Source organism: Sphingomonas sp. BL-S-25 (genome assembly GCF_055521555.1).
Genome location: NZ_CM145486.1, coordinates 173,015 through 282,714, shown reverse-complemented (window position 1 = coordinate 282,714; position 109,700 = coordinate 173,015). Strand labels below are relative to the sequence as shown.

At 65.9% G+C, this 109,700-nt stretch carries 117 protein-coding genes, 1 tRNA gene and 2 pseudogenes (1 of these 120 cut by a window edge); 65 read left to right on the top strand and 55 right to left on the bottom strand.

What is annotated here, in order from left to right; all coding sequences use genetic code 11:
- The 6 genes from ACZ1H8_RS01410 to ACZ1H8_RS01385 form a co-directional block, all read left to right on the top strand.
- Positions 1-339 carry the end of an XrtA/PEP-CTERM system amidotransferase gene (locus ACZ1H8_RS01410; RefSeq protein ID WP_465179618.1) on the top strand. Its footprint begins 1,554 nt before the window's first position, so 339 of the gene's 1,893 nt are visible here — the last part of the coding sequence; its start codon lies beyond the left edge, outside the window; its stop codon occupies positions 337-339.
- Between the two features lie 9 nt (positions 340-348).
- Positions 349-1,023: a hypothetical protein gene (locus ACZ1H8_RS01405; protein ID WP_465179617.1), complete on the top strand. Its 675-nt coding sequence runs from the start codon at positions 349-351 to the stop codon at positions 1,021-1,023.
- 75 nt (positions 1,024-1,098) lie between these two features.
- Entirely contained in the window at positions 1,099-1,998 is a 900-nt protein-coding gene (locus ACZ1H8_RS01400; protein ID WP_465179616.1) for a diacylglycerol/lipid kinase family protein, read from the top strand.
- A 97-nt stretch (positions 1,999-2,095) separates the two neighbouring features.
- Positions 2,096-2,449 (top strand): hypothetical protein, encoded by a 354-nt coding sequence (locus ACZ1H8_RS01395; RefSeq protein WP_465179615.1) that lies wholly within the window; start codon positions 2,096-2,098, stop codon positions 2,447-2,449.
- 117 nt (positions 2,450-2,566) lie between these two features.
- The gene (locus tag ACZ1H8_RS01390) at positions 2,567-3,277 is read left to right on the top strand and encodes a formate/nitrite transporter family protein (RefSeq protein ID WP_465179614.1); all 711 of its coding nucleotides are present in this window, start codon (positions 2,567-2,569) and stop codon (positions 3,275-3,277) included.
- Positions 3,278-3,338: 61 nt separating this feature from the next.
- A complete protein-coding gene (locus ACZ1H8_RS01385; RefSeq protein ID WP_465179613.1) occupies positions 3,339-4,172 on the top strand; it encodes a MipA/OmpV family protein in 834 nt (277 codons plus the stop codon).
- Positions 4,173-4,438: 266 nt separating this feature from the next.
- Here the strand turns inward: ACZ1H8_RS01385 and ACZ1H8_RS01380 are convergent, their stop codons facing one another.
- The 3 genes from ACZ1H8_RS01380 to ACZ1H8_RS01370 are packed head-to-tail and all read right to left on the bottom strand — an operon-like array spanning position 4,439 to position 7,460.
- On the bottom strand, positions 4,439-5,485 hold the full coding sequence (locus tag ACZ1H8_RS01380; RefSeq protein WP_465179612.1) for a CaiB/BaiF CoA transferase family protein: 1,047 nt from the start codon (positions 5,483-5,485) through the stop codon (positions 4,439-4,441).
- Between the two features lie 4 nt (positions 5,486-5,489).
- Positions 5,490-6,272 (bottom strand): SDR family NAD(P)-dependent oxidoreductase, encoded by a 783-nt coding sequence (locus tag ACZ1H8_RS01375; protein ID WP_465179611.1) that lies wholly within the window; start codon positions 6,270-6,272, stop codon positions 5,490-5,492.
- 12 nt (positions 6,273-6,284) lie between these two features.
- Positions 6,285-7,460 carry an acetyl-CoA C-acetyltransferase gene (locus ACZ1H8_RS01370; protein ID WP_465179609.1) on the bottom strand — a complete coding sequence of 392 codons (1,176 nt, stop codon included), beginning with the start codon at positions 7,458-7,460 and terminating at the stop codon, positions 6,285-6,287.
- A gap of 220 nt (positions 7,461-7,680) precedes the next feature.
- Between ACZ1H8_RS01370 and ACZ1H8_RS01365 the strand changes: the two genes are divergently transcribed.
- Entirely contained in the window at positions 7,681-7,881 is a 201-nt protein-coding gene (locus tag ACZ1H8_RS01365; protein WP_110151000.1) for a hypothetical protein, read from the top strand.
- 366 nt (positions 7,882-8,247) lie between these two features.
- On the opposite strand, the gene ACZ1H8_RS01360 is transcribed toward ACZ1H8_RS01365, so the two are convergent.
- Genes ACZ1H8_RS01360 through cyoA form a run of 7 tightly spaced genes read right to left on the bottom strand, consistent with a single transcriptional unit; the run spans position 8,248 to position 15,047 of the window.
- Complete coding sequence (locus tag ACZ1H8_RS01360) at positions 8,248-8,781, bottom strand: response regulator transcription factor (RefSeq protein ID WP_110150956.1); 534 nt, start codon at positions 8,779-8,781, stop codon at positions 8,248-8,250.
- On the bottom strand, positions 8,778-10,073 hold the full coding sequence (locus ACZ1H8_RS01355) for an ATP-binding protein (RefSeq protein ID WP_110150999.1): 1,296 nt from the start codon (positions 10,071-10,073) through the stop codon (positions 8,778-8,780). The genes ACZ1H8_RS01360 and ACZ1H8_RS01355 overlap by 4 nt, the downstream gene beginning before the upstream one ends.
- Positions 10,073-10,765, bottom strand: a complete 693-nt coding sequence (locus ACZ1H8_RS01350; protein WP_465181312.1) for an SURF1 family protein — start codon at positions 10,763-10,765, stop codon at positions 10,073-10,075. The genes ACZ1H8_RS01355 and ACZ1H8_RS01350 overlap by 1 nt, the downstream gene beginning before the upstream one ends.
- Positions 10,766-10,806: 41 nt before the next feature.
- Entirely contained in the window at positions 10,807-11,163 is a 357-nt protein-coding gene (gene cyoD / locus ACZ1H8_RS01345; protein WP_110150955.1) for a cytochrome o ubiquinol oxidase subunit IV, read from the bottom strand.
- Positions 11,160-11,798 (bottom strand): cytochrome o ubiquinol oxidase subunit III, encoded by a 639-nt coding sequence (cyoC, locus tag ACZ1H8_RS01340; RefSeq protein WP_110150954.1) that lies wholly within the window; start codon positions 11,796-11,798, stop codon positions 11,160-11,162. The genes cyoD and cyoC overlap by 4 nt, the downstream gene beginning before the upstream one ends.
- Positions 11,799-11,802: 4 nt before the next feature.
- Positions 11,803-13,818, bottom strand: a complete 2,016-nt coding sequence (gene cyoB / locus ACZ1H8_RS01335) for a cytochrome o ubiquinol oxidase subunit I (RefSeq protein WP_465179608.1) — start codon at positions 13,816-13,818, stop codon at positions 11,803-11,805.
- Between the two features lie 14 nt (positions 13,819-13,832).
- Positions 13,833-15,047 carry a ubiquinol oxidase subunit II gene (gene cyoA / locus ACZ1H8_RS01330; protein WP_465179607.1) on the bottom strand — a complete coding sequence of 405 codons (1,215 nt, stop codon included), beginning with the start codon at positions 15,045-15,047 and terminating at the stop codon, positions 13,833-13,835.
- Between the two features lie 182 nt (positions 15,048-15,229).
- Here cyoA and ACZ1H8_RS01325 point away from each other — a divergent pair, with 182 nt between their 5' ends.
- Positions 15,230-16,549, top strand: a complete 1,320-nt coding sequence (locus ACZ1H8_RS01325) for an MFS transporter (protein WP_465179606.1) — start codon at positions 15,230-15,232, stop codon at positions 16,547-16,549.
- Here the strand turns inward: ACZ1H8_RS01325 and ACZ1H8_RS01320 are convergent.
- Positions 16,515-17,444, bottom strand: coding sequence for a hypothetical protein (locus tag ACZ1H8_RS01320; RefSeq protein WP_465179605.1), 930 nt, complete (start codon positions 17,442-17,444; stop codon positions 16,515-16,517). The genes ACZ1H8_RS01325 and ACZ1H8_RS01320 overlap by 35 nt on opposite strands.
- Before the next feature lie 421 nt (positions 17,445-17,865).
- The gene (gene nhaA / locus ACZ1H8_RS01315; protein WP_465179604.1) at positions 17,866-19,065 is read right to left on the bottom strand and encodes a Na+/H+ antiporter NhaA; all 1,200 of its coding nucleotides are present in this window, start codon (positions 19,063-19,065) and stop codon (positions 17,866-17,868) included.
- Between the two features lie 434 nt (positions 19,066-19,499).
- Between nhaA and ACZ1H8_RS01310 the strand changes: the two genes are divergently transcribed.
- Both ACZ1H8_RS01310 and ACZ1H8_RS01305 read left to right on the top strand, forming a co-directional pair.
- Complete coding sequence (locus tag ACZ1H8_RS01310; RefSeq protein WP_465179603.1) at positions 19,500-19,952, top strand: hypothetical protein; 453 nt, start codon at positions 19,500-19,502, stop codon at positions 19,950-19,952.
- A 156-nt stretch (positions 19,953-20,108) separates the two neighbouring features.
- On the top strand, positions 20,109-20,714 hold the full coding sequence (locus ACZ1H8_RS01305) for a YdcF family protein (protein WP_465179602.1): 606 nt from the start codon (positions 20,109-20,111) through the stop codon (positions 20,712-20,714).
- 3 nt (positions 20,715-20,717) lie between these two features.
- Here the strand turns inward: ACZ1H8_RS01305 and ACZ1H8_RS01300 are convergent, their stop codons facing one another.
- The 4 genes from ACZ1H8_RS01300 to yczR all read right to left on the bottom strand — a co-directional run bounded on the left by ACZ1H8_RS01300 (position 20,718) and on the right by yczR (position 24,360).
- Positions 20,718-21,227, bottom strand: a complete 510-nt coding sequence (locus ACZ1H8_RS01300) for a hypothetical protein (protein WP_465179601.1) — start codon at positions 21,225-21,227, stop codon at positions 20,718-20,720.
- Positions 21,228-21,325: 98 nt separating this feature from the next.
- Entirely contained in the window at positions 21,326-21,769 is a 444-nt protein-coding gene (locus ACZ1H8_RS01295; RefSeq protein WP_465179600.1) for a hypothetical protein, read from the bottom strand.
- A 3-nt stretch (positions 21,770-21,772) separates the two neighbouring features.
- Entirely contained in the window at positions 21,773-22,633 is an 861-nt protein-coding gene (locus ACZ1H8_RS01290) for a hypothetical protein (protein WP_465179599.1), read from the bottom strand.
- 269 nt (positions 22,634-22,902) lie between these two features.
- Entirely contained in the window at positions 22,903-24,360 is a 1,458-nt protein-coding gene (yczR, locus tag ACZ1H8_RS01285; RefSeq protein WP_465179598.1) for a MocR-like transcription factor YczR, read from the bottom strand.
- A 63-nt stretch (positions 24,361-24,423) separates the two neighbouring features.
- Between yczR and yczE the strand changes: the two genes are divergently transcribed.
- Complete coding sequence (gene yczE / locus ACZ1H8_RS01280; RefSeq protein WP_465179597.1) at positions 24,424-25,041, top strand: membrane protein YczE; 618 nt, start codon at positions 24,424-24,426, stop codon at positions 25,039-25,041.
- Position 25,042: 1 nt separating this feature from the next.
- Here the strand turns inward: yczE and ACZ1H8_RS01275 are convergent, their stop codons facing one another.
- A complete protein-coding gene (locus ACZ1H8_RS01275; RefSeq protein WP_465179596.1) occupies positions 25,043-26,461 on the bottom strand; it encodes a serine hydrolase domain-containing protein in 1,419 nt (472 codons plus the stop codon).
- Positions 26,458-27,783: a replication-associated recombination protein A gene (locus ACZ1H8_RS01270; protein WP_465179595.1), complete on the bottom strand. Its 1,326-nt coding sequence runs from the start codon at positions 27,781-27,783 to the stop codon at positions 26,458-26,460. Before ACZ1H8_RS01270 ends, ACZ1H8_RS01275 begins: the two co-directional genes overlap by 4 nt.
- Positions 27,784-27,902: 119 nt before the next feature.
- Between ACZ1H8_RS01270 and ACZ1H8_RS01265 the strand changes: the two genes are divergently transcribed.
- Complete coding sequence (locus ACZ1H8_RS01265; protein ID WP_465179594.1) at positions 27,903-28,532, top strand: PadR family transcriptional regulator; 630 nt, start codon at positions 27,903-27,905, stop codon at positions 28,530-28,532.
- Positions 28,533-28,615: 83 nt separating this feature from the next.
- Entirely contained in the window at positions 28,616-28,939 is a 324-nt protein-coding gene (locus tag ACZ1H8_RS01260; RefSeq protein WP_465179593.1) for a DUF2218 domain-containing protein, read from the top strand.
- 70 nt (positions 28,940-29,009) lie between these two features.
- Here the strand turns inward: ACZ1H8_RS01260 and ACZ1H8_RS01255 are convergent, their stop codons facing one another.
- Both ACZ1H8_RS01255 and ACZ1H8_RS01250 read right to left on the bottom strand, forming a co-directional pair.
- Positions 29,010-29,285, bottom strand: coding sequence for a hypothetical protein (locus tag ACZ1H8_RS01255; protein ID WP_465179591.1), 276 nt, complete (start codon positions 29,283-29,285; stop codon positions 29,010-29,012).
- A gap of 219 nt (positions 29,286-29,504) precedes the next feature.
- On the bottom strand, positions 29,505-30,134 hold the full coding sequence (locus tag ACZ1H8_RS01250) for a TetR/AcrR family transcriptional regulator (protein WP_465179590.1): 630 nt from the start codon (positions 30,132-30,134) through the stop codon (positions 29,505-29,507).
- 81 nt (positions 30,135-30,215) lie between these two features.
- Here ACZ1H8_RS01250 and ACZ1H8_RS01245 point away from each other — a divergent pair, with 81 nt between their 5' ends.
- The gene (locus ACZ1H8_RS01245; RefSeq protein ID WP_465179589.1) at positions 30,216-30,695 is read left to right on the top strand and encodes a VOC family protein; all 480 of its coding nucleotides are present in this window, start codon (positions 30,216-30,218) and stop codon (positions 30,693-30,695) included.
- Between the two features lie 241 nt (positions 30,696-30,936).
- Here the strand turns inward: ACZ1H8_RS01245 and ACZ1H8_RS01240 are convergent, their stop codons facing one another.
- Positions 30,937-31,314 carry a hypothetical protein gene (locus ACZ1H8_RS01240; RefSeq protein ID WP_465179588.1) on the bottom strand — a complete coding sequence of 126 codons (378 nt, stop codon included), beginning with the start codon at positions 31,312-31,314 and terminating at the stop codon, positions 30,937-30,939.
- A 37-nt stretch (positions 31,315-31,351) separates the two neighbouring features.
- The gene (locus ACZ1H8_RS01235) at positions 31,352-31,951 is read right to left on the bottom strand and encodes a TetR/AcrR family transcriptional regulator (protein WP_465179587.1); all 600 of its coding nucleotides are present in this window, start codon (positions 31,949-31,951) and stop codon (positions 31,352-31,354) included.
- A gap of 99 nt (positions 31,952-32,050) precedes the next feature.
- Between ACZ1H8_RS01235 and ACZ1H8_RS01230 the strand changes: the two genes are divergently transcribed.
- Entirely contained in the window at positions 32,051-32,473 is a 423-nt protein-coding gene (locus ACZ1H8_RS01230; RefSeq protein WP_465179586.1) for a RidA family protein, read from the top strand.
- 45 nt (positions 32,474-32,518) lie between these two features.
- On the opposite strand, the gene ACZ1H8_RS01225 is transcribed toward ACZ1H8_RS01230, so the two are convergent.
- Positions 32,519-32,824 carry a YciI-like protein gene (locus tag ACZ1H8_RS01225; RefSeq protein WP_465179585.1) on the bottom strand — a complete coding sequence of 102 codons (306 nt, stop codon included), beginning with the start codon at positions 32,822-32,824 and terminating at the stop codon, positions 32,519-32,521.
- A gap of 466 nt (positions 32,825-33,290) precedes the next feature.
- Between ACZ1H8_RS01225 and ACZ1H8_RS01220 the strand changes: the two genes are divergently transcribed.
- On the top strand, positions 33,291-34,412 hold the full coding sequence (locus ACZ1H8_RS01220; RefSeq protein WP_465179584.1) for a vWA domain-containing protein: 1,122 nt from the start codon (positions 33,291-33,293) through the stop codon (positions 34,410-34,412).
- 356 nt (positions 34,413-34,768) lie between these two features.
- On the top strand, positions 34,769-35,506 hold the full coding sequence (locus ACZ1H8_RS01215; protein ID WP_465179583.1) for a class I SAM-dependent methyltransferase: 738 nt from the start codon (positions 34,769-34,771) through the stop codon (positions 35,504-35,506).
- A 49-nt stretch (positions 35,507-35,555) separates the two neighbouring features.
- Here ACZ1H8_RS01215 and ACZ1H8_RS01210 read toward each other — a convergent pair whose 3' ends face one another.
- Positions 35,556-36,701: a glycosyltransferase family 4 protein gene (locus ACZ1H8_RS01210; RefSeq protein WP_465179582.1), complete on the bottom strand. Its 1,146-nt coding sequence runs from the start codon at positions 36,699-36,701 to the stop codon at positions 35,556-35,558.
- Between the two features lie 540 nt (positions 36,702-37,241).
- Between ACZ1H8_RS01210 and ACZ1H8_RS01205 the strand changes: the two genes are divergently transcribed.
- From ACZ1H8_RS01205 to ACZ1H8_RS01160, 10 genes are all read left to right on the top strand, one after another.
- Positions 37,242-37,574 carry a transposase gene (locus ACZ1H8_RS01205; protein ID WP_465179581.1) on the top strand — a complete coding sequence of 111 codons (333 nt, stop codon included), beginning with the start codon at positions 37,242-37,244 and terminating at the stop codon, positions 37,572-37,574.
- A complete protein-coding gene (locus tag ACZ1H8_RS01200) occupies positions 37,571-38,479 on the top strand; it encodes an IS3 family transposase (RefSeq protein WP_465179580.1) in 909 nt (302 codons plus the stop codon). Before ACZ1H8_RS01205 ends, ACZ1H8_RS01200 begins: the two co-directional genes overlap by 4 nt.
- 429 nt (positions 38,480-38,908) lie before the next feature.
- Positions 38,909-40,285, top strand: coding sequence for a DNA repair protein RadA (radA, locus tag ACZ1H8_RS01195; RefSeq protein WP_465179579.1), 1,377 nt, complete (start codon positions 38,909-38,911; stop codon positions 40,283-40,285).
- Between the two features lie 58 nt (positions 40,286-40,343).
- Positions 40,344-40,922, top strand: a complete 579-nt coding sequence (locus ACZ1H8_RS01190; protein WP_465179578.1) for a CvpA family protein — start codon at positions 40,344-40,346, stop codon at positions 40,920-40,922.
- Positions 40,919-41,365, top strand: a complete 447-nt coding sequence (locus ACZ1H8_RS01185) for a hypothetical protein (RefSeq protein ID WP_465179577.1) — start codon at positions 40,919-40,921, stop codon at positions 41,363-41,365. Before ACZ1H8_RS01190 ends, ACZ1H8_RS01185 begins: the two co-directional genes overlap by 4 nt.
- A 145-nt stretch (positions 41,366-41,510) precedes the next feature.
- Positions 41,511-42,194 (top strand): hypothetical protein, encoded by a 684-nt coding sequence (locus ACZ1H8_RS01180; protein ID WP_465179576.1) that lies wholly within the window; start codon positions 41,511-41,513, stop codon positions 42,192-42,194.
- Between the two features lie 143 nt (positions 42,195-42,337).
- Entirely contained in the window at positions 42,338-42,775 is a 438-nt protein-coding gene (locus ACZ1H8_RS01175; protein ID WP_465179575.1) for an iron-sulfur cluster assembly scaffold protein, read from the top strand.
- Complete coding sequence (locus ACZ1H8_RS01170; RefSeq protein WP_465179574.1) at positions 42,775-44,559, top strand: cation:proton antiporter domain-containing protein; 1,785 nt, start codon at positions 42,775-42,777, stop codon at positions 44,557-44,559. The genes ACZ1H8_RS01175 and ACZ1H8_RS01170 overlap by 1 nt, the downstream gene beginning before the upstream one ends.
- Positions 44,560-44,799: 240 nt before the next feature.
- The gene (locus tag ACZ1H8_RS01165; RefSeq protein WP_465179573.1) at positions 44,800-45,141 is read left to right on the top strand and encodes a DUF423 domain-containing protein; all 342 of its coding nucleotides are present in this window, start codon (positions 44,800-44,802) and stop codon (positions 45,139-45,141) included.
- Positions 45,138-45,425 carry a hypothetical protein gene (locus ACZ1H8_RS01160; RefSeq protein ID WP_465179572.1) on the top strand — a complete coding sequence of 96 codons (288 nt, stop codon included), beginning with the start codon at positions 45,138-45,140 and terminating at the stop codon, positions 45,423-45,425. Before ACZ1H8_RS01165 ends, ACZ1H8_RS01160 begins: the two co-directional genes overlap by 4 nt.
- 36 nt (positions 45,426-45,461) lie before the next feature.
- On the opposite strand, the gene ACZ1H8_RS01155 is transcribed toward ACZ1H8_RS01160, so the two are convergent.
- Together ACZ1H8_RS01155 and ACZ1H8_RS01150 are read right to left on the bottom strand one after the other, a co-directional pair.
- Positions 45,462-47,336 (bottom strand): M1 family metallopeptidase, encoded by a 1,875-nt coding sequence (locus tag ACZ1H8_RS01155; RefSeq protein WP_465179571.1) that lies wholly within the window; start codon positions 47,334-47,336, stop codon positions 45,462-45,464.
- A 143-nt stretch (positions 47,337-47,479) separates the two neighbouring features.
- Positions 47,480-47,956 (bottom strand): hypothetical protein, encoded by a 477-nt coding sequence (locus tag ACZ1H8_RS01150; protein ID WP_465179570.1) that lies wholly within the window; start codon positions 47,954-47,956, stop codon positions 47,480-47,482.
- 119 nt (positions 47,957-48,075) lie between these two features.
- Between ACZ1H8_RS01150 and ACZ1H8_RS01145 the strand changes: the two genes are divergently transcribed.
- Entirely contained in the window at positions 48,076-48,594 is a 519-nt protein-coding gene (locus ACZ1H8_RS01145) for a hypothetical protein (RefSeq protein WP_465179569.1), read from the top strand.
- A gap of 63 nt (positions 48,595-48,657) precedes the next feature.
- Positions 48,658-49,170 (top strand): hypothetical protein, encoded by a 513-nt coding sequence (locus ACZ1H8_RS01140; protein WP_465179567.1) that lies wholly within the window; start codon positions 48,658-48,660, stop codon positions 49,168-49,170.
- Between the two features lie 202 nt (positions 49,171-49,372).
- Here the strand turns inward: ACZ1H8_RS01140 and ACZ1H8_RS01135 are convergent.
- A protein-coding gene (locus tag ACZ1H8_RS01135) for an IS630 family transposase (RefSeq protein WP_465179487.1) occupies positions 49,373-50,319 on the bottom strand; the annotation gives its coding sequence in 2 pieces (ribosomal slippage) (positions 49,373-49,983 and positions 49,983-50,319; 948 coding nt in all).
- 121 nt (positions 50,320-50,440) lie between these two features.
- On the opposite strand from ACZ1H8_RS01135, the gene ACZ1H8_RS01130 reads away from it, so the two are divergent.
- The gene (locus ACZ1H8_RS01130; protein ID WP_465179565.1) at positions 50,441-52,120 is read left to right on the top strand and encodes a DUF4062 domain-containing protein; all 1,680 of its coding nucleotides are present in this window, start codon (positions 50,441-50,443) and stop codon (positions 52,118-52,120) included.
- 1,135 nt (positions 52,121-53,255) lie between these two features.
- Complete coding sequence (locus ACZ1H8_RS01125) at positions 53,256-54,062, top strand: hypothetical protein (protein WP_465179564.1); 807 nt, start codon at positions 53,256-53,258, stop codon at positions 54,060-54,062.
- Between the two features lie 51 nt (positions 54,063-54,113).
- Here ACZ1H8_RS01125 and aroB read toward each other — a convergent pair whose 3' ends face one another.
- On the bottom strand, positions 54,114-55,214 hold the full coding sequence (aroB, locus tag ACZ1H8_RS01120) for a 3-dehydroquinate synthase (RefSeq protein ID WP_465179563.1): 1,101 nt from the start codon (positions 55,212-55,214) through the stop codon (positions 54,114-54,116).
- Positions 55,211-55,750: a shikimate kinase gene (locus ACZ1H8_RS01115; RefSeq protein ID WP_465179562.1), complete on the bottom strand. Its 540-nt coding sequence runs from the start codon at positions 55,748-55,750 to the stop codon at positions 55,211-55,213. Before ACZ1H8_RS01115 ends, aroB begins: the two co-directional genes overlap by 4 nt.
- A 95-nt stretch (positions 55,751-55,845) precedes the next feature.
- Here ACZ1H8_RS01115 and ACZ1H8_RS01110 point away from each other — a divergent pair, with 95 nt between their 5' ends.
- The 4 genes from ACZ1H8_RS01110 (at position 55,846) to ACZ1H8_RS01095 (ending at position 59,651) form a co-directional block, all read left to right on the top strand.
- Positions 55,846-55,971 (top strand): hypothetical protein, encoded by a 126-nt coding sequence (locus ACZ1H8_RS01110; protein WP_465179561.1) that lies wholly within the window; start codon positions 55,846-55,848, stop codon positions 55,969-55,971.
- On the top strand, positions 55,952-57,754 hold the full coding sequence (locus tag ACZ1H8_RS01105) for a hypothetical protein (RefSeq protein WP_465179559.1): 1,803 nt from the start codon (positions 55,952-55,954) through the stop codon (positions 57,752-57,754). Before ACZ1H8_RS01110 ends, ACZ1H8_RS01105 begins: the two co-directional genes overlap by 20 nt.
- A gap of 64 nt (positions 57,755-57,818) precedes the next feature.
- On the top strand, positions 57,819-58,691 hold the full coding sequence (locus tag ACZ1H8_RS01100; RefSeq protein WP_465181311.1) for a tyrosine-type recombinase/integrase: 873 nt from the start codon (positions 57,819-57,821) through the stop codon (positions 58,689-58,691).
- 12 nt (positions 58,692-58,703) lie between these two features.
- Positions 58,704-59,651 (top strand): acetyl-CoA carboxylase carboxyltransferase subunit alpha, encoded by a 948-nt coding sequence (locus ACZ1H8_RS01095; RefSeq protein WP_465179558.1) that lies wholly within the window; start codon positions 58,704-58,706, stop codon positions 59,649-59,651.
- Positions 59,652-59,768: 117 nt separating this feature from the next.
- On the opposite strand, the gene ACZ1H8_RS01090 is transcribed toward ACZ1H8_RS01095, so the two are convergent.
- Positions 59,769-59,936 carry a Flp family type IVb pilin gene (locus ACZ1H8_RS01090; protein WP_465179557.1) on the bottom strand — a complete coding sequence of 56 codons (168 nt, stop codon included), beginning with the start codon at positions 59,934-59,936 and terminating at the stop codon, positions 59,769-59,771.
- 133 nt (positions 59,937-60,069) lie between these two features.
- Positions 60,070-60,252 (bottom strand): Flp family type IVb pilin, encoded by a 183-nt coding sequence (locus ACZ1H8_RS01085; RefSeq protein WP_465179556.1) that lies wholly within the window; start codon positions 60,250-60,252, stop codon positions 60,070-60,072.
- A gap of 88 nt (positions 60,253-60,340) precedes the next feature.
- Between ACZ1H8_RS01085 and ACZ1H8_RS01080 the strand changes: the two genes are divergently transcribed.
- Positions 60,341-60,733 carry a (deoxy)nucleoside triphosphate pyrophosphohydrolase gene (locus tag ACZ1H8_RS01080; protein WP_465181310.1) on the top strand — a complete coding sequence of 131 codons (393 nt, stop codon included), beginning with the start codon at positions 60,341-60,343 and terminating at the stop codon, positions 60,731-60,733.
- Between the two features lie 21 nt (positions 60,734-60,754).
- On the opposite strand, the gene ACZ1H8_RS01075 is transcribed toward ACZ1H8_RS01080, so the two are convergent.
- A complete protein-coding gene (locus ACZ1H8_RS01075; protein WP_465177414.1) occupies positions 60,755-61,114 on the bottom strand; it encodes a DUF2750 domain-containing protein in 360 nt (119 codons plus the stop codon).
- A gap of 89 nt (positions 61,115-61,203) precedes the next feature.
- Between ACZ1H8_RS01075 and ACZ1H8_RS01070 the strand changes: the two are divergent.
- Positions 61,204-62,015 (top strand): annotated as a pseudogene (locus ACZ1H8_RS01070) (IS5 family transposase).
- Here ACZ1H8_RS01070 and ACZ1H8_RS01065 read toward each other — a convergent pair.
- Together ACZ1H8_RS01065 and ACZ1H8_RS01060 are read right to left on the bottom strand one after the other, a co-directional pair.
- Positions 62,012-63,129 (bottom strand): annotated as a pseudogene (locus ACZ1H8_RS01065) (glycoside hydrolase family 130 protein). The pseudogenes ACZ1H8_RS01070 and ACZ1H8_RS01065 sit on opposite strands and share 4 nt — an antisense overlap.
- Complete coding sequence (locus ACZ1H8_RS01060; RefSeq protein ID WP_465179555.1) at positions 63,126-63,908, bottom strand: SDR family oxidoreductase; 783 nt, start codon at positions 63,906-63,908, stop codon at positions 63,126-63,128. The pseudogene ACZ1H8_RS01065 and the gene ACZ1H8_RS01060 overlap by 4 nt, the downstream one beginning before the upstream one ends.
- A gap of 136 nt (positions 63,909-64,044) precedes the next feature.
- Between ACZ1H8_RS01060 and ACZ1H8_RS01055 the strand changes: the two genes are divergently transcribed.
- Entirely contained in the window at positions 64,045-64,878 is an 834-nt protein-coding gene (locus ACZ1H8_RS01055; protein ID WP_465179554.1) for a diacylglycerol/lipid kinase family protein, read from the top strand.
- Positions 64,875-65,603 (top strand): metallophosphoesterase family protein, encoded by a 729-nt coding sequence (locus tag ACZ1H8_RS01050; protein WP_465179553.1) that lies wholly within the window; start codon positions 64,875-64,877, stop codon positions 65,601-65,603. The genes ACZ1H8_RS01055 and ACZ1H8_RS01050 overlap by 4 nt, the downstream gene beginning before the upstream one ends.
- A 63-nt stretch (positions 65,604-65,666) precedes the next feature.
- Here the strand turns inward: ACZ1H8_RS01050 and ACZ1H8_RS01045 are convergent, their stop codons facing one another.
- A complete protein-coding gene (locus ACZ1H8_RS01045) occupies positions 65,667-66,656 on the bottom strand; it encodes a phosphatase PAP2 family protein (RefSeq protein ID WP_465179552.1) in 990 nt (329 codons plus the stop codon).
- A gap of 219 nt (positions 66,657-66,875) precedes the next feature.
- Between ACZ1H8_RS01045 and ACZ1H8_RS01040 the strand changes: the two genes are divergently transcribed.
- The 3 genes from ACZ1H8_RS01040 to ACZ1H8_RS01030 all read left to right on the top strand — a co-directional run bounded on the left by ACZ1H8_RS01040 (position 66,876) and on the right by ACZ1H8_RS01030 (position 70,179).
- A complete protein-coding gene (locus tag ACZ1H8_RS01040; RefSeq protein WP_465179551.1) occupies positions 66,876-67,148 on the top strand; it encodes a hypothetical protein in 273 nt (90 codons plus the stop codon).
- 552 nt (positions 67,149-67,700) lie between these two features.
- Complete coding sequence (locus tag ACZ1H8_RS01035) at positions 67,701-69,263, top strand: hypothetical protein (protein WP_465179550.1); 1,563 nt, start codon at positions 67,701-67,703, stop codon at positions 69,261-69,263.
- Positions 69,264-69,333: 70 nt separating this feature from the next.
- On the top strand, positions 69,334-70,179 hold the full coding sequence (locus ACZ1H8_RS01030) for an NYN domain-containing protein (RefSeq protein WP_465179549.1): 846 nt from the start codon (positions 69,334-69,336) through the stop codon (positions 70,177-70,179).
- 22 nt (positions 70,180-70,201) lie between these two features.
- Here ACZ1H8_RS01030 and ACZ1H8_RS01025 read toward each other — a convergent pair whose 3' ends face one another.
- Positions 70,202-71,071, bottom strand: coding sequence for an MBL fold metallo-hydrolase (locus ACZ1H8_RS01025; RefSeq protein ID WP_465179548.1), 870 nt, complete (start codon positions 71,069-71,071; stop codon positions 70,202-70,204).
- A gap of 71 nt (positions 71,072-71,142) precedes the next feature.
- Here ACZ1H8_RS01025 and ACZ1H8_RS01020 point away from each other — a divergent pair, with 71 nt between their 5' ends.
- The 3 genes from ACZ1H8_RS01020 to ACZ1H8_RS01010 are packed head-to-tail and all read left to right on the top strand — an operon-like array spanning position 71,143 to position 72,767.
- On the top strand, positions 71,143-71,457 hold the full coding sequence (locus ACZ1H8_RS01020; protein ID WP_465179547.1) for an ArsR/SmtB family transcription factor: 315 nt from the start codon (positions 71,143-71,145) through the stop codon (positions 71,455-71,457).
- A 4-nt stretch (positions 71,458-71,461) separates the two neighbouring features.
- A complete protein-coding gene (locus tag ACZ1H8_RS01015) occupies positions 71,462-71,980 on the top strand; it encodes a rhodanese family protein (protein WP_465179546.1) in 519 nt (172 codons plus the stop codon).
- Between the two features lie 7 nt (positions 71,981-71,987).
- Complete coding sequence (locus tag ACZ1H8_RS01010) at positions 71,988-72,767, top strand: sulfite exporter TauE/SafE family protein (RefSeq protein ID WP_465179544.1); 780 nt, start codon at positions 71,988-71,990, stop codon at positions 72,765-72,767.
- Between the two features lie 14 nt (positions 72,768-72,781).
- Here ACZ1H8_RS01010 and ACZ1H8_RS01005 read toward each other — a convergent pair whose 3' ends face one another.
- Positions 72,782-73,000 carry a hypothetical protein gene (locus ACZ1H8_RS01005; protein ID WP_465179543.1) on the bottom strand — a complete coding sequence of 73 codons (219 nt, stop codon included), beginning with the start codon at positions 72,998-73,000 and terminating at the stop codon, positions 72,782-72,784.
- Positions 73,001-73,388: 388 nt separating this feature from the next.
- On the opposite strand from ACZ1H8_RS01005, the gene ACZ1H8_RS01000 reads away from it, so the two are divergent.
- The gene (locus ACZ1H8_RS01000; protein WP_465179542.1) at positions 73,389-73,829 is read left to right on the top strand and encodes a UrcA family protein; all 441 of its coding nucleotides are present in this window, start codon (positions 73,389-73,391) and stop codon (positions 73,827-73,829) included.
- Here ACZ1H8_RS01000 and ACZ1H8_RS00995 read toward each other — a convergent pair.
- From ACZ1H8_RS00995 to ACZ1H8_RS00980, 4 genes are all read right to left on the bottom strand, one after another.
- Entirely contained in the window at positions 73,790-74,920 is a 1,131-nt protein-coding gene (locus ACZ1H8_RS00995) for a lipase family protein (RefSeq protein WP_465179541.1), read from the bottom strand. The genes ACZ1H8_RS01000 and ACZ1H8_RS00995 overlap by 40 nt on opposite strands.
- Before the next feature lie 111 nt (positions 74,921-75,031).
- The gene (locus tag ACZ1H8_RS00990; protein WP_465179540.1) at positions 75,032-75,727 is read right to left on the bottom strand and encodes an aspartate/glutamate racemase family protein; all 696 of its coding nucleotides are present in this window, start codon (positions 75,725-75,727) and stop codon (positions 75,032-75,034) included.
- 101 nt (positions 75,728-75,828) lie between these two features.
- Positions 75,829-79,338, bottom strand: a complete 3,510-nt coding sequence (locus tag ACZ1H8_RS00985) for an autotransporter domain-containing protein (protein ID WP_465179539.1) — start codon at positions 79,336-79,338, stop codon at positions 75,829-75,831.
- 150 nt (positions 79,339-79,488) lie between these two features.
- Positions 79,489-80,238, bottom strand: coding sequence for a class I SAM-dependent methyltransferase (locus ACZ1H8_RS00980; RefSeq protein WP_465179538.1), 750 nt, complete (start codon positions 80,236-80,238; stop codon positions 79,489-79,491).
- 252 nt (positions 80,239-80,490) lie between these two features.
- On the opposite strand from ACZ1H8_RS00980, the gene ACZ1H8_RS00975 reads away from it, so the two are divergent.
- From ACZ1H8_RS00975 to ACZ1H8_RS00955, 5 genes are read left to right on the top strand one after another with little or no spacing between them, the layout of a single operon-like run.
- A complete protein-coding gene (locus tag ACZ1H8_RS00975; protein WP_465179536.1) occupies positions 80,491-81,054 on the top strand; it encodes a GbsR/MarR family transcriptional regulator in 564 nt (187 codons plus the stop codon).
- A gap of 9 nt (positions 81,055-81,063) precedes the next feature.
- Positions 81,064-81,762, top strand: a complete 699-nt coding sequence (locus ACZ1H8_RS00970) for a DUF4166 domain-containing protein (protein ID WP_465179534.1) — start codon at positions 81,064-81,066, stop codon at positions 81,760-81,762.
- Entirely contained in the window at positions 81,755-82,156 is a 402-nt protein-coding gene (locus tag ACZ1H8_RS00965) for a thiol-disulfide oxidoreductase DCC family protein (protein WP_465179533.1), read from the top strand. Before ACZ1H8_RS00970 ends, ACZ1H8_RS00965 begins: the two co-directional genes overlap by 8 nt.
- Entirely contained in the window at positions 82,153-82,590 is a 438-nt protein-coding gene (locus tag ACZ1H8_RS00960; RefSeq protein ID WP_465179532.1) for a hypothetical protein, read from the top strand. Before ACZ1H8_RS00965 ends, ACZ1H8_RS00960 begins: the two co-directional genes overlap by 4 nt.
- The gene (locus tag ACZ1H8_RS00955) at positions 82,587-84,209 is read left to right on the top strand and encodes a DUF4166 domain-containing protein (protein ID WP_465179531.1); all 1,623 of its coding nucleotides are present in this window, start codon (positions 82,587-82,589) and stop codon (positions 84,207-84,209) included. Before ACZ1H8_RS00960 ends, ACZ1H8_RS00955 begins: the two co-directional genes overlap by 4 nt.
- Here ACZ1H8_RS00955 and ACZ1H8_RS00950 read toward each other — a convergent pair.
- The 9 genes from ACZ1H8_RS00950 to ACZ1H8_RS00910 form a co-directional block, all read right to left on the bottom strand.
- Entirely contained in the window at positions 84,206-84,697 is a 492-nt protein-coding gene (locus ACZ1H8_RS00950; RefSeq protein WP_465179530.1) for a hypothetical protein, read from the bottom strand. The two genes, ACZ1H8_RS00955 and ACZ1H8_RS00950, sit on opposite strands and share 4 nt — an antisense overlap.
- A gap of 91 nt (positions 84,698-84,788) precedes the next feature.
- Positions 84,789-85,325, bottom strand: coding sequence for a 30S ribosomal protein S9 (gene rpsI / locus ACZ1H8_RS00945; protein ID WP_110153516.1), 537 nt, complete (start codon positions 85,323-85,325; stop codon positions 84,789-84,791).
- On the bottom strand, positions 85,325-85,804 hold the full coding sequence (gene rplM / locus ACZ1H8_RS00940; protein WP_110153515.1) for a 50S ribosomal protein L13: 480 nt from the start codon (positions 85,802-85,804) through the stop codon (positions 85,325-85,327). Before rplM ends, rpsI begins: the two co-directional genes overlap by 1 nt.
- A gap of 167 nt (positions 85,805-85,971) precedes the next feature.
- Complete coding sequence (gene cutA / locus ACZ1H8_RS00935) at positions 85,972-86,292, bottom strand: divalent-cation tolerance protein CutA (protein WP_465179529.1); 321 nt, start codon at positions 86,290-86,292, stop codon at positions 85,972-85,974.
- The gene (locus ACZ1H8_RS00930) at positions 86,289-87,320 is read right to left on the bottom strand and encodes a COX15/CtaA family protein (protein WP_465179528.1); all 1,032 of its coding nucleotides are present in this window, start codon (positions 87,318-87,320) and stop codon (positions 86,289-86,291) included. Before ACZ1H8_RS00930 ends, cutA begins: the two co-directional genes overlap by 4 nt.
- A gap of 278 nt (positions 87,321-87,598) precedes the next feature.
- Positions 87,599-89,524 (bottom strand): 1-deoxy-D-xylulose-5-phosphate synthase, encoded by a 1,926-nt coding sequence (gene dxs / locus ACZ1H8_RS00925; protein WP_465179527.1) that lies wholly within the window; start codon positions 89,522-89,524, stop codon positions 87,599-87,601.
- A 98-nt stretch (positions 89,525-89,622) separates the two neighbouring features.
- Positions 89,623-90,081 (bottom strand): Fur family transcriptional regulator, encoded by a 459-nt coding sequence (locus tag ACZ1H8_RS00920; protein ID WP_110153512.1) that lies wholly within the window; start codon positions 90,079-90,081, stop codon positions 89,623-89,625.
- Positions 90,082-90,121: 40 nt separating this feature from the next.
- On the bottom strand, positions 90,122-90,508 hold the full coding sequence (locus ACZ1H8_RS00915; RefSeq protein ID WP_465179526.1) for a MerC domain-containing protein: 387 nt from the start codon (positions 90,506-90,508) through the stop codon (positions 90,122-90,124).
- Positions 90,509-90,584: 76 nt separating this feature from the next.
- Positions 90,585-91,556, bottom strand: coding sequence for an alpha/beta hydrolase (locus ACZ1H8_RS00910; protein ID WP_465179525.1), 972 nt, complete (start codon positions 91,554-91,556; stop codon positions 90,585-90,587).
- Between the two features lie 168 nt (positions 91,557-91,724).
- Between ACZ1H8_RS00910 and ACZ1H8_RS00905 the strand changes: the two genes are divergently transcribed.
- On the top strand, positions 91,725-92,402 hold the full coding sequence (locus tag ACZ1H8_RS00905) for a type 1 glutamine amidotransferase domain-containing protein (RefSeq protein WP_465179524.1): 678 nt from the start codon (positions 91,725-91,727) through the stop codon (positions 92,400-92,402).
- A gap of 96 nt (positions 92,403-92,498) precedes the next feature.
- Here ACZ1H8_RS00905 and ACZ1H8_RS00900 read toward each other — a convergent pair whose 3' ends face one another.
- Together ACZ1H8_RS00900 and ACZ1H8_RS00895 are read right to left on the bottom strand one after the other, a co-directional pair.
- On the bottom strand, positions 92,499-93,173 hold the full coding sequence (locus ACZ1H8_RS00900) for an RBBP9/YdeN family alpha/beta hydrolase (protein ID WP_346245694.1): 675 nt from the start codon (positions 93,171-93,173) through the stop codon (positions 92,499-92,501).
- Between the two features lie 123 nt (positions 93,174-93,296).
- The gene (locus ACZ1H8_RS00895) at positions 93,297-94,847 is read right to left on the bottom strand and encodes a ComEC/Rec2 family competence protein (protein ID WP_465179523.1); all 1,551 of its coding nucleotides are present in this window, start codon (positions 94,845-94,847) and stop codon (positions 93,297-93,299) included.
- A 158-nt stretch (positions 94,848-95,005) separates the two neighbouring features.
- Between ACZ1H8_RS00895 and ACZ1H8_RS00890 the strand changes: the two genes are divergently transcribed.
- From ACZ1H8_RS00890 to ACZ1H8_RS00865, 6 genes are all read left to right on the top strand, one after another.
- Positions 95,006-95,746 (top strand): TlyA family RNA methyltransferase, encoded by a 741-nt coding sequence (locus ACZ1H8_RS00890; RefSeq protein ID WP_465179522.1) that lies wholly within the window; start codon positions 95,006-95,008, stop codon positions 95,744-95,746.
- 134 nt (positions 95,747-95,880) lie between these two features.
- Positions 95,881-96,438: a TspO/MBR family protein gene (locus ACZ1H8_RS00885; protein ID WP_465179521.1), complete on the top strand. Its 558-nt coding sequence runs from the start codon at positions 95,881-95,883 to the stop codon at positions 96,436-96,438.
- Between the two features lie 21 nt (positions 96,439-96,459).
- On the top strand, positions 96,460-96,738 hold the full coding sequence (locus ACZ1H8_RS00880; protein WP_346245697.1) for an accessory factor UbiK family protein: 279 nt from the start codon (positions 96,460-96,462) through the stop codon (positions 96,736-96,738).
- A 106-nt stretch (positions 96,739-96,844) separates the two neighbouring features.
- Positions 96,845-97,348, top strand: coding sequence for a type III secretion system chaperone family protein (locus ACZ1H8_RS00875; protein WP_428835695.1), 504 nt, complete (start codon positions 96,845-96,847; stop codon positions 97,346-97,348).
- A 44-nt stretch (positions 97,349-97,392) separates the two neighbouring features.
- Positions 97,393-98,151, top strand: a complete 759-nt coding sequence (proC, locus tag ACZ1H8_RS00870; protein ID WP_465181309.1) for a pyrroline-5-carboxylate reductase — start codon at positions 97,393-97,395, stop codon at positions 98,149-98,151.
- Positions 98,152-98,216: 65 nt separating this feature from the next.
- The gene (locus ACZ1H8_RS00865; RefSeq protein WP_465179520.1) at positions 98,217-98,840 is read left to right on the top strand and encodes a hemerythrin domain-containing protein; all 624 of its coding nucleotides are present in this window, start codon (positions 98,217-98,219) and stop codon (positions 98,838-98,840) included.
- A gap of 43 nt (positions 98,841-98,883) precedes the next feature.
- Here the strand turns inward: ACZ1H8_RS00865 and ACZ1H8_RS00860 are convergent, their stop codons facing one another.
- On the bottom strand, positions 98,884-99,369 hold the full coding sequence (locus tag ACZ1H8_RS00860) for a MarR family winged helix-turn-helix transcriptional regulator (protein WP_465179519.1): 486 nt from the start codon (positions 99,367-99,369) through the stop codon (positions 98,884-98,886).
- 63 nt (positions 99,370-99,432) lie between these two features.
- Between ACZ1H8_RS00860 and ACZ1H8_RS00855 the strand changes: the two genes are divergently transcribed.
- From ACZ1H8_RS00855 to ACZ1H8_RS00825, 7 genes are all read left to right on the top strand, one after another.
- Entirely contained in the window at positions 99,433-100,524 is a 1,092-nt protein-coding gene (locus ACZ1H8_RS00855; RefSeq protein ID WP_465179518.1) for a branched-chain amino acid aminotransferase, read from the top strand.
- Between the two features lie 44 nt (positions 100,525-100,568).
- Positions 100,569-100,643 (top strand) — tRNA-Gln (locus ACZ1H8_RS00850).
- Positions 100,644-100,741: 98 nt separating this feature from the next.
- Positions 100,742-102,718, top strand: coding sequence for a site-specific integrase (locus tag ACZ1H8_RS00845; RefSeq protein ID WP_465179517.1), 1,977 nt, complete (start codon positions 100,742-100,744; stop codon positions 102,716-102,718).
- A gap of 127 nt (positions 102,719-102,845) precedes the next feature.
- A complete protein-coding gene (locus ACZ1H8_RS00840; RefSeq protein WP_465179516.1) occupies positions 102,846-103,631 on the top strand; it encodes a hypothetical protein in 786 nt (261 codons plus the stop codon).
- A 461-nt stretch (positions 103,632-104,092) separates the two neighbouring features.
- Positions 104,093-106,687 (top strand): MobA/MobL family protein, encoded by a 2,595-nt coding sequence (locus tag ACZ1H8_RS00835; RefSeq protein WP_465179515.1) that lies wholly within the window; start codon positions 104,093-104,095, stop codon positions 106,685-106,687.
- Between the two features lie 143 nt (positions 106,688-106,830).
- On the top strand, positions 106,831-107,361 hold the full coding sequence (locus ACZ1H8_RS00830; protein ID WP_465179513.1) for a hypothetical protein: 531 nt from the start codon (positions 106,831-106,833) through the stop codon (positions 107,359-107,361).
- Positions 107,361-107,993, top strand: coding sequence for a hypothetical protein (locus ACZ1H8_RS00825; RefSeq protein ID WP_465179512.1), 633 nt, complete (start codon positions 107,361-107,363; stop codon positions 107,991-107,993). Before ACZ1H8_RS00830 ends, ACZ1H8_RS00825 begins: the two co-directional genes overlap by 1 nt.
- A gap of 74 nt (positions 107,994-108,067) precedes the next feature.
- Here ACZ1H8_RS00825 and ACZ1H8_RS00820 read toward each other — a convergent pair whose 3' ends face one another.
- A complete protein-coding gene (locus ACZ1H8_RS00820; RefSeq protein ID WP_465179510.1) occupies positions 108,068-108,289 on the bottom strand; it encodes a hypothetical protein in 222 nt (73 codons plus the stop codon).
- A gap of 78 nt (positions 108,290-108,367) precedes the next feature.
- A complete protein-coding gene (locus tag ACZ1H8_RS00815) occupies positions 108,368-109,495 on the bottom strand; it encodes a DNA N-6-adenine-methyltransferase (protein ID WP_465179509.1) in 1,128 nt (375 codons plus the stop codon).
- Between the last annotated feature and the right edge of the window lie 205 nt (positions 109,496-109,700).

Genomic DNA, 109,700 nt, shown 5'->3' with positions numbered 1-109,700 from the left:
CTCGTCCAGTTCGCCGCCACGCTGCCGCCGTCGCTGCGCATCCGCGGCGGGCAGGGCAAGTGGCTGATGAGAAAGGCGCTGGAGCCCTGGCTGCCGCGCGAGACGCTCTACCGGCCCAAAATGGGGTTCGTCACCCCTGTCGCTGCCTGGTTTCGCACCGCGCTGGCGGACGAGGCGGCACGGCTGGGCCGCTCGCGCGTTCTGGAGGGCACCGGCTGGTTCGACCTGTCAGCCATTGCCACACTGGCGGCCGATCACCGGTCCGGGCGGGCCGATCATGGCCGGACCCTGTGGCAGCTGCTGATGCTCGAACGCAGCCTCACCCGGCTGTTTGGATGAAGGACAGGAATGAGACGAGTCTTCGCCCCGCTGATCGCCCTGCTGCCGCTCGCCGCCCACGCCCAGGAGGCGCCGCCCCCGGCCGCAGCACCAGCCTCCGTCGCCGGTGACTATGTTCATTCGCAGCGCGAACTGATCGCGGGCCTGCGGCTGAAACCCGATGGCAGCTTCGAATATGCGCTGACCGTGGGCTCGCTCGACGAGCGCGCCAGCGGCCGCTGGGAAGTCGAAGGCAACCGCCTCCGCCTGACCAGCGACCCCCGACCCGTTGCGCCGACGGTCACCCCGTCGCGGATCGACGCCAATCCCGGCAACCCCTTCGCGATCCGCGTCGTCAGCCCGACGGGCAGGGACCTGCCGGGCGTCGACATGCTCGTCGAGTTCGACAGCGGCGATCCGCTCGACACCTATACGCCGGGCGGTCCCTGGACCGTGCCCGACGAGGAGCGGCGCACGCCCCGCTTCGTTACCTTCGCCATGCGCTCCTACCGCCTGCAGTCTGCGCGCCTCCCGCTCGACCCGAAGCCCGGCACTACTGCCGTCTTCCTCCTGACCCCGAACGACTTCGGCGTCGCCGACTTCACCGGCGTCGAGGGCGTGATCGAGGGCGACGCGATAACGCTTCAGCGGAACGAGGGCAGCATGCGCTTCCGCCGCGTCCAGCCCGATTCGGACGGCGATTGATCGTCGCGCACGGCACCGCCGAAACGAATCCGAAACGACCGCGGAGCCACTGACCCCGTGGCGAGTTATGGGGGCATGTCAGCCGATCCGCTCCCGCGCGAAGCCGTCCTTGTCGTCAACGCGCATTCGCGCAAGGGCGAGGCGCTGTTCGCCGATGCCGAGGGGAAACTGAAACGGGCGGGCATCACCCTGCTTGCCGCGCATCCGGTCGAGGATCCGGACCGGATGGAGGATACGGTGCGCGATGCCGTGCGCAGCGGCGCGCCGATGGTCATCGTCGGCGGCGGCGACGGATCGCTTGCCAGCACGGTCGATGCGCTGGTCGGGACCGACTGCGTGTTCGGCGTGCTGCCGCTGGGCACCGCAAACAGCTTCGCCCGCACGCTCGGCCTCCCGCTCGAACTCGACGGTGCGATCGACGCGATCGCCAACGGCGTGCGCCGCCGCGTCGATCTCGGCATGATCGATCACGATTATTTCGTGAACGGCGCCTCGCTCGGCCTCTCCCCGATCATCGGCGACACGATCCCCGCGGGACTGAAGCGCTGGCTGGGCAGGGCGGGCTATCTGCTCTGGGCGGTCAAGAGCTCGGCCAATTTCCGCCCGTTCCGCTTGATCCTCGAATGTGACGGGGAAAGCGAAAAGCTCTGGGCGACCGAGGTTCGCATCCTCAATGGCTCGCATCATGGCGGCGTCGAGCTGTCCGATGACGCTGCGATCGACAGCGGCGAGTTGCTGGTCCAGGTCGTTACCGGGACCAGTCGCGTGAAGCTCGGGCTCGACTGGTATGCCAAGTTCTTCCGCCTGCGCGACCGCGACGCGCGCACCCGCGAATTCCGCGGCAGCGACTTCACCCTGAAGACCCGGCCGAGACAACGCGTCTCGATCGACGGCGAGGTGCTCGCGCAGACGCCGATCCGGGCAAGGGTCGCCCCGGGCGCCGTCCAGGTCGCGGTCCCGGCAGACTCAGTCTGATCCGTGCGATCGGCCCGATTGAACCCTGGGCGTTCGGGGCCGTTGTCCCTCTGCAACCCCGACGATGGGCTCATCCGGCGCGACGAGAGGATCATCCATGAAACCCCTGTTCCTGCTGGCGTCCGCCGGCCTGACCCTGCTGCTCTACAGCGCGCCGGCTTCCGCCCAATATGCGCCGGTCGATACGACGCCGATGGGTCAGACGGCCACCGGCGTGACCGCGAACAAGCTGTCGGGCGACATTGCGCGGGGCGAGACGCGGTCGCGGTCGGTTTCCAGCCGATGCCTTGCCGACTCCGGACCCGGCCCCGAACGCCGCGCGATGGAGGCGGAATATTCAAGGCGGCTGAGGGGCGAGGGGCGGGCCGCTGCCGATGCCTGGCGCGAGCAGACCGGACGCCAGTATCGCGCCAGGCTGGTCGCACAGGGCAAGTGCAAGCCCGCCCGCTGACAGACCCGAGCGCAGGAGGCACCCATCGCCGCACCCGCTAAAGACCCCATTGGCGACGAGATAACCGCGGCCGCGCCCGACGCGCTGATCGAAAAGGCGCTGACGCCCTGGTCGTCGATGCTCGTCCTCGCGCTGCTCGCCGGCGCATTCATCGCCTTCGGCTCGGTCGCCTTCCTGGTGGTCCAGGCAGGTGCCGCCGAACCCGACGGACCCGTCCAGCTCCTTACCGGTGCTGCCTTTTCCGTCGGACTGATCCTGACCCCGGTCACCGGCGCTGAATTATTCACCGGCAACACGCTGTTCGTCCTGGCGGTTCGGCAGGGCAGGCTCGGCGTTGCCCGGATGCTCGGTGCCTGGTCGCTGGTCTGGGTCGGAAACCTGATCGGCAGCGTCGCGATCGCCGGGCTGTTCGTGGCGGCTGGCGGCGGGGATGCGGTCGATGGTCTCGTCGCCCAGGCGGCGGTCGATGTCGCCGCGACCAAGGTCGACAAGGGCGTTACCGCAATGATCGCTTCGGGCATCCTCGCCAACATGCTCGTGTGCCTCGCGGTGTGGGGCGCGATGGGCGCGCGGTCGATCTCGTCGCGGGTGCTCGCCATCGTCGGGCCGGTCACTGTCTTCGTGGCGGCGGGGTTCGAACATTCGATCGCCAACCAGTCGCTCCTGCCGATCGGCTGGCTGCTCCAGCCTTCGGACGGCACGTCGGTCGACCTGGCCGGGATCGCCCGCAACCTCGCGCTCAGCACCATCGGCAACATCATCGGCGGCGCGCTGATCGCGCTCGCCTTCGGCCATGCGCACCGCGATGCGATCTCGCAGGACGCCTGACGCATCTTCGATTGCCATCCAACTTCCGGCGCGGCACTGATCGACGACAAGGGAGAGCAGGATGCGGGTTGCGGCGATGACGATGCTGCTGGCGGTGCCAGCCTATGCGCAGGATCCGCCGCTCGAGCCGCCGCCGGAGCGCACGCGCGCCTCAGCGCCCGATGGCTGGAGCGTCACGATCGGCGCGGCGCCGGTCCTGACGCCGGCGTGGCAGGGATCGAAGGACGTTTCGCTCTCGATCTTCCCCGACCTGCGCATCGCTTATGGCGACATCCTGTTCGCCTCGGTGCCCGAGGGGATCGGCTGGAACGCCATCCGCGGCGATGGCTGGCGGGTCGGCCCGGTAGTCAAGCTCCGCTTCGGCCGCAACGAACGCAATGGCGGCTCGCCCTTCCTCATCACAGGCGGTAGCGACGCGCTGCTCGGCATGGGCGATGTCAAGGCGGCGGGCGAAGTCGGCGGCTTTGTCGAAAAGGCGTTCGGCCCGCGCGGCCAGGTTCGCCTCAAGGCCGAATTGCGCCAGGGCTTTGGCGGGCATCAGGGCGCGCTCGCCGATGTCTCGGCCAGCTATCGCACCCGCGTCGGCCGCACGATCCTCTCGGCCGGCCCCCGCGCGACCGCGGCGACCAGCGACTTCATGCGAACCTATTTCGGCATCGACGCGGGCCAGTCGGCGCGAACCGGCCTCGACCGCTATGATCCTGACGGCGGCCTGCTCTCCTGGGGCGTCGGCGGCACCGTCGTTCGTCCGCTCGACCGCCGCAGCGCGATCACCCTGTTCACCAGCCTCGACCGCCTCGCCGGCCCCGCCGCCGACTCCCCCCTGATCCGCGAACGCGGTCAGCCGACGCAGTTCACGCTCGGCATCAGCTACGGCTTCCGCTTCGGCCTTTAGAGGTGCCCGACAACCATCCGACACGTCGGCGCCGGCGAGCAACGGCGATGCGCGGACTGTTCGCGTATCAATCAGATCGGGAGGGGGCGGGCATGGGCAGCGATACCGCCCACACCGTCGCCCAGGAGCAAGCCACGGGACAAACCTGCCGTCACCCCGGCTGAAATGCCGGGGTCCACCCATCCTCCATCCCGGACCCTCGGCAGTACCGTCCAATGCCCAGTGCGTCCGCAAGCCGCCAGCGCCCAACCCTGCTGTAGGATGTGCTACGGCCGGGGTGACGCGACAGGAGGCCCCACCGTCGCAGCCGAAAACCGCGGCGCCGGGGCCGGCTGGACGACACCCTCGCGCTCGATGAACGCCCCTCGCGCCACATTGTGCGGATGCTCCGGCGCCTCCGCCATCGACAATACCGGCGCGAAGCAGATGTCGGTTCCCTCCATCGCCGCGCACCATTCGTCGCGGGTCCGGGTGCGGAATATCGCCGCCAGTTTCGCCTTCAGCGCCGGCCACGCCGCCGGGTTGAACTGCGCATCGAACTCCCGATCCTCGGCCAGCCCGGTCGCGGCGCGGAGCTGCGCATAGAATTGCGGCTCGATCGCGCCGATCGCCACATAGCCGCCGTCGGCGGTCTCATAGGTGTCGTAGAAATGCGATCCCGTATCGATCAGATTGGTCCCGCGCGCCTCGCGCCAGCCCATGGTCTCGCGAAAGCCCCAGATCATGCTGGCCAGCAGGGCCGACCCTTCGGTCATCGCGCAATCGACCACCGTTCCCTGGCCGGTCGCTTTTGCCTGCAACAGCCCGGCCAGCATCCCGAACGCCAGCATCATCGCCCCGCCGCCGAAATCGCCGACCAGGTTGATCGGCGGGGTCGGCTTCTCGCTCGCGCGGCCCAGCGCGTGGAGCGTGCCCGATAGCGCGATATAGTTGATGTCGTGCCCCGCGGCCTGCGCCAGCGGACCGGTCTGCCCCCATCCGGTCATCCGGCCATAGACCAGCCGCGGATTGTCAGTGTGCAGGACGTCCGGACCCAGGCCCAGCCGCTCCATCACCCCCGGGCGAAACCCCTCGATCAGCCCGTCCGCCTCGCGCACGAGGGCGCGCACCCGCGCCACGCCCTCGGGCGTCTTCAGGTCGGCCTCGACCGGCGTCCGCCCGCGCAGCAGCGGGTCGCGCGGGTTGGGCGCTGCGCCGGCGCGGTGGACATAGACGACCTCCGCGCCGTGATCGGCCAGCATCATCCCGCAAAAGGGGGCAGGGCCGATCGCCGCCAGCTCGACGATGCGCAGCCCGGAAAGCGGCCCCGTCACGGCGTCAGCGCGGCGCCATGCGGATGCCGCCGTCCAGCCGGACATCCTCGCCGTTGAAATAGCTGTTCTCGATCATGCACAAAGCCAGCCGCGCATATTCCTCGGGTCGGCCCAGCCTTTTGGGGAAGGGGACCGACGCCGCCAGCGCATCCTTCACCGGCTGAGGTGCCGCGTTGAGCAGCGGCGTGTCGAAAATGCCCGGCAGGATGGTGTTCACCCGGATGCCGTCGCCCATCAGGTCGCGCGCGATCGGCAGCGTCATGCCGACCACGCCGGCCTTCGAGGCTGAATAGGCGGCCTGGCCGATCTGCCCATCCTCCGCCGCGACCGAGGCGGTGTTGATGATCGCGCCGCGCTCGCCCTCGTCCAGCGGATCCAGCGTCAGCATCCCCGCCGCCGACTTGGCGATGCAGCGGAAGGTGCCGACCAGGTTGATCTGGACCAGCCAGTTGAACGCCTCGAGCGAGAAATGCTTGATGCTGCCATCTTCCTTCGATCGGCTGGCGGTCTTCATCGCATTGCCGGTTCCGGCGCAATTGACCAGGACCCGTTCCTGGCCATGCGCCTCGCGCGCCCGGGCGAACCCGGCATCCACGCTCTCGTCCGACGTCACGTTGACCGAGCAGAAGATGCCGCCGATCTCCGCGGCGAGCGCCTCGCCCTTTTCCTCCTGCAGGTCGAAGATCGCGACCTTCACGCCCTGCGCGGCCAGCGCCCGCGCGGTCGCCGCGCCCAGTCCCGATGCGCCGCCGGTCACGACCGCGGCAACCGTATTGTCCAGTTTCATGTGTTTCCCCTGTCAGAGCCGCTCGATGATCGTGACGTTGGCGATGCCGCCCCCCTCGCACATCGTCTGCAATCCATAGCGTTTGCCGCGCCGGTGCAGCGCATGGACCAGGGTCGCCATCAGCTTCGTGCCCGACGCGCCCAGCGGATGGCCCAGCGCGATCGCGCCGCCATTGACGTTCATCCGCCCCGGATCGGCACCGACATGCTTGGCCCAGGCCAGCGGCACGGATGCGAATGCCTCGTTCACTTCGTACAGGTCGATCTCGTCGATCGACAGCCCGGCGCGCTTCAGCGCCCGCTCGGTCGCGAACAGCGGTTCTTCCAGCATGATGACCGGGTCGCCGCCGCTGACGGCCAGAGTGTGGATGCGGGCGAGGGGAGTGAGCCCGTGCGCCTTCAGCGCCGCCTCGGAGACGACCAGCACGCCGCTGGCGCCGTCGCAGATCTGGCTGGCATTGGCCGCGCTGATCATCCCGCCCTCGGCCAAAAGCTTGACCGACCCGATGCTCTCCATCGTCGCATCGGCGCGAATGCCTTCGTCGCGGTCGTGGATCGCCGGGCCGTCGGGAGTCTCGATCTCCAGCGCGACGATCTCGCGCGCAAAGTCGCCGCGCTCGGTCGCGGCGGCGGCGCGGCGATGGCTCTCCAGCGCATAGGCGTCCAGATCGTGACGGGTGAAGCCATGTTTGCGCGCCATCATCTCGGCGCCCATGAACTGGCTGAACTGGACGCCGGGATAGCGGGCCTCCTGACGCGGCGACTTGGCCTTGCCCAGGCCCGCCTGCGCGAACAATGCGCCGGTCGATCCCATCGGCACCCGGGTCATCGACTCCACGCCCGCCGCGATCACCACGTCCTGCGTGCCCGACATCACCGCCTGCGCCGCAAACTGGATCGCCTGTTGCGAGCTGCCGCACTGGCGGTCGATCGTCACCGCCGGCACGCTCTCGGGCAGGCGCGAGGCGAGCACGGCGCCGCGCCCGACCTGAAATCCCTGTTCGCCGCCCTGGCTGACGCAGCCCATCACGACGTCGTCGATCGCCGATGGATCGATGCCGGTGCGGTCGACCAGCTGGTTGAGCACTTCGCCCGCCATGTCCGCGGGATGCCACCCCGCCAGCCTGCCGCCACGCCGTCCTCCGGCGGTCCGTACGGCCTCCACGATATAGGCGGTGGGTGCTGCCATCATCCTCTCCTTCCGATTTTTGAAGGCAGGTTATCAGGCCGTCAGGTCGGTTTCAATCACGTACCGAATTTCACTATTTGCGATAATGGATTGAAATCATGTGATTTCATATTTTCGAGATCGAGCGTTCCAGTCCGGATCGGAGGTTATCCACCGAAAGTTTCGGCTGGCCGGTATGGCTGCTGGACAGGAATCGCGGCCGCTGGCTATCGCCCCGCGCATGGCAGTCATCGCAACCATCATGAACTCGACCACCGGCCAGCCCATCCAGAAGATGACGTTCGGCCGCATGCCCAAACCCTGGGCCTCGTTCAACCTCGCCACCGGCGAACTCGTCACCGCCGACCGCGTCGACGTGGGCAAACCGGCTCCCGGCAAGGTGGTCGTCCCCGTCTCGGTCTGGGTCACGCCCAAGGGCTGAAGCCCCGCGACTCCCGTCACCCCGGCTGAAATGCCGGGGTCCACCCATCCTCCATCCCGAACCGGCAGGGCAATCGCGCCGTTCGCCCAGCAGGTCTGCAAACCGCACGTACGGATGCGCCGCCCGGTGGATCCCGGCACTGCTGCTGGGATGACGACGGGAGCGGGACGACGGTGGCGCGCTACATCAGCGGATAATGAATGCGCGCAGAGACGCAGAGACGCGGAGAGGTTGCGTGCGGTTTGGCCGAGCGTGTTCCGAAGTGGGCCTGAGGGCTCGCTGACGCGAGCGGGCGCAATCAAGCCCACCCTCTCTGCGCCTCCGCGTCTCTGCGCGAATATCTAGTACCTCAAAGCGGAGCGCTCCCTACCGAAGCTGTCGCTTCTCCAGCTTCCGCGCGAGCGTCCGCCGGTGCATCCCCAGCCTCCGCGCGGTCTCGGAGATGTTGAAGTCGGTCTCGACCAAGGTCTGGTGGATATGCTCCCACTCCACCGTCTTGATCGACGATTGCCGCCCGTCCACCGGCACCTCGACATCGCCCTCGCTGCGCGAAAAGGCTGCCTCGATGTCGTCGGTGTTGGACGGCTTGGCGAGGTAATAGTCGGCGCCCAGCTTGATCGCCTCGACCGCAGTCGCGATGCTCGCGAAGCCGGTCAGCACCACGATCCGCATCGCATCGTCGATCGCGCGCAGCCGCGGGACGCAGACCAAACCCGAGGCATTGCCCAGCTTCAGGTCGACCACCGCGAAATTGGGGCGGTGCGTGGCCAGCAGTGCGTCGAGCTCCTCGGGGCTCGACGCGGTGACCACCTGATAGCCGCGTCGCTCGAACGACCGGCGTAGCGTCCGCGCCAGGTCGGCATCGTCCTCGACGATCACCAGCAGCTTTGCCTCGCTCACCGCTGCACCTCCTTGCGATAGGCGAGGGCCGACAGCGGCAGGCGGATGCGCACCACCGCGCCGCCTTCCTCGCGATTGGCGGCCGACGCGGTGCCGCCCAGCTTGCGCAACACATTGACCAGCAGGAAGATGCCGAGCCCGCCGCCCGGCTTGCCCTTGGTCGAACGATAGGGCTTGCCGAACGACTCGAGCATCTCGTGCGAGAAGCCGGGCCCGCGGTCGGCGATCTCGAGGATCAGCGCATCGTCCTCGCGTGCGGCGGTGATGCCGACCCAGTTGGGCGACACCTCACCGGCATTGTCGACGACGTTGGCGATCACCTGGCGCAGCGCGGGGTCGGACACGATCGCGATATCCTCGCCGAACCGGTCCTCATAATGGACCGCGCCGGGCAGGCGGCTGGCGCTCCATTCGGTAACGATCGCGTTCAGGAAATTGCGCATCGTCGTCACCTGCGGCGCGATGCCGCGTGCCTCACCGGCGGAGTTCAGGATGCCGCTGACGATCGTCTTGCAGCGCCGCACCGCCGCATCCATGTCGGCCAGATCCTCCTGAAGCTCGCGGTCGCGGGCCAGCCGCGGCATCGACTTCCAGTCGCCGATCAGCACCGACAGCGACGACAGCGGCGTGCCCAGCTCGTGTGCCGCACCGGAGGCGAGCAGGCCGATGCGGACGATATGATCCTCCTCGATCGCGCGCTGGCGGATCGCGGCGAGCGAGGCGTCGCGGTCGCGCAGGTTGCGCGAGATGCGGGTGACGAACGCGACGAGCAGCACCGCGATCATCGTCAGGCTGATGAAGCTGCCGAGCAGGTACAGGCCGAACACATCGTCGCGATAGGCCGGGGGCAGGGCCAGGGGGCGCGACGAGATGCTGATGCACCCCAGCGCGAACAGCGCCGCGCCCATCAGCAGCCAGGCGGTGGCCGGCCGCAGCAGTACCGCCGCCATCACCACCTGCAGCAGGAACAGCGAGGTGAAGGGATTGGTCGATCCCCCGGTCCAGTAGAGCAGCCAGGCCAGCGCCGCGACGTCGAGCAGCAGCGCGGCGGTCAGCTCGCCATTCGTCACCTCGCGCCGGTGGCGGACCAGCAACAGGCTGGCGAAGTTGAACGCGACCAGCAGGGCAGGGGCGATCAGCAGCACCGGCAGCGGCAGGCGGATGCCCATCAGCCCGTGCACCAGCCCGATCGTCGCCAGCTGCCCGCCCACCGCGATCCATCGCAGCTGGATCAGCAGGCTCATGTTGCGCCGGCCGGCGTCGGTATCGGGCAGGACGGGCGTCACCGCCATCAGCCGCGCGCACTCCGCCGCTCGCCGCGCAGCACCCACCAGGCGCCCCAGGCGGAGAGCAGCGCCATCCCGAACCAGGTCAGCGCATAGATCAGGTGATTGTCGGAAAAGCGCACGACGGTAAGTCCTCCGACCGGTTGGCCGGGGGCGTTCATGGCACGATCCGCGTCGATGAAATAGGGTGCGGCCTTGTCCAGCCGCTGCGCCCGGGCGATCGCCGTCACGTCGCGCGAATACCAGTTGCCCCTCGCCGGATCGTTGCTGCGCAGGAAGCCGCCCTCGGGTTCGCTGATCCGCAGCAGGCCGGTGATCCGCACCGTGCCGGCGGGGCCGGGGGCGAGGCGGTCGCGATCGGCCTGCGACACGAAACCGCGATTGATGAGTATCGTGGTGCCGTCGCCCGAGGCGAGCGGGGTCATCACCCAGTAGCCGGCGCCCAGATCCGAGACGGCGCGGACCAGCACTGTACGATCGTACAACAAGCGTCCGCTTGCCTCGACCCGGCGATAGGTATCGGTGCCGGGGGTGATCGTCGCCCAGCGGTTGGGACCGGGGGCGGGGACGGGGGCGGCGTGGATCCGCGTCTCGACTGCGGCGATCAGCTCGTGCTTCCACGCGCGGCGCTGGACCTGCCAGACGCCCAGCGCGACGAAAAGGGCGACGAGGAGCATCGCCGCCCCGGCCATCGCCATCCGCGCCGCCGGGTGGCGCGGGGGGCGCTGGCCGGTATCGGTCACGGCATCTGGCTCATGTCATGCGGCATGGGCATCATGTTGGTGTTGAGGTGGTACATGACCCACAGCGAGCCCGCGAACATGATCACGACGATGATGATCGTGAACAGCAGCGCGGTCATCGTCCAGCCGCCTTCCGACTTCCCGTTCATGTGCAGGAAATAGATCATGTGGACGACCATCTGGACGCCCGCGAACACCATGATGATCGCGGCTGTCACGCCGGGCTGAAGCGGCTGGGTCATCACCAGCCAGAATGGGATCGCCGTCAGAACCACCGACAGGAGGAAGCCGATGACATAGTCGCGCATCGAACCGTGCGGCTCGGTATCGGCCGTGTGAGGATCGTGGCTCATCGCAGCATTCCCATGAGGTAGACGAAGGTGAAGACGCCGATCCAGATGACGTCCAGGAAGTGCCAGAACAGGCTGAGGCACATCAGCCGGCGCTTGTTCGCCTGGATCAGCCCGCGGCGGCCGACCTGGACCATCAGCGTGATCAGCCAGATCGTGCCGAAGGTCACGTGCAGCCCGTGGGTGCCGACCAGCGTGAAGAACGCCGACAGGAAGGCGCTGCGCTGTGGCGTCGCGCCTTCGTGGATCAGGTGGGCGAACTCATAGAGCTCGATCGACAGGAAGGCGGCACCGAACAGGCCGGTGATCGCCAGCCAGATCAGCACCGGCTTCACCTGGCCGCGCTGCACCGCCAGCATGGCGAAGCCATAGGTGATCGACGAGAACAGCAGCATCGCCGTGTTCAGCGCGACCAGCGGCAGGTCGAACAGGTCCTTGGGCGAGGGGCCGGCGGCATAGTTGCCGCCGAGCACCGCGTAGCAGGCGAACAGGATCGCGAAGATGAGGCAGTCGCTCATCAGGTAGATCCAGAAGCCCAGCATCGTGCTGCCACCCTCGGGATGGTCATGCTCGTCCAGGTCGTAGAAGCGCAGCGGCTCGTCCGGTGCGCCGGCAGTTGCAAGCGTTGTCGTGCTCATCGGATCAGGCTCCGGCGCCCGCGGCAGCTTCGAGCTGGCGGGTGCGCTTTTCCTCGGTCTCGATCACCGTCTCGACCGGAATGTGGAAGTCGCGCTTGTAGTTGAAGGTATGGGCGATCGCGGTGGCGAGCAGGGCAACGAAGCTCACCGCGACCAGCCACCAGATGTGCCACACCAGGGCGAAGCCGCAGACCAGGCTGATGCCCGACAGGATGATGCCCGCGCCGGTGTTGCTCGGCATGTGGATCGCGCGGAAGCCCTTGAGCGGACGCTCTGCATGACGATCCTTCATGTCGTGCCAGGCGTCCAGCGAGTGGATTACCGGGGTGAACGCGAAGTTATAGTCGGGCGGCGGCGACGAGGTCGCCCATTCCAGCGTGCGGCCGTTCCACGGATCTCCCGTCTCGTCGCGCAGTTCCTCGCGGCGCCAGATGCTCACCGCGAACTGGACCAGCATCGCGCCGATGCCCACGGCGATGATCGCCGCGCCGATACCCGCGATCACGAACCAGATCTGGAGCGAGGGGTCGTCGAACACCCGCATGCGGCGGGTCACGCCCATCAGGCCCAGGATGTAGAGCGGCATGAACGCCACCCAGAACCCCACGACCCAGCACCAGAACGAGATCTTGCCCCAGAACACGTCCAGCTTGAAGCCGAACGCCTTGGGCCACCAGTAATTGATCGCGGCGAACAGGCCGAACAGCACGCCGCCGATGATCACGTTGTGGAAGTGCGCGATCAGGAACAGCGAGTTGTGCAGCACGAAGTCGGCCGGCGGCACCGCCAGCAGCACGCCGGTCATGCCGCCCACCACGAAGGTGAGCATGAACGCGACGGTCCACATCATCGGCAGCTCGAACCGGATCCGGCCGCGATACATGGTGAACAGCCAGTTGAAGAGCTTCGCGCCCGTCGGGATCGAGATCACCATGGTGGTGATGCCGAAGAAGCTGTTGACGCTGGCGCCCGATCCCATGGTGAAGAAGTGGTGCAGCCACACCAGGTAGCTCAGGATCGTGATGACGATCGTGGCGTAGACCATCGAGCTGTAGCCGAACAGCTTCTTGCCCGAGAAGGTCGAGGTGACCTCGGAGAAGACGCCGAACAGCGGCAGGATGAGGATGTACACCTCCGGGTGACCCCAGATCCAGATCAGGTTCACGTACATCATGGCGCTGCCGCCAAAGTCGTTCGTGAAGAAGTTGGTATGGGCGTAGCGGTCGAGACCGAGCAGCGCGAGCACCGCGGTCAGCACCGGGAAGGAGGCGACGATCAGCACGTTGGTGCACAGGCTGGTCCAGGTGAAGATCGGCATCTTCATCAGGTTCATGCCCGGCGCGCGCAGCTTCAGGATCGTCACGATCAGGTTGATGCCTGATAAGGTCGTCCCGACGCCTGCGATCTGTAGCGCCCATATATAATAATCGACGCCAACGCTTGGACTGTATGCCAGCCCCGACAGCGGCGGATAGGCCAGCCAGCCGGTCGCGGCGAACTCGCCGATGAACAGCGACGCCATGATGAGCACCGCGCCCGCGGTCGTCATCCAGAAGCTGAAATTGTTCAGGAACGGGAAGGACACGTCGCGCGCACCGATCTGCAGCGGGACGATATAGTTCATCAGTCCGGTGACCAGCGGCATCGCCACGAAGAAGATCATGATCACGCCGTGGGCGGTGAAGACCTGGTCATAGTGATGCGCGGGCAGATAGCCCTCGGACCCGTTGAAGGCGAGCGCCTGCTGGAGCCGCATCATGATCGCGTCGGCAAAGCCGCGCAGCAGCATGATCAGGCCCAGGATCATGTACATGATCCCGATCTTCTTGTGGTCGACGGTGGTGAACCACTCCTTCCACAGATAGCCCCACAGGCGATATTTGGTCAGCAGGCCGACGACCGCCACGCCGCCCAGCATCACCCCGGCAAAGGTGGCGATCAGGATCGGCTCGTGGAACGGCAGCGCTGCGAAGGACAGTTTGCCGAACAGGGCAGACTGGGCGACGGGTTCGGAGGACATCTTTATCGGGCCTGTCAGGAAGCCGGACGCGCCGAAGCCGGGGCTTCGTTGGCGGCGGTGAGGGACGGGGTAGGCGTGGGTTTCGGCGCGGGCTTGTCACGCTTCAGGCCGACGCCGGTCAGCGGGGCCTGGTCGACCGGCCGGGTGTGGGCGCTGGCGACCATGTTCTGGACGGCCGCGGGCGTCGCGCACAGCGCGGCGATATAGGCGCGCGACATGGCGGCGTCGGTGCCGCGCGCGCCATGCTTGTCATAGGACAGGCGCTGCATCACCTGCGCGCTGGCGATGCCCATGCCGCCGCGTGCGTCGATGCCCATCATCTCGTTCATGCACATCTTGCGCGGGTCGACGCACATGTTGACGACCATGTCGAACAGGCCGGGCTCGACCGAGGCGAAGCGGCGCGCCGGCTCCTTCTCGCTCGGACGCTCCAGCTGCAGATATCCGGCGCGGTCCAGCGTGCCACCCTGCTGCTGCGCCTTGGTGCCGGCGACCCAGGCGTCGAACTGGTCGGCGGGCAGGCCGGTCACCTTGAAGCGCATGTGCGAGAAGCCCGCGCCGCTATAGTTGGACGACAGGCCCTGATACTCGCCGGGATTGTTCAGCACGGCGTGCAGCTTCGTCTCCATGCCCGGCATCGCATAGATCTGGCCGGCCAGCGCGGGGATGTAGAAGGAGTTCATCACCGACGAGGACGAGATGCGGAAGCGCACCTGGCGGTCGACCGGCAGCGCCAGCTCGTTGACCGTGGCGACGCCCTGTTCGGGATAGATGAACAGCCATTTCCAGTCGAGCGCGACGACCTGGATCTCCAGTGGCTTGTCATTGGCGGCGAGCGCCTTGCCCGGCGCGGTGCGCGCCAGCGGGCGATAGGGGTCGAGCAGATGCGTGCCGACCCAGGTCAGCGCGCCCAGGCAGATGATGATCAGCAGCGGTGCCGCCCAGATCACCAGCTCGAGCTGGGTCGAGTGATCCCAGTCGGGCTCGTAGCGCGCTTCCTTGTTCGCCGCGCGGTAGCGCCACGCGAACAATATGGTCAGCGCCATGACGGGAATGATGATCAGCAGCATCAGTCCGGTCGAGGCGAGCACGAGATTGCCCTGCTGGCGCGCGACGTCGCCTGCCGGGTCGAGGACCACCAGATGGCTGCACCCGCCGATCAGCGGGAGCGATAGGAGGGCCAAGGAGAGCCGGGCTAGCCGCCGGATCGGTCGATGGGTCTGCTGCATGGTGCGCGCCTACGCCCGACGGGCGGAATCGCCCATAGGACATTTTGTCCAATCCCTTTTGCATCCAACCGAAGTCACAAGCGTATGTTCCCCTGGTGCGTCCGGCGCCGGGATCCGCTATATGTGTCCATATCACATGGGACGCTGCTGCGGGAAACGGATAACGTGGTGCAAGGCCGATCATGACGACGAAGACCGCCGAAGAAGATGTCCGCACGCTGCACGCCAAGGATGGCGGGCATGAAGTGACGCCGGGCGAGATCGCCATCGGCGTGATCGTCGGCCGGACCTCGGAGTTCTTCGACTTCTTCGTCTATGCCATCGCGTCGGTGCTGGTCTTTCCGAAGCTGATCTTTCCCAATGTCCCGCCGCTGACCGGCACGCTTTATTCCTTCGCGATCTTCGCGCTTGCCTTCATTGCCCGGCCGGTCGGCACCTTCGTCTTCACCGCGATCGACCGTGCCTATGGCCGCGGCGCGAAGCTGACAGTCGCGCTGTTCCTGCTCGGCGGATCGACCGCGGCGATCGCCTTCATCCCCGGCTACGAGACGATCGGCGTCGGCGCCGCGGTGCTGCTGGCGCTGTTCCGCATGGGCCAGGGCTTCGCGCTGGGCGGCACCTGGGACGGCCTGTCCTCGCTGCTTGCGGTGCACGCACCCGATGACCGCCGCGGCTGGTGGGCGATGCTGCCGCAGCTCGGCGCGCCGCTGGGCCTGATCGTGGCCAGCCTGTTGTTCACCTTCCTGGTCTCCACGCTCCCGGCCGAGGATTTCCTCAGCTGGGGCTGGCGCTATCCCTTCTTCGTCGCCTTCGCGATCAACGTGGTGGCGCTGTTCGCTCGCCTGCGCATCGTCGTGACCGAGGCCTATGCCCAGTCGTTCGAGCACCGCGATCTCGAGCCCAGCCCGATCATCGAGACGATCGGTGCCGGCTGGCGGACGATCGCGATGGGCGCCTTCGCCCCGCTCGCCAGCTTCGCGCTGTTCCACATGGTCACCGTGTTCCCGCTGTCCTGGGTGTTCCTGTTCACCGACGAAAGCCCGGTCCGCTTCCTGCTGATCGAGGCGGTTGCTGCCGTGTTCGGCATCGGCGCGATCGTCGCCTCGGGCTATCTCGCCGACCGCTATGGCCGCCGCACGATGCTGGGCGCCTGCGCGGTGGGTATCGCGATGTTCAGCGGCTTCGCACCGCAGTTGCTCGACGCCGGCGGCATCGGCGAAACCGTGTTCATGATCCTCGGCTTCATCCTGCTGGGCCTGTCGTTCGGCCAGTCCTCAGGCACGCTGTCGGCGACCTTCGATCCGCGCCACCGCTATACCGGCTCGGCGCTGACCTCGGATCTCGCCTGGCTGTTCGGCGCCGGCTTCGCGCCGCTGGTCGCGCTGTATCTGTCGCACCAGTTCGGCCTGCTCGCCTCGGGCGCCTATCTGCTGTCGGGTGCGCTCGCGACACTGGTCGCGCTGGGCCTCAATCGCGAGCTGGCGAAGAACTCGGCGAAATAAGGTCGCCGGCGCCCGCGCCGGTGATCCCGAACGTCCATCCCTCGGTTTGCGCCAGTTCTGGCGTCAGGCCGGGGGGCGACCACAGCGCCGCCCGCCCGCTCACCTGACGCAGCCACGCCGCGCTCAGCACCGCATCGGTGGCGTGATCGTCATAGCGCGCCAGCGGATCGTGCGGCGTCGACCCCAGCGCCGCCAGCATCCGGTCCAGCGTCTCCCCGTCACGCACCTTGGACAGGCCGCGCCGGATCCCCGCCGCGCGCGCCGCCAGCGTGGTGTAGATTTCGACGATCACCGGCCCGGTCTCCGGCACCGGATCGAACGGCCAGACCGGCACTCGCCCGGACAGCCGGTGCAGCACCCGCATGCCGGTCAGGCTCGACTTGCCGACCTGCGCCGCGCCGACCAGGTTGAAACAGCTATAGGGCAGCAACCCCGCTGCCGCCTGGCCATGCTCGCACACGCGAAACCGCCCGCGCCCCGCGGGGAACAGGTCGCCGCAATCGCGCTGCTGCCGGAAATGCCGCCGCGCCTCCGGGTCGGCGAGAAAGCCGGACGCGCCCAGAAACGGATCGTTGGCGCATAGCGTATCGATCAGCGTCCAGAGCGCCCGGGCATCGGGAGGGCTCCGGTCCCAACCGGGGAAGTACCCGCCCTTATCGGCAAAGGGAAAGGCCGCCGACAGATCGAGCCCGATCAACGCGCGCTCGCCTACCGCAGTCAGCCCCTCGATCCAGGCAAGGATCCCCTCCCGTGACCATCCGCGCTCCGGCTCGACCAGCACCGGCGCTGCTGTACCCGGACCGCACCGCGCCACCGCCAATCCTTTGGGCCGCTCGACCGCCTGGCCGGACCAGTCGATCGCGATGAAGCTGATGAAGGCAGGGGCGGGGTTCATGACGGGACTGCGCAAATGGGGATAATGGCCTGATTACGCAATATTTTGAGCGGCGGGGGTGCGGCGGAACTGAGAAGCACAACATCCTCTCCTCCCTGAAAGGAGGGGCAACCGGATTTGGCTTTTCGCAAGGATCCGAGGAGGCACGGGTTCCGGCGAAAGCCAAAACCCAATCGAGGAAGCCTATCGCTTCTCGCGGAGCCTCGTAGTCACCGTTGCCATGCTCCGGCCTTCGCCGGAGCACAGGCTGGTCAAAACCGATCGCCAAGTGCGACACCGATCACCGCGAGGACAAGCCCAGCCCCCCTGTCAGCGACAGCCAGGCGGGGCACGATCCTTGTGACACAGCTGACCGGTCGTCTCACGGCCGGTCGCGGTCCACCGCCTGTGGCCGGCGCCGGTGTCGCGGGCGGCTCACCGGTCAGGCGCCGCGATCAACCTTCTCGACTTCGGGCAGGTCCGGCTTCGCCACGCTCAATACGGCGTAGCCCAGCAGTCCGGCCGCGAGCGAACCGACCAGGACGCCGATCTTGGCCTCAGCCTGGAGCAGCATGTCGCCGGGGAAGGCCAGCAGGGTGATGAAGATGCTCATCGTGAAGCCGATGCCGCACAGCAGCGCGACGCCCAGCATCTGGGCGCGCCCGGCATAGGCCGGCATGTCGGCCAGGCCGAGACGAATGGCGAGCGTCGCAAATCCGAACACGCCGACCACCTTGCCGACCAGCAGGCCCATCGCGACGCCCAGCGTGACGGGTGCGACCAGCGCCGATGCCGGCAGGCCCAGCACGGGGACCGCCGCATTCGCCATCGCGAAGATGGGCAGGATGATGAATGCCACGGGCAGATGCAGGCCATGTTCCAGGCGGTGAAGCGGACTAACGCATCCCGAATCAGACCGGGCAGGGGTCCGGTCCATCGGAATGGTCAGCGCGAGCATCACCCCTGCCAGCGTCGCATGGACGCCCGACCGCAGCATGAAGACCCACAGCAGCGCGCCGATCACCAGATAGGGCGAGAGCCTGCGGACACCGAAGCGGTTGAGGCCGAACAGCAGCCCCATCATCACCGCGGCGGCCGCCAGGTCGAGCAGCGCGATATCGGCGGTGTAGAACAGGGCGATGATAACGACCGCGCCCAGATCGTCGATGATCGCCAGCGCGGCGAGAAACACCCTGAGCGACGCGGGCACCCGCTGGCCGAGCAGCGAGATCACGCCGAGCGCGAAGGCGATGTCGGTCGCCGCCGGGATCGCCCAGCCGACCGAGGTCGGGCCGCGATTGAACGCCAGATAGATCAGCGCCGGCACCATCATCCCGCCCGCGGCGGCGATCCCCGGCAGCACGCGCCGCGGCCAGGTGGACAGCTGTCCGTCCAGCATCTCGCGCTTGATCTCGAGCCCGACGAGCAGGAAGAAGATCGCCATCAATCCGTCATTGACCCAGTGGCCGAGCGACAGCGGCCCGAGCTTCACGTGCAGCAGATGGTCATAGCCAGGCCCCATCGGCGAGTTGGCGATGATCAGGGCGAGCAGCGCCGCACCCATCAAGGCAAGCCCGGCGGACGACTGGGAATCGAGGAAGCGGCGGATCGCGCTCGGGCGCGCATGGGGTTTGTCGGGCATTGGTCCAATCGGGCATGGCTGATCGGCGCTGGCGGCCCGACCAACGCAGAAGACCTGCCCGCGGCGACGCGCGAACACCCGGCGCCCTGATGCCCTCGTCTGTCGCCCGAGTGCAACAGAAAATGGCGCGGGAAGGGTCGATGCCGAGTCTCCGTGCCGAGTCCGGGCGCCTATTTGGGCGCCGTACCGGGTCGGGACGGGCAATTTGCGCTGCAATCGGGTCGGTCAGCCCCGGCTTTGCCACCGTTCGCCTCGCAGCCTGTCCGCCCGTCGTTCGTTTGCGTCACAACGGGGCAACCTAAAAGGAGACACGCATGCGAAAATTTCGTTCGATTTCAGTCCTCGCGTTTACCCTGACCACTTTTTCCGCGGGCGCTGCGCTTGCTCAGGACGCGCCGACAGCAGGGGCCCAGGACCGCCCGGCCACCGCTCCCATGCCTGCTCAGGCTGCCCCCGCGCCGAGCGTCGGTGCGACCGTCTATGACAATCAGGGCGCGGAAATCGGCAAGATCGAAAGCGTCGCCAACGGCAACGCGGTCGTGTTCACCGGCACCAATCGTGCCGCGGTTCCGCTGTCGAGCTTCGGCACCAGCGACAAGGGCCCGACGCTCGCCGTGACCAAGGCCGAACTCGATGCTGCGGCGGCGCAGGCCGCAGCAGCAGGCGCCCAGCAGCTCCGCGCCCAGCTCAAGCCCGGCACGCAGGTTCACGGATCGGCGGGCTCGGTGCTTGCCACGGTCAAGGCTCTGGATGGCGACAATGTCGTGCTGAGCGCCGGCAGCCGCGAAGTGCGAGTGCCGATCAGCGGGTTCGGGATGAACGCCCAGGGTGTCTTCATCAACATGACCCAGGCCCAGTTCGACGCCGCCGTCGCGGCCACCAAATAAGCGGGCGGAAGACCGGATGGACCGCGTGACCGCGGTTCATCCGGTATGAGTTTGGACTCGCGATCCCGCGCGAAATCTCGCACGATCCGAGGATCGCACGCTCGAGCAGCTGCTCACCTGCTCGAGTGGCATCCGACAGTCGAAGCGAGGTGTCGATTGACCATAGCGCTCCCTGCCAGCGCGTCGGTTCTGCTACGCGTCCTGAAGCGGGTGCTGATCGCCGCGGTCGCGCTGTTCCTGCTTGCCGCCGCCTTGCTCTGCGTCAGCGGCGCCAGCGACGATCTTCGGCAGAGCGACGTCGCCGTGGTCCTCGGCAACACGGTATTGCCCGACGGAAGCCCGTCACCGCGACTGGCCGCCCGGCTGGACGCGGCGGTGACGGTGTGGGTCGACCGGCGGGTCGGCGCGATCATCGTCAGCGGCGGCGTGGATCGCAACGGCACCGACGAGGCCGCCGCGATGCGCCGCTACCTCATCGCGCGCGGAGTCCCCGATGCCGCGATCACCGTCGACCCGCACGGCGTCACCACCTGGGAGACCGCCCGCAACACCGCCGCGATCATGCGCGCCCGCAACTGGCGCACGGCGATGGTGATCAGCCAGTATTTCCACGTGCCCCGCACCCGCTTGGCGCTCGCCCGGTTCGGCATCTCCGATGCCCGGTCAGCGCATCCGAGCTATGTCGAATGGCGCGACCTCTATTCGATCGCGCGCGAGGTGATCGGCTATCCGGCCTATTGGTTCAGGGACCGGGAGGCATAAGGGTTAGCGGGGCAAATTGATCCGGATTGGATCCGACCAGATTTTCCCACCGAACATGTTGCCGCCGTCCAGCGCGAAGCACAGGCCGCCCTTCGCCGAAGCGGCCGGGATCATCTGCAATCGGCTGTCGATGGTCTTGGCTAGTCGATCGTCGAACGTCGCCTTGTATGAAGCGGTTGTGGACAGGCCACTGGCGTCCTCAACCTTCCGTACCCGCCGAGCGTCCGAGAAATAGCCGTCGCCCTGGCTTACCACCTCCCGCGTGGCCGCATCGCGATCGTCGCATGCAAACAGCGTCACTAGGATGAAGCCCGCTCTCAAACGCGTGCGTAGAGTCGCCAGGTCTTCCGGGGTGGAAAAGGTCACCACGATCTGCCGCGCCGAAGCGACCGCTTCCACGCCGTGGACCTTGACCCCTCCGATATGGTGCCGCGGAAGGATCAGCCACCACGCGGCCACCGCCAGGATCGCGAGGCCCAGCAGCGTCAATGATTTGATGCGACGTCCTGACATCAATCAACCACCTGAGATCCGCCAAACCTACAATGATCCGCGATACTGCTTCATACGTTCGCAGATTGCACCCCGGTTGAACAAAAACGGTCCAATCTCTAATCCTGTATTTGAGGGTCGATTACCTTGCTGATAATCGAAATAGCGCCTCCATCATCTTTAAATTCGTAAATGAACATGTCGACCCTTTCATCCTGCGGAAGATAAACAATAAAAGTCATTGGTCTAATCATTCTCAGACCCGATATCCCTCCCGCGTCCTTCAAAGGGTAGTTGGTTGCCAAATCCTCAATGATAAGAGAAATCATACAGGATGTTTTTGCTAACTCGTCGGGACCACATTCTTTTTTGGTTGAAATGAATTTCACATTGAATATACTTGAAGTGTTTTGCTTGACAGCATTATCGCGAGCTATATTGTCATTTTGAATGGAATTTTGTTGCTCATCGATGGGCTTAGAATCTGAGCAATGTGCCAATAGAAAAAACGACATGCAGACAATGCCGCGAAAAATGTTGCTGTTTTTGTACGAAGAACGCATAAATTATACTCCCGCTGACGGGCTAATATTTACCTTTCCACTTTCAAATTCGGAAACTAGACGTGGATAAAGCCTTTTCTTAGATATACCCCAAGGCTTTACAAATTTGGGTTGCGGATAATAGATTGGCGATTTGGGCTCATTTTTGAGAATGTGGATCAATGCGTCGATCCAAGGCATTGCGTGGATAATATCCAGACGCATTCCGGCGCCCATCACACTGTTCTTGTCAGTATCAGTAACGCCATAGCATAGCGGGTTTGTTTTTCCGTTGAGCGGACAGTGGGGTTTGCCGAGATCGACATGATTCAAGCCGAGAAGGTGCCCAATTTCATGAACAAGGCCTGCCTGTAATATCGGGGAGCCTTTGCTATCGTATGATTTCGTAATAGATTTCAAGTCTCCACTATCAAATAATTTAGTATTTGAACCAAACCATTTAGTACCAGGGGCTAGTCGAACTACTTCGATGATATGGTGGAACTTACCTCCATGTTGAACATCCCCTCCTATAACATCAAGTTTACACCATATATTGGGAATTACGATATTCTGACCCGATTTTAATGGCATTAAGCCTTTCGTGTTTAATATCCAGAACTTTCCGCTCCAAAATCTTTCTGCTGTTCGGCACACCGCAACCTTCCACGAATTCCACTCTGAAGGCGTCCATTTGACAATCGACTTAGGCGCACTGCCGACCGTTGTGGTGTCAGCATAAGAGCCTGTCAATTTGTTTCCTTCCGGATTAATTTGCTTGAATCCAAGATTAAGTCGTAATGTCAGTTCCGCGTTATTGCGAGAATTGCACCAGTCCGTGTTCAGGGTTGCGTCATACTTTGACAAATATGCTGTCTTTTTCATGTATCCTCCAAGTAGAGATCATTTCGATTCGAGATCGAAACAAATGAAAAAGTATGAAAAGTCTCGATTATGTTTTAGATTACCGTTTTTGTAGTAAAATAATAGAACTATTCCGATTAAAATGAGCGAGGTCGCGCGAGGCGGGCGTTGGCTATATGTTGAACCCGATGATGTATCGGAAAGCTGCGCTAAATTGTGCGGAGCGAGGAGCTAACGCCGTGTCTGCTAGCCCGCTTTTCCTGATGACTTTGTCAGGCTATCCGCTTTGACTAGATCACCCGTTCGGTCTCGACCGATCGCCACGCCGTCTGAGCAGGCGTTCCGCGCCGATGAAGGCGCGCCTCCGCCTGCGCCAGCCGCTCGACTGCGCGCGGCATGTCCGCCTCCGCCAGCGTGAACGGCAGGCGGATGAAGCGTTCGAACGCGCCGTCGACCGCGAAGCGCGGGCCCGGCACGATGCGCAGGCCCAGGCCTTGTGCCATTGCCGCCAGCGCCGAGGCTTCGGGGCGGGGGAGTTCGGCCCATAAGGCCAGGCCCCCTTCGGGCATCGGGACGCGCCAGTGCGGCAGCGCCTCGGCCAGCAGCGCGCGCAGCCGCTCGCAGCGGCCGCGCAGGTCGGCGGCTCGCGCGGCCGCGCCTTCATCGCGCTCGAACAGCGTGGTGACCGCCAGTTGCTCGAGCACCGGCGTCCCCATGTCGAGCACCGCGCGCAGCCGCGCCAGTTCGGCGATGCGCTGCTCGCTCGCGCGGATCCAGCCGATGCGCAGGCCGCCCCACCAGCGCTTGCTGGCCGATCCCAGGCTGAGGACGAACTGTCCCTCGAGATCGTGCGCAGCGACCGGGGCGGACGCTGCCCCGCCGAAGCTGCTGAACGCCATCGTCTCGTCGATCAGCAGCGGGGTGCGGCTGCGCGCGGCGAGCGCCACCAGTGCGGTGCGGTCGGCCGCGTCCATCAGTCGTCCGGTCGGGTTGTGAAAGTCGGGCAGCAGATAGGCGAAGCGTGGGCCTGCCTGGCGGAAGCTCGCCTCCAGCGCCTCCAGGTCCCAGCCTGACTCGGGCAGCGCTACCGGCACGGGCTGGCAATTGTTGCGCAGGATCGCATCGATCGCGGTGCGATAGGTCGGGTGATCGACCGCGATCCGGTCGCCGGGGCCGGCCATCGCGCGCAGCACCAGCGTCAGTCCGTTCTGCGCCCCGCTCGTCACCATGATCTGCTCGGGCCGGGTCGGGCATCCGCGCCGGTCGTAATCGCGTGCGATCGCTGCGCGCAGCTCGGGCAGTCCCAGCAGCTCATAGCCGATCCCCGTCAGCCAGCCGGGCAGGCGGCGCAGCGCCTCCTCATAGGCCTGCCACAGGCCCGGCGGGGCAGGCAGGGCTGCGGCGGTCCAGTCGATCTCGGCGGGCTCGGTCGCGTCGTCCTGCGGCCGGGCGGCCAGGGCGCCGCCGCCGGGCAGATGGGTGACGCTGCCCGATCCGCGCCGGCTGACCAGATAACCGTCGTCGCGCAACTGGCCATAGGCGGCGGTCAGCGTCGTGCGGCTGACCCCCAGTGCCTGCGCCAGCTCGCGCTCGCCCGGCATCCGCGCACCCAGCGCAACGCGGCCGTCGAGGATCAGCAGCCGCAGCGCGCGGGCGAGCAGGCGGTAGGTCGGCTCGGCGCTGCCCTCGACGCGCCACGCGCCGAGCAGTCGGGAGAGCGAACCGGCCTTGAGCAGGATGGCGGTCATGACCGGTCCACTATCATCGAACTGGCTCTTTCGAACAGGGCCAGTTGCGCGCATCTGGTACGCATGACTCTTCCCGATCGCTTCCCCGCCCGCCTTGCCCAGTTGATGGGCGGCCTCGTCCTCTACGGCGTCTCGATGGCGATGATGGTGCGCGCCAGCCTCGGGCTCGATCCGTGGGACGTGCTGCACCAGGGGCTGGCACCGCCCCTCGGGCTCAGCTTCGGGCTGACCGTCAACCTGGTCGGGCTGGTCGTGCTGCTCTTGTGGCTGCCTTTGCGCCAGCGGCCGGGGATCGGCACGGTGCTCAACATCATCGTCATCGGCACCGTCACCGATATCGCGCTGTCGCTCATCCCCACGCCCGAAGCGTGGGCGGCGAAGCTCGCGATGCTCGCCCTCGGCATCGTGCTCAACGGCATTGCCGGCGGTGCCTATATCGGCGCGGGGCTGGGGCCCGGGCCGCGCGACGGGCTGATGACCGGTTTCTGCGCGCGCACCGGCCTTCCGGTGAAGCGGGTGCGCACCGTGATCGAGCTCGCGGTGCTCGCGATCGGCTGGCTGCTGGGCGGCACGGTCGGGCTCGGCACCGTGCTGTACGCGGTGACGATCGGCTGGGTCGTGCACCATGCCCTGCCGCTGTTCGCGTTCGATCGGCCGCGGCGGACCCCCGCCGCCGCCTGACCTAGTCCAGCGCGGCGATCACGTCGGCGACGAACTTGTTCGCATCGAACGCGGTGCCGGTTCCGTCCTCGCCGCGGCGCACGACCACCAGCTTGCGCGACGGCACGACGAAGATCACCTGGCCGCGATTGCCCTGCGCGGCGAAGGTGCCGGCGGGCAGCCCCTGCGCCGGCCCGAACAGCCACAAGGTCGCGCCATAGCCTGCGCCCGTCGCCGGCTGCGGCCCGCTGGGCGTCGTCATCGTCTTCATCCAGCCGACCGGCAGGATCCTTTTGCCCTGCCACACCCCGTCGTTGAGCCAGAACATCCCCAGCCGCGCAAAGTCGCGCGCATTCGACCAGACCTGGCTCGACAGCACCAGGTTGCCGCCCGCATCCAGTTCGGCAACCGTGCGCGTCATGCCCAGCTTCGCGAACAGCTCGGTGCGCGGATAGGCGGCATAGCGGACATCGTTCTTCATGCCCGCGCGCAGCACGCGGATCGCCGCGACGATATCGACATTGGCATAGCGAAAGCGCGATCCCGGCGCTGCCTCGATCGGCCAGTATCCGACTTCCTCGTCGACCGTCGTCCCGCCGAAATACAGCGCGTCGGTGCGGTTGCCGGCATAGGCTGTGTGCAGCCCGCTCGCCATACGGATCAGATTGTCGAGCGTGATCGTCGCCCGCGTATCGCCGCGCCACAGCCCGGCGCGCTGCCCGACCCGGACGAAGCCGTCGCGCTGGCCGATGCCGATCATCGTACCGGCAATGCTCTTGGCGACCGACCAGGTGCGCTGCGTCGAATTGGGGCCGAAGCCCGCGGCATAGCGCTCGCTGACGATCTGCCCGTCCTTGACGACCAGCACCGACGTCGTCCGCCCCGAATAGCCGCCCGACAGCGCGCGGGCGAAGGGGCGCTCCAGCCGTGGATCGACCTTCACCGTCAGCCCCGCCTGTCCCATCGGCCAGGGCTGCGCATCCATGCTCCCGGCAAAGGGCGTGAAGCGCGCCGCCGGCAGCGATGCCGCAGGCGAGGGCGCGGTCGAGCCGGGCGGCAGGATGGTGCAGCCGCGATCCTGTCGCCAGTCGGCACGGCGCGGCGGCAGCATCTGGTCGAAGCGCACCGACACGCTGGCGCCCCACAACTGCGGCGCGCTCCCGTCCTTCGGCTTGGTCATGAAGCGGCTGATGCTGGCCGACAGCATCGGCATCAGCGGCTGGTAATCGGCATAGATTCCGGTCAGCTCCAGCGCCTCGGCCTGCGCCTGGCTGCGCCCGCCGTTGAACATCGCCCCGCACAGGGTCAGCGCCTTGTACCCCGCGGCGATGCTGCGCTCATAGGGTGTGGCCGGGTTGGACTGGGCATGAGCGGGCAGCGCGGTCGCCATCCCGAATGCCAGCATCATGCCCGCCCGGGCGGCAGTCGTCGCGATGGTCATTCTTCCCCCTGTCTGCGTGCCCGCATCTCGTCCCACCAGGCCATGCGCTCGGCGATCCGCTTTTCCATGCCCCGGTCGGTCGGGGTGTAGAAGGTCTGCGGGCGCATCTCGTCCGGCCAGTAATTCGCGCCGGAAAACCCATCCTCGGCGTCATGGTCGTACTGATAGTTTTTGCCGTAGCCGACATCCTTCATCAGCTTGGTCGGCGCGTTCAGGATATTCTGCGGTGGCATCAGCGACCCCGTCTCCTTCGCGCTGCGCCACGCCGCCTTCTGCGCCATATAGGCCGCGTTGGATTTGGGCGCGGTCGCGAGGTACAGGCACGCCTGCACGATCGCCAGCTCGCCCTCGGGAGACCCGAGAAAGTCGTAGGTGTCCTTGGCGGCGATGCACTGGACCAGCGCCTGCGGATCGGCCAGCCCAATATCCTCGACCGCTGCACGCACCAGCCGGCGCAGCACGAACAGCGGCTGTTCGCCCGCGGTCAGCATCCGCGCCAGATAATAAAGCGCGGCCTGCGGGTCCGATCCACGGATCGACTTATGCAGCGCGGAGATGATATTGTAATGGCCCTCGCGGTCCTTGTCGTACACCGCCACCCGCCGCTGCAGCAGCGCCGACAGCCCGGCCGGATCCAACGGCGCATCCAGCTGGACCGAGAACAGCGTCTCCGCCTGGTTCAGCAGGAACCGCCCGTCGCCGTCGGCGCTCGCGATCAGCGCCGCTCGCGCATCACCGTCCAGCGGCAGCGGCCGCCCCTCGGTCTCCTCCGCACGCGCCAGCAGCTTGTCGAGCGCCGCTGCGTCCAGCCGGTGGAGGATCAGCACCTGCGCCCGGCTGAGCAGTGCCGCGTTCAGCTCGAAACTCGGATTCTCGGTCGTCGCGCCGACCAGGGTGACGGTGCCATTCTCGACGAACGGCAGGAAACCGTCCTGCTGCGACCGGTTGAACCGGTGGATCTCGTCCACGAACAACAGCGTCTTGCGCCCCAGCCGGGCATGGTCCTTCGCCTCGGCAAATACCTTCTTCAGCTCGGCTACGCCCGAGAACACCGCCGAGATCGCGACGAAGCGCAGCCCCACCGCATCGGCCAGCAGCCGCGACATGGTCGTCTTGCCCGTGCCCGGCGGCCCCCAGAAGATGATCGACGACAGCCGTCCGGCCGCCACCATTCGCCCGATTGCGCCTTCCGGGCCGGTCAGATGCTCCTGTCCGACGACATCCTCCAGCCGGCGCGGGCGCAGCCGGTCGGCCAGCGGCGCATCGGGGCCGGGCTCGTCGGGCGGGGGCGGGGGTTCGTGCGAAGCGAAGAGGTCGGCCATGGGCCGCCCTAGATAGGCGCTGCGGCGAAACTTGCGAAGCACCGATGCGACCCTCTTGTCAAAATGCGATCAAGATATATCTTGGAAGCATCGTGAGTCGTTTTTCAGGAGTTAAGACCATGGGATGGGGTTTCCATCATCACAATCACCACCGCCATCACGGCCGCCGTCACGGCGGTGAGGATGGCATGCGCGGCGAACGCGGCTGCGGCCCGCGCGGCGGCGGCTGGAACCGCCGCTTCTTCGACCAGATGGCACAGGCCATGGAACAGGGCGGCGGCCGCGGCCGGCGCCGGATGTTCGACGGCAGCGAACTGCGCCTGATCCTGCTCAAGCTGATCGCCGAACAGCCGCGTCACGGCTATGACCTGATCCGCGAGATCGAGGAGCGCTCGGGCGGCGCCTATGCGCCCAGCCCCGGCGTCGTCTATCCGACGCTCAGCCTGCTCGACGAGATGGACCTGATCGAGGAGCACAAGGCCGAGGGGGCGAAGAAGCAGTTCGGTATCACCGCCGCCGGCACCGCGCATCTCGAGGAACGCGCGGAGGAGGTGCAGGCATTGTTCGATCGCCTCGCCGAACTCGGCTCGATGCGCGAACGCGCCAATGGCGGCCCGGTCCGCCGCGCGATGGGCAATCTGCGCACCGCGCTCCACGACCGGCTCGCCAATGGCGATCCGAACCCGGAGACGCTGCACGAGATCGCCGAGATCCTCGACGAGGCCGTGCGCCGGATCGAGCGGTTGTAAGCCGCCCGCCGCATCTCCAGATCTTCGCGCAGGCGTCGCGGCCCTCGTGGCCCGGCGCCTGCGTCACCTGCGAAAGGACCAGAATGACCCTCGCAACCGTCAGCAGCACCGCCCGCGTCCCCACCGACAGCGCGAGCAAATATCTCCAGCAGCTATGCAAGCACTGGCAGCACAATCTCCAGGTCGAATTCACCGCCGAAAACGGCACGGTGATCTTCCCGAAGGACGCGCGCGGCGCCGACTTTCCGGGCGACGCGGTGGTAACCTTCAACGCGGTCGAGGACGGCCTCGACCTGCGCATCGACGCCTCGAGCGACGAACAGCTCCAGGGCCTGAAGGGCGCGGTAGAACGCCATCTCGACCGGTTCGCGTTCCGCGAGGCGCCGCTGACCTATGACTGGAAGTGACCTGAGCCGGACCTGACGCAAATGCGGCGCCCTTCTCTTGCGAGGAGGACGCCGCATCCGGTCCAGCCGCTCAGCGGTTGGCGAGGCCGATCTGCTTCATGTTGTTCATCGTCTGGGCGCGCGTCGGCCGCTCCTTGGCGGGGCGCGGCTTCGGCGCAGCGCGGGTGCCGCGCTTCGCCGGCTTGGCCTGGTCGCCGGGTCGGGGGGCGTCGCGCAGATCGGTGGCGGAACCGTTCATCCCGCCAAAGCCGCCACTGCCCGCGGGCTTGGCCTGGTCCTGCGCAAGGGCAGGGCCGGCGATGACGAGCGCCGAGAAGGCGGCGGCGATGATCATGGTCTTAGACATTGGGGGCTATCCTCTATCCGGTTCGTCCGGCGTCGCTGCCGGATCGATGCGGCGTCCCTAGGCGCCCGACAGGGTTGCGAGCAGTTGCAGCGACGGTCGCCAAACGGTGCAACGGTTGCATGGCACAGAGCGCGCCCGATTTCAGGCGCCTGAGCTACCGGTAGTGAATCCCGTCCGCCGACCGAACGCCCATGGCAAGCAGACGAAGACGATCTGCCGCTATTTTGTCGAGACTGCGTTCAGATAGGCCAGCAACGCCGTCTCCAGTTGTGCCGACAGGCACGCCGTGAATTCGGCTGAACCATAGCCTTCAAGCATGGTTCGCGGCAGCCCCAGGAAGATGCTGAGGAACACCTCGGCGGTCACGCTCAAATTTTCGAATTTGGCGTCCGGTGCCGATCGCAGCGTTTCGGCGATCGCCGGGAGCATCATGTTGTGGATCGTGAGTGCGATGTTTTTCCCGGTCTTCTCTGCCGCGACCGCGTAGAGCACGGCCGCTTCCTGCGGATTGCTCATTTTGAGGCGCAGCAGCACCTCCACCAGATGCCTGGTCATCTCGGTAATCGGCTTGCCCGCAGCCTCCGTGCATGCGCCGATCACCGAAGCCGAGAACGCATCCAGGTGCCGTTCCAGCACGGCGGCGAGCAGCACGTCGCGATTGGGATAATATTGATAGATCGTACCCACGGATACGCCCGCGCGCCGCGCGATGCGGGTGGTGGTGCAGTGGCCGAGTCCCTCCCTCGTCAAAACGTGAATCACCGCGGTGTGCAGCGCCGCGATCGTCGCCATCGAGCGGGCTTGAACCGGCAGTTTCCGGACGATTGCGGGCTCGGAAAGGAAGCTCATGAAACGCGAATTCCAATGCTTGTCGATTCTACATACGATCAGGGTGCGACAGAGTTTCCGCGAGACATAATGGAGGTCAAGATGCCGATGCCCGCCGCTCCGAACTATGAGAATAGATCCAGCCCCTTCGCGTCCTGGTGGCTCAATCACGTCGCCGTCAGAGTGCCTGACTTCAGCACGGGTGTGCGGTGGTATTCCGAAACGCTGGACTTTCGGTTGGTGCATAGCTGGCCCTATGAAGAAGGCATCACGTTCGGATATTTGTCGCCCGCCACCGACAATCGTGTTCGTCTCGAGCTGATGGGAGGGCCTGGCGCCCAGCCCAAGCCGCGCTATGCGGATCTGAACGACAGTTTGTCGCTGCATGGATTTCACCATGTGGGCTTTCGCGTGGATGACGTGGACGAGGCCGTCAGGATGCTCAAGGCACGCGGGGTGACCATCCTGTCCGAACCGACGGATTTCGAGGCCTGCAATCGGCGCTTCGCCGTCTTCTGCGATCCATGGGGCAATGTTTTCGAAGTGGACCGACCGATCGTGCCCGACGGCTCTCGAGCCTAGCCGAAGGGTACTCGACATGGGGGCATCGTCTACCCAGTTCGTCCGGAGACGCTGCCGGATCGATGCGCGGGCCCTCACCGTCCCGAGGGGGTGCGAGCAGGTGCAGGGGCGGTCGGCGAACGGGGCAAGGGTCGCAGCCCCGGAGCGCGCCCGATCTCAGTCGGCTCAGTTAACGGTAGCGAATCCCGTTCGCCGCCAGAAACCCCTTGGCATCGAAGTGGCTCCAGACTTCTCCCCATGGTTACGCGCCCGGGACGATGCTCATTTCCTCAGTCAGAATGCGGCGGACAAAGGCGATCTCGGCATCGATCGCCTCGCGCGTCGGCCAGCCGTCTCGGAGTTCCACCTCGACCAGGCGGACATTCCAGCTGGCTCGTTCCAATGTCCCGTCATGAAATCCCAGCGACAGCCAGGCCGGTCTCCCGCCGAAGCTCAGGCCCCCCAGGTCCAGCCAGCGATAGCCATTGCCATGATCGCGCGAGCGGAGGATCAGGTCCCGCACGCGAAGCTCGACCTCGGCACTGTGGGCCCGCGGCTCGATCGCGAGGGCGCCGTCGAACAGGATGCCGCCGCTGTCGCGGTCGATCGCGAAGGCAATGCGGTCTTGCTCTGCGGTCACGCTGCGCCTCTTGCCTCTGGCTGATGCATCTCGTCGCTCACCGCGCGACCAGCAATCCCTCGGCCAGCGTCCGGAACGCCTCGATCGCCCGGTCCAGCACCGCGGCCGGATCCTCCGCCGCCGCAACCCACAGGGCGGCGTTCAGCGCCGCGCCGTTGAACAGCCGCGCCGCCGCTTCGATATCGACCGGCCGGATCACGCCCGCGCCCTGCAACTGCGCCATGCTGCGGACGGTGACCTCCAGGCACGCCTGCTCCCCCGGCCAGGTCGATGGATCGCCCAGCACCGCCGGTCCGTCGAGCAGCATGATCCGCTGCACCTCTGGATCCAGCGCCATGCGGATATAGGCGACGCCTTCGTCGATCAGCCCCGACCAGGGATCGGGCGCCGCCTCGCGCGCCTGCGCCATCTTCGCCGACATCTCGCCATCGATCTGGTCGATCACCGCAGCCAGCAGGCCCTTCTTGTCGCCAAAGCCATGATAGAGCGCGCCGCGCGTCAGCCCGACCGATGCGGTCAGCTCGTCCATCGACGCCGCGGCATAGCCCTGTTCGGCAAAGGTGGCGCGCGCGGCGGCGATCATCCGCGCGCGATTGGCCGCGGCGCCCGCCGTTCGCACGCCTTCGCCCCTGCCCATTGGTCGGGCGGTTGACATACGCCGCGTATGTTTCGATATATCCGACATACGCGGCGTATGTAATGCCGCGACGACTGCTTGCAATCGAAAGGACACCCCATGTCAGCACGCGATGCGATTTTCCCGCCGGGCCGCCAGGCGCTGTACGACCAGAACCGCTATTCCGCTGCGATCCGCTCGGGCGATCTGCTGTTCGTCTCGGGTCAGGTCGGCAGCCGAGACGACGGCACGCCCGAACCAGAATTCGCCGCCCAGGTCCGCCGCGCCTTCGCGAACCTCAAGGCGGTGCTCGCGGCCGCCGGATGCAGCTTCGACGATGTCGTCGACGTCACGACCTTCCACACCGATCCGGAAAACCAGTTCGACACCATCATGGCGATCCGCGACGAGGAAATCGGCGCACCGCCCTATCCGAACTGGACCGCCGTCGGCGTGACCTGGCTCTTCGGCTATGATTTCGAGATCAAGGCGATCGCGCGTATCCCGGTTGGGGCGGGCGGAAGCCGGCAAAGCGAAAGCTGATCGCGAGCGGCGTGCCGGACACCCGGCCTCTGCTGGAGCCGGGCGTCAGGCGGGATGGACCTGCGACGACGCCTGCGCTCCCACCGTCGTCGCCCATTCGCGGATGCGCCAGCTGCGCACCAGCCCGTTGGCGATATAGGCGTCCTGCTCGACGAACCGCTCGACCACCGCCGGGCTGTCGCCCTTGAACAGGATGATGCCCTGGTCCATCGGATCGGTCAGCGCTCCGGCAAGCACCAGCTCTCCGCGATCCGCCGCCGCCCAGGCACCCGTCAGATGCGCATCGCGAAAAGCACCCCGGCGAGCCTCGAAGTCATCGGCGAAATCCAGAAACAATAGATAGTGCGTCATGCGGTCGCTCCCTTGGGCCTTGCCTGCTCGTCCGGGAAGCGTGTGGAGGATCGGTCCAGCACTGCCCGTCAATTGGGAAAACGTCAGGTGATCCGGCCTGGTTCGCCTCCCTTTCGTCCGCTCTGAAGCGACCGGAAGGCGACATCGCCGAGCGAACGCACAGTTCCAAGCTGACTTACTCCCAACGCCTCGGGCAATTGCGTTGGCTTGGAACAGCCCTCTGCTCCGGCGAAGGGCGGAGCCCAGCGTCGGTGACACTAAGCTTTCGCGAGAGCCCAAAGGCCTTCCCGAGTGGGTTCCGGCCTTCGCCGGAACACCGAGTTGCTGCTGGATCGGCGGTGGCTTTTGGCTGGAGCGCGGGCCACGCCGCTGCGAGCCCTCACAAGGGCCACGCCACCGCCGATGGAACCTTTTGTCCCGCTCCACCGCTAAACGGATCTCGGTCGTTACTTGGAGACACGCGATCTTGTCGCCAACGCGCTTCAGGCAATCCGCCCTCCTCCTCGCGCTCGCGGTGGCGGGCTGCGGCGGCGGAGCCGAACGCAACGATGCCGTCTCGAATGACGCCGCCGCCACAGACGCGCGCGCCTATGTCGCCAGCTTCATCACCGAAGACGTCGAGCCTTGCTTCAAGCGAGAGCAGATGGAGCAGCCGGTGCTAGAGGCCAGGGGTGCGCCCGCCGGATCCCGAGCCGCCCCGGTTCGCGTGGTCGTCGCGGTCGACGGCTCGGGTTCGATGGCCGGGCGGCTGGGCGGCCAGACCAAGCTCGACCTCGCCCGCCGCGCCGCGCTGGCATTCGTCGACGGGCTGCCGGACACGGTCGAGACCTCTCTCCTCGTCTTCGGCCAGCAGGGCAGCAACAGCGAGGCCGGCAAGGCGCGGTCCTGCGCCGGCATCGACATGCTGGCGCCGATGTCGGGCGATCGCGCCCGGCTGGTCGACGGCGTGAGCAAATTGAAGGCGGTCGGCTGGACCCCGCTCGCCCTGGCCCTCGAACGCGCGGAGGCGCAGCTTCAGGCGTCGTCGATCGCGGGCGAGCAGATCATCTATGTCGTCTCCGACGGCGAGGAAACCTGTGGCGGCGATCCGGTCGCGGTCGCCCGCCGGATCAATGCTGGCAAGAGCCGCGCCATCGTCAATGTCATCGGCTTCGGCCTGCCGCCGGGCGAGGCCGCCGCGCTGAAGGCGGTGGCGGACGCCGGGGGCGGCAGCTTCGTCAACGTCGCGAACCAAGCGGAGTATGACCGGACCATGGCGGAGGTGCGCGAGTCCAACCGAACGTCGCGCAACATGGTCAGCCTGAGCAATTCCGCGAGCCGCAACAGTCTGAAGGCGTCGGAAGCGTCAAGCCGGGCCTCGCTGTGCGTCAGCAACATCGTCGCGAGCGAAAGCACGCGGATGAGCAATGACATTGCGAACCGGGAAAAGCGCGGAACGCCTTACCCCTTCGTCACCGAAGCGCTGCAACTTCAGCAGGAACGCCACCGCGCCTTGCTTCGGCGCAGCGACGCGTTCTCCCGCGACGTTCTGAAGGAAGCCGACGCGGCACGACAGCAGATGGAGAAGGCCGGCACTGCGGTCGAATGACTTAAATTGACCGGTTTGGTGGTGGTGTCCCCAGCAATGAGGAGCGGGCACGCGCCGGGAGCAAGGCTGTTCAGAAACTGGTTGATCTTTCCAGAGATACCTCTCAAATTGACGTTTGGACGCCCTGTAGGCTGGTCGACATCGCGTCTTGATTACCACTTGCTCGTGGCGTCCCGTGGGGGATGTAAGCGGGTTTTGAGCGAGCGTGGTCGTCCCTGTCCCATATCGCTCTGGAAAGTCAGGCTCCAACCAACGCTCGTTGCCAAACCTCACAAGGCATCGTTACAGACACGAAGCCTCGAACTGCTGGTATCGAGTCAAGGATCACGAAACGCCCAGCCACTCGGAAACGGAATATGGCAAAGCTCGCCGAGCAAGAATATCTTAAGCTTACAGGAGAGGCGGGGCGGCAGCACGGCCTTGGGAAGCCGTTCTCCGACGAATATTGTGGTGTCAACCTGGCGTCGATCGGAACGATTATGACGCTGATGCCGCCTCCTCCCGCGCGGGTTCTGGATATGGGATGCGGAGGCGGATGGACGAGCGTTTTCTTCGCCAAACGAGGATATGTCGTGACGGGGCAGGATATCAGTCATGACATGATTGAACTGGCTAGAGAAAATCAGGCAAGTCAGAATGTTGGTGGCAATCTTTCGTTTATTTGCGGTGATTTTGAAGGTGTCGATCAGCAGTCGCAATTCGATGCCGTGATTTTCTTCGACTGCCTGCATCACGCAGAAGATGAGCGGGCGGCAATCGTGAGCGCCTATCGCTCGCTCAAACCCGGCGGCGTTCTCATAACACACGAACCGGGAGAGGGACATGCTACCGCGCCCGGTTCAATTGAGGCAATGAAACTTTACGGTGTTACGGAACGGGATATGCCGCCACATCTGATCATCGGACACGGGTTGGCGGCTGGATTTTCATCATTTCGGATTTATCCGATGCAAGATGAATTGATCGATATTTTTTATAAACAATCCGTTCCGAAACTACTGAGCAAGTCAGGTTGGTTGCGCGCTAAGCGCGTTCTTAGGGCAGCATTTCGCCCATCGGCAAGGTCTAGCTCAGTTGTAGTACTCACCAAATAACCAGTAACAGATTATTGGCTAACTCGGTTCGCTTGACCCGAAGCCCGCCTCAGCCCTTGCGCGCGATCGTATCGTGATAGGCGTCCAGCGCCGCCTGGTTGATCCTGTCCCACTGGTAATCCAGCCCGCGCCGGTGCCCCGCCGCCCCGGTCGCCTTGCGATACTCATGGTCGGTCGCGAACTTCTCCAGCGCGTCGGCATAGGAATCGAGGTCGTTGGGATCGCACAGCAACCCGCTGACCCCCGGTTCGACGATCCCGACCGGCCCGGTGGCATAGGCGGCGACCACCGCCACGCCCGATGCCATCGCCTCCAGCGTGACGTTGCCGAAGCTTTCGGTGATCGAGGGGTTGAAGAACACGTCCATCGACGCGACCGCACGGCCCAGCTCCTGGCCCGACTGGAACCCGGTGAACACCGCATCGGGCACGCGCTCGGCGAACCAGTCGCGCGCCGGGCCTTCGCCGACCACGAGCACGCGGTGCTTCACCCCGCGCGCCTCCAGCCGCATGATGACGTCGGCGAACACGCCCAGGCCCTTTTCCAGCACCAGCCGGCCAAGGAAGCCGATCGCCACCTCGTCATCGGCAATGCCCAGCGACCGGCGCCACTCCAGGCTGCGCATGCCGGGGTTGAACCGCTCATGGTTGATCCCGCGCGACCAGATGCTGACCGGCGTGGTCACGCCCCAGCTGCGCAGCAGCTCGGTCATCATCGGCCCGGTGGTCAGCACCGTGTCGGGCCGGTTGTAGAAGCGCGTCAGCGCCCGGATCATCAGCGGCGTCAGAAAGCCGATGCCATAATATTGCGGATAGGTCTCGAACCGCGTGTGCAGCGACGCGACCGAGGGCAGGTTCCGCTTGCGCGCCCAGGTGATCGCCCGGTGGCCCAGGATATCGGGTGCCGATACATGGACCAGATTGGGGGCGAACGCCTCGAGGTCGGGCAGCACCTTCTTGATGCCCGTCGCGAAATGATATTCGCTGCGCCCGCCCGGCATGGGCAGCGAAGGGACGCTGACCAGATCCCCGGTCGGCTCGAACGGCGGATTGGCGATGGTGGGCGAATAGACGCGAACCTTCACCCCCTGCGACAGCAGATAGCCGACCAGCAGGTTGAGCGCCTGATTGGCGCCGTCACGGACATAATTATAGTTCCCGCTGAACAGCGCGACCCGGAGTTCTTCGTTCTTCATCTGGCCCGCGCGCATAGCGCCCGGCGGGCAGGGTGTCGAGTTTGCCGGGGGTGGGCAAATCGTCCGACCGGCTGGCTCGGGCAGGGGCATGCCACTGAAACAACTTGGGTTCCCGAATTCATGCAAGGCGCAGTTCGCATTTCGATCCGGCGGAAGAATGCGCGCACGAAGGGACGAAGGGACGAAGGGACGAAGGGTCGCTCGCGATCACGACCGCTGCGGCCGGCCTGACGGAAAGGGCAGGGTAAGCCTACAAACTCCGTCACCCCGGCCGGACTGCCGGGGTCTACCCCTCCCATCCCGGACGAGCGCCAGCCACGACGTCCTCCTTGGCTGGGCTACGAACCCGTCTTCAATTTCTGCCCGCTTGCTTCGTGCCTTCGTGGCTTTGTGTGAGCATTCTTCCGCCGGGCTGCGCGCAGCACCTGTGGAATGACCCCCAAAAGTGAGACACGGAGCTAAGACACACTGAGCAAGGAGGCTGGTGTGGCGAGGCGACGACGGCATACGCAGGCGTTCAAGCTGGCGGCGGTGGCGCGAATGCGCGATGCGTCCGATGTGGCAGGGCTGGCGACAGAGCTCGGGATCGATCGCGGGCTGCTCTACAAGTGGGATCGCGCGTTTCGGAGCGGCGGTGCGGAGGCGTTGCTGTTTCCCGGTGAGCGGGTTCGCAAGGGATTGCCGGCGCAGGTCTCGGACGCGATCGGCACCGGAGTTGGGGATGTTTCGGCGGTTCCGGCGGGCACTGCCGAGCTGGAGCGCAAGGTCGCGCAGCAGGCGCTGGATCTGGATTTTTTTCGAGCAGCCTTGCAGCATTTCGCGGGACATCGCCGCATGAGCGACGGGTCTGGCGGGACGGGGTCTACGTCGTGATCCGGACGCAGGCCGAGCGGCAAGGCGCGCTTGGGATCGATCGGATGTGCCGTTTGGCCGGTGTCAGCCGTGCGGGCTATTATCGACACTGGCAGGCGTCACAGCCGGCGCGGGAGGAGACGGCGGTGCGCGACGAGGTGCAGCGCCTGTCGCTCGAGCACCGCTTTTACGGCTATCGCCGGATCACGGCGCTGCTGCGCCAGTCGGGCTGGGCGGTGAATCACAAGCGCGTGCAGCGCCTGCGACAGACCGACAATCTGCTCTGCATCACCGGGCGCACGTTCCGTCCGCCGACGACCGACAGCCGCCATCGCTTCAGCGTCTGCCCCAATCTGGCGCGCAAGATGATGCCCACAAGCGCGAACCAGCTTTGGGTGGCCGACATCACCTATGTGCGGCTGGCGGAGGGTTTCGTCTACCTCGCGGTGATCCTCGACGCCTGGAGCCGCCGCGTGGTTGGCTGGGCGCTGGCGGACCATCTCAGAGCTGAACTCGCTCTCACGGCGCTCGACATGGCGCTCGCTGCCCGCACAGTCGCGCCTGGCGAGCTGGTGCACCATTCGGACCGCGGCATCCAATATGCCTGCACCGCCTATGTGAAGCGCCTCACCGCCGCGGGGATCCAGCCGAGCATGAGCCGCGCCGGTTGCCCATGGGACAATGCAATGGCCGAAAGCTTTATGCGCACGCTCAAGCGCGAGGAGGTCGACGGCCGCCGATATCGCGACCAAGCCGATGTCGAGGCGCGGATCGCCATCTTCCTCGAGAAGGTTTATAATCGCCAGAGACTGCATTCCGCTTTGGCCTATCGGCCACCGGCGGCATTCGAAGACGACGATCGATTGCTATCGGCTCCGCCGCATGCGGCGGAGCCGATAGCACAAGGCACAACAATCTGTGTCTAAGCTCTTTGTCTCACCCAAGGGGTGCACTCCAGAGTATCACACGAAGACACGAAGCCACGAAGAGGGCCGAGGGAGGCGCCGAAGTTCAGGCGACGCACCCGCTTTGTGCCTTTGCGTCTTTGTGCGAGCATATTCTTCGGCGCGCCCGTGCTGACCCAGCTGCAAATCCGCACAAGCCAAAAGATGTCACCTTCCATCCGGATTGCGGAGGTTCACGTGATCCATGCCGCCGCATTCAACTGCCTCACCAGAACGCCGATCCGGATATGCCGCCGGGTGGCTGCCGGCACTTCGGCAGGCATGACGCAACGGGGAGGCTGCGCCCGACAAGACCCGTCACCCCGCCCTCCGCTAACGAGGCGTCAACCACAGCACCGAACGACAGCTTTTCATGTTCCCTTCCTGTTCTACCTGCGCTACCTCCCGGCCATGGCGAAGCTGCGCAAACGATATGTCTGTCAGGCCTGCGGGTCGGTTACCTCGCAATGGGCGGGGCAGTGCGGCGATTGTGCGGAGTGGAACACCTTGGTCGAGGATGCCGGCGCCGTCGCCGCGTCCACTCCGTTCCAGGCCAAGCACAACCTCCAGGGCGGCGGCCGCACGATCCTGATGTCCGGGCTCGACAGTGACGTCGCGCTGCCGGAGCGGATGCAGTCGGGCATTGCCGAGCTCGATCGCGCGCTGGGCGGCGGCTTTGTCGAGGCGTCGGCGACGCTGATCGGCGGCGATCCCGGCATCGGCAAGTCGACGCTGTTGCTCCAGGCCGCGGCGCGGATCGCGATGCGCGGGCTCAAGGTCGCCTATGTCTCGGGTGAGGAAGCGGCGGACCAGGTCCGGCTGCGCGCGCGGCGGCTGGGCCTCGGCTCGGCGCCGGTGCTGCTCGCCTCGGCCACCTCGGTGCGCGACATATTGACGACTTTGGGGGAGGGGCCGGCGCCCGCGCTGCTGATCATCGATTCGATCCAGACGATGCATTCCGACCTGATCGAGGGCGCGCCCGGCACCGTCAGCCAGGTCCGCGCCTCGTCGGGCGAACTGATCCGCTTCGCCAAGGAACGCGGCACCGCCGTGGTGCTGGTCGGCCATGTCACCAAGGACGGCAGCCTCGCCGGTCCGCGCGTGCTCGAACATATGGTCGACACCGTGCTGGCGTTCGAGGGCGAGCGCAGCCACCAGTACCGCATCCTGCGCGCGGTCAAGAACCGCTTCGGCGGCACCGACGAGATCGGCGTGTTCTCGATGGAGGCCGAGGGGCTGAACGAGGTTGCCAACCCTTCGTCGCTGTTCCTGACCTCGCGCGACGAGAGCGTGACCGGCACGGTGGTCTTCCCCGCGCTGGAGGGGACACGGCCTGTCCTCGTCGAGGTCCAGGCGTTGACCGTCCGGCTGGCCAGCGGCGCCACGCCGCGGCGTGCGGTCGTCGGCTGGGACTCGTCGCGCCTGTCGATGATCCTGGCGGTGCTCGAGGCGCGCTGCGGGCTCAGCTTCTCGGCCTGCGAAGTCTATCTCAACATCGCCGGCGGTTACCGAGTCCAGGATCCTGCCGCCGATCTGGCGGTCGCGGCCGCGCTGATCTCGGCGCTGACCGAGCGGCCGATCGCCAGCGACTGCGTCGCGTTCGGCGAGATCGCGCTGTCGGGCGAGATCCGGCCGGTCGCGCACGGCAATCTGCGCTGCCGCGAGGCGGCGAAGCTGGGGTTCGAAAAGGCACTCGCCCCCGCGGCGATGAAGGATCATGCCGGATTGCGCCTGTCCGGCTTCAAGAGTCTCGGCGCCTTCGTTGACCATCTGCTCGGTCGCGGATAGCGAGTCACCCGGGGTACATCCGCACCCGGCTAGGGGCGGACCGGAGGATCTTCTCGACATGGCGCTGACCGGACTCGACATCATCGTGCTGATCGTGATCGGCGGCGCGGCCGTGCTCGGCTTCATCCGGGGCTTCACGACCGAGATTCTGGCGCTTGCCGTGTGGCTGGTGCTCGTGCTGGCGATCAAGCTGCTGCACACGCCGCTGGCCGCGATCCTGGCGGGCGTCGTCGGCACCGCGCAGGGCGCGGCGGTGCTGTCCTTCGCGATCATCGCCGGCGTCACCTATTTCGGCGGGCGGATCGTCGCCAATATGGTCGGGTCGCGCACGCGCCAGAGTTTCCTCGGACCCATCGACCGGGCACTGGGCTTCGGCTTCGGCGGCCTGAAAGGTCTGGTGCTGGTCAGCATCGCCTTCCTGCTGATCGTGCTGGTGGTCGACACCGTCAGCGGCGGTCCGTCGCGCCGGCCCGAATGGATCCGCGAGTCCAAATCCTATCCGATGCTCGATGCAACCAGTGCGTTCGTCGCGGATTTCGTCGATCGCCGCCGCAAGGGCGAACCGGTGTTCGGCGAGGATGACGCCGAACGCCCACCAACAGCAGCCGCGAGGACTGACGTTTGCGAATCTTGTTGATAGCCGCGCTCCTGGGCCTGAGCGGATGCGGCGAAGCCTGCCGGACCTGCCTGGCCTCGTCGCCGCGCAACCCGGTTGCCGCGGCCGAGGTCGAGAAGATCCGCCTGTTCGACGGCGAGCGCCTGCCCGACAGCGCGCGCGACGTCTATTATCACGAGGAATGCTCGGTCGACTGCACCTATTGGCTGCGCTTCACCGTCCCTGACGCCGACGCCCGCAGCTTCGCCGCCCGGTTCCACGCCCAGCCGCGCAAGGGCTATGACCCGATGCCCGAATCCGGCGGCGGCAACGAAGGCCCCGGCTTCACCTGGTGGCCGACCAGCTTCCCCGAAGGTTTCGAAGGCGACGAAGTCGAACGCGACGCCGCGCGCACCTCCGCCCTGGTGATCGCCCGCGACGACAAGGGCAACGCGACCGTGTGGGTGACAGAGTCCAATAAATAGCCTGTGCGGCGAGGGAGTACGTAATCGCACCCAATTTACCCTTCACCCGGCAACAGTGCCGGGATCCGGCGCAACTGATGGTGACCCGCCGATCGACCATTTTCGACATTGACGTCTGCGCGCCCGATGGGAAATCATGCCCATCATGAGGCTATGGGTAGTTGGCCCGCTCTTTGGTTCCCTATTGCTGGGCGAGCCCCAAGCTACGAACGCGCTCGAAGCCGAGGCACCGCGATGCGATCGACATAGCATTGCGCTCGCTGAAATCAGCGCTGCGAACGCATCGACCCAAGGCGCTGCGCGATCACTGAAGTTCATAGGTCCCCAGGCGGACATGCTCAAACTGTGGAGCGTCACGTCGATCACTGGGCCCTGCGCCGGCGGGGCCGTTGCCTATTCAAAAGGAGTCCTACACTTCCCGTACGACATCGGCTTCAAACTGGACGGGAGTGACGGCGCCTTGAAACGGGTGCGCGGCGCTGCACTGAACTCATATTCGGGCCCTGTCGTGGCGTCGCCGCGCGAACTGAGCGGTGCGCGGCTCATCATGGCCGATGAAGCGCAACGGCGTGTGCTCGATGGGCATAGCGCGATCCGCTACGTCGCGCTGTGGAAGCGACAGGGGAAATCGATCGTCGGCACGTTCAGGGTCATTGATGGCGGACCCGCGCAGGACGTCATTCCCCTCATCGTGACCTCCGCCGACCTCAAGTCCGTTGCCTTTTTTCCGGACCTGCACGGATCGTCGGGGCGATTGCTAATTCTGGCCCGGAACAATCACTCTTCTGCGGAGGTGATTGGCGTCGATTGGTCGATGAAAGGCGGGTAGGCACTTTGGGCCGTGCGACCGCGGATGAGCGGCACTGTCGGTCGCCTTGCGTCCGTCAATCAAGGCGGCAGCCTTCGCAAACCCAATTTAGTTTGCCACCCCATCTCCCCCTCGCACGCGCCATCGCCTACATCGGGCGGGACATGACCGCGCCGCTCTACAATGCCGAAATCCTGCGCCTTGCCGCGTCGATCCCCTATCAGTCGCGGATCGAGGCGCCGATGGCGAGCGTCGAGAAACGCTCGCCGGTCTGCGGCAGCCGGGTGACGGTCGATCTCGACCTGGACGAGGCGGGCAGGGTGGCTGCGATCGGCCTGCTGGTGCGCGCCTGTGCACTCGGCCAGGCATCGGCGGCGCTGATGTCGGCCGAGGCCAGCGGCAAGTCGGTGGCGGAACTGGCCGAGGTCCGCGATGAACTGACCGCGTGGCTTGCGGGCGAGCGCGACACGCCGCCCGACTGGCCCGGGCTGCACCTGTTCGAGCCCGCGTTGCCGCACCGGGCGCGCCATCCCTCGATCCGGCTGGCGTTCGAGGCGATCGCCGAGGCGGCGGACCAGGCGGCGCGCGAAAGGGCCGATTGATGGAGGACCATGGGGGGATGTCGCTGCTGCACGACGGGGTGCCGCTGCTCGGTTTCGCGCTGGTCTTCGTCTTGCTGTTCCGGCGCCTGGGCCTGGGCGCCACGCTGGGCTTCCTGGTTGCCGGGGCGATCGTGGGACCGCAGGTTCTGGGACTGGTCGCCGGTGCCGAGAGCAAGATGGGCATTGCCGAGCTCGGGATCGCGCTCCTCCTGTTCCTCGTCGGGCTCGAACTGAGCCCCGGGCGCCTGTGGCGGATGCGCCGCGACATTTTCGGCCTCGGCCTGGCGCAGGTTGCCCTGTGCGGGCTCGCCATCACCGGCGTCATCCTCGTCTTCACGCCCTTTTCCTGGGAAGCGGCGCTCGCGCTCGGCCTGCCGCTGGCGCTCTCCTCGACCGCGCAGGTCCTGCCGCTGCTCCAGTCCGCCGGCCGCCTGCGCACCCCCTTCGGCGAGCGGGCCTTTGCGATCCTGCTGTTCCAGGACCTCTCGATCGTCCCGCTGATCACGATCGTCGCGGCGATGAGCCGCAACCCCGCCGACATGGCCGGCCCGCCCGGCTGGCTGCTCGGCCTCTACACGCTCGGCGCGATCCTCGGCCTCATCCTCGCCGGCCGCTACATCCTGCGACCGCTGTTCCGCCTGATCGGCAATCTCGGCGAGCGCGAGATGTTCGTGTTCGCCGGGCTGTTCACCGTCATCGCCGCCGCCGCGATCATGGAGCTGCTGGGCCTGTCCGCGGCGCTCGGCGCGTTCATCGCCGGCGTGATGCTGGCGGACTCGCCCTATCGCCACGAGCTCGAGGCCGATGTCGAGCCGTTCCGCACCATCCTGCTCGGCCTGTTCTTCCTCGCCGTCGGCATGACGCTCAACCTCGAGGCGATCGCCGACCGGCCCTTCTTCGTCGCCGGCATGGCGCTGGTGCTGATCGCGGTGAAGACGCTCGTGATCATGGGCCTGGCGATGCTGTTCGGGGCCAAGGCGCGCTCCGCCTTCGCGCTGGGCGTGCTGCTCAGCCAGGGCGGCGAGTTCGGCTTCGTCCTCTTCGCCCAGGCGCAGCAGGCGCTGCTGGTCGAGAACGAGGCCGCCAGCATCTTCGGCGCGATCGTCACCCTGTCGATGGCGACCACCCCGTTCCTGATGATGCTCACCAAGCGCCTGCGCGCCGAGCCCGAGCCGAGCGGCGAGCATCTCGACACGCCGCAGCATGACGGCAGCAACGCGATCGTCGTCGGCTATGGCCGCTTCGGCCAGACGGTGGCGCAGATGCTGCTGGCGCAGGACATCCCGGTCACGCTGATCGACACCGATGTCGAGATGATCGAGACCGCGGGCGGCTTCGGCGCCAAGGTCTATTATGGCGACGGCACCCGGCTCGACGTGCTGCGCCAGGCGGGCGCCGCCGATGCCGAGCTGATCCTGTTCTGCCAGGACGGCGACGCGCTCGATACCGAGGCGCTGGAGGCGATCCACCACGCCTTTCCCAAGGCGAGCATCCTGGTGCGCGCCTTCGACCGCCGCAGCGTCATCAAGATGAACGGCGCCCCCGTCGTCGGCATCGTCCGCGAGGTGCTGGAAAGCGCGGTCTTCATGGCCCGCCGCGCAATGGCCGCGGTCGGCGTCGACCAGACCGAGATCGACCGCAGCGAAGCCGAGTATCGCCGCCGCGACAAGGCCAGGCTCGACATCCAGCGCGAAGCCGGCGACGTCCGCGCCGGCCGCGACACGATCCTGACGCAGCAGGCCAAGCCGGTGGCGATGGACGAGGACCTGGAGATGAGCGGCTGATCCTCGGCCAGGATTGGTTCGCGCAGAGATGCAGAGGCGCAGAAAGGGCGCGCATGATTGCCCCGGGGGCGCTGCCAGATCAAGGCAACTGAAACGCACCCGGCCATCCCCAACGAACCCCTCAGCGCCTCCGCGCCTCTGCGCGCACAAGATCTTCACCGAAACCAGACAACGCCCTGCACCTTCCAGCGCCATCCGATATCAAGGGTGCCGCATGCCAACCGGACCGGAAAAAAACCGATGAAGCCGATCACGATCCTCGCCGCCCTCTCCGGCGCGCTCGCAGTCGCCGCCGGCGCGTTCGGTGCGCATGGTGCCAGCGGCGTCGCGGCCGAGTGGCTGCGCACCGGGGCCCAGTATCAGATGATCCACGCCGTCGCCGCGCTCGTCGCGCTGCGCATGGGCGCGCGGCTGCCCGCCGGGCTGTTCGTCGCGGGCGGCGCGGTGTTCGGCCTCACCCTCTACCTGATGGCGCTCGGCCTGCCGCGCTGGCTCGGCGCGGTCACGCCGATCGGCGGCGTGCTGCTGATCCTCGGCTGGCTGGCCCTCGCGCTCCACGCGCTGCGGGGCAGGGCGGGGTGAGCAGGCTCACGATCGATCAGATCGACATTGTTGGCCGCAGTTTCGCCGCCGCCGCAGTGACCAGCATCGGCGTGATGCTGATCAATCTCACCGCCGTCCTGTATCAGTGGCGCGGCCCGCACATACCGCTGCTCTGGGCCCTTCCGCCGTTCGTCGCGGCGCTGGTCTTCTACCGCGCCCCGCTCGACCGCATGCTCGCGACGGTCGGCCTGTGGCTCGTGGTCCTCCCCGCGGCCATGGCCACGGACGTCATCGCCCACCTGTTCGGCTATTGCCTGCAGTAGCGCGCTTCCCCCTGCCAGGGAGGGGGTAACGCCCCCTTACTCCCCAGCCACGATCTTCTCGATCCCCGCCGCGGTCGACGGGTGGTACCCCGTCCGCGCCTCGGCGAACAGCGCGCGGGCCTTGGGCCGCCCCCACTCGCCCTGTTCCATCAACCGCGTATACAGCGGCCGGATCAGCAGCCCGCGCCCCACGCTCGTCACGAACTGCCTCAGCGACGGCAGCGCCGGCTCGTACCGGTTGCCGATCGCCAGATCGAGCCAGGCCGAGCGCACATAGGCATTGCCCGACCCCGACAGCCCCAGCGTCTCGTCCAGCTCCTTCAGCCGCGCCGCGCTCATCTGCCGCGGCAGCCCGTTGAGGAACCGCTGCCACTCCTGCGTGCTCCACCCGTCCGGTCGCACCGCGCTCGCCGGTCCGCCCGCCTTGAACGCCGCCAGCTTCGCATCCACCGCGGCCAGCGTCGCGCTCGTCACATGCACCGCATTCTCGGGCAGTCCCGCGCCATACGCCCAGCGATCCAGCTGCAGCTTCGCCTCCAGCGCCTGGTCCCCCTTGATCAAGTTCGCCCTTATATCCGCCAGGAACCCCGCCGTCGTCTGCGGCTGAAACGCATGCCGGTCGAAATAGGACTTCAGATACGCATCGAACCGCGCCCGCCCGACCGTCCGCTCGATCGTGCGCAGGAACACCGATCCCTTGAAATAATCGAGTTGGCCATAGGTCGCCCCCGGCTCGCCGTGCAGCCGCGTCGCTGGCGCATCCTTGCCCCCGGCCAGCCCGATGTCGCGCTGCAACCCGTCCCAATCCAGGTCGGAATACATCGCCGCCCGCTCGGCACCGTACAACGCTTCCATGATCCGGTTCTCGAAATAGGTCGTGAACCCCTCGTTCAGCCAGCTGTCCGACCAGGTCGCATTCGTCACCAGATTGCCCGACCAGCTATGCGCCAGCTCGTGCGCCACCACATCGGTGTTCGACCGGTCGCCCGTCACGATCGTCGGCGTCAGGAAGGTCAGCATCGGGTTTTCCATGCCGCCATAGGGAAAGGACGGCGGCAGGACGAGCATCTCGTACCGGCCCCAGCGATAGGGACCGTACAGCGCCTCGGCCGCGTCGATCATCTTCTCGATATCGACGAATTCGCGCGCCGCCGCGTCCAGCATCTCGGCCTCGGTCCACACCCCCGTGCGCGGGCCCAGCTCGCGATATTTCAGGTCCCCCACGGCCAGCGCGATCAGATACGGCGGCACCGGCTTGGTCATGCGAAAGCGGAACGTCCGCATCCCCTTCGGCCCCGCCTCGCCGGGCAGCTTGGTCAGGTGCTCGGCGCTCATCACCGCCACCAGCCCCTCGGGCACGGTGATCTTCGCGGACCAGGTCTGGCGGATGCCCGGGCTGTCCTGCGTCGGGATCCAGCTGCGATTGTTGATCGGCTGCCCCTGGCTGAACAGATATGGCTTGCGCTTGCCCAGCGTCTGCTCGGGGCGCAGCCACTGCAGCGCGCTCGCCCCCGGGCCGGTGGCATAGCGGATGACGATCCGCGTCGCCCCGTTCAGCTGGATGGTCAGCGGCGCGCCCAGCTCGGCATCGTCCGCCCCGACCACATATTTCAGCGCCCGCCCGCGCCCGTCGGTGACCGAGCTGATCGCCAGGTCGTCGGTATCCAGCACGATCTCCCGCGCGCCCTTGGCGGCCAATATGTCCAGCGTCGCGGTGCCGCGCATCGCCTTGGCCGCGAAATCGGCGGTCAGGTCCAGGTCGACATGCGTCACCCGCGCCACCTCGGGCCGCGCCCGCGTCCACACGTCCTTGGCTTCAGGCGTAGTCAGGATCGGCGCCGGCTGCGTCACCTGGGCAATCGCGGGCAGCGACAGCGTCGCCAGGACAAGGGCAGAGGCCAGAAAGCGCATGTTTGGGCCTTTTGAAGGGGTTGGCATGGCGACGTGCCTATGCGGATGCGCGATGAACCGCAACTGAGTGGGGCAGGAGCACGCATTCCCCGAAACCCCGCGTGCTCCGGCGAAGGCCGGAGCCCAGCTGCGGGAGAAAGCTCCTACCAGAGGTGCTGCACCGTCACATGCGCCCGGCACGTCGATGCGCAATCCAGCTGGACGCTGACCAGCACCTTGCCACCCTGCCAGTCCCCTCCGCAAACGGCGTCGGGCTCTGACGCCAGAGTTGCGGCGTCGGGAATGGTCAGGCCGGATTGCCGGCACGCTCTGCGAAGCCCGGCCCGCACGGCTTCCGTTGAGGCAGGAATGGCGAGTGTCTGCATCGCCATGTCAGGCTGGGTGCCATCGGCTGCAATCCGCTCCACGGTCCCCGCCTCAGATACCGGCAGCTTCGAATCTGCCACTACCCGGGCCAGCAGGTCGCCGGCATCGTCGTTGAAGACGGTAAGGCGAACGAAATCGCGATTGGCGAAAAGCCATCCGCCAACCAGAATGGCCAGTAGAGCGAAGGCTGCAAGTAGCAGGCGAAAGGCCTTGTTTGGCCGGCGCGGGATGGACTCGTGAAGACTGGCAGCCACGGCTGGATCCTTTTGTCGCCCGCGCCGCTTTTACGCGCCGCTCGGAATCGGCAAAAGAGCTTTCAATGCGCCCGGACCGCGGGGATCACGGGCTGCGCTGACACAGGAGCGGCATCAGCATGCAACAGGAGGAACTCGAACCCCTCCGCGACCTCGCCGCCGCAAGCGGCCTCGTCTCCAACCCCCAAATCGGCGACGGCATCGTCTACGGCCGGTCGCGCCTGCCGGCGACGGGCGACGAATTCACCCTCAACCTCGATCCGGAAGAGGAAGACGGTTTTACCGATCCCGCGACCCTGATGGCATCCGCGGCCCGCTTCCTCGCGATGGACGCTGCAGCCTGGCGCGCGATCGTCGACGCGGTCGCTCGGGAGGTGGAGGAAGCGGTCGGCGACGTCGAAGTGGTCGAGAAGACCGACCTGCGCGACGACCTCGACATTCGCTCCGTCGTCATCTTTGCCGAGATCACCCTCCTGTCGTTCGCCGCCGACCGCCAGTTCCCCGACAGCTGGATCCGCGCCCAGCTGGCGGAGGACTATGAGGTGGAGGACATTGCGGTCGATGAGCGGGATGAGGTCGAGACGGTGGCGTTCGATACGCTCGACGACCTTCTCGATCATATAAGCGAGGATAAATAACCGGTAGACTGGTTTGGCCGCGACACTTGCGGCGAAGTCCAAAGCGACTGCCGAGGGGGGAACATGGTATCAGCGACCAGCCTGACCGGTGCCGCCGGCGAGCATTTCGTGATGAGCGAATTGCTACGCCGGGGATTGATTGCGGCTCTCGCTCCGGCGGGCGTCCCGAATTGCGACATCGTCGTCACCGACGATATCGGAGACCGGCTTTGCGCCATCCAGGTCAAAACCCGCAACAGCACCGGAAAGGATGGCGGCTGGCACATGGGCAAGAAGCATGAGAGCCTGACGTCACCGTCCCTCTTCTATTGCTTCGTGGACTTCGCGATGGGCAAGGATTGCGGACCTTTCACCCATGTCGTTCCATCATCAGTCGTCGCGGAATCCCTGGCTGTCTGCCACCAGGTGTGGTTGCATCAGCCTGGAAAGAAGGGGCAGCAGCACAAGGATGGCGACATGCGGCGCTTCCTGCCGGACTATAGTCACCTTGGTGTCAGCAAGTACGGCGCAGGTTGGCTCGAACGTTATCGAGAGGCTTGGCATCTGCTATCTCCATCGCTCACCAGCCGCGGGTGACTTCGTAAGCGCGTTGATGTGATGCGCACCGCCAGCCGGGGGGAGGAAGGTTAGATCCTTCACCACATTGCCGACGATTTCATATCGTATTCGGAGACCCGGGTCCATTCGAGCGCAGGAAATCATCGAGTAGCTATCGACGGATCCGAACGCCGTAGTCCGCTCTTGTCGCTCGTCAGGATCACATTAGAGCGGTTTCCACTCATTCCGGTTCATATCCGCATGAGCTGAAGTAGTTGGCGCATTCGGCGGGCTGGAAGATGTCGACGAGCCTGCCGATCAACCCCCACAGCCCGCTGACGGTTCGTTCGCCCGCCTTGCGCAGCATGGCCTTGAGGCGGGAGAAGGCCTTTTCAATGGGATTGAAGTCGGGGCTGTAGGGCGGGAGGAAGCGCAGGGTTGCTCCGGCCGCTTCGATCCGCTCTTTCACGGCGGCCCGCTTGTGGCTGGAGAGGTTGTCCATGATGACGACGTCGCCGGGCCGCAACTCTGGCACCAGGACCTGCGCCACATAGGCTTCGAACCAATCGCCGTTGATCGGCCCGTCCAGCACCATAGGTGCGACCATGCCGGTCATGCGCAGGCCGGCGACCAGCGTTGTGGTCTTGCGATGGCCATGTGGGAAGCCCATCCGCAATCGCTCGCCCTTGGCGCAGCGCCCGTGGCTGCGGGTCATGTTTGTCGCAGTCCAAGTCTCGTCGATGAACACGAGGCGTTCGGGCTCGAGATCGATCTGGCCGTCGAACCAGCGCTGGCGTTGCCTCAGGACGTCGGGACGGTCTTGTTCGATCGCGTGGCCAGTCTTTTTTTGCGCGTAATCCCGTGACGGACGAAGAAGCGATGCACCGTCCCGATCCCGACCTTGGCGCCGCGCTCGATCAGCCGCACCTGAATCTCCACCAGGGTCATGTCGCCCTTCTCGGCGATCAGTTCCCGGATGAAGTCGCCGTGCGCTTCGATCTTGCCCGAATGCCGGTCGCCGCCGCGTCGCTTGGCCACGGCACGGCCATGTTCCAACGCAAGACGACGCCAGCGGATCGCACTCGACACGCTGACACCAAAGCGCGCCGCCGCGGCATGGCAACTCAGGCCGCCCTCAATCGCGGCCACAACCCTGTCCCGAAGATCCTGTGAGAGCGTGCGTGCCATCCATGCTGGCCTCCTGCCACCAGCAGGAAATCTGAATCACATCAGGCCGGAAATGGGAATCCCCGTCGAGTCAGTTCGTGGGGAAACCGCTCTAGTATCATGTGGCATATTAGGAGGCGGCATGAGCGAGACACGTCGGATTGTAAGAGTCTTCCTTGGCTCGCCTGGTGATCTTGTAAGTGAACGCAAGGTTGCCAAAGAAGTCTGCGATGAGTTCAATAGCCTATGGGCCTCTAGCCTTGGGTATCATGTTGAGCTTGTCGGGTGGGAAGATACCGTCGCTGCATTTGGCAGAGCTCAAGCTATCATCAATAGGGACCTCCGCAATTGCGAGTATTTTGTAGGCGTCATTTGGAAGCGCTGGGGTACACCTCCAGACAGTGACGGGAAATTCACTTCCGGTTTCGAGGAGGAATTCTCAATTAGCCTTGAGCGCCGTCAAAATGGCGAGCCGGTCGAGATTGCAATGTTTCTCAAAGATGTGGACCCGGAATCGCTTAAAGATCCAGGAGACCAATTAAAAAAGGTCATTGAATTTAAGAATAAGCTGATCGACGGAAAGCAAGTGTATTTCGAGTCGTTTACGGATGAAGTTGCGTTTGAGGCAAAAATTCGGAGAGCCATAACGAAATATGTTCAGGGAAAATCTAGTTCTGAAGAAGAAAAACCTAAGGAGCAGTCGCGATCAACTGTCGAAGTCCAAAGCGTTTTGAAGTTACGCTCAAGTGGCAATGAAGAGGGGGCCTTAGAGGAAAGCCATTTAAACGGATATTTGGACCGAAACACGTCAGAATTCCTTAGGGATTTTACTACAGGATCAAAAAATTCAGAAGATGGTGTTTCCTCGATCGAAGTCTCTAGGATGCGTCTTATTGCTTGTACTCTTTATACGCCAGCAAATGACATCAGGTATGTTCAAGCTCATGATGCGAACATATTATTTAGCAATCGATTTGACATCAAAATCGGCCACCGTGAAATTGTCTCCCTTTTCCAAGCTGGACTGCGGGCCATTGACGATGAAAATATTCCAGTATGGTTCTGGTATAAAAAACTTTCAGAGAAATCTCTTGTCGATCCTTTGGTAGCAAGTGCTGGTTTTGGGCTTGATCGTGCCAGAATTGGAGCGTTGAAAGCGGCAGCACTTATTCAAGTTCCTCTTGAGGTATCAAAGGAAGTGCGACAATATATATTTAGTAGGTGGGCGTCTTCTCCGGACGAGGTTATCGTAGCCGCGCTAAACTATCTCGCCGAAGTTGGCGTAGAGGATGATATTTCGTGGATAGTTGACCAATATGATAAGTGGGAAGGTGGGACTCAGGCGGCAGCTCTCCGGGCGATGTCTTTAGTAAGGAAAAGAGAGTTTGGCGAGGAAAGTGCTATCAATTCGATCTATGAGCTTGACGTCGCCTCTATAGACATAAGTTTAGTACATTCATTGTTTAATGATGTTAGTTCATTGAGCGATGATGTTCTATTTCGAGGGGTTCAGCAAAGATCGGCAGAAATTAGGCGAGTAGTGGTCCGATCTTTGATGGCCCGCCGTCTGATAGATTTCGATTTGGCGACTAATTTGTTGGCTGACCCCGACACCGAAATTCGATTTTATGGGCTATGCTCATTAGTCGATATAAAGCAGCCAGTGTCCGACGGGGACGCGAAGAAGGTGCTCGCAGGCGATGGTGACAGGGCGGGATTTAGCGCTCTGACGGAAGCGTCGAACGACCGATGGTACTATAAATATAAGAGATTTAGATTTTCGGCGCTTGACATTGCGGATTTGCGACAAGCCGTAAGATAAGAGTCAATTTATAATAGATAAGCGTTCCAAGCTTTAGTTGATCGCCGATTCTCTGAGTTTAGCGAAGAATTACGCAAGCAAATCTCTGACGGATTTTCAAGTGCTTTTCAAGAACATGTTGACAAGCTTCGAAAACTATCAGTGTCCGAAAAGCTTTTAGGGGAAACTGAAAGTTTGAGAGCTTATGTTTGCGAGAAGCACACAGCTAACATGATGGAGGTTTTATATAATCGAGGTTCTGGCTCAGATATGCCGTTAGTGAGAAAAGTATGCGAGAAACCTTGGTACCGACCCAGTAAATCATGATTGAGTTTTATTGGTAAGCATGGATCACAGAATGATATCGAATTAATTATTAAACTTGGCGAAAAAGGGGTCCCGTATTCGTATTACGCTCTTGAGTCGGTGCAATTTATAGAAATTTTGACGCTTTCAGCTAAGGCTCTAATTTACGTTTCAGGAGATATACTTGAGGAAATGTTATTGAAGTGCTTAAATAGGAAAGTATGTCCATACGTTATTTTTGAATTGTCAAAGTCAAGATTTTCTAAATTGTCAGATCAATACATTATGAGGTTGCTGTCTAGTGATAGAGATGAGGACCGCAAAGCGGTTGCGCTAAAGTCGATCTTGTCATTTACTGTGGGTAGAGTTCAGCGCATTCTGAAAGAATATAATGCTCAGGACGTATATAATTATAATGTAATTAACTTTTTGGATATGGGCGTGTCATTAGGCGAGGACGCTAAGGTTGTATCTGCTAGGATGATAATGAAATACTATTGAATATGGTCGATTTTAATGCAGGCTAACGAGGTGCATGCACGCGGGGGCTTTCGATCCCGTGCTCACATAGGTGCCATCCTTGCACAGCCCCAGTGCATCACTCGGCAAGCCGCCGACCGAGCGACCTGACGCCGTCTGGCCCGACCCGCTATCCTGCGCATAGGCGGCGGAACCCATCAGCATCACGGAGCAAAGTGCCGAAAATGCGATACCGTTTCGAGCATTCCTCATCGCTGAAACTCCCTAGTCTGAACACCAAGATTGCTTGCGCGTGCAGATTTGCCGGGAGTTGAGGAGGCCGGTTAAATGACCAGGGTGAGCCTCGTAACGATGGACCGTCGCGACCGGGATGATGACCATGCGCTCTCTAACCATCGCATTCTTGTTCGGCATTTTCGCGCCGGTTGGCCCTTCAGCGATCGTGCAGCCATCATCGCACGACGTAATTCTGGTTGGTCTCGACTGGATCGGGTTATGGCGTGATGGACGGATCACCACTTCACATGAGGAGCCGAACTGGACGTTCCAGGCTGCGCAACTGAGTGCGGACAAGAAGACGATCGAGGTGGTCGCCTATTCGACTCAACAAAGTGAACAGAGTGCGATCGTACGGATGCGTTTCGATGCCCGTACTTTGGCGCCCGGACCGCGAACGAACGATGTAGCCCCCGATTTCGTGCCGACTTTGGGCAACCCCATCAATCCGGACCCGCTTGATGGTGACGCGGCCGGTCCCGATGGCCCGCTCGTCACGACCAAAAGTGCTGATAGGATCGTCGTGAAACTGCGCGCGGGTGGCGTGGCGCATCGGTTGCCCGCCGGTACGTGGCGGATGGCCATTTCTCCGGACGGATCGACCGCTGCAGCGTTTGCCAAACCCACATCGCCTCATGCGCCGTGGCGCGGCCAGGCATGGGATACGCGCACGGGCCGCGCTATCCCCGCTCCCGGCCTGACGATCGACGACGGTGCCGCCCGCGAGTACAACGTCAACCGCGGCGTGGGCTGCCTGCTACCCAATGGGGCGGGCGTGATCTTCACCTATATCGGAAGTCCCGCAGACCGATGGTCCGAATATCAGGCATTTGGCACGAAAGCGGGCAAGCCTGTCGAGCTGACGACCGGCTACGTGAGAACCTGCATCAGCGCTAAATGAAGCTGCCGAAGCTGATTGGATATAGCGTGCGTGCGGCGACGTGATCCCTGCCTACCCCCGCACCTCATCCAGAAACCGCGCCACCTCGCCCAGATCCACCGCCCGCTCCAGATACGTCTCCCCGATCCCCCGCGCGAGGAGGAAGGGCAGGGTGCCGGCGTCCATCTTCTTGTCGTGCAGCATATGCGCGACCAGCGTCGCGCCATCGGCGTCGATGCCCGCCGCGGCCAGCCCGTCGGGCAGGCCGACCGCGCGCAGGTGCGCTGCGACCCGCTCGGCATCCTCGGCTCGGCACAGGCCCAGCCTTGCCGAATATCCGAACGCCAGCGCCATGCCCGCCGCCACGCCCTCGCCGTGGACCAGCCGGTCGGAAAATCCCGTCTCGGCCTCGAGCGCATGGCCGAAGGTGTGGCCCAGGTTGAGCAGCGCGCGCTTGCCGGTCGTCTCGCGCTCGTCCTCCGCCACGATCCGCGCCTTGGCCGCCACCGACCGGGCGATCGCCGTCTCGCGCGCCTGCGGGTCGCCCGCCAGCAGCGCCGCGCCATTCGACTCGCACCAGTCGAAGAATTCGGGATCGTCGATCAGGCCGTATTTCACGACCTCGGCATAGCCGGCGCGGGTATCGCGCAGCGGCAGCGTGTCCAGCACCTGCGGATCGATCAGGACCAGCGCCGGCTGGTGGAACGTGCCGATCAGGTTCTTGCCCGCGCGGCTGTTGATCGCGGTCTTGCCGCCCACCGAACTGTCGACCTGCGCCAGCAGCGTCGTCGGGATCTGGACGAAGCCGCATCCGCGCTTGAGGATGCTGGTGGCAAATCCGACCAGGTCGCCGATCACCCCGCCGCCCAGCGCGATGACATGGTCGCCGCGCTCCACGCCCAGCTCGAGCAGCCGGTCGGTCAGCGCCTCCAGCTGCGCCCAGCTCTTGGTGCCTTCGCCGGGCGGCAGCACGATCGCCTCGCTGGCGACCCCCGCCTCGCTCAGCGCAGCCTGCAGCGTCGCCAGGTGCGGCGCGACATTCGCGTCGGTGACGATCGCCATCGTCCGGCCGCGCGACAGCGGCTTCAAATGGGTGGCGGCGCGCGACAGCACGCCGGCCTCGATCACGATGTCATAGCTTCGGGCGCCCAGCGCGACGGGAATGATGGTCATGCACCTATTGCTTCAAGGATGGCGTTCACCGTCGCGTCGTGCGGGGCGACCACGCTCTTCACGCGGAACGGCGCCAGGGAATAGAAGGGGTTTCGGACCGCGGCCAGCTCGGTCAGGATTTCTTCCGGATCGCGCCCGCGCAGCAGCGGGCGGGTGTCGCGCCGCCGCACCCGGTCGGCCAGCACCGCCGGCTCGGCGTCCAGCCACACGGCAATGGCATGGTCGAGGATCAGTTGCCGGGTCTGGTCCTGGACGAACGCGCCGCCGCCGGTCGCGATCACCTTGGGCGTCCCGTCGACCAGCCGGGCGATCACCCGCCGCTCGCCGTCGCGGAAATAGGGTTCGCCGAATCGGTCGAAGATATCGGTGATCGCCATCCCCGCCGCGGTCTCGATCTCGGTATCGGCATCGACGAAGGGCAGGTCCAGCCGCTGCGCCAGCCGCCGCCCCACGGTCGACTTGCCCGCGCCCATCAACCCGACGAGCACGATCGGCTTGCCGCTCCAGCGCGGATCGAGGGGGCGTGTTTGTAACATGGCCAACGGGGCTATACAGCGAGGGTCGCGCTCGGGCAAAAGGCCGCGCGCATAGTCTTGTTTGTTTGCGGAAGAGTTTTCCAATGCCCCGTTTTTTGATCGTGCTGATCGCTGTTATCGTGCTGCTGGTGGCAGGGCTCTTCTTTTTCGCCGGGCGGGACACCGCCAAGGAACCGACGCGGGTGGAAAAGGGCGTCTCGCTTGAAAATCTCGCCAACTAGGCTGTCCGCCGCCCGGATCGCCATCGTCGCCGCCCTGCTTGCGGGCGTCGCGGTGCCGGTGCTCGCGCCGCTCCGGGCCCAGGACACACCCGAATCGCTGCTGCCGCCGGGGTTCAACGATCCCGCACCGGCGCCTGCGCCCGCGCCGGCCCCGCGTCCGTCGGGGCCTGCCGCGCCGCGTCCCTCCGCCGCGCCGGTCGCACCGCCCTCGATCCCGGCCGATTCGCCCGACCTGTTCGGCAATGACAGCGCGCCGCTGGCCGAGGCGACGCCCACGCCGATCGACTACAGCAAGTATGAGCTGCCCGATTTCGCCAAGCGCTCGCTGAACCGCATCGGCGTGTCCGCCTGGGGTAATCCGGTGTTCGCGCCCAATGCCTTTGCCGGCACGCCCGGCCGCGCCCAGATGATCCTGATGCAGCGGCTCGACGCGCCGATCCCGTCGCGCTGGGTCTCGATCGCGCTGCGCCGCGCGCTGCAATCGCCGATCGATACCCCCGCCGGGATCAACGGCGCCGATTACGCGGCCCAGCGTGCCTGGCTGTTGCTGCGCATGGGCGAAAGCTTCGCCGCGCGCGCGGTGGTGCAGGGCGTCGATGCGGAGAATTTCACCCCCGGCCTGTACCGCGTCGGGATGCAGGTGGCGCTCGCCGCCGCCGATCCGGGGATGGTGTGCGGCTTTGCCGATCCCGCGGCGCAGGAACTGCCCGATCGCGGGTGGCAGCTGGCCCGCGCCTGGTGCGCCGGGCTGGGCGGTGAGCCGAACAAGGCCCAGGCACTGCTCAAGGAGGCCCGCTCGGGTCCGCGCGGCGACATCGACAATCTCCTGGCCGAAAAGCTTGTGAATGCCGGTGGCCGCGGGGCGGTGACGATCGAATGGGGCGGCGTCGACGGGCTCAGCGCCTGGCGCTGGGGCCTCGCCACCGCCACCGGAGAAACCGTGCCCGACGCGCTCTATAGCGGTGTGGGTCCGCAGGTCCGCTTCTGGCAGGCGCTGGCGCCGATGGTCCCCGCGGCACAGCGCATCGCCCCGGCCGAGCTGGCTGCCGCCAACGGCGTCTTCTCGAACGCCGGCCTTGTCTCGCTCTATGGCGAGATCGAGCAGGAGGATGATGGCGGCGCCTTCGTCGCCACCGCGCGCGACCTGCGCACCGCGCATACCGGTCCCGATGCCGCGGCGCGCGTCGCCGCGCTCAAGACGATCTGGGGCGAAAGCGATTCGGCGCGCCGCCGCTATGGCCGGCTGGTGCTGACCGCGCGCGCCGCCTCGGCGATCCCCGTGCGGCCCGAACTCGCCGCCGATGCCGATACGCTGATCGCCTCGATGCTGACCGCCGGTTTCGAACAGCCGGCGCTTGCCTGGCGCGGCGTCGCGCCGCGCGGCGGATCGGGCTGGATGCTGCTCGCGCTGACCGATCCGTCAGGCGCGGTCGCGGGCGGCGACTTCGAGGCCTATCGCGGCGCGGCCAGCCCGCGCGCGGCGCAGCTCGCCTTTGCCGGGCTCGCCGGCCTGGGCAAGCTCTCGGACGGCGACGCGCGCAGCTATGCCCAGTCGCTCGACGTGCCCGTGGGCGCGCAGAACAGCTGGACCCGCGCGATCGACGAGGCTGCGGCCCGCGGCGACACCGGCAGCGTCGCGCTGCTCGCCGCGGTCGGCATGCAGTCGCGCGGCTGGGGCGCGATCTCGCCCGAGGCGCTGTTCCACATCGTCGCTGCCTTCCGCACCGCCGGCATGCCGCAATATGCCCGGATGATCGCCGTCGAGGCGGTCACCCGCGCCTGATCCGCCGCGGGGCCCTTCGGTGAGCGCCGGCGACGATCGCGCGCTGATCGACCGGTTCCTCGAAATGCTCGCGGCGGAGGCGGGGGCGGCGAAGAACACGCTCGCTGCCTATGGCACCGACCTGCGCCTCGCGTCGCAGGCGCTGCACGGCCGCCTGGGCGAAGCGGGGCAGGGCGAGCTTCAGACGCTCGCCGCCGCCTGGCAGGACCTGTCGCGCGCCACCGTCGCGCGCAAGTCCGCTGCGCTGCGCCGCTTCTTCGCCTTCCTCGCGGACGAGGGGCTTCGCGCCGACGATCCCGGTGCGGCGCTGCCCCGGCCGGGCGCCACCCGCCCGCTGCCCAAGGTGCTCAGCACGGGCGATGTCGATCGCCTGTTCGACGCGGTCGCCGCGCGGCAGGCGCGGGTGCCCGCCGACCCGCTCGACCTGCGCCTCGGCGCGCTGGTCGAGTTGCTCTACGGCTCGGGCCTGCGCGCGACCGAGCTCGTCTCGCTGCCGCGAAACGCCGTCCATCCCGACCGCCCCTATCTGATCCTGAAGGGGAAGGGCGGGCGCGAGCGGCTGGTGCCGATCTCCGACCGCGCCCGCGCCGCGGTCGCGCTGTGGCGCGGCCATGTCGATCCGGGCAAGCTGTGGCTGTTCCCCTCGGGCAAGGCGCATCTGTCGCGGGTGCGGCTGTACCAGATCCTTCAGGGGCTGGCGGTCGAGGCCGGCATCCCGCCCGACCGGGTCAGCCCGCACGTCCTGCGCCACGCCTTCGCCACCCATCTGCTCGAAGGGGGCGCCGATCTGCGCGCGCTCCAGGCCATGCTCGGCCATGCCGACATCGCCACGACCGAGATCTATACCCATGTCGACAGCCGCCGGCTGGTCGATCTGGTCAATTCGCGGCACCCGCTGGGTGAGGCGCTCGTTGACGCGAAGCCTCGCCGCGCTTAACCGAAACGACCCATGGCCAGTTTCCTAGATTTCGAAAAGCCGATCGCCGAGCTCCAGGCCCGGATCGACGAGCTTCGCACCACCGCTCAGGGCGGCGAGGTCGATCTCGATGCCGAGATCGCCCCGCTCCAGGCGAAGTCCGACAAGCTGCTGCGCGACACCTATTCGCGCCTCACCCCCTGGCAGAAGACCCAGGTCGCGCGCCATCCCGAACGCCCGCACTTCACCCATTATGTCGCGGCGCTGATCGAGGATTTCATGCCGCTGGGCGGCGACCGTGCCTTTGCCGACGATCAGGCGATCATCGGCGGGCTGGGGCGCTTTCGCGGCCGCCGCGTCATGGTCATCGGCCATGAAAAGGGCGACGATACCGCAAGCCGGCTCAAGCATAATTTTGGCATGGGCAAGCCCGAGGGCTATCGCAAGGCGATCCGCCTGATGCAGCTCGCCGACCGGTTCGGCCTGCCGGTCGTCACCCTGGTCGACACCTCGGGCGCCTTTCCCGGCATCCAGGCCGAGGAGCGCGGCCAGGCCGAGGCGATCGCCCGCTCGACCGAGCAATGCCTCAACCTCGGCGTGCCCCTGGTCGCCGCGGTGCTGGGCGAGGGCGGCTCGGGCGGCGCGGTTGCGCTGGCCGCGGGCAACGCCGTGCTGATGCTCGAACATGCCGTCTATTCGGTGATCTCGCCCGAGGGCTGCGCCTCGATCCTGTGGCGCACCGCCGACAAGGCGCCCGAGGCGGCCGAGGCGATGAAGGTTACCGCGCAGCATCTCAAGGAGCTCGGCGTGATCGATTCGATCGTTCCCGAACCCCTGGGCGGCGCGCACCGCGATCACCCGGCCGCGATCCGCGCGCTGGGCGACGCGATCGAATCGGCGCTGGTCACGATGGACGGCCTCGCGCCCGAGGCGCTGCGCCAGATGCGCCGCGCCAAGTTCCTCGCGATGGGTCGTCTCTAAGATATATCTTGGCGTAGGAAGCTTCCTACGCTTTTTTGCACAGCGAAATGCACGAAAAGGGCGGCGGAACCGAAGTTCCGCCGCCCGATTCTTGTCAGCGTCTGTCGAAACCGAGGCTTACGAAGCCTTCATGTTCGACGAAACGTTGTCGAAGGTCTTGGTCAGCTGGTTGCCCAGGCCCTGCATCGCGGCGATCGCGGCGACGGCGATCAGAGCGGCGATCAGGCCGTATTCGATCGCGGTCGCGCCCTTGGAATTCTTAACGAAATTGCGAATCTTGGTCATAACGGTCTCCACGTTCGAAGTGCTTCATTTCCCGGCCGCTCCGGTAGAACCGTCGCGGCATCCTGAGCTTAGGAAAGGGAGGTAAATAAAATTCTAAACTCCGACCCATAGCGGCCGAAAAAACTTCGGGATCTCAACGGCTGGTTTGAACCTGTTCGGACACCCAGTTCCACATGCTTGTCGTCCGCCCAGCCAGCAGCTGCAGCGTCGCGAGCAGGGCGAGCACGATCAGTGCGATAATGAAGCCATATTCGACGGCGGTCGCCGCCCGCCGATCGGCCGAAAAGCGGCGGACGTGTCGCAACAAGGCTCGCATTCGTGCACCACTCCTCCGATAGGTGCGCCGCAGTCTAGCGAAGGGGCGTTAACAAGTGTCTAGCAACGAGACCGATCCCAATGCTCGGATGCTGTTCGTTGTCGCAGCCGCGATCGTCGATGGCGACGGCCGGGTCCTCGTCCAGCAGCGCCCGGCGGGAAAGCCGATGGCGGGGCTGTGGGAGTTTCCCGGCGGCAAGGTCGAACTCGGCGAGCGGCCCGAGGCGGCGCTGATCCGCGAGCTGCACGAGGAACTGGGCATCGATGTCGAGGCCGCCTGCCTGGCACCGGCCTGCTTCGCCAGCGAGGCGCTGGGCGACCGCCACCTGCTGCTGCTGCTCTACGCGCTGCGCAAATGGCGCGGAGTCCCCGAACCGCGCCATGCCAGCGCGCTGCAATGGCTCCGCCCGGTGGAGCTCCACCGCCTCGACATGCCCCCCGCCGACAAGCCGCTGATCGGCCTGCTCGAGGCGCTGGTCTAGGCGGCGTGGACAAATTTTGAGTTAGGGTTGGGCCTGGCTCGCGTTCAGCCGGGCTAGCACGTCGGCCGGTGGCAAATCATAGCCCGTCGCCGTCTTGCCCGACCAATTGAGCCCGCATTGGAGACCATCCTTTGCCGGCCCTGGAAGCCATTTTTCGGCGAACAGTGACAGAGCGATCGGTACCGGTTCAAAGTCGCGATATGCCGAGACAGTTTTGATGACCGACATTGCTCTCGTCTCCGACGACCAAAAGGGCATAGCCGTTTCACCGGACGCATTTGTCGACGTAGGGAAGCCACCCTTGTCTTTGATTCCCCAGACCTGCGTGCCGCGAAGCACCTCGGAAACAAAGGCATCGGCGTTGATCGAGGAAATGCTCATCGCTCAAGAATGAGCAGCAAACTCCGACCTCTGCAAGTGAGCGGAACTTAGATGTGCTCGTCTGATGAGCTTGACGCGTCGCGAAGTGATTGATTCAAGGCTGCCTTTTGGAGGTAAGCTTGAGCAGAGGCGATCTCACCGAGCCAGAATGGCGCATTCTGAAGGACTTGCTGCCGATCGAGCCTGAGAACCGTGGCCGAGGCAGACCACCCGAGCAGAACCGCTCGATCATCAACGGCATACTCTGGCGGCTCCGGTGCGGTGCGCCGTGGCGCGATGTCCCTCCCAAATATGGCAGTTGGAACACGATCTATCGCCGGTTCCGGCGGTGGAGCGAAGCCAGGGTCTGGGAGACCGTTGCCGTGACGCTTGCCGAGATCATGGCGGACAGCGGCCACTACAGCATCGACAGCACCACAGTCCGTGCCCACGTCTCGGCAGCGGGCGGAAAAGGGGGACTCATCGACGCGCTCTTGGCCGCTCGCGGGGCGGGTTCACCAGTAAGCTTCACTGCTTGGCTGATGCCTTGGGACGACCAGTTGCCTTCCATCTGACGGGCGGCGAAGCGGCGGACTGCAAAGCCTATGACGCTTTGATCGACCTGCCCGAGCGCGCGCCCGACGCTTTGTTGGCGGACAAGGGTTACGATGCGGACGCGATCCGAACCGATCTCGCCGACCGAAAGATCAAGGCCGTCATCCCCGGCCGATCAAACCGCCGCGTGAAGATCGAGCATGACCGGACGCTCTACAGGCAGCGCAACCGCATCGAGCGCATGTTCGGCCACCTCAAGATCAACCGAGCAATCGCCACCCGCTATGACCAACTGGCCAACAGCTTCCTCGGCATGGTCCACGTCGCTACCGCCAGATACTGGCTCAAATTTGTCCACGCCGCCTAGGCGAACACCTGCTTCGGCACATGGGTGATCCGACACGCCAGATCCGCCTCGCCGGATGCGACGACATAGACCTCGCCATGCTCGGCGATGCCCGTGGTGAACACCACGTCGCGCAGGTACATCAGATCGTCGATCGGCGCAGTCAGCTCGGGGTTCGCTTCCAGCAGCGGGGCGTGATCGGTCCGCACCACCTCGATGGATCGTCGCGGTCCAGGATCGACCAATAGGTGCGATAGATGCCGACAATTTCCTTCGGCTCGACCCCGTGCCACAGGGTCAGCCACCCCTGGTCGGTCAGGATCGGCGGCGTCCCGCCCCCCATTCGCGCGGTCGCGACCGTGCCCGAATGCGGGCGGATGCCGGGGTTCACATGCGGCCGCCAGTGCAGCGCGTCGGGTGACGTCGCCAGGTTGATCGACGGCCCCGCCCGCCATTCGCTGCCCGGCGGATAGGCGAAGTACAGGTCGCCCAGCGGCCGCGTCTGTGCCCAATAATGCCCGTCGACCAGCCCCTCGAAGATCAGCATGTCCTTGTTCTGGTGATCGAGCACGATCCCCTCGAACGTCCAGTCCAGGCCATTGTCCGAGCTGTACAAGGTCGTCGAATGCCGCTCCGGACTGACCGAGCAGGTCGTCATCAGCCAGCGCTCGCCGACCTTGCTGATCCGCGCATCCTCCAGCCCATAGCATTGGAAGCTGGCATGCGGCGCGATCGCCCGGTCGTAATGCACCGCGACCACTTCCAGCCCGTCCGGGCTCAGCTCGACCGGCAGCAGCCAGGATAGCGAGGTGAGCGCCATGATCTTCCACCCGCCGCCATGCAGCATGAACTTGCGCGGATCGGAGGTATCGACCAGCTCGAGCGGCCAGGCGTCGAGCACGAAGCGCCCCTCGTCCCAGCGGATCGCATGGACATGCCCGTCGAACACCGGCTTGCGCAGCGCCTCGGCGACGCGGACCATCATCAGCAGATTGCCGTTCGGTAACCGCGTCAGCGCGGGATTGAACGCCCCCAGCACATAGGTTTCGGCACCCAGCTGCCCGGCCAGCGGCGAGCGGGAAAGATCGACATCGGTGGGCAGGAAAACGAGGCGATCGACAGCGAAGCGGCTCATTCCTCGGCCTGCGCCCGCGGCACCAGGACCAGCTGTTGTACGACCGTACGACGAGGTTGGGTCAGGAGATACTGGACGCCGACCGCAATGTCCTCGGCGCGCAGCATGGTCTCTTCGTTGATCATCTCGCGCTGCTTTGCCGCGGGAATGTCCGGATATTGGAAATCGGCCCCGGTCTTGCCCGGCTCGACCAGCGCGACCTTGATGCCCTTGGGGCCAAGCTCCTTGCGGAGCGCTTCGGCAAAGCCGGCGATGCCCGCCTTCATTCCGGCATAGACGGTCGACCCGGCGCCCAGGATATGCGCGCTCATCGATCCGATCAGGACGATGTCGCCGCGATCCTTCAGCCGCCCGGCCGCCTCGTGCGCGCTGACCAGATAGGCGGTGAAGTCGGTGGCGATGGCATAGTCGAGTTCGTCGGCATCCATCTCGGTCAGGCCAGATGCCGGGACCGCGGCGTTGATGACCGCCACGTCGAGCCCGCCCAGCGACTCCTCGGCGGCCGCGAAGAAGCGCTTCACAGCGCCTTTCTCGGCCAGGTCGATCGAGATGCCGTCGCCGCTGCCCACCTCGTTGATCCGCGCCAGCGCATCGCCCAGATGATCCTCGTTGCGCCCGCAGACGAACACGCTTGCGCCTTCGGACGCGAGCAGCACCGCGATCGCGCGGCCGATGCCCGTCGTGCCGCCGGTGATCGCGACACGGCGGCCGGCAAGCGACGGCTGGTCGGTATGCGCGTCGGCGCGGTCGGCGACGGGCGGCTCGGCAAGGTCGGACATCGAAGTCTCCGTATCGGTCGGGATCGGTTCATCAAGCCTCTCGCCGTCCGAAGGTTCCTCGCCTTCCTCGCGAACCCATCGATACAATTCGGTCGCGACTGAGCCCAAAATCGCACTCGCGCGTTACGGGCGCGACATGAAGACACTCTGGTTCATCACCAACCCCGGATCGGGATCGACCACCAGCGCCAAATGCGAGGCGCTGGAGGCGGTGTTCAAGGAGCGCGGCCTGACGCTGGCCGGGCGCACCGACTTTCCAGAACAGTCGATCCCCAAGGGCGCGGATCTCGATGCGAAGGGGGTCGACACAGTCGTGCTGTTCGCCGGCGACGGGACGATCAACGCCGCGCTGTGCGCGCTGGGCGACTGGGACGGCGGTTTCCTGATCCTGCCGGGCGGAACGATGAACCTGCTGGCCAAGGCGCTGCACGACGACCTCGATCCGGCCAAGATTATCCATGCCGCGCATGAGGAGGCGCGCCGGGTGGCGCTGCCCTATGTCGAGGCGGGGCCGCACCGTGCGTTCGTCGGCCTGATCCTGGGTCCGGCGGCAAGCTGGGCGCGCGCGAGAGAGGCCGTGCGGCAGGGCCAGATCGGGCGGCTGTTCCGCGCCGCCCGCGCGGCATGGACCAACACCTTTTCGCGCGGCATCCGGATCGCCGGCGCACGCGGGCTGCGCAACCGGTACCAGGCGGTGTTCGTCTTCCCCGATCCCGACGGGCTGGAGGTCGCGGCAGTCGATGCGCGCGATTGGCGATCGATCGCCGAACTGGGCTGGGACTGGCTGACCGGCGACTGGGTCGCGGCGCACGCGGTGGATCAGACCCGAACCGGTGAATTGCGCCTGGAGGGGAACCGAGCCGTCCAGGCATTGTTCGATGGAGAGCCCGTCATGCTCAATCCGGCGACCCGGATCGAGGCGGGCGTGAGCCGCAAGACCTTCATCAGGACCAAGCAAGACCCGACATGATCCGACTCTTCCATGTCAGCGACGTCCATTTCGGTGCCGAGGATCGCGTGGCACTGGCCTGGTTCGACCGGCTGGTGGCAGAGGAACAGCCCGACGCGATCGTCATGACCGGCGACCTGACGATGCAGGCGCGCTCGCACGAATTCGCCGCCGCGGCGAAATGGCTGGAGGGGCTGGGGCGGCCGGTGACGGTCGAGGTCGGAAATCACGACCTGCCCTATTTCAACCCCTGGTCGCGCTTCGTCACGCCGTACAAGCGCTATGGCCGGCTGGAGCGGATGATCGAGCGACCGTTGGACATCAAGGGGCTCAGCATCGTGCCGCTGAAGACGACCGCGCGATTCCAGCTGCGGCTCAACTGGTCGAAGGGCCATGTCTCGCTCCGCTCGCTGCAGAAATCGCTTGCGCTGGTCGAGGCGACGCCGGCCGACGACCTGAAGTTCATCGCCTGCCACCATCCGCTGGTCGAGGCAGGCACGCGGACCTCGTCGAGCACGCGCGGTGGCCGCCGCGCGCTGGAGGCGCTGGCCGATGCCGGCGCGGATGCCGTGCTGACCGGCCATGTCCACGACCCGTTCGACATCGCACACCAGGTCGGTGGGCGGACGATCCGGATGATCGGCGCGGGCACCCTGTCCGAACGCGTCCGGCTTCATCCGCCCTCGTTCAACGAGATCCGGGTGGAGGGGCGCAACTTCGTGACCGTTGCGCGGGTGATGGAGTAGGGCTGCCCAATCGCCCTTCGACAGGCTCAAGGCGAACCGTGTGGGGGGTGGGCGTTGGGTTTTTCAACTCCCCCGTTCGGACTGAGCATGTCGAAGCCTGCTCACGAACCTGATCAGATACCGCAACGTGCGACCGTCCTGTCGATCCGACCCGACTATCGCCAGCAACGCGACCGCCACGCCGCCCAGCACATCGACGAAGTAGTGGCTGCCTACCACCGGAATGGTCGGGAGCATGGCGGCGTTCAGTAACAGAAACGGAATGCCGATCAGGGGAATGCGGCGAAAGCCCCAGCCGAGCAGAACCGCGCCGGCGGCGTGAAAGCTGGGAAAGGTGATCAGCCCGGCCATCTGCCCGACGCCCAGTTCGCGAATGGCACCGCTGCGCAGGTCGGCGATGATCTGCGCCGGGCGCCAGCCGGCATTGACCGTGAGAAAGGGCGAGTCCGCCGGGCTCAGGCCGTAATGCACATAGGCGGTGACGGCGGGGATCAGCGCGAAGATCGCGACGCTCAGCACCAGGGCGAGCATCCAGGCGCGGACGAAGTGCCAGAGCCGGTCGAAGCGACCCAGCGCCGCCAGCAGCGCGACCAGCAGGAAAGGCTGCCACAACAGCGTCGAATAGACCCAGCACATCGCCGCCATCACACGCGCATCGGCGCCTGCGGCACGCGCCACAGCGGGCCAGGAGAGAAACGGGAAGAGCAGCCGGTCGGCGCCGGCAAGCAGATCGTCCTGATACGGCGCGCCCAGCGCCGCGACGAGGACGCTGAGGCAGGCCACTGCCATGCTGGCCGCCAGCACTAGAGCGGCTGCTTCCAGACCGGCGGCAAGGTGCGCAAGGCCACGCCAGCGCAGCAGCAGTGCGGTCGAGACGACGCCCGCGAGCACCGCAAGCACCGGATCGATATCCTGGCCGCGATAGCCGAAGTCCAGCGCCCAGATCAGCGCCACGATCGCCAGCCCCTGGATCGCCAGCAGGCGATAGCATTGCGCGGTACGGCGATCGAACGGCCGCCGGCCCCGCGCATAGGCGGACCAGGAGCCCGTCATGCGGGGCGGTATCGTAGAACTGATGCGGGTCACCGCACCTCGTTAGGTCGCGGCCGTTAAGGACAGGTTTTCAGGGAACGACGCCAGCCGTGTGGCGCGGGCTCCGCTTCAATCGAGAGGCGCGTTGCGCTCGCATCCGGTTTCGCCGTTGCGCGTCGTTGTCGGGAACAGCTTGCGCGCGCGACGGTTTGGCACGGCTTAACCAGCATAGGACAGGACATGGCCACGCAACTCGACATCGATCTCTCGACTATTTTCGACAATATCGACGAACGCCAGGTCGAATTTACCGGCGAGGTCGATGGCGACGACTATGAGTTCGCGGTGAAATATGGCGTACTCGAAGCGCTGAGCGGCGATGCGCCCGATGACGACGCAGAGTTCCGGTTCAACGAATTCATCGATGTTCTGCGCGATGCTGCGCTGAACGCCCTGTCGCGCAACAGTGACGCGCCGGTCATCATCGTCAGCGAAAACGATCTCGACCAGTGAATGGATTTCGGGGCGCGCAGGACCCGGCACACGGCGGCATGTGCGCGTCGCTGAAGAATATGCCGCGCGGTGGCCGTTTCCGCCATCTGTGGCTTTGCTGAGCACCAGGTCAGCAGCTGCCTCGCGGTCTCGTTACCGGGGAAGTATCTGCGGGTCGTGACCCGACCGACGGCTCGAACGTGTTGAAGAGTTGCTCGACGCGAGTGCGTTGGCCATATTTGTCGCGAGTGCGCAGTGCGGGATTTTGGCGTCCGCGCGTGACGGCAGACCACCGCCCTGGCCTTTTCCGAGATCATGCGGAAGAGGGGCAAAGCCCTTCACATTGCGCGTCTCGGTTGCTGGGTCTCATTGGTAGGCCGACCGCACATAAATTGCCGCCAATCGCGACCGCAGACGCTGTTCCACGTGCCATAATCGTCCGGTAAGGGCGCCACGGGGAACCGGTCGGTGCGACCTACATCATGACTTCGAGGAAAGCCGGTTATGACCCGCCGGATGGCAGCCCCGTCGAGATGATGGTTGCAGCACGAGTCGGAGTTCGTAGACGCAGGTATGACTGACGGTTCGAAATCGACTCATTTCTCGTGGATCCTTCGCTGGCAATGCGTCTCGGGCCTCGCCCTCGCATCCATGCTTCCGTTCCTCTTTGTCAGCATCCCGCCGCTCGCCGACGTGCCCGGCCACATCGGTGCCTTTGCGGTCCAGGTGGCGCCTGCAGACAGCCCGCTGTTCCGCGATTTCGGGTTTGACTGGAAGCTGACGCTCAACATGGCGTGCCAACTGGCGATCGAGGTTCTTGCGCCGTATCTTGGCGTCTTCACGACGACCTGGCTGTTGGCTGCGCTATCGCCGGTCATTACCGTCCTGGGGTTGCTCGCGGTGAGCCGAAAGCTCAATCCGGATGCGCCATCTTCGATGCCCTGGGCGTTGATTTTCGTCTATAATATCGCCTTTCTAGCCGGCTTTCTCAACTTCACGCTTGCGACTGGACTGGCACTCTGTGCGTTTGCCGCATGGATGGCACTGGACGGGCGCAGAAGCGCCCGGGCGCTGCTTTTTCTGCTCGTCGCTCCGACGTTGATGATTGCCCATGCGCAAGGCGGGGCTTTCCTGATCATCTGGATCTCCAGCTGGGAGCTGTGGCGTTCGGACGGGTGGCGACCCGGCAAATGGAACGTCACGTTGGTGCGGGATATGGTATCGCGCTTATGGCCGCTCGCGGCGGCCGTCATCCCGGTCCTGCTGAGCGCTTCCGGATCAGGGCCGACGACATTGCCGGTGTTGCGGAAGTTTCGCATCGTCATCGAAACAGTACACGACCAGAATGCAATGCTGGACATATCGACAGTCATCGCGTGCCTGGCTGTCCTGGCTTTTGGCTTTTATCGCGGTGCGCGATATTCGCGCGGCAGTGCCGGACCGGTAATCGCAACAACGGTTTTATTCTTCATCGCGCCGGGTCGGCTGGCGGGAACCGATTTTGTCGATTTGCGCATCGCGCCCTATGCTCTTCTGCTCGCACTTGCGCTGCTGGACTGGGGGCGTGTCGATCTTCGCACGCGGCGCTGGGTTCTTCTGGTGGGTGCCGTTCTGCTGACGGTGAGGCTTGCTGTGACGACCGCCTCTTTCGTCGAGTATGAGCGCAGCTTCCGTTCGGAATTGACTGCGCTCCAGAAGGTTCGGCCCGGCGCCCGGGTGATGAATCTGAGTTTGATCGATTGCGATCTTGCCGGCTGGCGGTCTCCGAGGACCGAGCACCTCGCCAATCTCGTGACGCCGATGCGTGACGGATGGACAAACGCGCATTGGGCCCTGCCAAATGTGCATATGCTGCAAATCCGGTTCGCGCCCGGCGATTATGCGCGTGATCCGTCACATCTCGTGCGACCGGATCATTGTATCGATTATACGGTGCCATTTGAAAACCGGACGCGACACGGACTTGCGGAGACGATGCGGCACCTGCCGCTTCAGGACGTGGATTATCTATGGCTGGTCGGACTGCAACTCCCGCAGGGCACTCGCGACGACCGCCTGATCCGAATTTGGCAGAACGACAAGAGTGAGCTTTACGAGATCCGCCGAGCAAAGGTGGCCAACGGTCGGGCAAAATGAACCCAGAGCGTCGGGGGTGGGGTGGCCCCGCGGCGCGTTCGCTGCCATTGCGCGTGCCAGGGAGACGGACATGGACCTGAATCTGACCGGCGGCGCGACGCCCGCCCGCCGCATCGCGCTGCTGATCGATGCGGACAATGTCTCGCACGGCAAGATTGCCGCGATGCTGGCCGAGCTGTCCAAATATGGCGTCGCGAACATCCGTCGTGCCTATGCCAATTGGGCGAGCCCGAGCATGAAGGGCTGGACGGCGCGGCTTCACGAGCACGCCATCCGTCCGGTGCAGCAGTTCAGCTATTCGAGGGGCAAGAATGCCACCGACATGGCGCTGGTGATCGACGCGATGGAACTGATGTACACGCAGAAGCTGGACGCCTTCTGCATCGCATCCAGCGACGCCGACTTCACGCCGCTGGTCATGCAGCTGCGTGCGAACGGCCATGACGTCTATGGCTTTGGCGAGCGAAAGACCCCGGACCCGTTCGTCAATGCATGCACGACCTTCCTCTATCTCGACCGGCTGGGCGAGGAGGGGAGCGTCAGCGCCAAGGCGGAAGTGGCGGCGACCGGCGAAACGCCCGAGCCCAAGGCATCATCGCGGAAAAAGGCTGCGCGTTCGGAAACTGCGGAGGCCAAGCCGACCAAGGCGCCGCTGAGCCAGGATGCCAAGCTGGTCGCGGTGCTGCGCGGCGCCGTCGAGGCGACGGCGGGCGACGATGGCTGGGCGCCGCTGGACGCAGCTGGCAGCGCCGCAAGGCGACAGGCCCCGATCGATCCGCGCAATTACGGCGCGCGCAACTTCCCCAAATTGTTCGAAGCCGTGGGCCTGTTCGAGATCGTGAAGGCCGAGGAAACCGGGCAGAGCTACATCGCCGACCGGCGGAACCGCGACAAGACGCCGAAACCGCAATTCTAGGACGGGGCCGACGCCCGCTCCGTTATCGATCGTTCCACCGAACCGGAATGCGCAGATAGCTTACGCCATTCGCTTCGGCTTCGGGGAAGCGGCCGGCGCGAATGTTGACCTGGATCGAGGGGAGCAGGAGTTTCGGTGCGGTCAGGCTGGCGTCGCGCGTTTCGCGCATCGCGACGAAGGCGTCCTCGCTCACGCCGTCATGGACATGGACGCTCGAGCGGCGTTGTTCGCCGACCGTCGTTTCCCAGCGATAGGTGTCGCGACCCGGCGCCTTATAGTCGTGGCAGAGGAACAGCCGGGTTTCGTCCGGTAGCGCCAGAATCCGGCGGATCGACTGGTACAGCGTGCGCGCGTCGCCGCCGGGAAAATCCGCGCGGGCGGTGCCATAGTCGGGCATGAACAGCGTATCGCCGACGAACGCCGCGTCGCCGATGCGGTAGGCGAGGTCGGCGGGCGTGTGGCCGGGGACGTGCAGCACCTCGACCTTGAGCTCGCCGATCGTGAAGCGTTCGCCATCCTCGAACAGCCGGTCAAAGTCGCTGCCATCCACATTCAGATCGTCCATCGCGAAGACCGGGCGGAAGAGGGTCTGCACCTCCCGAATATGCGCGCCGATGCCGATCCATGCGCCGGTGCGCGCCTTGACGAACGGGGCGGCCGAAAGGTGATCGGCATGGGCGTGCGTTTCCAGGATCATCTCGATTTGCCAGTCATGCTCGCGCGCAAAGGCCAGGATGCGTTCGGCTGAGCGGGTGTCGGCAGTGCCGCTGGCCAGGTCAAAGTCGAGTACCGGGTCGATCACCGCGGCGATGCGCGTTGCGGGGTCGCCGACCAGATAGCTGATCGTGTTGGTCGGCTCGTCGAAAAAAGCCTCGATGACAGGCTGGGTCATGATCGTCCTCCGATTGCCCTTGCATATATATTAGATAATGCTAAATAAGCGATATCTAATGGAGTGGAGCGATGCTCAAGCCACCGATGGATCTGGCGACCTTCGAAGCGAAGGCCGGACACGTTGCCGACACGCTGAAGGCGATCGGCAATGCCCGCCGCCTGATGCTGCTGTGCAAGTTGGTCGAGCATGACGAGATGACGGTCGGCGACCTCGCGCGCGAGGTCGGATTGTCGCAATCGGCCTGTTCGCAGCATCTGGCCAAGATGCGTGAGGAGGGCCTCGTCACCTATCGGCGCGAGAGCCAGACACTCTGGTACGCCATTGCGGATGCGCGGGTCGGGACGCTGCTGGCCACACTCTACGAACTGTACTGCAAGGAGTGACGGAATGACGCCTGCCTTACTCTCACCCGCCGAGGCTCGCGCCGCAATCGCTGCCGGTGCGCGCCTCGTCGATATCCGCGGAGCCGACGAGCATTTGCGCGAACGGATCCCCGGCTCGGTGAACCTGCCGCTGGACCGGATCGGAGAATTGCCGAGCGATAGCCGACCGGTCATATTTCACTGCCGGTCGGGGATGCGCACCTCCGCCAGTGCGGTGCAGCTCGCTGCGGCAGCACAGGGGGCGCCGGTCTATATCCTGACGGGCGGTATCGATGCCTGGCGCAGCGCCGGGCAGGCCACCGTCACGGACCGATCGCAGCCGCTGGAAATCATGCGGCAGGTCCACCTCGCCGCGGGCGGGCTGGTGCTGGTTGGGATAGCGCTCGGCCTGTTCGTCTCGCCCGGATTATTCGCCCTGTCGGCATTTGTCGGGGCAGGGTTGGTCTATTCCGGCGCCACCGGCTGGTGCGGCATGGCGGCCCTGTTGCGCATGATGCCGTGGAACCGCCGCGCCGCGGCCTGAGGCAGGGATGGACGGCGCGACCCTCATCGCCGCACTGGCCTCGGGCGCGGTGATCGGCCTGATCCTGGGCCTGGTCGGCGGCGGCGGGTCGATCCTGGCGGTGCCGCTTCTGGTCTATGTGGTCGGCGTCGACTCTCCGCATGCCGCAATCGGCACGGCGGCTGTCGCAGTCACGGCCAATGCGGTCGCCAGCCTGATCGGCCATGCCCGGGCAGGGCGCGTGAAGTGGCGCTGCGCCAGCGTCTTTGCCGGATCGGGAATGATCGGCGCCGCTCTGGGCGCGGAACTGGGCAAGGCGGTGGACGGGAAGCGATTGCTGTTGCTGTTCGGCCTGCTGATGATCGGTGTCGGGCTCTCAATGTTGCGCCGCAGGCGCGTTGCGGAGGCGCCCGAGGTGCGGCTGACGCGGGAGACTGCCTCGGTGCTGCTGCCGCGCCTGGTTCCGACCGGTCTGGGCGTCGGGCTGGCGGCGGGGTTCTTCGGGATCGGCGGCGGGTTCCTGATCGTGCCTGGCCTGATACTCGCGACCGCCATGCCCTTGTCCTATGCGATCGGCACCTCCCTGGTCGTCGTCAGCGCCCTGGGTCTGACCACAGCCGCCTCCTATGCCGGATCGGGGCTGGTCGACTGGGGCATCACGGGGTTGCTCGTCGTCGGCGGCGTGGCGGGAACGGCCATCGGGTTGGTGTTCGGCCGGCTATTGGGGGCCCGCAAGGGGCTGCTCGAACGCGGGTTCGCAGCGGTGGTGATCACCGTGGGTGGCTATGTCATCGCGTCGTCGATCTGACGCAGCGCCAGCGATCAGCGCGCGCGGTGGGTCGTACCGAGGCCGGGCGTGATGAAGATCGCGGTGGCCCTGGCACCGGCGGGGACATCGGCGGTGTGCCAGCATCCGGGCGGATTGATCGCGTAGTCGCCGGGGGCGAGGGTGACGCTGTCGCTGCCGCCATCGGCGCATTGCCGATGGAGGGTGAAGCTGCCCTGGGTGCAGATCACCACTTCCGCGCCGTGCGGGTGCATTTCCCAGCTCTGCCAGGATTCGTCGAAGCTGAATTGCGAGACGAGCCTGCCCTCGATGCCATCGGCCGCATGGCGGATGCCATAGGCTTCGTACCAGCTTCGTCCGTCATTTCCGGTTCGACCGACGCGGTGGCGCCGGGGCCAAGATGGATCGGGTCGACGGGCAGATGGGGCATGGCGGGGTCCCTTGTCGGCTGGTGACGGCGCAGAAGCGAAAGCACCGCCGTCGGCCCGCACAGTCTAGCTGTCGGTACCTGCCGGCGCCAGCCACGCCCGGCTCAGTCGGGGTGCCTCCGATGCTACCCGCGTAACGCGGCCGGTGGGTCGTGCAGCCATTCTGAAGCTCCCGGCGCGCAGTGGAAGCCTGCGTAACCAAGGAGTTTTGACCATGACAGTATTTCGGGCCGGACTGGCCGCCATTGCCCTTCTCTTTGCGGGAAGCACCGCTGCACATACGGACCCTGTTCGCATCCTGTCCGATCGCTCCGACCCGTCCGACACCGTCAGGGTGCCGGTGTCGGCCGCGGATCTCGATCTGACCACCCAGCGCGGTCGCCGCATTCTGAAAGTGCGCATCTATCGCGCGGCGCGCGACATTTGCGGCCTGGACACCGGCAATCGCATCCTGGACCGGTACAGCCGCTGCCTCAACGACACGGTCGAGCGCACCAAGCCGCAGATTGCGCAACTGATCGGCCGCGCAATGGCCGGTGCAGCGGCCGGCGGCGCCATCAGCGCGGGCGCGGGCAGCAGCTGGAGCCCGGATTGGAAGGCCGAACTGATCCCGGCCTATCGCCGCGGTGCCTGCAGTCGCTGCCCTGCGCCCTGATGGCGGCTCAGCGCCTCTTGCTGCGACGCTTCCAGCCGCTGAAGCGGGTGGGCGTGGGGCGAGAAGGCGTAAGGCGCGGGCAGGCCCATCAGCAGCATGTAATTGGCGCAGCTGTGCTGGGCGAGTGCCTCCTGGAACCATTCGATGCCGAAATGCGGATCCGCGAGGGGAATGAACTCGCCCGGCAGCGCCGGGATCTGGCTGGGCACCGCGACATAGGGATTGTCCAGCACCTCGAGCAGACCGGCGGTCGTCAACGCCCAGGCTTCGACGACCGGATCGAAATATTTCCAGCCGTAAATATCGGGAATGCCGGTGATGTCCCACCAGGCGCGTGGAACGACGTCCATCGGGTTGAAATAGATCTGGCGCAGCGGACAGGCATCGACCAGGGCATCGACGAAACCCTGCGTCCCCGCAGTCGGTCCGGCGAAGGTGATCGGGGTCAGCCAGGCGGTCTTCGCCGGTGGAAGCTTCGCCGCCAGCCAGGGCGCGAGCATGCTGGCGATGCATCCGCCCAGGCTGTGCCCGGTGACGAGGATGATCGGTTCATATTCGCCCCATTTGGGCAGCGAGGCGAGATAGTCGAGGATGGTCTGGTCGTTCCAGCTCAGCTCGGTGACGGCCGTCAGTGCGTCCAGGCTGCCGGTGGCGATCCAGGCATTGGGGACGTCGAGCCAGGGACATTGCGGGATCGGTGTCGCATCCTCGTACAGGTCCGCGAGCAGTCCGGTGATGTCGGGATGGGCGGTGCCGCGGTTGACCACCGCGACCAGGAACGGCGGCGCGTCGATATCGTCGTCCGGGCTACCGGCGAACAGGCCGGCGCCGTAGAGGAGATTGCCCTTGTCGCTGTCGGTCACCGGACCCCAGACGCAGCGCCAATGGCTGTCGGGGACGATGGGGAAGACCATGTTGGAGTTCGCCACGTCGGTCGCGATCGTGTCGATCGGTTCGTTATAGGCGAAGTAGGACAGCTGGACCATGGCGGCGGCGACCGCGCTGGTGCTGCCCGCGTCGGAAGCAAGTTGCGCTCGCGCGGCCTTCAGCTCCTCAATCACTGCCTCGATGCGCTCGCTGACCGTCGTCATCCGATCCCTCCCTTGGCCGTCCGTCCCGACTCCGTGCGAATTTTCCGACGGGCGCGGTGCCGCGGCAACTCAATTCGCGGCCGTTTTGAGGGCTATCGGCAGGCGGCGGGATCAGTCGCCGAGCGCGAGATCCACCGCCGCCGCGGCGTGGAGGGCAGTGGTGTCGAACAGCGGGACCGGGCTGTCGTCCGGGCCGATCAACAGCATGATCTCGGTGCAGCCCAGGATGATCGCCTGGGCGCCGCGATCGACCAGCCGGGCGATGACCGCGCGATAGGCGTCGCGCGACGCGGGCTCGATCCGGCCGGCGACCAGTTCGTCATAGATGATGCGGTGGACGGCGGCGCGATCCTCCGCGTCGGGCACGAGCACGTTGAGCCCGTGTTTCCCGGTCAGGCGTCCGCGATAGAAGTCGCGCTCCATGGTGAAGGCGGTGCCGAGCAGGCCGACGCGGGTCAGGCCGGCGGCGCGGATTGCGTGTGCCGTGGGGTCGGCGATGTGGAGCAAAGGGATGGCGACCGCCGCCTGGATCGCGTCGGCCATCAGGTGCATCGTGTTGGTGCAGATCAGCAGCAGCTCCGCCCCGGCACCTTCGAGCCGGCCGGCGGCGTCGGTCATGCGATCGGTCAGCGCGGGCCAGTCGCCGTCATGCTGCAGCCGCTCGATCTCCGAAAAGTCGAACGACCAGAGCAGGCATTTCGCCGAAGCGGTGGGACCGCGCCGGTCGCGCACGCCCTGGTTGAGGATGCGATAATATTCGGCGGAGCTTTCCCAGCTCATGCCGCCGATCAGGCCGATGGTCTTCATGGCGCCGCACGATAGAGGCGGCCGGGGACGGCGCAATGCGCGGGATCAAAGGAAAAGGGCCGCCCGCGAGGGACGGCCCTTTCCTGGTCCGGAAGCTGCGATCAGAACTTGAACGAGATCGCGCCGCGATAGGCCTGGCCCTTCACGTCGCTGCGCTCGATCGTGGTTTCGGCCGAGAGCGAGAGATCGACGGCACCGGTCGAGAAGGTGACGCCGCCGGTCAGCTCGGCCCAGTCCTTGTCCTGGCCGTTGAGCGCGAACAGCACGTTGCCGCCGACGCCGCCGACGAAGTTCGCGCCGAACACGCCGGGGCGGTCGTTGAACTCATGGACATAGGTGCCGGTCAGGAACGGGCGGAATGTGCCGGTGCCGGCCAGCGTCAGGCCGGCGCGACCCTGAAGGCTCTCGACCTTCTCGCGGTCGATCATGAGGGCGTTGGGGCCGCCTTCCTCCAGACCGCGCGAGAAGCCGATATGGGTTCCGCGGGCCGAGAGGCGCGGCGTGATCCGGGCAGCGCCCAGATCGAAGTCCTTGCCCAAGCCGATGTCGCCGACGACGACGAGCGAGTTGTTCGACCCCGTCAGGCGATAGCTGTTGCCGATGATGCTGACGTTGCGGACGGTGTTGAGGTCCAGCAGGCCGGCGGTCAGCGTCGCGTCGAAGGTGACGCCCGAGGCGGTCTTCAGCTTGCCGTAGAGCGAGCCCTGGTAGAGGTTCGCCCGCGCGCTGTTGCCGACAAAGGCCGAGGTGCCGTCGAGGCGGGTATAGGACAGCGCGAAGCCGATGACGCCGTGGTTGCCCACCAGCTTCTCGACACCCGCGGCACCGTACCAGCCGTCATAATCGTCACGCCCGCCAATGCCGCTCATCGGCGCGGAGTCGCCGTTGAGATAGCCACCGGCGAAGAACGCGCTGACATCCTCGGGCAGGGCATTTTCCTGAACCATCGGCGCCATCGAGGCCGAGGTGGCGACGCCGCCAAAGCCCATGCCCGAAATGCCGGCGACGCCGCGGGTCGAGGTCAGGTTCTCGGCGACCTGGCCGACCGCGCCGTAGCGGGCGACGGTGCCGCCCGACGATGCGGGATCGAGCGAAGTGACGCGGTCGCGCAGCAGGTTGGCGATGTTGGCCGCGCCGACCAGCGCCAGCGACTGGCCCGTGGTTTCCGCCGCCGGGGTCCAGCTGTTGAGCGAGGCGCGGATCTGGGCGGTGTCGCCGAGATCGAGCGGGCCGTAGATGCCGTCATAGCGCGACTGCTGGCCGCGGTTGCGGTCGAGCAGGGTGGCATAGGCGACCTGGTTGCGGTTCGAGGCATCGACGACATTGGCATAATTGCCCGCTACGATTCGCAGCGTAACCGCATTGGTGCCGTAGGTCAGCGTCGGAGTCAGGATCGCGCTGAGCGCGCCCAGCGAATTGAACCGGCCGCTGACACCGCCCTGAGCAGTGACGATCGTGTAACTGTCGCCGTTGCGGATCGCGCCGGGGCTCACGAAGTTGAGCGCCAGCGTGCCGCCCAGATTGGCGAGGCCGGTGCCGGCCCCGTTGGCCTGGACCGCGATCCGGTCCGACACGCCGTTGGTGCCGAGGTCGACCATATAGCGCGTGCCCGAAGCAAGCACGACATTGCCGCGGAAGGTGAGCGTGCCGGTCGTCCCCGCCGTGCCCGGCGCAATCACGCCGGCCATGCTGGTGAAGAAGGGGACGGTGATGGTGCCGGTGCCGTTCAGCCCGCCGGTCATCATCAGATAGTCGCCCGGCGAGGTCAGGTTGCCGTTGACCTGCATCGTGCCCGTCGCCTGGGTGATGTCGATCAGGCTGGTCAGCGACCCGCCCGCCGCGATGTTCAGCCGCGCGCCGCCGCCGGCGATGGCGAAGCGATCGACCGTCACCGCGCTGCTCAGCGTGGTGGTGCCCGTCGCCGCCAGCGTGACGTCGAAATAGCGACCGATTACGCCCTGACCGGGGTTCGGATCGATATTGTTCGGCACGAAGTTGGTCGCGCCGGGCAGGCCGTTGGCGATGGTCGCCGCCGGCAGGGCATTGGCGGTCACGTCCGCCTGGGCGGTCGGCTGGGTCTGGACCAGGCCGGCGGCCTGGGCGGTGGCCGAACCATTGGTCAGCGAGCCGGCGGCGACGGTGTCGCTGCCATTGGCGAGTGCGCCGGCAGTCGGCTGGCCCGTGGTCGAGTCGGTGCCGATCGGACGGACCGCGACGGTCGCCTGGCCGGTGCCGTAATTATAGCATTCCGCCGTGCCGCCGGATTCGAAGCAGGCCTCGCCGAACTTGCCACCCTCGACGGGTGCGATGCCGGTACCGGGTGCGGTCGGAACGCCGTTCACCAGTTCGCCATTGGGGCCGATGATGTGATAGTTGGGGTCGATATTGGTGACCCAGTGGTTGGCATCGGTCCAGTTGCCATCGCCCGCCACGCTGGAGACGTAGCGATACGGATTATTCGCAGCGATCCAGTCCCAATAGAGATAAAGCGGCTGATAGAAGGACACGGTGCCATAGCCATTGGCCGGGGCCCCGTTGAAGAAGCGGGTATAGCCGCCCGACAGGACGCCGATCACCAGCTGCTTGGCATAGGTGCTGTCGAGGATCAGCGGGCCGCCCGAATCGCCGCTGGCGGTGGTGCCTTCGCGCGGGGTGGGATTGTCGCGAAATGCGTTGAAATCGCGCGGATCGGCTCCGGCCGTGCCGCGGCGGGGATCGTCGAAGTCGATCCAGTACAGGTTCTGCGGCAGCTGACCGGTGGTGCTGCCGAACAGGAAGCTCGTGAAATCGTCCAGCGAGACAAGTGCGCCCAGCATGTTCTCGGCCAGGCGACGGCGATAATCGACGCCGTTGACCGATCCGGTGTCGCCGGTACCGTTGCGGCCATAGCCGGCAAGGTTGACGTGATAGCCTGTACCGGCTGCGCCGCCACCTTGCGGCGGCAGTGCCGAGAACAGCATCGCCCAGGTCGGAATGTCCTTTGCCGGGGTGTCTAGCGTCGCGATCGCGACGTCGGCCTGGCGGAAGCCGCCGGACAGACCCTCGACGGAATCCGGGTGCCACGCAACGGCGTTGACATTGTACATGTAGCGGCCGGTATTGGTCTGATATTCGGCACCGCCGGCGACGCCGTTCAGCCAGCCGCCGAATGCGCTTGCACCCGCCTGGTTGTTGTTCTGGTTGAAGCCGAAGCCGATCGCCGTGCCGCCAGTGTTGGCGCCATAGGCTTCTTGGGGACGGGTGTTGACGCAGTGCGCGGCGAAGATGACTGCGCGCGGGTTGATCAGCGTGCCGGTGCACAGGCCGATCGTGCCGTCATTATTGTCGACGATCATCTGGCCGACGCCGGTGATGTTGTTCGGATCCTGCGCCGTGGTCGGAGTGCCCGGATAGCCGATCACGATCTGCGGCGTCGCCTCGGGCGCATCGAACATCGAGCGATCGACGACCCCGGTAGTTTGTGCCTCGATCAGCGCATCATCGGCTCTCGGCCCGCCATTGATCGTCGAGACATTCTGGGCTTGGGCGATGCCGGCCAGCGTCGAGAGGCCGAAGGTGGCCGAGACGAGCAGAGACGCGCGTACGGCTCGCGAATTGCGAGAAATGAGCATGAACAATGTCCCCCTGATGCGGAACGTCGTGATGACGAAACCAGGTCAGGGGGACAGGCTATTGTGCCCAAATGGGGATAACAAGCGGGATCGCGGCAGCTTCGGCGACGATTCATGTCACTATGTTGCGCCGCGGCAACGCTCGGCCGATCAGCGCAGTCGCGTGCCGACCAGCGTGCCCTTGGTGCCGGGATGGATCAGCTCGAACTCGAAATTCGGCCAGCGCTTGCGCCATTTGCGGGCGATGACGCGCTCGCCGGGGCGGGCGGCGTCGTCGAGCATGATCGTGCCGCCGACCGAGATACGGTCGAACAGGCTGTCGGCCGCCCCGCGGACATAGGGGTGGATCGCCCAGGGCGGGCCGTCGATGATCAGCAGGTCGATCTCGGCGGGGAGCACGCCGTGGTCGTACCACACGCCGGGCCAGCCATTGGGCGACGGGCGGAAGGGCGTGGCGCGCAGATCGGCGTCGACGCCATTGTCGCGCAGCCACTGGCGCGTGTCGCGAACGAAGCCGGCATGCTGGTCGCAGCTGATCTGAGTCCCGCCGCCATTGAGCTGAAGCGCACGGGCGACGATGAGGCTGGAGGCGCCGGCACCAAATTCGACGACGGTGCGCGGGCGGCGCGCCTCGATATGATCGACCAGCAAATGGAGGAAGCCGGTGTCCGCCTTCCAGCTGCCGAGATAGGGCAGGGCGTCGGAGGCCAGGCCGAGCCGCTGCGTCAGGCGCAGCTTCTCCTCGCGCGAGCCGCCCGAGAGGCTGCGCAGCAGCCAGGGCCAGCCGATCGCGCCAAAGGCCATGACGTGAAGAATATCGGATATCGAGCGGCGCGCATCGGCCGGCCAGGCGCCGTCGTCGGCAAGGGGAAGGAAGGAAGTCAGTTCACGCGACGTCATGGATGGTCTTTCCCCAGGCGCTGCGGCGATGCGCAGACACGGATACGATGATGATGCTGTCATGGAATGCGCGCGCGAGGGGGCACGCCTCAGGCGGACTGCCCCGGTCGATCAAACTCATTACGCCGTCCCCTCGAACGTGTTGGCGTGCCTTCCCACGGGCACGCAGCTGTGATGACAGCCGGTTGTGGCAAGGACAAGGCCGCTTCGCGGCGGATTGACACCGGTCAAGCGCATTCGTATATTTCTGTCATGACAGAAACTACTGATCATACGAACTTGCTTCCGGCCGCGGTCCAGCAGTTCGTCCTCCATTGGGGCGAGATGGGCGGGCAGTGGGGCGTGAACCGCTCCGTCGCCCAGATTCATGCTCTGCTCTATCTGAGCGACCGCCCGCTACACGCCGAGGAGATCAGCGACACGCTGCGCATCGCGCGCAGCAACACGTCCAACAGCCTGAAGGAATTGCTCGCCTGGAAGCTGATCCGGCGCGCGCCGGTGATGGGCGACCGGCGCGATCATTATGAAGCCGAGGTCGATCTGTGGCAGATGCTGACCCGCATCGCCCAGGGGCGCAAGGCGCGCGAGATCGACCCCGCGGTCGCGGCGCTTCAGGTCTGTGCCGCGGAGGCCAGGCAGGATCCGCGCATTTCCGCCACCGCGCGCGGGCGCATCGACGCGATGCACGACTTCGTGCGGACGATGGACGACTGGTATCAGCAGATGATCGCGATCCCGCCCGGCCGGCTGGCCATGTTGGTGGCGATGGGCAAGCGGGTGCTGGCCTTCCTTCCCAAGGGCAAGAGCGGGAAATAGGAGGCCGCGATGGTGGCGCAGGCACTGGCATGGCGGGACGAGCGGGTCCGGCGGCGCTGTGCCGGATGGCGCCGCGCGGAAGCCGAGGCCGAACCGCAGGGGCCGTTCCGGCGGCTGCTGGGCAATGCCTGGGAGCAGTTGCCCGCCGCCGTCCGCAACCGCTTTGCCTGGCATATCGGGGCCGGTGCCTGTGTCGCCTATGTCGGCGAAGTGGTCGAGTGTCGAATGAGCCGGACCGGCTGGCTGCTGGCGCAACTGGCTCGGCTGGTCGGCGGCCCGCTGCCGCTGACGCGCGATACCGGCGTAGCCGCCAGCGTCAGCGTGACCGGCGATGTCGAGGGGCGCGGCCAGTATTGGACGCGGCAATATGGCCGGCGCAGCGGTTTTCCACAGGTTATCCACAGCGCCAAGCAGTTTGCCGGCCCCACCGGCCTGGAGGAATATCTCGGACTGGGGATGGGCATCGCGCTGCGATTGAGGGTCGAGGGCGGGGCGTTGCTGTTCGAGAGCGACCATTATTTCCTGCGCGCCGGCGCGGTGCGATTGCGCGTGCCGGACTGGACGATCGGGCGGCTGACGATCGGTCATGTCGATCTCGGCGGCGGGCGGTTCGCCTTCACCCTCGACCTGGATCATCCGCTGCTCGGCCTGCTGGTGCGCCAGGTCGCAGTGTTCGCCGACGCGGCGACGGAGGCGGACCATGGCTGAGCCGCACCCGGTGATCCTGTTCGACGCGCAGTGCGTGCTGTGCTCCGCCCATGCCCGCTTCGTGCTGGCGCGCGATCGGCGCGGAGATTTCCGACTGGCGTCGATGCAAGGCGAGGCCGGGGCGGCGCTGTATCGGCGGTTCGGGATCGATCCGACCGACCCCGACACGATGATCGTGGTCGAGGGCGACCGGGTCTTTCGCGACAGCGACGCCGTGCTCGCAGTGTGGCGCGGACTGGGATGGCCGTGGCGCGCGGCGGGAGTGATGGCGCTGGTGCCGCGCGGGGTTCGAGATCCGGTCTATCGCTGGGTAGCGCGCAATCGCTACCGGCTGTTCGGGCGGACCGAGCAGTGCTGGATGCCGACGGCCGAACAGCGGGAACGACTGTTGTGAGCGGGCAGCCTGCCCATCGTGCCGCAATCGCCGACGTCGCTGCGTTGGCAATCAACCCACCCGCTGCGGCAATCCTGGCCGCTGGATTCGTGCCCGGCATCATCGCCTTCGCGATCTCCGTTTCGGTTTTCGGCGCGACTGAGTTGATCTCTGCCTTCGCCATCCTGTTGCTGTTCTCGACTATGGGATGGGTGGTCGCGGTGGTGCATATGGTGCCCTCGCTTTATCTCGTCGAGTGTGTCCGTCGGTGCGCCCGCATGACATGGTTGAGTGCGGCGACGGGCGGCACACTGGTTGGGACGATTCCAATTTCGTTGCTGCTCCTTGCTATCGGCGGAAGCGGCGTCGAGACCGTTTCACTGTTTGCGCTGAGCGGGCTTGTCGGCGGCCTGGCCTATCGCTGGGAGGCTGGACCGGACGGGCCGGCGCGATGAGCCAGGTCCTGATCATCGGCGGCTATGGCGGGTTCGGCGCGCGGTTGAGCCGGCGGTTGCTGGCGGCGGGACATCAGGTGCTTGTCGCCGGGCGGAGCCTGGAGAAGGCTGCGGCCTTTTGTGCCGAACTCGATCGCGCCGAGCCGGTGGTCGCGGACCGCGCGAGGGGCATCGGCATGGTGCTGGCGCAGCATCGGCCCGATCTGGTGATCGACGCAGCCGGGCCGTTTCAGACGGGCGGGTTCACCGTGCCCGAGGCGTGCATCGCGATGCGCATCCCCTATCTCGATCTGGCCGACGGGCGCGACTTCGTCGCCGGGATCGGGGCGCTCGACCGGGACGCCCGGGCCGCTGGAATTGCGGTGGTCGCGGGAGCATCGAGCGTGCCCGCGCTGTCGGGTGCGGTCGTGCGCCGCCTGGCCGAGGGCATGGCGCGGGTCGAGCGGGTGGAGATGGCGATCAGCGCGTCGAACCGCGCCAGTGCCGGCGCGTCGGTGGCGGCCGCGATCCTCAGCTATGTCGGGCGGCCGGTCCGGCTGTGGCGCGGCGGACGCTGGACGACGGGCCATGGCTGGCAGGAGATGCGACGCGAGGATCTGCGGCTGGCCGATGGCAGCGGGCCGGGACGGCGGCTGGTCGCGCTGGCCGATGTTCCCGACCTTGCATTGGCGCCGGAGCGACTGCGGGGTCGGCCATCGGTGGTGTTTCGCGCCGGGACCGAGCTTGGGTTTCAGATGCTTGCGCTCTGGTCTCTCGGCTGGCTGGTGCGGTGGGGATGGGTCTCGTCGCTGGTGCGCTGGGAGCGGTGGCTGATGCCGCCGTACCGCATGACGCTGGGGCTGGGCAGCGACCGTTCGGGGATGCGCGTGACGGTCGAGGGCGACGGGATGGAGCGCCGCTGGACGCTTACCGCAAGCGAGGGCGACGGGCCCGAAATCCCGGTACTGGCGGCGCAGTCGCTGGCCGAGGATCTACTGGCGGGGAAGATCGGGCTCGGCGCGCGCGATGCCTGGGATTTGCTGACGCTCGAGCGGTTCGAGCCGCTCTTTGCCGAGTTGGCGATCCGCCATGAGACGATCGAACGGGCGGCACCGCCGCCTCTTTATGCCCGGGCGATGGGCAGCCGCTTCGATCTACTGCCCCTCGAAGTGCGCGCGATGCACCGGGTCCAGGCCGACCGAGGCGCATCCGGAGCGGCGACGGTTGAACGCGGGCGCGGATGGGCCGCGCGGTGGTTGGGCGCGATGATGCGGATGCCCCCGGCGGGCGACCACGACGTGCACGTCCAGTTCGTCGTGCGAAACGGGCGCGAGACCTGGACGCGCGACTTTGGCGGCCACCGGTTCCGCAGCGAGTTGAGCGAGCGCGAAGGCGGGGTGACCGAGCGGTTCGGGCCGCTTCGCTTCGGCTTCACGCTGGCGTCCGACGCAGCGGGGCTGCGCATGATGCTGGTCCGCTGGAGCCTGTTCGGCGTCCGGCTGCCGCTGATGTTGGCGCCGCGCATCTCGGCGCGCGAAACGGTCGAGGACGGGCGGTTCCGCTTCGATGTGGACGTCGGGTTGCCGCTGATCGGGCGGATCGTCCGCTATTCTGGCTGGCTGGCCCCGATCGACGCCTAGCGCAGCCAGCGCGCCATGGTGGGAAAGGGTGCGAGCCCCAGCCTGTCCGCCAGCATCGGTTCGGCGGTCATGCCGTAGGTCTGGAGGATCGGGACGCCGATCCCGCCGGTCGGGCCGTCCTGATAGGAGGAGAGGAAGCGCTGGCCGTCGCCCTTGTAGCCGCCCTCGTGAAAGACGATCGCGGGGTCGATGTCGATCGCGAGCGCCGCGGCATAGGACCAGGCCATCGCCGCCATTTCCTCGACCGGGTTGTCGACGATCTCCGCCTGGCTTTCGCGAAGCTCGGGCGGGGTGACCGCAATGTGTCCGGCCTCGTGCAGCAGGTCGCCGGGCCAGGGCAACTGCTCGGGATCGAAGACCAGCTTTCCGTGACGCACCGTGGCACCCGGGAGCAAGGTTCCGTCGGCCAGCGGCTCGACCGCGACCGGAATCCCGATCTGCTCGAGAAACGGGATGATGCGGGCGACGATCGGATCGGTGAAGGTCATGGCAGCGATGCTAAAGCCCCGCACGTGACGCGAGCAACGAAAAAGGGCGGCCCGTTGCCGGACCGCCCTGATTTCGCAAGCGAAGGACCGCTTAGCGCTTCGAGAACTGGAAGCTGCGGCGGGCCTTGGCCTTGCCGTACTTCTTGCGCTCGACGGCGCGGCTGTCGCGGGTCAGGAAGCCCGCTGCCTTCACCGGCGCGCGCAGCTTCGGCTCATACTTGGTCAGCGCCTGGCTGATGCCATGCTTGACCGCGCCGGCCTGGCCCGAAAGGCCGCCGCCCTTGACGGTGCAGATCACGTCATACTGACCGTCGCGCTCGGTGATGCCGAACACCTGGTTGATGACGAGACGCAGCGTCGGACGTGCGAAATAGACTTCCTGATCGCGACCGTTGATCGTGATCTTGCCGGTGCCGGGCTTCAGCCAGACGCGAGCGACGGCGTCCTTGCGGCGGCCGGTCGCATAGGCGCGGCCATAGGCGTCGAGCTCCTGCTGACGCAGCGGCATCGTGCTTTCGACGGGCGCGGCCGGTGCGTTCAGATACTCGTCGGCGCTGGTCGGCGCGTCGGCAGCAGCGCCACCGGCAATCGCACCGAGATCGGAAAGGGACTGGCGGTTATCGGACATTATGCGCCCACCTTGTTCTTGCGGCTCATGCCGGCGATGTCGAGGACCTCGGGGTTCTGCGCTTCGTGCGGATGCTCGGCGCCAGCATAGATGCGCAGGTTGCGCATCTGCTGACGGCCCAGCGGGCCGCGCGGGATCATGCGCTCGACGGCCTTTTCGAGGACGCGCTCCGGGAAGCGGCCTTCGAGAACCTTGGCAGCGGTGATGCCCTTGATGCCGCCAGCATAGCCGGTGTGCTTGTAATAGACCTTCTGGCCCAGCTTCTTGCCGGTGAAGCGCACCTTGTCGGCGTTGATGACGATGACATTGTCACCGCAATCGACGTGCGGGGTGAAGCTGGTCTTGTGCTTGCCGCGCAGCACATTGGCGATCACGACGGCAGCGCGACCGACGACCAGATTCTGGGCGTCGACGATGTGCCACTTCTTCTCCACCTCGGCCGGCTTTACCGACTTGGTGGTCTTCATCAGCGCCTTCATGGGGCCGGGACCTTTCGATTTGAAACGCAAGCGCGCCACCCTCTCGGGCAGCGCGGTTGACGGGCATCTGACGCAGAGGGGTTCGAAAGTCAAGCAAATGCGCGGGTTTCTTGACGGGTATCAGAATACCATGACCATTTTCACGACGCCATCCGCCCGCATCGGCATCAGGATGCGAGCGTCTCGCCGTCGATCCAGGTCCAGACCGCCTGCGACGCGGAGACCGGCCAGGCTTCGATCACCGGCAGGTCGTAGCTGTGCAGTTCGGCGATGCGATCGCGCAGCCGGGTCGCCAGCTGCATCGTCGTCTTGAACAGCACGGGCGCTTCCTCGCCGCGCTGGACCTCGCCGTCCCAGCGATAGATCGAGGTGCAGGGCGCAAGGATGTTGGCGCAGGCGGCCAGCCGCTCCCCGACCACCGTGGCGGCGACACGCTCGGCCTCCTCGCGGTCGGCGAAGGTCGACCAGAGCAATGCGATATCGCTCACCGCAGCCGCCCGGCGGCGTGTGCACCCCAGATTGTCGCGACCAGCAACAGCGCGCCGGTCAGCTGGTGGAGCGCCGCGAGGACGATGTTCATTCCGCTCATCACCGTGGCGATGCCGAGCAGGATCTGCAGGCCGAACGCGCTGTGGATTGCGATCGAGGCGCGGCGATCGGTGCCGCGCCTCGATCGCGCCAGCAGCATCAGCGCGACGACGGCGACCCAGGCCCACCAGCGGTGGATGAAGTGGACGATCGTGGGATCGTTGAAGATCGCGAAACCGATGCTCTCTCCGGCAGTCGTCAGGCCGGGAAAGAAACGGCCGTTCATCAGCGGCCATTCGTCGGTGACCAGGCCGGCGTTGAGGCCGGCGACCAGCGCGCCGAACAATAGCTGCACGAACAGGATCGCGACGGTGAGCACGCCGATGACGGTCAGCCGGGCGGGGCGGGCGGCAGGATTGCGATCCAGGTCGCGCAGATCGAGCGCGACCCAGACGATCGCGGCGAGGATCGCCAGCGCCATCAGCAGATGGGTAGCAAGCCGGATATGGCTGACATCGGTCCGCACGCTGAGCCCTGAGGTGACCATCCACCAGCCGACCACACCCTGCATGCCCCCGGCGACGAGCAGCGCGACCAGCTTCCAGCCATAACCGCGCGGGATCGCCTTCTTCACCGCGAACCACAAAAGCGGCAGCGCGAAGGCAACGCCGATCAGCCGGCCGAGCAGGCGGTGGACATATTCCCAGAAGAAGATCGCCTTGAACCCGGCCAGGGTCATGCCCTGGTTGAGCTGCTGATATTCCGGGATGCGCTTGTAATTGTCGAATTCGGCCTGCCACTGGGCATCGGTCAGCGGCGGGATGGTGCCGCTGATCGGCTTCCACTCGGTGATCGACAGGCCCGATTCGGTCAGGCGGGTGATGCCGCCGACCACGACCATCAGCACGATCAGCGCGGCGACCGCGTACAACCAGTTGGCGATGGCGCGGGGACGCGCGCTGGCGGGCAGGGGAGTCGCCTGAAGCATGGCCAGCGATCTACTCCGCCGGGGGGCGGAAAGCTATGCGCGAAAGGGGCTTGCTACCGTCTGGCGGTTGCCGGCGAGATCACCTGTCCGGATTAAACATCGTCACCCCGGCCGCAGTGCCGGGGTCCACCCTTCCTCCGTCCCACCCTCAGGGAGGAGGGCTACGCTTGCCCGGACGAACGGTCGATCCGAGCCCCTAACCTCCGGGATGTGCCTCCCGGTGGATCCCGGCACTACGGCCGGGATGACAGGGTGGCGGCGGAAGGGCGCTCCCTCGATCAGGCGCGCGCTTCGCCTTCGACGGTGGTCTCGTTCCAGCGCAGCGCCTTGAGCACCGTGTCGACGATCTGCTCGGCGTTCAGGCCGGCCTCGTCATATTGTTTTTGCGGCGCGTCCTGGTCCTGGAAGATGTCAGGCAGGCGCATCGTGCGCAGCTTCAGGCCGGCATCGGTCAGGCCCTGGTCGCTGGCCATGGTCAGGACATGCGCGCCCATGCCGCCGACGGCGCCCTCCTCGACCGTGACCGCAACCTCGTGGCTGGTCAGCAGGCGGCGGATCAGTTCCTCGTCGAGCGGCTTGGCGAAGCGAAGGTCGGCGACGGTGGTCGACAGGCCCTTTGCCTCGAGCGCGTCGGCCGCCTTGAGTGCTTCGGCCAGGCGTGTGCCGAGCGACAGGATCGCGACCTTCTTGCCCTCGCGCACGATGCGGCCCTTGCCGATCTCGAGCTGCTGCGGAACCGCGGGCAGTTCGACACCGGTGCCGTTGCCGCGCGGATAGCGCACGGCGATCGGGCCATCGTCATAGAGTGCCGCGGTGTGCGTCATATGGACCAGTTCGGCCTCGTCCGCCGCCGCCATGATCACGAAATTGGGCAGGGTGGCGAGATAGGTGACGTCGAAGCTGCCCGCATGGGTCGCGCCATCGGCACCGACGAGTCCGGCACGGTCGATCGCGAAGCGAACCGGCAGGTTCTGGATCGCGACGTCATGCACCACCTGGTCATAGGCGCGCTGAAGGAAGGTCGAATAGATGGCGCAGAACGGACGCATGCCCTGCGCGGCCAGGCCGGCGGCGAAGGTCACTGCATGCTGTTCGGCGATGCCGACGTCGAAGGTGCGATCCGGAAAGACCTTGCCGAAGCGGTCGAGGCCGGTGCCCGAGGGCATGGCGGCGGTGATCGCGCAGATTCGCGGATCCTTTTCGGCATCCTTGATCAGCTGGTCCGCGAAGACATTCTGATAGGCGGGCGGTCCCGGCGGGGCCTTTGCCTGGGCGCCCGTGATCACGTCGAACTTCTGGACGCCGTGATACTTGTCCGCCGCGGCCTCGGCCGGGGCATAGCCCTTGCCTTTCTTGGTCACGACATGGACCAGGACCGGGCCTTCCTTGGCGTCGCGGACATTCTCCAGCACCGGGATCAGATGCTCGAGATTATGGCCGTCGATCGGGCCGACATAATAGAAACCCAGTTCCTCGAACAACGTGCCGCCGGTCGCCATGCCGCGCGCGAACTCCTCGGCCTTGCCCGCTGCGGCGGTCAGGCGGGGCGAGAGCTTGCGGGTCACGCGCTTGGCCAGGCTGCGCAGGCCGAGATATTCAGACGAGGAGATCAGTCGGGCGAGATAGGCGGACAGGCCGCCGACCGGCGGGGCGATCGACATGTCATTGTCGTTGAGGATCACGACCAGCCGGTTGCCCGCGGCGGCGGCGTTGTTCATCGCCTCATAGGCCATGCCGGCCGACATCGATCCGTCGCCGATCACCGCGATGCCGCGGCCGGGCTTGCCCGACAGCTTGTTGGCGATGGCGAACCCCAGCGCGGCCGAGATCGAGGTCGAGCTGTGCGCCGCCCCGAACGGGTCATACTCGCTCTCGCTGCGCTTGGTGAAGCCCGACAGCCCGCCGCCCTGGCGGAGCGTGCGGATGCGGTCGCGCCGACCCGTCAGGATCTTGTGCGGATAGCATTGGTGACCGACGTCCCAGACCAGACGGTCCTCGGGCGTGTTGAAGACATAGTGAATCGCGGTGGTCAGTTCGACCACGCCCAGACCCGAACCGAGATGGCCCCCGGTGTGGCCGACCGCCGAAATCGTCTCGGCGCGCAGTTCATCTGCGAGCTGTCGCAGGTCGGCAGGTTTCAGCTTGCGGAGATCGTGCGGCGTCTTGACCGTATCGAGCAGGGGCGTTCGAGGAAATTCTGACATCGGCAGGTGATAGACCAGCCTTTGATCCAAGTCGATTATTGTGATTCAGCAGCCATGATGCAGATTTGGTGCAGCCGCCAGGCTCGCCTGCCGTAGCGTCAGTCGCAGTCGGCGCACTTGCCGCGGACCTCGATCACCGGGCGAACCGGCGAGAATCCGGTGTTCTTCGCGGCCGAGCGAACGGTCTTGGTGATCGCGTCGTCATCGATATGCGTGGTCTGGCCACAGCTGTCGCACACCAGGAAGATGCAATCGTGCAGGCAGTCGGGATGCGCATTGGCGACATAGGCGTTGGCGCTTTCCACCCGCCGCGCCAGATTCGCGCCGACGAACAGGTCGAGGATGCGATAGACACTGTTTGCGGCGACACGGCGACCCTCGGCCTTCGATACCGCCTCGGCAATGTCATAGGCGGATGCCGGCTTGTCGAATCCGGCCAGCGCCTCGAACACGCGTTCGCGCATGCTGGTCCATTGCTCGCCGGACTTCTCCAGCGTGGTCTGGGCTGCGCGCGTCAGGTCATTGCCCGCGTGCTCGTGATGATCGTGGATGGCCATGACATCAATTTAGGCGCGCGGGGACGCCCTCGCAAGCGGATCAGTAGGTGGCGCGGCGGTTGAGGTCGTGGCCGAGAGCGACGAAGGAAATGCCGACCAGCGTCCACAGGATCTCGTCCCCGCCATGCGGCATGCTGAGCGCGCCCGCCATGACGCCGATGCCGAAGGCGCCGACCGCTGCCGGCATCATATAGCCATGGGTGACGATCCCGCGCCCCAGCGCGATGATGCCGAAAAGGATCGCGAGAACCAGGCCGATCTCATGGATCGCCGGATGCACCAGCGAACCCGCGGCCGAAAACAGTGCAAACAGGATCGTCGTGCCGACGCAGTGCGCCAGACACAGCCCGCTGAGCCCGATCGCGATACGATCGAGTCGACCATCCAGTCCGCTCCAGACGCGTGACAGGGGGAGAGTCGTCGCCATGAATCGCGATATAGACCGGCCGGCATGAAGTTACAACATAACATCGCAGCCGAAATGACGCGATGCTGGCCGCCGGTCAGCCCAGCCAGCCATGGCGGGCGGCCCAGGCCATGAACAGCTCCGGCCAGGCGGCGACCGGCTTGCCCGCCGCCAGGCGAAGGCCGAAGCCATGGCCGCCCTCCTCGAACAGGTGCATGTCGGTCGGGATACCGGCCGCGCGAAGCGCCGCGCGCATCCTGAGGGTGAAGTCGACCGGCAGGGTCGCATCATCCTCGGCGTGGCAGAGGAAGCAGGGCGGGGTGTCGGCGGTGACCTGGGCATCCAGCATCTGCCAGTCGGTGCCGCTGCTGGCATAGACGCCGGAGGTCGCGACGCCCTTCGCCAGGAAGGGGTCCATGGCGATCGCCGGGTAGAGCGGCGCCGCGACCAGCGGTCTGGCGTCGAGCGAATCGGCAGCATCGACCGGCGTGTAGGTCCTGACCGCATGCCGGGTGGCAAGGTCGCCGCACAGATGGCCGCCGGCGGAATAGCCGAGCGCGGCGACGCGTTTCGGGTCGATCTTCCACTCGGCTGCGCGGTGGCGGATCAGCCGCATCGCCCGCTGCGCATCGGCGAGCGCGACGTTGCGCGGATCGGCCCAGCCCTGATCGGGCAGGCGGTAGAAACAGACAAAGGCGGTGACCCCGCGCGCGGCCAGCCAGGCGGCGAGCTCATAGCCTTCCTTGTCGATCACCACCCGGTGATAGGCTCCGCCCGGGGTGATGAGCAGCGCTGCGCCATTGGGATTGGCGGCCGGGAAGACGTCGAGGCGCGGCGTGCGGACCCTGACCATTGCCCGGTCGCGGATCGCCGGGTCCTTGCTCCGTTCCAGCACCTCGTCGCGCAGCGACGGGTCGGTGAGCCCGGGCGCCTCGCCGGGCCAGAGCTTCACGCTGAATGCGGGCTCGGGAAAGGGGGCATGGGCGGGCGCGCCCGCGTTGGCGGGATGCGGGAGGAGTGGCGCGGTGAGCGCGGCTCCGAGCAGCGTGCGTCGGTCGACCGGTGTCATCTTGGCATCCTGCGTCGCCGGGGGCGTCAGGGCAATGGGGCGGAACAGGGCGGAGGTGCGACGAAACCCGCAGCGGAGAGGACCGGAAGTGGGTGGGCTGGCGTTATCGCAGCCCGGTGCCCATCTGTGCGGCACCCTTTGCATGATGACCGTCGCAGGAGGACGAGCATGAAGATCCTGATGGTGCTGACCAGCCACGACCAGCTGGGCGATACCGGCAAGAAGACCGGCTTCTGGCTGGAGGAATTTGCCGCGCCCTATTACACCTTTCTCGACGCCGGCGCCGAGATCGTCGTCGCCTCGCCCGAGGGCGGGCAGCCGCCGCTCGATCCCAAGAGCGATGCGCCCGATGCCCAGACCGAGATGACCGAGCGGTTCAAGGCGGATGCTGACGCGCAGGCAGTGCTGGCCAACACGGTCCGGCTCGATTCGGTGCGGCAGGAGGATTTCGACACGGTCTTCTATCCCGGCGGCCACGGCCCGCTCTGGGACCTGGCCGAAAGCCCGGTGTCGATCGCGCTGCTGGAAAGCTTCGACCGCGCCGGCAAGCCAATCGGGCTGGTGTGCCACGCACCGGGCGTGCTGCGCCACGTCAAGGCGGCCAATGGCGACCCCTATGTGAAGGGGCGCACGGTCACCGGCTTCACCAATAGCGAGGAAGCGGCGGTCCAGCTGACCGACGTCGTGCCGTTCCTGATCGAGGACGAGTTCACCGCCCAGGGTGCCGATTATCGCAAGGGACCCGACTGGGGCGAATTCGTGGTGACCGATGGCAAGCTGGTCACCGGTCAGAATCCGGGCAGCAGCGAGGCCGCGGCGCGCACGCTGATGACCAAGCTGGCCTGATCCGGCGAGGTTGGCCGGATGCTGCTCTAGGGTACAGCATCCGGCCTGCCCCCTAGGGGCAACTCTTATGGACGGCAGTTCCGCCGCCTTAGCGGTTCATCCCGAACCGAGATAATGCGACTGGGCCGCCTCGGTTGCGCTGACCGCGAGCAAGGTGCGGGCCTCCGACGCCGAGCGCGGGCGGGCGCCGCCGCGATCCGACGAGGCATCGAGCACGCGGTCGAGCAGCACCTGGCCTTCTTCCCACCAGCCGATCCCGCTGGCGGCGTTCAAATGGCCCTGCGGCCCGGCATCGACGAAATGGCTGCCCCAGTCGCGTGACAGTGCGCGGGCGCGGTCGATCGAGATCCAGGGATCGTCGGTGCTGGCCACCAGGATCGAGGGGAAGGGGAGCGCCTTGCGTGGGGTCGGACGAAAGGCGGCGAGCTCTGGCGCGTCGCTGCGCTCGACATCGGCCGGGGCGACCAGCAGCGCGCCGACCACCGGATAGCCGAAGGGCTGGTTGGTCAGTTCCGCCCACCAGGCGACCGCCAGGCAGCCCAGCGAATGCGCCGCAAGCACCACCGGCGCCTGGGCATTGCGGATCGCCTGGTCCAGCTTCGTCACCCAGGCATTGCGATGCGGCGTGTTCCACATGCCGAGTTCCACCCGGCTGGTATCGGGACGCGATTGTTCCCACAGGGTCTGCCAGTGCGACGGGCCCGAACCGCCCAGGCCCGGAACCGTGAGGATCAGCGGCGAACCGCTTTCGATCGGGGTAAAGATGGACATATCCGTTCTCCGTGTGGAGGGGCTTGGCCGGTAGGATTGAAGTAATTCCCACTCGATCGATAGGCAATAGCCCTGCGACGAAACGCAGAGCCGGTGCGCCGGACCGATGCGCCTGTCCTTCGCTCAATGCGAACCCTTGTTTTTCAACTCCTTGCCGACCCATTGGCCTGCCTCGAACCGATAGTCGTACAGCTGCCAGGGCGAGCCCGAAGCCACCGCTTCCTTGCGGAATGCGACCATCATCCGGTCGCCGTCGCTGCGGATGGTGATCGCGCCATAGACATTGACCAGGCGGCGGAACCGTTCATTGAAGAAGTCGGTCAGTCGCTGCCGCGCGACCTTGCGCTCGGCCGGGGTCGCGGCGTCGCGTTCGGCATCGAGCAGTTCGGCCTGCTTCGCGACTTCGGCGGCGCTCAGCTTGCGGCTTTCGGGAGTGGAGCGCAGGATCTCGGTACACAGGATCAGCGGCCGGGCGCCGCGCCCCTTCTTGCCGAGCAGCCCGAGGATCTCGGGCCGGGGATGGACATGGCTTTCCTCGTCGCCCGAGGAGACGACGAAGGCGAAGGGGTGGACCGCATCGAGAAACTCGTCGGTCACGTCCGCCGATCCGTGATGACAGCATTTGAGCAGGTCGGCGGCCAGCCGTCCGCGCGCCTGCTGGACGGCATCGCCCAGCGGCGCGCCGGGGGCGATGCCGCCATAGTGGCGCAGCAGCCGATCCTCCGCCGGGCGATTGAGATCGCCGCCGAAGATCACGCGCAGGTTGCCATGCTGGAGCTTCAGGATGACCGAATGGCCGTTTTTCGTCTTCCCGACATCATAGCCGCCATCGCCGGGCGCCGCGCCGAAGGTCGGGAGCGCGGGTGCGCCGCCCGGGCCCGCCTCCGGCACCGGCGCCAGGATCTCGATCGATGCGTCGGTGGCGCCGGGGGCGAAGCCGGGCAGATAGGTGCGGCCATCCGCGCCCATATCTCCCGTGCCGACCGCGGCCATGCGGACATCGGCGAAGCGGGCGGGCGACTGGAGTGCGGTCCAGAGCAGCTTGGGATAGCGTTTCGAGCCGCGCGTCGCCGGATCGGACAGGAAGGTTTCCAGCCCGGCGCGATCCGGGAACAGCTGAATGCAATAGCCGGACTGGCGCGGACCCAGCACATCGTCGCGCGCGGTCGAGACCCGTTCGACCAGGCCGTTGTGATAGACGGTGTCGAAGCGAATCCGGGAATCGTCGAACAGCGGCTGGAAACCCTGATAATGATCGCTGTCGGGATGGGTGATCACCGCTGCGGCGAAATTGGCGCTCGCGCCGGTGTAGCGGAACTTCCACTTCAGGAAGCGGTGCATGTTGGCACCTTCACCGGCATCGACGATGATCGTGCGCTGGCGGTTGCCGTCGGGCACGCTGACGATGCAGCCATCGCCCTGGCCGACGTCTAGGAAGATCATCTCCAGCAGCGCCTCGTCCTGGCACCGGGCCCGCTCGATCCGGTAGTGCTGGACACCGACGCGGTTGGTGCGGGCGTCGAAGCTCTTCCAGTTGACGATGTAATGCGCGGCGCTTGCGGGGTCGGGATCGACGTCGAGCCAGTCGCCCCAGATGAGATATTTCGCCTTGAGCCCCGATGCCGGATCGGCCGGTGAAATCTTGCCGCTGAAGTCCTTGAAATAGACGCGCATGCTGTGCCCCCGTGACAGTCAATGATCGGCGCGACCCGGGGTGTGGGCGGGTGATAGCATCACATCGTTGCAGATACGAGATTTCAGCTACGAGACTTCAGCTACGAGACTTGGGGGTCGATGATTGCGCCGTCCGCCCGATCCGCTACAGCGCGGCGATGGCCAAGCAGCGTGCAGACCAGATGCTCGTCGATCGCGGGCTCGTCGAAAGCCGGACCCGGGCGCAGGCACTGATCATGGCCGGGCTGGTGTTCGCCGGCGACCGCAAGATCGAGAAGGCGGGCCAAATCCTGGCCGAGGATGTCGCGATCGAGGTACGCGGGCGCGACCATCCCTGGGTCTCGCGCGGCGGGATCAAGCTGGCGCATGCGCTGGATCATTTCGGCTGGGACGTGACCGGCGCGGTGGCGATCGATGTCGGCTCGTCGACCGGCGGCTTTACCGACGTCCTGCTGACCAGGGGCGCGGCGAAGGTCTATGCGGTCGATTCGGGGACCAACCAGCTCGCCTGGAAACTGCGCCAGGACCAGAGGGTGATCGTCCACGAACAGACCAGTGCGCGGATCCTTACGCAGGCGCACATCCCCGAGCCGATCGACCTGGTGGTGTGCGACGCGAGCTTCATCGGGCTGGCCAAGGTGCTCGACGTGCCGCTGGGCTTCACCCGGCCGGGCGCCCGGTTGATGGCGTTGATCAAGCCGCAGTTCGAGGCGGGCCGCGAGGAAGTTGGCAAGGGCGGGGTGGTGCGCGACCCCGAGGTTCATGCCCGCGTCTGTCGCGAAGTCTCCGACTGGGTCACATCGAAAGGCTGGCGGGTCGAGGGGGTCGTCGAGAGCCCGATCACCGGGCCCGAGGGTAATGTCGAATATCTGATCGCAGCGCACCGGGATGCGGACTAACCGCCGGCGGCATGCGGCATGCGGCATCCCGCATCGGGACGTCGGATTGGTCTTTGCCGAACGCCGATCGTCTATATTAGGGAGCGCGCACGGCGGGGGCCGGCACGTACAGGGTTGTGAGCGGGGAGTGGGACATGGGCGAGATCGCATCCAGGGGGCAGTTGCGCCTGGCCTATTTGCGATGGGCGATGGTGACGGTGCCGCTGATCCTGCTGCTGGGGTTCGTCTCGGCCCGGCTCTATCCCGCCGGGGCGCAGAATAGCTGGTATGCGGCGCTGACCAAGCCGGCCGCGACCCCGCCCGACATCGTCTTCCCGATCGCCTGGACGACGATCTATATCCTTGCCGGCCTCGCGGTGGCGATGATCCTGAACGCGCGCAGTGCCCCGCGGCGTGTCCCGGCGCTGACCCTCTTCGTGGTCCAGATGCTCGTCAATCTCGCCTGGTCGCCGCTCTTCTTCGGGCTGCATCAGGTCAAGGCGGCCTTCATCCTGCTGTGCGTGCTGGCAGTGCTGGTGGTCGGCTGCATTGCCCTGTTCGCGCGCATCCGCGTCGGCGCGGCATTGTTGATGCTGCCCTATCTGGCGTGGCTCTGCTATGCGGGCTTCGTCTTGTACCAGATCGACCGGCTCAATCCGAATGCACAGGCACTTGTGCCATCGGGCGCGAGTGACCAGATCATCATCAACTGAATTCAACCGATTGGGATCATCATGCAGACCGACAACCGCCTTTTCGACGATTTCGTCAAGTTCGTGAACGGCGCCGCCGGCACCGTCGCGGGCATGGCGCGCGAGGGCAGCGAGGCAGCGCGCGAGCGCACCCGCGAATGGCTGGGCGGGCTCGACTTCGTCAGCCGCGAGGAATTCGAGGCGACGAAGGCGATGGCCGCCGCCGCCCGTGACGAAGCCGAAATCCTCAAGGCCCGCATCACCGCGCTCGAGGCGCAGCTGGCCGGCAACACCCCTGCAACGCCGAAGGCCGCCGATTGAGTTTGCACCGATTGTCCACAGTTTTTCGACAGGGTTCCGCACGCTGCGCTTGTGCCGCCAAGGGGCGGCCGGTTAATCCCCTCCCTGCGTTTCGGGGGTGGAGGTTGTGATGCTCGACGAGGCCGAGTTCGACCGGGAAGACGCCGCGCCGATCGATATGCTCGAGAATTATTATGCCGCGCATGGCTGGAGCCATGAGCGGGAGGACGACGAGATCGTCGCCAAGGTCAAGGGCAGCTGGACCGAGTATGAGCTGCGCGCGATCTGGCGCGAGGACGACGGCGTGCTCCAGTTCCTTGCCTTCCCGGACATCCGGGTGGCGGAGGAGCGCCGCGCGGCGGTCTATGAGACGATGGGGCTGGTCAACGAGCAGCTCTGGATCGGCCATTTCGAATTATGGTCGGCCAGCGGCATCCTGTTGTACCGCCATGCCGCGGTGCTGGACGGCGACGAGCCGAGCCTGTCGTTGTCGCGTGCCGAATTGCTGGTCGAAAGCGCGATCGACGAGTGCGAGCGCTTCTATCCGGTGTTCCAGTTCGTCCTGTGGGGCGGCAAGAGCCCGGCCGAGGCGATCGCGTCGTCGCTGATCGATACCCAGGGCGAGGCGTGAGCCGGCCCGCGGGCACCGGCATCTGGCTGGTCGGATGCGGCAATATGGGCGGCGCGATGCTGCGCGGCTGGATCGCCAGCGGTGTGCCCGCGGGGTCGATCACCGTCATCGACCCGCAGCAGCCCGAGGCGCCTGACGGCGTCGCGGTGGCCGCAGCCATCCCCGATGGAGCGCCCGACATCCTCGTGCTGGCGGTCAAGCCACAGCTGCTGGAGCCGGTCGCGCGTCAGTTCGCCGATGCCGGCGTGTCCGTCCGCCTGCTGATCTCGGTGCTTGCCGGGGTCGAGGAAGCGGTGCTGGCGCAGGCGTTCGACGCGGGGCGCGTCGTGCGGGCGATGCCCAATCTGCCGGGCAGCATCGGGCAGGGCGTCGTCGCGATGCACGCTGCCGATGCCGATCCTGCGGCGCGTGCCGAGATCGAGGCGCTGATGCGCCCGCTCGGCCTGGCCGAATGGATCGAGGACGAGGGGCTGTTCCACGCGGTCACCGCGCTGTCCGGCTCCGGCCCGGGCTTCGTCTATCGCTTCATCGAGGCGCTGGCCGGGGCAGGGGAGGCGCTGGGCCTGCCGGCCGATCAGGCGCAGCGCTTCGCCATCGCAACGGTCGAGGGATCTTCGGCGCTTGCCCATAGCAGCGGCGAGGCGCCGGGCGTGCTGGCCGATCGCGTCGCCAGCCCGGGCGGCACGACCCGCGCCGGCCTCGACGTGCTCGACGATGGCGACGCGATGAAGCGGCTGGTCCACGACACGCTGTCGGCCGCAGCACGGCGCAGCGCCGAACTCTCCGAAATCGCACGCAAATAACGCGGAACGCGAAGCGCGCGGGCGTGTTGTTGGCTCCGATCCCCATTTCAGGACGGAGTCGAAACATGACCACGGCCACCGAAACCCGTGACAAGAACGGCCGGTTCACCGGCAGCAAGAAGGATGGCAGCGAAACCGGCAACGGTTCGCGCGGGCTGGGCGCACTTGCGGGCGCAGTCGCCGGCGGCGCCGCGCTCGGCGTGCTCGCGATGCTCGGCCGCAAGGCGATCGTCCAGGCGCCCAGCGCGCTGGCCGGCGACTGGGTCGATGCGCTGGTGCTTGAGCACAAGGCGGTGATGAAGCTGTTCGACGCGATGGAAGCGACCGACCAGAATGCCACCACGCGCCGCTCGGTGCTGCTCGCCCAGATGAAGCATGCGCTGATGAAGCATGCGATCGAGGAAGAGAATGTGATCTATCCGGCGCTGCGCGACGCCGGCAAGCAGGCCGAGGCCGACGAGCTCAACAAGGAGCACGGCTATGTGAAACAGTATCTCTATGAGCTGGAGAACATGCCGAACGCCTCGCCCGAATGGCTGCAGACCGTGCGCAAGTTCCGCGCCGACATCGAGGCGCATGTGAAGGAGGAGGAAACCGATCTCTTCCCGATGCTGCGCGCGACGCTCAGCGAGGAAAAGAACAAGGCGCTGACGATGGCCATGAACAAGGAAGGCTTCAAGGTCGCCTGACCCCGATCGCCCCTCTTCGCCGTGGGAGGGGAGGGGCGTTCGCCTATTTGCCGAGCCTGGCGATCCGGTCGCGCTCGCTCTCGGGCACCAGTCCCTCCAGCACTGCCCAGAAGCCGCCAACCGCTTGACGGTCCGCGCGCGAATAGGCTGCGCTCATCTTCTCGCGCAGTGCCTCGAACAATTCGGCTTCCAGCGCCGCGCCGCTCTCGGTCAGCCGCAACAGCCGCTGGCGGCGATCCTTGTCGCCGGTGCGTGTCTCGACCAGGCCGCGCTCGGTCAGGTCGCCCAGCACCCGGCCCAGCGACTGCTTGGTGATCGCCAGCAGCCCCAGCAATTCGCTGACGGTCAGGTCGGGCTGGCGCGCGATGAAATACAGCGCGCGGTGATGCGCCCGGCCCAGTCCCTGATCGGCCAATCCCGCATCGATCGACCGCGTCAGGTGCGAATAGCCGAAATACAGCAGCTCGACGCCGCGCCGGATCTCGGGCTCGCGCAGGAACAGCGGGGACGCAGGAATTGGGGCAGCCATGTTGACCATTCTTGCCACCGCGCGTAGTCGTCCGCAACCCGAGTTGAGGAGTGGATGGCGAACATGGCGACGATCCTGGATTTCGAGTTCGAGGCGCACACCAACCCGATCGCAGCCGATGATCGTACCGCACTCCTCGCCAATCCGGGTTTCGGCAAGATCTTCACCGATCACATGGCGGTCATTCGCTATTCGGCCGAAAAAGGCTGGCATAATGCCCGCATCGAACCGCGCGCTCCGCTCCAGATCGATCCCGCCTGCGCCGTGCTTCATTATGCCCAGGAAATCTTCGAGGGGCTGAAGGCCTATCGCCTGCCCGATGGCGGCGCGGCGCTGTTCCGGCCCGAGGCGAATGCAAAGCGCTTCCGCGAGTCCGCGCGCCGCATGGCGATGGCCGAATTGCCCGAGGAGCTGTTCCTCGGCTCGATCCGCGAACTGGTCGCGGTCGATCGCGACTGGATCCCTGAGATCGAGGGCGGGTCGCTGTACCTGCGTCCGTTCATGTTCGCGAGCGAGGTGTTCCTGGGCGTGAAGCCCGCGTCCGAATATCTCTACATCGTCCTCGCCTCGCCGGCGGGCGCCTATTTCAAGGGCGGCGCGCCATCGGTGACCCTGTGGGTTTCCGAGGACTATACTCGCGCAGCCCCGGGCGGCACCGGTGCCGCCAAGTGCGGCGGCAACTATGCCTCCAGCCTGGTCGCCCAGTCCGAGGCGATCCGCAACGAATGCGACCAGGTCGTCTTCCTCGACGCCGCCGAGAGCAAGTGGGTCGAGGAACTCGGCGGCATGAACATCTTCTTCGTGATGGACGACGGATCGGTGGTCACGCCCCCGCTGGGCGGCACGATCCTGCCGGGCATCACCCGCGAATCGCTGATCATGCTGGCGCGCGATGCCGGCGTCGAGGTGCGCGAGGAGCGCTATTCGATCGACCAGTGGGAAGCCGATTCGAAGAGCGGCAAGCTGCGCGAGGCCTTCGCCTGCGGGACTGCCGCGGTCGTCACCCCGATCGGTCGCGTCCGCGGGCGTACCCGCGATTTCGTGATCGGCAATGGCGGTCCGGGCATCCTGACCGAGAAGCTGCGCACCGATCTGGTCGCCATCCAGCGCGGCGAGGCCCCCGATCCGCACAACTGGCTGCAACGGCTTTTCTGAGGCTTCCCAAGCGCGGCGATGCCACTATAAGCCGCGCTTCCCGGTGGGGCGTCGCCAAGTGGTAAGGCAACGGTTTTTGGTACCGTCATTCGCAGGTTCGAATCCTGCCGCCCCAGCCAATTCCTGGCTAAGTAATTGATCTCGCTGGCTAACTCCAGTCCGGTGACGCCCCAGTGTGCAGGTGACTGTGCCATGTGGCTGTCCGGGGAGGTCGTCCTTGGCGTCGCTTCAGCATGTTTTCCGCCGCGGCCACATTTTCTGGTGGCGCCGGGTTCATTATTCGTTCCATACTAAACCCCTTGATGTCCGCCTGTCGCTCGGAACCCCCGACCGGCTGCAGGCGCGTAACCGGGGCGCGGTCCTGACCGCGTCCTACGATCGGGTGGTGTCCATGTTGAACGACCATATCCGCGCCAGTGGCGGCATGACCGAACGCGAGCTTCAGGCGATCGCCAGGGCGATGTACGAGGAGCGGCTGGCCGAGGTCTGCACCGAACAGCGCGCGACACCGGCCGATGCCGAATATCATTCGGCCACCAACCGCGCGTTCGTCGACTATTTCCAGCGGCTGACGTCGCGGGGCGGGCATATGTCGTTCCTGCCGGACGAGCAGAAGAAGCTTGAAGCGGACGGGTGGGACGCGCAGCGCATCGGCGACCTGAAGACCGTCATCGCGTTGCGCGAGAACAAGGGTGTCAGCCCGATCCGCAAAGACGAGATCGACCGCCATCTCGCCGCGGCCGGTTTCGCGATCGACGACCAGTTGCGCTGGGCGGTCGAACTCGCGCTCTACCCGACCTATCGTAACGTCTACGCGGACGCAGAGAAGCAATTGCGCACGCTGGCTGAGCCGCGCGACCCGATGGCGTGCCCGCCATCACCATCGCCGTCAGCAGCGCCGGTGCCTGCGAACGACGCATCGCCGGCGGATTCGCTCGACGTTTCTGGTGTGCCGCAGGCGTGGGTGCACTGCGGTCCCGTAGAGGCCGCGGAGCGGATGATTGCGGAAACGCCTAAGCTGCTCGATCACCGGCGTCAGGGCAAGCGCGCGAGGGAGAGTGTCGACGAACACACCTTGCGGCAGATCCTGTGGGCGGCGACCTTGCTGCAAAAATCGTTGCTACCGGGAACGCCGCTCTGGAAGGTGACCAAGGCCGACATCATCAAGCTCGACGAATATTTCGACAAGTTGCCAATCCATTACGGCAAGTCTCCCCGTCATCGCGAGGTGGCGCAGACGCTTGAAGAGGCCGTGGCGCTGGCGGCAAAAGATGTCGCGGCGGCCAAGCTGACAGCAGACCGAATCGGCTTTTCCATCGGAACGACCAACAAGCATTTTCACAAGCTGGCTCAGGTTCATGCCTTCATGCGCAGCCAGGTCCCGTCCGCGCCGATCATCGATTTCTCGGAGTTCACCACCGCGAGCGACGAGGACGAACGCGAGGCCCGGAAGCGCTACACCCGCGAGCAGGGCGAGGCGTTGTTCAAGCTGCCCCCTTGGACTGGTTGTGCCGGCACTGGCGAACGGTTGAAGCCGGGCAAAAGCGTTATCCACGACGGCCTTTTCTACCTGCTGCTTCTGGTCTGGTACACGGGCGCACGCCGCGAGGAGCTGTGCAAGCTGATGATCGAGGATGTCGAACACCGGCATGGCATCGACTATCTGCTGATCCGCGCCACCGATACAGGCCGCATCAAGAACAAGTCCGCCCGCCGGGTCAATGTGATCGCAGACGAACTCGTCCGGCTCGGCTTCCTGCGCTATGTGGACGCCATGCGGGCGGCGGGCGAGCGGCTGCTGTTCCCCGAACTGGTACCGGGCGGTGATACCAAGCGGAAGCTGGGCGACGTTTTCTACAAGCTGTGGTGGATTTACATCGCGCCGAAGGTGCCGGGTCTGGAGCCAGGGCAGGCGATGCATTCGGCCCGTCACATGGTGTCGGACGAGCTGAAGGATCAGGAGGTCTTTCTCGAGTTCCGCAACGATCATCTCGGGCACCGGGGCAAGGGCGGCGAAGGCGAGACGCGCTATCCGTCGGCGGCATCGCTTCAGAAGCTCAAATCCGTGGTCGAGAAAATCCCGGTCGTCACCGGCCATCTGCCGGAGCAGCGCGTCATCAAGCTGCTTCCGGCTGGCCTGCGGAAGCCCCGCCCTACGCGACGCAAAGGCACGGGCGACGATACGGTCATGTGAGGAATGCGACGAAATCCGCCGTCGTGCACAAAGGCGGGGCCGACGCTCACCGGCAGCCAAGGCCGATTGGCGCAAAAACTGGTCGAACGACGAAGCGATCGCGATCGCGCTTTGGGCGGCGTATGCGTTGGCGACGCTGGTATCGATCGACGCGGGGACAGCGACGGGCGAGGATTTCGAAACGGCCGATTGGGCGCTGTGCGCCGAGCTCGGGTCTGCGCTTGATGAGGTTGGTCTCAAAGGCATCGATCTTGATGCAACGATGTGCACGCTGTCCGGGGGAACGGATTCGGATCAGTATTGCCGGCTGCGGATCGATCGGCCCGACCTGTTGCTGCTCAATGAGCCAACCAATCTCGATCGTGCCGCCCGCGACGCGATACGGCGGCTCATCGCGCGCTCGAATGGCGGCTTGCTGATCGCCAGCCACGACCGCGTGTTGCTCGAGGCTGTCGACCGCATGGTCGAACTCAGCCCGGTCGGCATTCGTATCGTCGCCGGTGGCTGGACGAAGTTCGTAGCGGTCCGCGACGCCGAGCGCGCGCAGACCGAGGCGCAGCGGGACCGCGCCGACGCAACGCTGCGCACCTACCCGTCACGCCGCGCTAGCCGCACAGGGAGCGAAGGGGAGGCGCGACAAGGTCGGCCGTGTCTTCGCTGCGAAGGGCAGCGAGCCGCACATATTGCTGGGCGGCGGGCCGAGCGTTCCGAGAATAGCGGCGGCGCCGCCCGTCGTCTGACCGAATGGCAGATCAGTGAGGCCTCGGCAACCAGCCAGACGGCACGGGCGCAGGTCGAGGTGCTTACGCCGCTGACCATCGACCTCGCGCGACGGGCCTTCCGAGCCAGACGGAGGTGCAGGCGTTGCAGGACGCGACGGTCCATCTTGGCGGTCGCCGGCTCAGTCCCTTGACGTTCGCGATGCAGGGTCCGGGGCGTATGGCCATCGCCGGGCCAAACGAGGCCGGCAAGTCGACGCTGTTGCGGCGCAGCGGAACGTCGGCAGCCTGTCGGGCGGGGAGCGCCTGCGCGCGGGTCTCGCAGCGGCATTGTGGGGGCGGCAGCCGCCATCGTTGCTGTTGGTTGATGAGCCGACCATCGATCTCGACTCGATCGACGAGGCCTGGATCCGGCCTCGGTGATCCACTCGTCTCGTGATGCAATCGCTTTTCGGCCGAAGGATGATGCCAGTCGCTTAGGCGAAACAAGAGAGAACGAAATTCAGGCGCAACAGCGCAATTTGGCGGGACCGCCAAATTACGGTGCGCCGCCGGAGCCTGATTGGCCGGGGCGGGTCCTCCAACCTGACGGTTTCCGGAAGGCGGTTCGTGGGGGGTATTGTGCGGATCGCGGGTCAGGTCGACAATCAATGGCATGTCGACGTCCGGGTCCATCGGTGAAGAGCCTGCGGTGTTCGCGCACCACGTGCGTGCGCTTCTCGCCCGGCAGCGGCGCGAGGACAAGGAAGCGATCGCCGGGTCTCTGAAGCGGACAGGCTTCCGCGCGCAGGGCGAGGAACGAGAAGCGCGAGGGCGGCAGCGCGGCGAGCTCAAGTCCGGCTGCGAGCGGGCGGTGAGCTTCCAGGCCGCCAGCCCGCTTACGCGGCGAGACCGGCAGACAGGCGGTTTCCGCGTGCCGCACTTCGACGTGAAGGCGGTCGTGGCGATCCACCCACCGTCCCGGAACGGCGTGGCGCATCCGCGATGCGTCGGCGGGGGAATGACCGCCGCGGCACACTTCGACTATGTGACCGATGGCGCGCGGATCGGGCTGGCGTCGCACATCGACTATATCCGGCGGGAGACCGGCGTCGCCGATCCGGCGGGCGAGATGCTGCTCGACATGCTGGACGAGCAGGAGATGAGAGCGGAGCTGAACCGGCTTGCCCGTTACACCAACATTCCCGGGGGCTGGTGCCGGGCGCGCAACCTGTTCGAGGCGGCCGAACGCGTGGCGCCGCAGCCGAAGTCGCATCTGCTTCAGGCATCGACGGCGCAGGTCATCAGCTTCGAGTATCAGCTGAAGTTCGGCGGTGCCCCCGCTTGGTTCCGTGTGATGACACGACGGTTGCAGGCAGAAGCGGCCGAGGTCGAGCGGGAAGCGATCGAGCGTGGGCGGCCCGCACGGCATCGAACGGTTACCATCGCCGAGGTGTCAGGCGAGGATGCCTATGAGCGCCTCGACTGGTTCGAACGCAGGCCGTTCGCTCGCGACCTCGTCTCATGGAAGCAGGGCCGGACCCAAAGGTCACAGCACCGGTTTGTCGGCGAACTGCCCGAGGGCTTGTCGCCTATCGACCGCCACGAGATCCTGTCGCACTTCTGCGACACCCTGGCGGACGACGGCTGGATGGTGGTCGGCGCGATCCACCAACCCGACCGCCACAACGACCGCCGTAATTTCCACCTCCATGTCGACGGCGTCGACCGCCCGGCCGAATGGCTCGACGAGCATAACTGCTGGGACTTCGAATATGTGGAACGTCGTAACGGCAAAGACACGCGTCCCTACCGCCAGAACAAGGTTCGTTACGACGCACCGCCAGCAGGCATTTTGCGCGAGCGGTTCATAAACATCGTCAACGAGGTGGTCGGCGATCGGCCGGATGTCGCGCGGTATCTGCACGGCACCTATGCCGACAACGGAATTGGCCTGACCCCGCTCGAGCATATGGGGAACCGCGCGATTGCTCTGGAATCGCGCGGGATCGAAACGGAGGTGGGATCGCGCAATGCACGCCGCATCTTCGCGGATGAGGCCGCGGCTTGCGAGAAGCGCGCGAACGAAGTGGAGGTGGCGCTCGCTAGCGAAGTCGAGCTGATCCGCACCATCGTCGCAAATGATCTTGCTGCCATGGCGGCGGTCGAACGCTACGAACGACTGGAACGGCGGCTGGTCCGGCGCCGGCTTCAGCGCGAACTCGCCCACGTGGTCATCACGATGGCGCGGTCGCGGGCTGAAACGGTGGTTCACACGCTTACTTCGACGCCGGGACGCCCGGTGACGCCGCGCGAGGGCGACGCCGAACTGCTCGCTGACGCTGGGGCGCATCTCGCCTGGGTCGAGCGGAACAGCCCTACGCCGGACGAGTGGGAAGCGGCGCGACGGGTGGAGGGGGCGCTCGCCGCAAGGGCAGCGGACCAGTTGGCAATCGTCCAGTCGGCGACGGCACGCCTTGGGCAAGCGCCAGCTATGGACGCGGTGGTCTACGCTTCAGGCCAACAGGCACCCGCGGCGGCGGTGACGGCGTCGCGGTTCGATGACCAGAAGCGGGATCGGCTGCGCGCCTGGCTGCGCAAACACGCCGCTGATGGGGCTCAGCTGATCTTTGACAGAGGCGACGCGCGGCTCGGCCACAGCGTGCCAAAAGCGATCGACACGCTGATGCGGCAGTTCGCCCATGAACCGAGCTTCCAGCGGCTGCTGCTGGCCGAGCGGCACCGGCGGGCTGATCGCGAAATGCTGTCGGGCTTCACTGCGGCGAGCGGGACACGAGGCGCGTCTCCCGGCGCGGTCAAACCGCGCCCGATCGCGCATCCGTCGCCATCAAGCGTGCCGTTACCCACGACGGTTCAAACCTTGCCGATCCCGGAGCCCGGGGAAGCGGAGCCTTCGCCCGTGGTCTTGTGCACAACTTCTGTTACGCCCATCGCGTCGCCTACGGTCGCTCCGAGCGCACATATCGCGGGATGGCAACCGAACCGGAAACCTGACGTTTCCGGATCGCCCCTTGGCAAGCAGTCGAACCGGGCCGCACCGAGCGGGCTGGATCGGGCGGGCTCTACCGCGCCGAAAGACGCTTCTACCGACCGCGCGCCACCCACGCCGGATACGGCCAAGAAGTCGAAGGCCAGTATCTTCGATCAGGCATTGTCGTTGCCGACAGCGGGCCTGAAGAGAGTGGCGGCCAGGGGGCCGGCAAGTGCTGCGGCACCGGTAAGCCTGCCCACCAGGGGCCCGGAGCGCTAGCCCATCGCGCGCATCCGGGAAGACCCGCCGGGGCCGGCGGAGGGAAGATTGGGAAACGCCTGCGGCTGTGCCGTGAGGGCGAAAATGAAGGTGCGGAGAGTGGCGTGCAGCCCGCCACTTCCCGCATAATCCCAAGGACTTCCATGTATATCATGACCAAGGAGCGGGCGCTCGCACAGATGCGTGCGCTGACCGCGACCCAGGCGCTCGCCACGCTGGTGGGCTGGCAATTCGACCCGGCAACCCGGTTACTGCTGCGCCCGCCGTTCAGCGAATGGTTCTACGCCGCCTCCGCCGAGCTTCTGCTGGTCCCGTCGATCGAGCCGTCGCGCGGTGACCTGGTTACGGTCGACCGGGGCATGCGCGAGGCGCGCTGTGACGCACTGGTCGTCAAGGCCTCGAGCGAAGGCCGGCGCACGCTCTATATTGCCTATGGCCAGTGGGGGCGGCAGGAGAACGTCTGGTGCCATGGCCGGCGACTCTGGCTGTCGCCGCACGGCAAGGCGTGGTTGGTCCCCGATCCGCACGACAGCGACGATCAGCGTCTGTCGATGCAGTTGACCGAGCGCCGGCTGCAGGTCGCGTCGCATCCGCCCGCTCGGGACGACCAAGAGGCGATCGACGGCCTCGACCGGGCCGACGCCTACCTCGCGCAGCTGTGGGGGGACCGCTGATGGCCGCGCTCCCGTGGATCAGCCCGGCGGACGCCGATGACATGGTCTTCGACGATCCGCTGGGATCGTCGCCCGACTTCGGCTTCGCGCTCCTGCGGCCGAAGGCGAAGGGCAAGCGCAATACCACCGCCGACCTCGCCCGTGCCAAGCTCCAGCCAAGCAAGCCCGACGATGCAGCCTGGGGCCCCGATGGGCTGTGGCCGATCACCTGCGCGGCGAGCCGGCTGGTGCCTGCGCCCGGTGTTGCGCTCGAACCGGATGCGCTTGAGAGCGTGTTCGAGGGGTATGACGCCCGGGTCAGGCCGCACCAGAAACTCCTGGCCGCGGTCCTGACCATGCGCTTCGATCACGGCTGGCAGCCGGCGGACATACTTTCGCTAGTCGGCATGTACGCGCTGCAGCACCTTGCCCTCGAACGCCGGCTGACCAGCCTCACCGTCGTCCACATGCCTGGTGACGAGTTGTCGGCGCGCCGCCCGCACGCGCATTGCGTGGTGCTGGCGCGGGTCCATCGCGTCAGCGGATGGGGCGAACTCCACCGTGATGTCGTCGCCAAGGACGCACAGGCCACCTTCCAAGCGGAGTGGGCGACGTTCAGCGACGAGTGGACGCCGCGCTTCGCGCCCGGCTGAGCACGCCGCCGAGCACCCGCGATACACGTCGCGGGTGCCTCCGGCCGGGGCGGCGGGTGCCCGCCGCAGGGGAATCAACCGATGGGTGTGTCCCCGAGGGTGGGGACGAAATCGGGAAGAACCAGATGACTAACACCGCCGCCGCCCGCGCTCACCTCGCCGCTGTCTCCACGATGCTCTTGGGCAACCGCACGCTCCGGCCGTCCGCAGCGCTGCTGGCCGGTGAGCGCCTCGATCAGCTCGCGCAGCTCCGGCTGGGGCAGATGGCCTGCGAGGCGCAGGCCGACCTCGTCCACCTCAGCGTCGAGGAACAGGCGGGCGCGACCATCATGACCGACATCTCGATCTTCGTCCCGCGCGACCGGATCTGCTTTTCACACTCCGGCTGTCGGCTGTGGCTGTCGAAGACCGGGGCGCGCGCGCTGCTGCTGCCGCAGCCGCATGTCCGTGGCAGCTTCCGCCTCGCGCCCGGCGAGATCATCCACTTGCCGGTCAAGCCCGTCGATGCCGAGCAGGGCATCGCCCGCGCCGAGTTGCGCCTGCGCCGGTTGGTAGAGTGCGGTGTCGATGTCGCGGGCCGCGTCGTCATCGACGAATGGCGGATCTGAGAATGAGGCGGACCCGCTTGAGCGGACCAGCCAGTATCCCTCGGCGATCTCCGCCCAGCGTGCCCGCTGTTGGGCCGAGGTGCCGAACGCCACCAGCATCAGCGAAAAAGGCGTGTGCTGCGACCTGCCGCGGATGTCGGAGAACGGCACCCGACCTAGCAGCAGGAAGATGTCCGCCTCGTCGCTCAACGTCTCGTGGAAAAAGCGCGAATCTACGCGCGCGGGGACGAGGCAGACGATGCTGCCCACATTCCGCCGCGACCATTGGTCATGCGCCCGTTTCAGCCAACGCAGCATCTGGGAGAAGGGTGGATTGACGAAGGCGAGCCGGCCCGACCAGTCATCGACGAACCCATCGCCGCCTTCTTCGAGCAGGATGCGACGCTTCGCGACCACCGGGCTCAGCGCGTGACCGCACGGGTCGAGGTCGATGGCGCCGAACGCATCGTTGATCTTGGCCAGGAATTCGGGCGGTGTGAAGCGGACGTCGCGGTCGGCCTTGTCGCCTTCGCCCCAATGGGCGCGCTCCATTGCGCGGCGCCGGGCTTTCGGCGCAAGCACGGTCAACAGGCGGAGCAGGGTGGCGACCGATCCGCCGCCGCGCTCGAGGCCGGCGAGCGTCGTCCGCGATATGCCCGCGCGTGACGCCGCCTTCTCCAGCGTCCAGCCGCGCCGAAGCCGGCTGGCGCGCAGTTTTGCACCAAGGGTGTTGCCCGGCCCGAGACCGGTCAGCCGGAAGTCGGTCGCGGTCATCACCGCTGCGAGCGTTTCGGTCGAACCGACGCCCCGCTCGAGCCGCTTGATCTTCTGGAGCGGCACGCCAATGCGTGCCGCGAGCGTGCTCTGCGACATACCCGACAATCTTCGTGCCTCGACGAGTGCCGCGATCAGCATGTGATACCAAAAGGGTTCATATACTGGTCGATATGAGTAACGGTGGCTGCCGGGTCAATAACTACCCCGATTGTGAGCGCACAGGCTCGATTACTTCGCCGCATGGGGCGATGGATGTCGCGTGTTTGCAACATACCTGACATTGGGCAGCGAAGATTTGCGTTGCCGACAGGCAGGCGGATCGCTTAACCTGCGCCCGCTCACC

Bases quoted from the DNA above. Each gene is read 5' to 3' on its own strand.
- ACZ1H8_RS01375 (WP_465179611.1), bottom strand. From the start codon at position 6,272: ATGAAACTGGACAATACGGTTGCCGCGGTCGTGACCGGCGGCGCATCG.
- ACZ1H8_RS01265 (WP_465179594.1), top strand. From the start codon at position 27,903: ATGGGATGGGGTTTCCATCATCACAATCACCACCGCCATCACGGCCGC.
- ACZ1H8_RS01325 (WP_465179606.1), top strand. From the start codon at position 15,230: ATGACGACGAAGACCGCCGAAGAAGATGTCCGCACGCTGCACGCCAAG.
- ACZ1H8_RS01015 (WP_465179546.1), top strand. From the start codon at position 71,462: ATGACGCCTGCCTTACTCTCACCCGCCGAGGCTCGCGCCGCAATCGCT.
- ACZ1H8_RS01085 (WP_465179556.1), bottom strand. From the start codon at position 60,252: ATGCGAGCCTTGTTGCGACACGTCCGCCGCTTTTCGGCCGATCGGCGG.
- ACZ1H8_RS01175 (WP_465179575.1), top strand. From the start codon at position 42,338: ATGACCGCGCCGCTCTACAATGCCGAAATCCTGCGCCTTGCCGCGTCG.
- ACZ1H8_RS01205 (WP_465179581.1), top strand. From the start codon at position 37,242: ATGCGCGATGCGTCCGATGTGGCAGGGCTGGCGACAGAGCTCGGGATC.
- ACZ1H8_RS00905 (WP_465179524.1), top strand. From the start codon at position 91,725: ATGAAGATCCTGATGGTGCTGACCAGCCACGACCAGCTGGGCGATACC.
- ACZ1H8_RS01310 (WP_465179603.1), top strand. From the start codon at position 19,500: ATGCCTGCTCAGGCTGCCCCCGCGCCGAGCGTCGGTGCGACCGTCTAT.
- rpsI (WP_110153516.1), bottom strand. From the start codon at position 85,325: ATGTCCGATAACCGCCAGTCCCTTTCCGATCTCGGTGCGATTGCCGGT.
- ACZ1H8_RS01260 (WP_465179593.1), top strand. From the start codon at position 28,616: ATGACCCTCGCAACCGTCAGCAGCACCGCCCGCGTCCCCACCGACAGC.
- ACZ1H8_RS01045 (WP_465179552.1), bottom strand. From the start codon at position 66,656: ATGACGGGCTCCTGGTCCGCCTATGCGCGGGGCCGGCGGCCGTTCGAT.
- ACZ1H8_RS01095 (WP_465179558.1), top strand. From the start codon at position 58,704: ATGGCCAGTTTCCTAGATTTCGAAAAGCCGATCGCCGAGCTCCAGGCC.
- ACZ1H8_RS01060 (WP_465179555.1), bottom strand. From the start codon at position 63,908: ATGTCCGACCTTGCCGAGCCGCCCGTCGCCGACCGCGCCGACGCGCAT.
- ACZ1H8_RS01395 (WP_465179615.1), top strand. From the start codon at position 2,096: ATGAAACCCCTGTTCCTGCTGGCGTCCGCCGGCCTGACCCTGCTGCTC.
- ACZ1H8_RS00975 (WP_465179536.1), top strand. From the start codon at position 80,491: ATGACAGAAACTACTGATCATACGAACTTGCTTCCGGCCGCGGTCCAG.
- ACZ1H8_RS01000 (WP_465179542.1), top strand. From the start codon at position 73,389: ATGACAGTATTTCGGGCCGGACTGGCCGCCATTGCCCTTCTCTTTGCG.
- ACZ1H8_RS01250 (WP_465179590.1), bottom strand. From the start codon at position 30,134: ATGAGCTTCCTTTCCGAGCCCGCAATCGTCCGGAAACTGCCGGTTCAA.
- ACZ1H8_RS01320 (WP_465179605.1), bottom strand. From the start codon at position 17,444: ATGAACCCCGCCCCTGCCTTCATCAGCTTCATCGCGATCGACTGGTCC.
- ACZ1H8_RS01300 (WP_465179601.1), bottom strand. From the start codon at position 21,227: ATGTCAGGACGTCGCATCAAATCATTGACGCTGCTGGGCCTCGCGATC.
- ACZ1H8_RS01155 (WP_465179571.1), bottom strand. From the start codon at position 47,336: ATGCGCTTTCTGGCCTCTGCCCTTGTCCTGGCGACGCTGTCGCTGCCC.
- ACZ1H8_RS00825 (WP_465179512.1), top strand. From the start codon at position 107,361: ATGGCCGCGCTCCCGTGGATCAGCCCGGCGGACGCCGATGACATGGTC.
- ACZ1H8_RS01125 (WP_465179564.1), top strand. From the start codon at position 53,256: ATGATGACCATGCGCTCTCTAACCATCGCATTCTTGTTCGGCATTTTC.
- yczR (WP_465179598.1), bottom strand. From the start codon at position 24,360: ATGACCGCCATCCTGCTCAAGGCCGGTTCGCTCTCCCGACTGCTCGGC.
- ACZ1H8_RS00900 (WP_346245694.1), bottom strand. From the start codon at position 93,173: ATGTCCATCTTTACCCCGATCGAAAGCGGTTCGCCGCTGATCCTCACG.
- ACZ1H8_RS01035 (WP_465179550.1), top strand. From the start codon at position 67,701: ATGACTGACGGTTCGAAATCGACTCATTTCTCGTGGATCCTTCGCTGG.
- ACZ1H8_RS01145 (WP_465179569.1), top strand. From the start codon at position 48,076: ATGCAACAGGAGGAACTCGAACCCCTCCGCGACCTCGCCGCCGCAAGC.
- ACZ1H8_RS00815 (WP_465179509.1), bottom strand. From the start codon at position 109,495: ATGCTGATCGCGGCACTCGTCGAGGCACGAAGATTGTCGGGTATGTCG.
- ACZ1H8_RS00915 (WP_465179526.1), bottom strand. From the start codon at position 90,508: ATGGCGACGACTCTCCCCCTGTCACGCGTCTGGAGCGGACTGGATGGT.
- ACZ1H8_RS01290 (WP_465179599.1), bottom strand. From the start codon at position 22,633: ATGAAAAAGACAGCATATTTGTCAAAGTATGACGCAACCCTGAACACG.
- ACZ1H8_RS01225 (WP_465179585.1), bottom strand. From the start codon at position 32,824: ATGACGCACTATCTATTGTTTCTGGATTTCGCCGATGACTTCGAGGCT.
- cyoC (WP_110150954.1), bottom strand. From the start codon at position 11,798: ATGAGCACGACAACGCTTGCAACTGCCGGCGCACCGGACGAGCCGCTG.
- ACZ1H8_RS01230 (WP_465179586.1), top strand. From the start codon at position 32,051: ATGTCAGCACGCGATGCGATTTTCCCGCCGGGCCGCCAGGCGCTGTAC.
- ACZ1H8_RS00835 (WP_465179515.1), top strand. From the start codon at position 104,093: ATGTCGACGTCCGGGTCCATCGGTGAAGAGCCTGCGGTGTTCGCGCAC.
- ACZ1H8_RS01100 (WP_465181311.1), top strand. From the start codon at position 57,819: ATGCTCGCGGCGGAGGCGGGGGCGGCGAAGAACACGCTCGCTGCCTAT.
- ACZ1H8_RS01165 (WP_465179573.1), top strand. From the start codon at position 44,800: ATGAAGCCGATCACGATCCTCGCCGCCCTCTCCGGCGCGCTCGCAGTC.
- ACZ1H8_RS01025 (WP_465179548.1), bottom strand. From the start codon at position 71,071: ATGACCCAGCCTGTCATCGAGGCTTTTTTCGACGAGCCGACCAACACG.
- ACZ1H8_RS01080 (WP_465181310.1), top strand. From the start codon at position 60,341: ATGCTGTTCGTTGTCGCAGCCGCGATCGTCGATGGCGACGGCCGGGTC.
- dxs (WP_465179527.1), bottom strand. From the start codon at position 89,524: ATGTCAGAATTTCCTCGAACGCCCCTGCTCGATACGGTCAAGACGCCG.
- ACZ1H8_RS01040 (WP_465179551.1), top strand. From the start codon at position 66,876: ATGGCCACGCAACTCGACATCGATCTCTCGACTATTTTCGACAATATC.
- ACZ1H8_RS01010 (WP_465179544.1), top strand. From the start codon at position 71,988: ATGGACGGCGCGACCCTCATCGCCGCACTGGCCTCGGGCGCGGTGATC.
- cyoA (WP_465179607.1), bottom strand. From the start codon at position 15,047: ATGCAGCAGACCCATCGACCGATCCGGCGGCTAGCCCGGCTCTCCTTG.
- ACZ1H8_RS00860 (WP_465179519.1), bottom strand. From the start codon at position 99,369: ATGGCTGCCCCAATTCCTGCGTCCCCGCTGTTCCTGCGCGAGCCCGAG.
- ACZ1H8_RS01005 (WP_465179543.1), bottom strand. From the start codon at position 73,000: ATGCACCCGCACGGCGCGGAAGTGGTGATCTGCACCCAGGGCAGCTTC.
- ACZ1H8_RS01020 (WP_465179547.1), top strand. From the start codon at position 71,143: ATGCTCAAGCCACCGATGGATCTGGCGACCTTCGAAGCGAAGGCCGGA.
- aroB (WP_465179563.1), bottom strand. From the start codon at position 55,214: ATGACCATCATTCCCGTCGCGCTGGGCGCCCGAAGCTATGACATCGTG.
- yczE (WP_465179597.1), top strand. From the start codon at position 24,424: ATGACTCTTCCCGATCGCTTCCCCGCCCGCCTTGCCCAGTTGATGGGC.
- ACZ1H8_RS01075 (WP_465177414.1), bottom strand. From the start codon at position 61,114: ATGAGCATTTCCTCGATCAACGCCGATGCCTTTGTTTCCGAGGTGCTT.
- ACZ1H8_RS01275 (WP_465179596.1), bottom strand. From the start codon at position 26,461: ATGACCATCGCGACGACTGCCGCCCGGGCGGGCATGATGCTGGCATTC.
- ACZ1H8_RS00855 (WP_465179518.1), top strand. From the start codon at position 99,433: ATGGCGACGATCCTGGATTTCGAGTTCGAGGCGCACACCAACCCGATC.
- ACZ1H8_RS01170 (WP_465179574.1), top strand. From the start codon at position 42,775: ATGGAGGACCATGGGGGGATGTCGCTGCTGCACGACGGGGTGCCGCTG.
- ACZ1H8_RS01355 (WP_110150999.1), bottom strand. From the start codon at position 10,073: ATGGCGGTGACGCCCGTCCTGCCCGATACCGACGCCGGCCGGCGCAAC.
- ACZ1H8_RS01055 (WP_465179554.1), top strand. From the start codon at position 64,045: ATGAAGACACTCTGGTTCATCACCAACCCCGGATCGGGATCGACCACC.
- nhaA (WP_465179604.1), bottom strand. From the start codon at position 19,065: ATGCCCGACAAACCCCATGCGCGCCCGAGCGCGATCCGCCGCTTCCTC.
- ACZ1H8_RS00830 (WP_465179513.1), top strand. From the start codon at position 106,831: ATGTATATCATGACCAAGGAGCGGGCGCTCGCACAGATGCGTGCGCTG.
- ACZ1H8_RS00995 (WP_465179541.1), bottom strand. From the start codon at position 74,920: ATGACGACGGTCAGCGAGCGCATCGAGGCAGTGATTGAGGAGCTGAAG.
- ACZ1H8_RS00985 (WP_465179539.1), bottom strand. From the start codon at position 79,338: ATGCTCATTTCTCGCAATTCGCGAGCCGTACGCGCGTCTCTGCTCGTC.
- cyoD (WP_110150955.1), bottom strand. From the start codon at position 11,163: ATGAGCCACGATCCTCACACGGCCGATACCGAGCCGCACGGTTCGATG.
- ACZ1H8_RS01365 (WP_110151000.1), top strand. From the start codon at position 7,681: ATGGCAGTCATCGCAACCATCATGAACTCGACCACCGGCCAGCCCATC.
- ACZ1H8_RS01255 (WP_465179591.1), bottom strand. From the start codon at position 29,285: ATGTCTAAGACCATGATCATCGCCGCCGCCTTCTCGGCGCTCGTCATC.
- ACZ1H8_RS01030 (WP_465179549.1), top strand. From the start codon at position 69,334: ATGGACCTGAATCTGACCGGCGGCGCGACGCCCGCCCGCCGCATCGCG.
- ACZ1H8_RS01190 (WP_465179578.1), top strand. From the start codon at position 40,344: ATGGCGCTGACCGGACTCGACATCATCGTGCTGATCGTGATCGGCGGC.
- ACZ1H8_RS00950 (WP_465179530.1), bottom strand. From the start codon at position 84,697: ATGACCTTCACCGATCCGATCGTCGCCCGCATCATCCCGTTTCTCGAG.
- ACZ1H8_RS01180 (WP_465179576.1), top strand. From the start codon at position 41,511: ATGAGGCTATGGGTAGTTGGCCCGCTCTTTGGTTCCCTATTGCTGGGC.
- ACZ1H8_RS00885 (WP_465179521.1), top strand. From the start codon at position 95,881: ATGGGCGAGATCGCATCCAGGGGGCAGTTGCGCCTGGCCTATTTGCGA.
- ACZ1H8_RS01370 (WP_465179609.1), bottom strand. From the start codon at position 7,460: ATGGCAGCACCCACCGCCTATATCGTGGAGGCCGTACGGACCGCCGGA.
- radA (WP_465179579.1), top strand. From the start codon at position 38,909: ATGGCGAAGCTGCGCAAACGATATGTCTGTCAGGCCTGCGGGTCGGTT.
- ACZ1H8_RS01115 (WP_465179562.1), bottom strand. From the start codon at position 55,750: ATGTTACAAACACGCCCCCTCGATCCGCGCTGGAGCGGCAAGCCGATC.
- rplM (WP_110153515.1), bottom strand. From the start codon at position 85,804: ATGAAGGCGCTGATGAAGACCACCAAGTCGGTAAAGCCGGCCGAGGTG.
- ACZ1H8_RS01405 (WP_465179617.1), top strand. From the start codon at position 349: ATGAGACGAGTCTTCGCCCCGCTGATCGCCCTGCTGCCGCTCGCCGCC.
- ACZ1H8_RS00930 (WP_465179528.1), bottom strand. From the start codon at position 87,320: ATGCTTCAGGCGACTCCCCTGCCCGCCAGCGCGCGTCCCCGCGCCATC.
- ACZ1H8_RS01350 (WP_465181312.1), bottom strand. From the start codon at position 10,765: ATGGCGATGGCCGGGGCGGCGATGCTCCTCGTCGCCCTTTTCGTCGCG.
- ACZ1H8_RS00920 (WP_110153512.1), bottom strand. From the start codon at position 90,081: ATGGCCATCCACGATCATCACGAGCACGCGGGCAATGACCTGACGCGC.
- ACZ1H8_RS01235 (WP_465179587.1), bottom strand. From the start codon at position 31,951: ATGGGCAGGGGCGAAGGCGTGCGAACGGCGGGCGCCGCGGCCAATCGC.
- ACZ1H8_RS01210 (WP_465179582.1), bottom strand. From the start codon at position 36,701: ATGAAGAACGAAGAACTCCGGGTCGCGCTGTTCAGCGGGAACTATAAT.
- ACZ1H8_RS00880 (WP_346245697.1), top strand. From the start codon at position 96,460: ATGCAGACCGACAACCGCCTTTTCGACGATTTCGTCAAGTTCGTGAAC.
- cyoB (WP_465179608.1), bottom strand. From the start codon at position 13,818: ATGTCCTCCGAACCCGTCGCCCAGTCTGCCCTGTTCGGCAAACTGTCC.
- ACZ1H8_RS00910 (WP_465179525.1), bottom strand. From the start codon at position 91,556: ATGACACCGGTCGACCGACGCACGCTGCTCGGAGCCGCGCTCACCGCG.
- ACZ1H8_RS00890 (WP_465179522.1), top strand. From the start codon at position 95,006: ATGGCCAAGCAGCGTGCAGACCAGATGCTCGTCGATCGCGGGCTCGTC.
- ACZ1H8_RS01295 (WP_465179600.1), bottom strand. From the start codon at position 21,769: ATGCGTTCTTCGTACAAAAACAGCAACATTTTTCGCGGCATTGTCTGC.
- ACZ1H8_RS01400 (WP_465179616.1), top strand. From the start codon at position 1,099: ATGTCAGCCGATCCGCTCCCGCGCGAAGCCGTCCTTGTCGTCAACGCG.
- proC (WP_465181309.1), top strand. From the start codon at position 97,393: ATGGGCGGCGCGATGCTGCGCGGCTGGATCGCCAGCGGTGTGCCCGCG.
- ACZ1H8_RS00980 (WP_465179538.1), bottom strand. From the start codon at position 80,238: ATGACGTCGCGTGAACTGACTTCCTTCCTTCCCCTTGCCGACGACGGC.
- ACZ1H8_RS00990 (WP_465179540.1), bottom strand. From the start codon at position 75,727: ATGAAGACCATCGGCCTGATCGGCGGCATGAGCTGGGAAAGCTCCGCC.
- ACZ1H8_RS00955 (WP_465179531.1), top strand. From the start codon at position 82,587: ATGAGCCAGGTCCTGATCATCGGCGGCTATGGCGGGTTCGGCGCGCGG.
- ACZ1H8_RS00865 (WP_465179520.1), top strand. From the start codon at position 98,217: ATGACCACGGCCACCGAAACCCGTGACAAGAACGGCCGGTTCACCGGC.
- ACZ1H8_RS01245 (WP_465179589.1), top strand. From the start codon at position 30,216: ATGCCGATGCCCGCCGCTCCGAACTATGAGAATAGATCCAGCCCCTTC.
- ACZ1H8_RS00965 (WP_465179533.1), top strand. From the start codon at position 81,755: ATGGCTGAGCCGCACCCGGTGATCCTGTTCGACGCGCAGTGCGTGCTG.
- ACZ1H8_RS01140 (WP_465179567.1), top strand. From the start codon at position 48,658: ATGGTATCAGCGACCAGCCTGACCGGTGCCGCCGGCGAGCATTTCGTG.
- ACZ1H8_RS00895 (WP_465179523.1), bottom strand. From the start codon at position 94,847: ATGCGCGTCTATTTCAAGGACTTCAGCGGCAAGATTTCACCGGCCGAT.
- ACZ1H8_RS01050 (WP_465179553.1), top strand. From the start codon at position 64,875: ATGATCCGACTCTTCCATGTCAGCGACGTCCATTTCGGTGCCGAGGAT.
- ACZ1H8_RS01215 (WP_465179583.1), top strand. From the start codon at position 34,769: ATGGCAAAGCTCGCCGAGCAAGAATATCTTAAGCTTACAGGAGAGGCG.
- ACZ1H8_RS01390 (WP_465179614.1), top strand. From the start codon at position 2,567: ATGCTCGTCCTCGCGCTGCTCGCCGGCGCATTCATCGCCTTCGGCTCG.
- ACZ1H8_RS01090 (WP_465179557.1), bottom strand. From the start codon at position 59,936: ATGACCAAGATTCGCAATTTCGTTAAGAATTCCAAGGGCGCGACCGCG.
- ACZ1H8_RS00970 (WP_465179534.1), top strand. From the start codon at position 81,064: ATGGTGGCGCAGGCACTGGCATGGCGGGACGAGCGGGTCCGGCGGCGC.
- ACZ1H8_RS01130 (WP_465179565.1), top strand. From the start codon at position 50,441: ATGAGCGAGACACGTCGGATTGTAAGAGTCTTCCTTGGCTCGCCTGGT.
- ACZ1H8_RS01385 (WP_465179613.1), top strand. From the start codon at position 3,339: ATGCGGGTTGCGGCGATGACGATGCTGCTGGCGGTGCCAGCCTATGCG.
- ACZ1H8_RS01270 (WP_465179595.1), bottom strand. From the start codon at position 27,783: ATGGCCGACCTCTTCGCTTCGCACGAACCCCCGCCCCCGCCCGACGAG.